We start from the raw sequence: 115,343 nt of genomic DNA, 5'->3' as shown, positions 1-115,343 counted from the left end.
AATTGAAAAGACAAACACACATAGACATTACATTGGAGGAAGCATGTATTATATTGCTGTCAAAAAATATCTGGAATTATTTGGAAAAGATAATGTGATGATCATAGTTTTTGAAGAATTTATTGAAGATACTTACAATAGTGTAATAAAAGTTATAAAATTTCTAGGAATAGATTCAAAACCACCAAAAGAAATTGATGACATAAATAATTCATTTAGAGTTGCTAGAGGCCCAATAGTTAAAAAAATATTATCAAATTCATATATTTTAAAAGCTGTTAGAAATGCTAAGATATCTCAAAGTAAAATTCAGTGGATTAGAGAAAAAATTTTGGAAAAAAAAATAGAGAAACCAAAACTAGATGAGGAAGATTGTAAATATGTAAGAAAGATATTATATGATGATGTTCAGAATTTGAAAAAACTAACTAACCTAAATTTTCCATGGGATGGTTTTTAGACTTGGATTTTATTATAGTTAATAAAAATGATTGTTTACTATGAAGATAAAAAATAACTTAGCAATGGAAAGTATTCTGGAGGCAATATAGATGATTTCTGACTTTTTATTAATTGGGAGAATAATTATGTTCATTGTATCAATTTTTGCAATAATAATTTTAATAAAAATAAAAAGAGATAGCAGGTTAGGAAATGAATTTTTTACAATTTTAACAATTTTCTGGTCAATTATTCTTCTCATATCTAGTTACCCAAGTATATTGGATTCAGTTCTAAATAATACAGGATTTGTAAATAAATCACAATTTCTTCTCAGTTTATCTGTTGCAATAATTTTTTACTTACTTGTAAATCAATCAAGAAAAAGTAAATTAGTATCTCAAAATCTTAGTAATACAATAAGAACCATTGCTCTAAAAGATTTTAAAACAGAAATTAAAGAAAAAAACCCCAAAGTTGTAATTGTCATAGTTGCTAAAAATGAAGAAAAAACCATAGGAACAATAATTGATAAAATCAAATCACAAAATTTTCCTTTCACATATCAAATTATTGTTGTTAATGATGGATCTACAGACAATACTGAAAAAATTACAAGGGGGAAAAAAACTCTAGTAATAACACACTATCATAATCTTGGTGTGGGTGGTGCAAATAAAACAGGATATCTATCTGCATTACAATTACGACCAGAAATAATTGTTAATATAGATGGAGATGGACAACATGATCCATCATACATTATAGATTTAGTGAAAAAGATAGATGAGGGGTTTGATATGGTTTATGGTTCAAGATTTTCAGATACCAGTAAATACAAAACTAATTCCGTAAGACTTGTAGGAAACAAATTTTATACCAATTTAGTAAACAGGATTGGAGGAATATCAATTACGGATGTCACATCAGGATTTAGAGCTTTACGAACAGATAAGATAAAATCGGTATACTATATTGCGGAAACAAATTTTGCCATAGAACTAGCCCTCAGAGCAGCAAAAAACAAGTTACAAATAACTGAGATTCCAATAAAAGCAGAAATGCGTATTCATGGAAAATCGCAATTTCATAGAATTGAAAAATTTTTTGAATATAACATTAACGCACTAACTCAGATTTTTAATGCATATTTTCGACAGAGTGATTTCTCAAAATTTTAGTAAAATGTTATACTTATAAGAATCACAAGATAGAAAATTTTATGAAAATCTTCATTCCAGGAATGGATGGATACATAGGATGGGCATTAGCATTAAAACAACTTACTTTAGGTAACACAGTTTGTGGAATTGATAATTTCTCACGAAGAAAACATGTAGAAGAAGAAGAATCACATTCTGTAACTCCAATTTTATCTATGAATGAAAGAATGGAAATTCTTAAAAAGAAATTTTTAGATAAAGTAAGCTTTTTTGAAGGAGATTTATTAGATGCAGAGTTTGCAGATAAAGTTATTTCTAAATTCAAACCAGATGTTATTGTACATTTAGCAGAGCAGCCATCAGCACCATTTAGCATGAAAGATCAAGAGCATAACATCTACACTCAAAAAAATAATGTTCTAGGAACCTTGAACCTGATCCATAGTATGCATAGACATGCACCAAAAGCACATCTCATAAAGCTTGGAACGATGGGGGAATATGGTTATGATCCTGGATTAGAGATTCCAGAAGGATTCTTTGAGGTAGAATTTAGAGGTAAAAAGGCAAAAGTTCCATATCCAAGACTTGCTGGAAGCTGGTATCATTGGACAAAGGTTCATGATTCAAACAATATTATGTTTGCATGTAAGTTATGGGGGATTAAATCAACGGATATTATGCAAGGAATTGTCTATGGAACAAAAACAGATGAAATGACTGATGAAAAATACAATACGAGATTTGACTTTGATGAGGCCTTTGGTACAGTAATTAACAGATTTTGCTCACAAGCAGTAATTGGTCATCCTTTGACAGTACATGGAACAGGAGGGCAAACAAGAGGATTTCTAACCCTTAATGATTCGATTAAATGCATATCTTTGTTAATTGACAATCCGCCAAAAGATGGAGAGTATAGAGTAGTGAACCAGTTTGATGAGCAGCATAGTGTAAGGGATCTTGCAAAAAGAGTCCAAACAATCGGGAATGAGTTAGGATTAGATGTTCAAATTAATCACAAAGAAAACCCAAGAAATGAAGCAGAAGAACATTACTATAAGGCAGATCATGATACACTGAAATCACTAGGATTTACTAGAACCAGAGAGATTAACCATGAAATTAAAATCATGATAAAACACCTAATGGAATACAAGGGAAGAATAGAGGCAAAAAAACATGTCATTGAAAAAGACATTAAATGGAAATGAGTTCATCAATTTTTAATTAATTTTAATTCAATTAATTTTTGAGTGGAATTAACTCTATGCATTTGTATTTTCTTTCTTTTTTTTAAAACATATCCTAAATTTTTAACAATCCAAAAAGAGCCAGAAATCATTATTTTTAGTGATGGTAAAGGTGGAGAAATCTCTGGATCATCAATAACTTTTATTTTAAAAAATCTTCTCATAAAAATGACGAAAAAAAGTGTCAAAATACTTCTAAAAGAATATAGTAATTCAAAATTTGTTAATCGGAGAATAATAGAGTTTTTTACGCTATGAAATTGAATCAGTTTATTAATTTTTTTTATTGTCTGTCCCCCAAAATGATAAACCACAGACTTTGAAGACAAGACTACATCATATCCAAAAATATTTGCTCTCCATCCTAAATCCACATCTTCAAAAGAAACAAAGAATTTTTCATCAAAGCCACCCAATCTGAAAAAAATTTCTTTTCTTGTTATCATACATGCAGCACGAGCACTAAAAATGTTTTTAAAATTAGGATTTTTTTCTCTTGAGCTAAATGCTCTGCCAAGAGTATCTATAAAATCACCACTAGAATCTACATCTCCATTCATCTTCAAAAGAAAACTTTGGCATATTGCAATGTTGGAATTAGATGTGATTGTAGTTATCAATTCAGAAAGAAAATCAGGAGTTACAATTGTATCATTATTTAAGAATAACAAGAAATCTCCTTTTGCCATTTTTGCACCCAAGTTGTTAGGATGTGCAAACCCATAGTTTTGATCCAGTTTTTCCACAATAATTTGAGGGTATTTTTGCTCTACAAATGAAATACTATCATCAGTTGAATTATTATCTAGAATTATAATCTCATAGTCATTATAATTAATTTTCATTAATGATTCAAGACATTTTTCTAAATATTGTTTGCCATTAAAGTTCACAATTATTATTGAAACTAAAGGTAATTTATTTTTCAAAATCATTTAATTCCCGAAAATTCATTGTCTTTCACTTCGTATTTTATTTAGATAAAGTAACAGTATTCTATCAGAAATATTTTTTGGGAGCATAGTAGTAATTTTTAATCCTTTTTCCAGTATTTTCTTTTTTAATTTTCTATTTTTTGAATATTGTTTCAACATTATAAGATAGTGATGTCTAGTCTTTTCGTCTAATTTTGATAAAATATCTTCACGTATTTTTTGTAGGTACTTTAATGATTTGGCTATATCTTTGTGAGATGTTTGATCTTTATGTATTCTATATTTGAGAAGATTTTCTTCTACAAGGTAAAATCTTACATCATACAAAATTCCAGCTCGCAAAAAAAAGTCATAATCTGTTGCGATAACATCATTCAAAGTACGTAACAGACAACCCTTATCAAATAACAGTGACGGGATTAAACAGGTATTGATGTTAATTTGTTGTCCATCTAATAATCTTACATTAAATTCAAATTGATTAAGATTGTTATAATTAGATTCATAAAAATCACGCAATTTTTTTCTTTTCTCGTCAATTATTTCCCAATTTGAGTAAACGATAGTGTTTTTGGGTAGTTTTTTTGCAGTCTCTACAAGTACTTGTACTGCATTTGGTTCTAGAATATCATCTGGGGATAACCACTTTAGCCAAGTACCGGACATTTTTGTAATTCCTGAATTGGCTGCTTTTGCAAGACCTAAGTTTTCCTGATTGATAATTATTATTTTATCTGCATATTCCTTTAAAATTTCTAAAGAACCATCATTTGAGCCATCATTAACTGCTATTACTTCAATGTTAGGATATGTTTGATTTAGTGCTGACTCTATTGATTCTCTTAGAAATTTTTCAGAGTTATAAACTGGAATAACAATAGATACTTTAGAATCAAACATTTTTTTTCAAAGTAATTTAAGATTAATCATGTTAAAGGTGTTCTTTGATATAATCTATAGATTTCACAGGGCTGGGATCAATACCCTTAGATATAGCACCATAAATCGTTGCAAAATCTAGGAGATAAATTAAACAGATTATCTTTGAAAAGATATCTCCTTCAATTGAGTAAATCTCTTTAAAATCAATGGAATTTTCTTTAAAGTATTGTTTTAGAATCTCCCACCGCTCTTTTGTTTTGATATAGTCCTCAGATCCACGAATCAAAATTGGTGTTATGTTAGATTTTGATTCCCATGAAACAATTCCATTGTGACATGCCTCAATTACATCCTCATACATTGCATGAGATTTCATATTTTCTTGAATAGAGTTTTTAAATCTAATTGCAGCTGCTTGTAGACCCCAAGGATAATAGATCAAAGGAATATCATCAAGCCATTGTGTCAAGGATATAGAAGGATTTGATTCAGAAAGATTATTCGAGGAGATTTTTTTAGATAACGATTCCATTTCTGACAATGAAGTTTCAATACACGTTTTGTTGATTGGAATGACAGAATCTAGAACTTTAAGAACAGAGTAAACATATGCAGGAAAAGAGGAGCGTGGATTTTTATGCATGGTTATATGACGGTGTTCAATTTGGTTTTGTCTACAAAATTCCTCTAGTTTTCCACCTGATGAAAAACATACAAGTTTACATCCAAGTTTTTTTGCTGTCTTGGCAATATAGAGAGTTTCTACAGTATTTCCAGATACACTAGTTGCAATGACTAATGAATTAGGATCAACAGTTTTTGGTAATAGATATCCTTTGACTAGTGTTACATGAATTGGGGATTTTGATAAAACAGAAAAAAATAAGTCTCCTAAAGAACCAGAGCCGCCCATTCCAGCAAAAATAATATGGTCTATTCCAGTAAAATCAACAGGTTCTAAATCAGACTCGTAGGCTTTTCTTGCAATCTCATGCCACCTATCATAAACTTTGTACATTCCCTGAGTGTCTATTTTATCCATTGTTGCAATATCTAACAATAAAATTCAAGGAATTGAAAAACAATATAACAATTTGTAAAATCTAAAAGTCCTTTAGCAATTTAGAATACATGCCTGAAAGATTTTTCCTGCCCCTTGATTTGAATATGCTCTGAAGATCTTTTATCTCATCTACCTGAGCTCGTCTTTTAACCTGAGAGTCATAAAACTCCTTATTTACAGATGGTCCAACCAGACTAGGATCAACTTTTAGCTTGTATTCCTTTCCATATCCTCCTCTGCCACGAGAGTAGGCACGAGATACCAGAATCCCGGTATTTTCAAGTTCTACCAATAAATCAGATACACGCCTGTACTTTAAAGGCATATAATCTTTTGAAACAATCTCGGTGTATTTTTTAAAAATATTAGATGTTGCACTCCAGGATTGCTCATTGACTATTGCAAGAGACACAATAGCTCCCACAACGCATCTCATATGATAGGTACCATTTGCAACAATCTCATCAACTCTATCTTTTTGTATTAATTTTTGAGCCTTTTCAACATCAACTTTTTGAATTGTTCCATTACAGATCTCACCAGCAGTTCTAAGCAGATCAAGTGCGCGTCTTGCATCACCATGATCTAAAGATGAAAGTTCTGCACAGTACTCTAAAACATTATTATCGATTTTTATCTTGAATGCCTTTTTGGAACGATCCTTCAATATTGCAAACACATTACTTTGCAAATAAGGCATAAAGTGAATCTCAGTTGAACCCATTCTAGACTTGACACGATCATCTAACTCATACTCTTGCAATGCATTGTTAGATATTGTAACCATGCAAACCCACAAACCTTTCTCTCGCAAGTTCTCCTCCATTTGCAATAGCTTGTAAACAAAGTCAGAAGGATTGCCTCTATTATCAGAAAATACAACATCGTACTCATCTAGAACCAAAACAAAACACTTTTTCTTTTCATTCTTCAATATTTTTTCTATTTGAGATTGTATACAATCAATTGCTTTATTCAACCCTTGTGCACTAGACAAGACATCCCCACCAAGATTACCCAAGATCATATTGGTGCATCCAAAGACAGTTCTTGCCTTGCGCAAATTTACAAACCTAAAGGATATCATATCAGTCAAATTTTCACAGACAAACTTTACAACAGTAGATTTTCCAGATCCGCTTCTTCCATAAACTGAAACAAATGGAACAACAAATCCATCTTGCAAACTCATAACATGGCCAACAAGTTTTTCAGTTTCAGCTTCTCGTCCAACAATCTTTGATGGTAAGAACATTGAATCCAAGAATCTCTTTTGATCAAATACTGAATTTTTTGCCTCTATCTTCTTGCGAATATCTTCAATCTTTTTCTTTGTTAGTTCCACTGGCAACACATATATCACTTATACCGTACTATACAGTATTATACGGTACATTTAATAAGGGTTTTGGCATGCATGGTTTTCCGCTCAAATTTTAAGAAAGTATTACAAATCCAGATAGATTGGTAAAAGAAACTCTAGAATCAGGCACAAACAAGGCAATTATCCCATGGATTGTATTCCTGTTTTCCATCTCAATTGTACTGATTAGTTTCATTTCTGTTATCTTTCCAGCGCTAATACTGGTATCTGACACTGTAACCATCCCAGGCGTTCAGCCAGTGACACCAGACCCATTTGAGACAGGAGTCTGGTCAGGTGGCGTCATAGCATCTAGTATGATAATTTTTGGACTGGCATTTCTCCACCACAAAAAAAAGATTACACCACTATCCAAACTATTTGAGAGAATATTCTCTTTTGAGATATCAAAAAAAGTATCTGTAATTGCTTTAGTAATCTTATTGATAATCTACATTGCAGCATCGGCTGGTGAACTATCAACATCAGAAGAATTTGAAGACTATATCGGAGTCAAAAAGAGACTAGATACATGGTCTATTGATTCTGTATCATCATTTGAGCCACATGTCAGATATGCTCTCCTATCAGCATCAATGGATGTCTTTGGCAATTACAAAGTAGCAGCATTTCTAGCAAGCATTGCATTACTAGTAACGACATACCTAATCACAACTACAATTACAAACAAAAGATTTGCAGGAATTGTTGCAACTATAATTTTACTTCAAAGCTCAGTCTTTCTAACATATGACACAGCAGTCTCTTACACAAACTTTTGGATTCTGTTTTATCTTTTATCGCTGTATGCAATCTACAGGTTCTGGCCGCTATCACCAGTATCATATCTTCTATCTATTCCATCAAAGGCACTAACTGTTGCATTCTTACCAATGTCAATCTACTTTATCTTGCGAAGTGAGATATCAAAAAGACAAAAAATGATACTGGTGGGAATTACTTTAGGAATTATTCTAGCAGGAGGAGTAGCTGCTACTGGAAGTCTCTCACCAACTCAAGGGACAGAGGAATCATTTGATGCAAAAGAATTCCAGATGGGATTCACATCATTTGCATATCAGCTAAGAGGAGACGGATTGGTAATGCTGTTTATGATTCCATTAATGGTAGGACTATTTTTCATATCAAGGAATGGAATAAAACACGGCGAATCATTAATGGTACTAATCTCAGGAATACTCCTTATTGCCCCAATAGTTACAGGCTTTACAACACAGACAAACCAGCCATACAGGTTTGTGCCACTAGTTGTATTCTTTGCAATAGGTGTGGGCGTATTACTATCTAAGCGACAGGCCTAACAAAGGTCCACATTGACTCTAGAGTGTCTCCTGGCATAGCATAGTATCCATCATGAGCAAATCTTGCAATAACTGTGGCCTTGCCATCAACTATATCAGATAGGATGGTACTTGCAACTAGTTGTTCAGAATTAAATGTTTGAGACTGCACTCTTCGAATAACTTGGAATTGCTCCCCATCAATTGTAGTTATAGGATCATTTCCACGAGATGCCTCAAAATCTAAAAAAGAGTTTAATGTTGAAACATCAAAGTTGGTAAATTTAGTTGATTCTAGATAAACTACCAGTGTCCCATCAGAGTTTCTAATAGTAGTTTGAACAAACACAAAGATCTCATCACCTAGTTCAGTCTGAGTAACACCATAGGAATTACCTAGTGGAATTAAAATGAAAAGAGAAGATAAAAGGAGAATTACTTTATTCATAAAGAATTGAAATTATTCCTAGATAATTAATTTGCTGGTTTTGGAATCTTTCCAAGCAGTTCGTGGTACAATGATACTGCCTCCTTCTCGTCTTTTGGCCCTACTATAACTGCAGAGCCTCTCTTCATGAAACTGACTGACATCTCGTTTGTTCGAAGTGACAGTCCTAATGAGCCTTGATTATCAACTAGAAACCCTTTCTGCTTTGCAATGTTTGTAACTGTATTGACATCAACATCAAATGTACTAGTTGGTGTAATTGAGAATGTTCGCTTTCCACGGTTGCGTCCACATAATTCCTCAAGGATTAGTTCCTCTTTTACAACCTCTTCGGCTTTGCCAGATCCGCATACAGGACACTCTTCTGCTCTAAATGTTCTAGTTGTAGTAAAGTCTAGATTCTCAATATCAATGTGTAAAATTTTATCAGAAAGGCTGGGTTTCTTGCCAATGATCACTTTGACGGCTTCAGCAACCTCTATTCCTCCAACTATAGAAAGTATTGATGGATGCACACCTTCTAGGCTGCATGTGGGCATCGTATCCTCATTTAGATCAGGAAACATGCAAAAGTAGCATGCACTATCCCTTGGCATAATGGTAAAGACCTGGCCAGATACTCCTACTGCAGCACCTGTAACAAATGGAATTCCAAACTTTACACATGCCTTGTTTAGCGCATATCTTGCATTGACACTATCTAGTGCATCAACTACAACATCGCATCCTTCAACTACTTCAAGTGCGGTATATTCATTAACTGAAACTGCTAGTGCCTCTATCTTACAATCAGGATTGAGTTTCTGCAGCTTCTTTGCAGCAACCTCAACTTTTACTTGACCAACATCGTCCTCATCAAACATTGTCTGTCTGTGCAAGTTTGATAGTTCTATTACATCTCTGTCAACAATACGTAATGTTCCAACACCCATTGCAGCCAGTCTTGTAGTAATTGGATTGCCCAAACCGCCAGTTCCAACAACACAAACTTTTGCATTCTTTAGTTTTAGTTGTCCCCCATATCCAATCTCTTCTAGCATTACTTGTCTAGAATACTTGTCAAGTTCTTTTTTTGATAATTCATCAGAACCACCTGCAACTGCTGGTAAGATATAGACCTCATCACCATCATTTAGTGCAGTCTCCATGCCGCCAGAGAATTTTGCATTCTTGCCATTAATGTAGATATTAATCAGTGAGCGTGGAGTGCCATCACCTTCTAAGACTCGTCTTTTAAAATCATCACCCATTACATCAGAGATTTTGGCAAATGCATCTTGCAAAGATTCTGCACTTATTGGGGTCTTTTTCTCACCGCCACCAGAATTTAGCACAGATGGAATTGTAAATGTAATATTTGCCATTCTAACTTACTACCGCCGATATCTCTGAAACATCTGCCTTCATAACATCAGGTTTTTTGAGTACTTCCATAATTGATTCAGTTGCCTTGAGACCATTTCCTGTAACATAGCATACTACCTTGTCGTTTTTGTCAATCTTTCCCTGCTCTACCATCTTTTGCAGTACAGATACAGACACGCCTCCTGCAGGCTCTGTAAATATTCCTTCAGTTTGTGCCAAAAGTAGTATCGCATCCAAGATTTCTTTATTATTGCATTCTTCGGCAAAGCCATTGTATTGAGTCAATCTCTTCAAGACATATCTACCATCACCAGGATCACCTATTGCAAGACTTTTGGCTACAGTGTCTGGATTCTCAACTGGAATCACTTCTTTAGCATTTTTCTTAAATGCATCAACAATTGGTGCACATCCATGTGGTTGTGCTGCAATCATGTGCATGTTACTTACATCATTTAACAACGAGACAGTTTCTAGTTCTTCAAATCCTTTACAAATAGCATTAAGCATTGCACCACTACCAACTGGAACTATAAGCTGATCTGGTACTTGCCATCCAAGTTGTTCTGCAACTTCAAATGAAAATGTCTTAGAGCCTTCAACATAGTGAGAGCGCATGTTAATGTTAACTATACCAATACCTTTTGAATCGCCAATCTGTGCTGCAATTCTGTTTGCATCATCATATGTTCCATCAACTGCGATATAGTTAGCGCCATATGATAATGCCTGTGCAATTTTTGCCATCTCAATGTTGCTTGGTGCAAAGACATGACATGGAAATCCGCCTTTTGCAGCATGTGCAGCAGTTGCAGATGCCAAATTGCCAGTTGATGCACATCCAACAGCTGATAATCCAAATTCTTTTGCCTTTGATACTGCAACACCTGCAGGTCTGTCTTTAAATGAGAATGTAGGATTTACAGAGTCATTTTTGATGTATAGATTGTTTAGTCCAAGTTTCTTTCCAAGATTTTCTGCTTTGGTTAAGGGAGTCATTCCAGCATCAATGCTTACAATGTTTGATTTACTCTCGATTGGAAGTAATTCAAAATATCTCCAGTAATTATGCTCACGATTAGAGAATGTATCTTTGTTTATTTCAGGAAAGTCATATTTGACATCCAATGGACCAAAGCACTCATCGCAGATATACTTGAATGTATCATCATAGTCTTTTTTGCATTCTCTGCATTGCAGTGAGGTTCTAGCCAAGATCAATCATTCCTGTTAAATTATACATAAAAAATCCTAATATCAAGTTAAGTGATACTTAATTTTAAGGATTAAAAAATATAATGTGAATTTTCAGATATATTATAAAATTCATAGAGCAAAATGGGAATTTTAAGAAAAATAGAGAAAAACGCAGATTTTTATTAATTTTTCATTTATGAGCAAGGTTTTTAGATATTTTTTGAAAATTAACTTACATGAAAAAAGGCGCAATTGCTGGAATTGTAGTAGGCATTGGAATTTTTGTAGTGGCTTTAGCTATAGTTGCGTCATCAATGAATGAATCAGATGTATATGAAGTTGAAGATACGTTGGATAGAGAAATAATTCCAGACGAAGATATAACTTCAGAAGTACAAGAAAAACTTGACGAGATTGAAAAGATTAACTTAGAAGAAGAATACTCACCAAAACCAAGAGAGTGGATTACGTCAGGGCCATTCCAAATTGATCGTAGTGAATATGTTTTAGGAGAAAAAATTTTCCTAGTAATTGGGGGACTAGATTCTCAAGAAAAAGGACAAGTAGCATTCTTGAGACCACTCAATGAAACTCACTATTCTGTTTATCAGACAATCCCATTTGATGGTGCAAAGAAAAATGCATTCAACTATTACATAGAGCCTTCACTTTCAAAAGCAAATAAAATATGCTCAATGGATGACATTGTAGGTGAATGGACAGTTGTATTTAGAGGAACAGACTATGAAAATTTGAAATTCAAGATTACAGATAAGATTCTTCCAGGTGAGGAAGATGATTACAAAGTATCTGTTTGTTAATTATTTCTCCAAGGTATTATGAAAGCAGACTTTTTCACCTAAATGGCAAGCAGGACCAGTAGGCTCTACAAGATAGATTATTGCATCTAAATCACAATCTACTAGAATCTCTTTGATTTTTTGAGTATTGCCAGACTCTTCTCCTTTCATCCAAAGTTTATTTCTTGAACGACTCCAAAACCAAGAGTTGCCAGTCTTTTTTGCAAGATCTAACGATTCTTTGTTTGCATATGCAAGAGTTAGAACATCTTTTGTGTTTGCATCTTGAACAATTACAGGTACTAGTCCACCACTTTTCTCAAAATCAATATCATCAATGCTTTTGTTCATAATAACCGTTTTACAATTTCATATATAATATTTACAAAAAATTTCTTTGGAGAAAAATGAGTGATCTATATCACAATAACCACGTATTTTAGCCAAATCAATAAAAATAGATCTGATGCAAGATATTAGAAACTACAAGTTTCGTTTGTATCCTAATAACTCTCAAGAAAAAATATTACAGAATAATCTAGCAGGATGTCGGTGGGTATACAATAAGTTTGTAGAGTATGCTCAAAATGGGTTTGTATCAAGAAATGACTGTAATTACTATCTAACAGAATTAAAACATCAAGAGCCATGGTTGTACAAATATCATAGTAAAATGTTACAGATGATTTCAACAAAACTAGATAGTGCCCAAAAGACATTGATTAAATTAAGAAAAAGAGGTTACAAGACAGGCAAAATAAAATTTGTCAAATATAACGAATATAGAACATTTACGTACAACCAATCAGGATTCAATCTAGAAGTTCATGGGGATAAAACATTACTATATCTATTAAAGATTGGTCATATTGAAATAAGAAAGCATAGGAGTATTCCAATTGCTGCAAAAATCAAACAAATAGTCATTACAAAAACAAAGAGTGGAAGTTGGTATGCATGTTTAACTATAGATATTAAAAAATCATTAAAGGATATTCCAAAAATATCTATTTTAAAAACAGTGGGAATTGATGTGGGCATAAAGTCATTTGTATTTGATAGCAATGGCAATCAAACACCAAATCCAAAGAATTTACAAAAAATGATAAAACCATTAAAGAGAATTCAAAGAAAAGTATCACGAAGGAAAAAAGGTTCAAACAATAGACTCAAAGCAATTAGACATTTACAAAGAATTCATGAGAAGATAGTAAATAGAAGAAATGATTTTCAACATAAACTATCTACACAATATTCAAAGAATAACGATATAGTGTTTGTAGAAAAGTTACAACTTACAAATATGATAAAAAATCACAGATTATCTCAAAGCATAATGGATGCAAGCTGGAGTGCGTTCTTACAAAAATTAGAGTATAAATGTAAACTATTAGTTGAAGTACCAGCTAGAAATACTACTATTGACTGTTCAATATGTGGTAATACAGTACCCAAAAGTTTAGCAATCAGAATTCACAGATGTGATAAATGTGGTCTTGTGTTGGATAGAGATCATAACGCATCAATTAATATCCTCAACAAGGGATTAAACAAACTACCGCAGGAATTGCGGAAAGTAATGCTTGTGGAAAACCCAAAGGGTTCAATGAAACAAGAAAAAGTCAACAATTTTTTTAGTTGATATTTCACAATCTTACAGGAATTTCTTTTTCTTTAAGATATGATTTCACGCCTTGAACGCCATGAGATTCATAGTGAAATATAGAGGCAGCTAATGCAGCATCCACATTTGACTCTTGAAATATCTCAACCATATCATCAGGTTTTCCACATCCACCTGAGGCAATGACAGGAATGGATACTGAATTAACAATGGATTTGGTCAATAAAATATCATAGCCTTCTTGTGTTCCGTCTTTATCAATACTTGTTAGAAGAATTTCTCCAGCTCCTAGTTCTTCAGCTTTTTTTGCCCATGAAATAGCATCTATTCCAGTTCCCTCTTTTCCACCATAAATAAAAACTTCATACCAGAATTGTTTCCCATCTTCTGAAATTATATTAACATCTTTTTTGATCTCAAAATTTCTTTTAGCATCAATTGCAACTACTACGCATTGTCTACCAAATAATTCCATTAATTCAGTGATTACTTTTGGATTCTTAATTGCGCCAGTATTGATTCCAACTTTATCTGCTCCATTAAGTAAAATGTTTCTAGCATCATCTAATGATTTGACCCCACCACCAACTGTAAAGGGAATGTCAATTACAGAAGCAACTTTTCGTACCAATTCTTTGATGGTTTCTCTTTGCTCATCAGATGCAGTAATATCTAAAAATACTAATTCATCTGCTCCTTCTTTGCTATATTTTTCAGCTAGTTCAACTGGGTCTCCTGCATCTTTGATTGATTCAAAGTGTAGTCCTTTTACCACTCTACCATTCTTAACATCAAGGCAAGGGATAATTCGTTTAGTTAAGGTCATGATATTGATTTTGCTCCCTCAATAGTAATTTTATTTTCATATAGCGCTTTGCCCAAAATTACTCCAAATGCTTTTTTTTCTTTAACACTTTTTACATCATCAATATTTGAAATTCCACCACTTGCAATTACATTAGCATTTTGTAAATTACATGCTAGCTCCAAATATTCCAAATCAGGTCCTTGCATAGTTCCATCACGACTAACATTTGTTAGTAAAAATTCTGTAAATCCCATAGCTAAAAATTCTTTTATTGAATCAATTAATTCAATGTCAGTTTTGTCTTGCCATCCATGAATTACAATTTTACCATCTTTGTGATCAACTGAAATGACTATTTTTTCAGATCCTAATGAGAAAAGTAGTTTTTGTAACAGAGTCTTATCTTTAAAGGCCAAAGTTCCAATAACTATTCTATTTGAGATTTTTGCAACATCTAGAATCAAAGATTCATTCCTAAGACCACCTGCAACTTCAACTGGAATAGAGATCTCTTTGAGAATCTTCTTTATAATTTCAAGATTAGAACCTATTCCCAATGTAGCATCTAAATCAACAATATGTAACATGTCAGCACCTTTTTCTTCCCATTTTTTTGCTATTTCGATTGGATTATCACTGTATGTGGTTTTTTGTTTTGGATCTCCTTTGTATAGACGAACTACTTGTCCACTCATTAGATCAATTGCTGGAATTATTTTCATCTTTTACACACATCAAGAAAATTATTAATCATTATTTTTCCAACAGACCCTGATTTTTCAGGATGGAATTGAGTTCCAATGAAATTACCCTGTTCAACTACTGCAGGAACTTTAATTCCATAATCAGATTCAGCTGTTATTACATCATCAGAGGATGGTTTTACTCTATAGGAATGAACAAAATAAACCCAAGATCCATCATCTACTCCCTCCAAAATTTTTCCTGATTTTTTTATTTCAAGATCATTCCATCCCATATGCGGAACTTTGAGCGTAGGTGGTAAAACAATCACTTCACCATCAATAACATTCAATCCTTTTTCTTTTCCTTCCTCACTTTTCTCAAAGAACATTTCCATTCCAAGACAAATTCCAAGAACAGGGGTAGTATCTTTTACAAAATCTTTAAAATCAGTTTTAGATGTTTTGGTTATACTTTTAATTGCAGGATCAAAGTTCCCTACTCCAGGAAGTAGTAATCCTGAATATTCATTAGGTCTGTTAAAATCTGAAATCACATCCACTGTTGCTCCTGCTTTTTCCAAAGAGTTTTTCAAGCTGAAAATATTTCCAGCGCCGTAATCAAAAATTGCAAGTTTGACCATTACATTGAACCTTTAGTGCTAGGAATTCCTTTTTGTTTTTTATCTAATGAGGATGCATTTCTAAATGCTACTGCAAGTGACTTTATGGCAGATTCTACTTTGTGGTGATCATTATCTCCATACTTTACAGTAAGGTGTATACAACAATTCAGATTTTGAAGTAATGATTGGAAAAAGTGTTCTAGATCTTCTTTAGATATTCCTTCAATTTTACTTCGTTTAACTGACAAAGTTAATTTCCAAAATGGGCGTTTAACTAAATCAAGTGATGCTTCAGCCAATGACTCATCCATTGGTACTGCAGCATAGCTAAATCTTGTAATCCCACTTCTATTACTTAGTGCCTTATCAACTGCTTGTCCAATCGATATTGCAGTATCCTCAATCAGGTGGTGCTCTATTCCGTCATTTGATTTGGCATTAACCTTTAGATCCATCATACTATGTTTTCCAAATGATACAATCAAGTGATCGAGAAAATTTATTCCAGTTTTAATGGATGTTTTTCCAGTTCCATCAATATTTACTGATACCTGGACGCTGGTTTCCTTTGTAACTCGTTTAATTGATGCCTTTCTTTGTTTCATTTTATTCACAGATTATGTAACTGTCCTATTCTAAATTTAATACCTTTGGAAGAAGATGGATTGAATCAAGTGCCAAAATAGCACCATTGTGCTCAAATAACTCTAGTTTTTCTTGTGGGTTTTTGCTTGTGCCTATAATTCCACAAAATATGGTTTTGTATCCTTGCTCTGTTGCCTTTTTAGCCATGATAAAATCCTCCATAGAATCACCAACATAAAGACAGGAATTGCTAGCCATTCCTAGAATGGAATCAACTAGTGGTTTTGGATTAGGTTTTGCTAATTCTCTTGATTCATCCTCTAAGAAGACAGAATTATTTAGATTAAATTTTTTCAATAATTCTCCTAAAGAATAACTAACAGATTCTTTTCCTCTACCAGTAACCATAGAAATATTGGAGTTGAATTTTTTATCTAATTTTTCTAGTAGTGATTCATTTAGAATTACTTTATCATTATCAATTAATCCTGGTTGTGTAAAATTTGATTGTGATTTGAATAATTTTTCATATAGTTTTGGACCATAAAAAAGTTGATCAAATATTTTGTACAGAGGATTATCATGATGTGTGCCAGGATAAGATAATTTATTTTTTATTTCTGAAATATCAACTTTATTTTGAATGAATTTTTCAACAGATATAATTCCTGAAGAATCAGAATTTTTTATCACATCCCATATGAAAGTGGTTTGATCCTGATTCAATTTTTTGGATGCAACTAAGGAAATAATTGCTGCATATGTAAGATCAACTTCATCATTGAATCCTCCTGTTGATTTGAATCCTTCAATAATTTTAAAATCCACATCTATTGAATCATTAATTTTTGCAATTTTTTCTAAAACATAATTAGTTGTCTGAATTATTGCAAGATCATATGATTTTGTAATATCAATTAAAACACCATCACAATCAAAAATTATTGAATCAACATCATCAATCATACTAATTTTAGAATCATCAATGTAGATTCCTTCAGATTTTTTTTCTAAAGTCATCCCAACAAATCACGAATGGCAAGTAAAAATTTTGAGTTCATTTCTTTAGTTCCAATTGTAACTCTAAGACATCCAGTATTTTTTCCAATTTTTCCCAAATTTCTAATTGAAATTCCTTGCTCTGCAAGGGCTGCATAGATTCGTTTGTAGGAACCATGGGCATCAAATAATACAAAATTGGCCTTAGAATCAAAGACATCAAAGGCATCATATTTTTTGAGATTTTCAATAATTCTTTTACGCTCAATTTTAATTTGGTTTACTGAATCCTTCATTGAATTAGATTTTGCCAAAGCCAATATTCCAGATTCAATAGTAATTGTACTTAGGGGATATGGATACTGTAAGACATTCATGAAGGCATTAGTGAATTTTTTATTTGCAATGAAATATCCTAGTCTAAGGCCTGCCAAACCAAATGATTTTGAAAGTGTTTGAACCACTATCAAGTTTTCTTGAGTTTTAACCATGCTTGCAAGGGAATAATCACCAAATTCCCCATATGCCTCATCAATAATTACAAGCCCATTAAATGATTTGACAAGTTTTTGTAATTCACTTTTAGGGAATTGAAACCCAGTTGGATTATTAGGTGAATCAAGATATAAAATATCTGCATTGCTTGATTCTTTTTCAAAATCATCAATGTCTAATTTCATATCACTTGAAAATGGAATTGCTATTAGCGGAATAGAGTATAATTTACAACGCTCTTCAAAGAATCCAAATGTAGGATTGGATGTCAAAACTTTAGTTTCCTTTGATGCAAAATTGGATAAAATTAAATCTAAAATTTGATCAGAGCCATTTCCAACTCCAATCATCGATACTGGGATTTTTGTGAATTTTGATATAGACTGGATTAATCTCTCTACACCTCCAAGGGGATATTCACGTACATCTGAATTTTTTCTAGCCGATGAGACAATATCATTTTGGAATTGTTTTGGAATTACATAATTCTCATTAGAGTCAAGTTTTACAGAATCCTGAATCAATTCTGGTTTTTGATATCCTCCAATGGAAGAAAATTTGTTTATTTTTTCTTCAAACCAATTCTTTTTCATTTTACTCTACCCCTTACTGCTTCATAATGATTAGGAAGTCCTTCTGCATTTGCCAACACTTTGAGATATTTTGAAATCTTTGACATTGATGACTTTGATGCAGATATCTCAGATTTTATTTTAATAAAATCAAATATAGATAACGAGCCACGTGTTTTGCCAAATCCGCCTGTTGGAAGGATGTGATTTGAGCCTAGAATATAGTCACTTGCAGATGATGGAGTATTTTCTCCTACCAAAATTAGTCCTGATGAAGAAATCTTTGATGAAATTGTGGCAGGATTCTTTGCCATTATTTGTAAATGTTCAGGTGCTAAAATATTAGCAAGTTTGATCATATCAGATTTTGTTTTACAAATTGCAATAAATCCATTATTTTTTAAACTAGATTTAACAATATTACTTCTCTTGATTTTTGAAATAAGTTTTGAGAGATTATCATTTACAGATTTTGCAAGTTTTTCAGACGTGGTGATCAAATAACAAAAAGTATCTTTGCTGTGTTCTGCTTGTGAAATAAGATCCAAGGCAATAAATTTTGGGTTTGCTGAATCATCTCCAATTATTCCTAATTCAGTAGGTCCTGCAAGCATATCAATTGATGTTTGATCACTTGATAAAAATTTGGCAGTAGTTACAAATGCCCCACCTGGTCCTACAATTTTATCAACTTTTTCAATAGATTTTGTACCATTTGATAATGCTGCAATTGATTGAACACCGCCTGTTTTGTAAATTTCATTAGCACCACAAATATCAGCAGCCACGATTGTTAGTGGATCTATTTTTCCATCAGAATTAGGAGGGGAAACAACTACTATTCTCTTTACACCTGCAACTTTAGCTGGAACAACAGACATTATAACAGAACTTGGATATTTTGCCAATCCACCTGGGATATAACATCCTACACTCTGAATGGGAATAAACTTTTTTGATATTTTTATTCCATCATTGTTTATTGTTTTATTTTTCAGAATTGATTTTAGAGTTGATTCAGTCTTTTCTAGTTTAGTCTTTGCTATACGTAATGCAGTAATCTCAGGTTTTGATATCTTCGAGTATGCATTTTTTATTTCTGCTTTTGATAGTCGTAATGATGGAACATTTGCACCACTGAATTTTTTTTCATATTTTCGAATTGCAGCATCTCCGTTTTTTTGAACATCGTTGAGAATAGATTCAACTAATTTTTTGTTTTTTTGAGGCTGTTTTCGGATGGCTTTGGCTGCAAATGTTTCAACATTATTTACTTTGGTAATTCGCATCAATTCTCTTCGTCACGCTTAATCTCCTCAAGTTCAAGTATTTGACGTGGTTCATGAACTACTAGTCCTTGAGCAATCTTTCTTAGTTTTGGAATAAGTTTGTGAAATTCATCTTTTTTTATGACTGTATTTACACCAAACCATCCTTGTTCACTTAGTGGACTAATTGTAGGTTTTTTCAGTGAAGGCATCTGTACTAAAAGTTTCTTCAAGTTCTTTTCTTCTACGTTGAGATAAATATGCAGATATTTTCTTCCATGAACTGCACCTCTCATTAGAGTTACAATATCATAGATTTTCTCACGTTTTTTAGGATCCTTTAATGATTTTTTATTCACAATTAGGTGAGCAGTAGAAGTTAATACCTCATCTACAATTTTCAATTTGTTTTGCTTTAGAGTAGTTCCTGTCTCAGTCACATCCATAATTGCATCAACGTCTTCTGGAGGTTTGGCCTCAGTGGCACCAAAGGATAAATGAATTTGAACATTTTTGTTAGTTCCCAATCTAACCCATGGTGTTACAATCAATGGATCTTTGGAACCATAATATTTTTTGTAAGACTTTGATTGTTTTATGAATTTTGAAGCAGTTGTAAGGTATTCAGATGATATACGAAGTGTTTTTTTCTTTTTTCCATAATCTGCAATCATTGCATCCAAATTTTTGTAATTATATTTGTCTGGAAAAGCAACCACCAGTCTAATTTTACCATATTCCAAATCTAGTATTGGTTCAACGTCAGAATTAGTTTCCCCAACCCAATCTTTTCCAGTAATTCCAACATCATACAATCCTTCTGCAACCATAGTTGGAATCTCTTGAGGTCGAAGCATCTTTACAATAATTTTTGGATCATCAAGATAAACACGATAAGTTCTATCCTTTCTGTTAACCTTTGTCCAAGATTTTTCTAATAGTTTGAAAGTAGCCTCTTCTAAGCTTCCCTTAGGAATAGCAAATTTTACATCAGACATTTGCAATTTTTTTCACTTTTTAGGTATATAATAGCATGTTTAAATTTGCTCAAGTAATTCTTTAGCTCTATCAAGTGAAATTTTCTTTTCTTGAATCATTTTTTGTACAATTTCATCTATCTGCTCAGGTGTAGCTCCTGCAGCTGCTGCAAGATTCCTTGCATGTAGTCGCATGTGACCTTTTTGAATTCCTTCAGTTGATAGAGCTCTAATTGCACTATAATTTTGTGCCAAACCAGTAGCAGTAATTACACATGCTAGTTCTTGAGCAGTGGACACATCCAGAATTTTTGTACACACCTTTGCTACAGGGTGAACATTTGCAATTCCACCGACTATGCCTACTGAGAGTGGGATTTCCAAAACGCCGACTAAATTGCCATCAGAATCCTTACTCCACTTGCTAAGTGAGCGATATCTTCCTGTTTTTGCAGCATAAGCATTAGCAGCAGCCTCAATTGCCCTACTATCCTGACCAACTGCATTTGCAGCAGCTATAATGCCATTCATAATCCCTTTGTTATGAGTAACTGCTCTATACACATCATTATCTGCAAACTCAAAAGCTAAGACGATATTATCTACTACTTCTTCTCCACCAACTGCCTCTTTTTCAAAAATGGCTTTAGCTCTTGCAATTCTTCTTGTGGAATAATTCGATAAAATTCTAAGTAGAGTCTTACCACCAGTAATTTTTTCAATCAAGGGAGATACTGCTTCACACATTGTATTTGTAACATTAGCACCCATTGCATCTCCAACATCTATTAGTAATTCAACAATTAGCATTTTACCTGCAGGAGTATCAATTTCTTTGCAAAAGAGTTCTTTAGCACCTTTATTCATTTTTGATAAAGTATTACTTTTAGAATTTGCAAGTGTTAGAATGTCAATTATTGAATCATTAATTTTTTTAATTGCTAAAGGAACATCTACGTCTAATACTTGGATTTGGCCAATACTGTAAGATTCATCTGCTGAAACTTCAAATCCTCCTTTAATTCTTGCAACTTTTGCACCCTTTGAAGCGGCAGCAATAACAGAAGGCTCTTCAATTACCATTGGAATGATGTAGTCCTTTCCATTAATCTTGAAATTTGTAGCAATTCCTAAAGGAAGTGAAAAAGTTCCAATTGCATTTTCAACCATTTTATCTGCTTTCTCAAATGTGATTCCTCCATTTTGATTTTGAAGAATTTCTATTTCATCAGGTGTTAGATTTGCAAAATTAGCCAAAATATCTAATCTTTCTTTTCTAGATTTTTCAAATAGTTTTGAGATTGAAGAGTCTGGCATTTTATTTAATTATCCTCAATAGTTTATCATCCATACTATCTGGAAAACCTTTTCCATCAGTATTTGAAGTAATAAGATAAAGACTGCCATCGGGGCCTTGTACTACATCTCGTACTCTACCTATACCACTTAGAATAGATTTTTGAGAACTTAGTCCTTCCTCAAAATCAACCTGGTATAGATTAGCTGCCCTCATAGATGCCATAATGAATGGAGATTCAAAATCAAGTTTTTCTCCTGAATAAAATAAAATCCCACCGGGTTCTATGCTTGGGTCATAACAAAGAATTGCATCAACATAGTCTTCTCCTCCTGAACACTCTTGTTCAGGCCAACCGTAATTTTTTCCAGCTTGAATAATATTTATTTCATCATTTTTTTCAGGGCCAAATTCTGCAGCATACAGCTTACCATCACTATCCCAAGTCATCCCCTGAGGATTTCTAAATCCTAATGAATAGACTGGTGAATTTGAAAATGGGTTATCATTTGGAATGGAACCATCATCATTTATTCTCAAAATTTTTCCAGATAAGGAATTTAGATCCTGTGGAAGATGAGATGCATCTGATACAGTTCCCGTTCCAATGTATAATTTTCCATCAGGTCCAAATTTTATAAATCCGCCATTTGTAAATGAAGATCCTGGGATTTTATCTAAAATAGTTTTGGCATCTTGTAATTTATTGTCTTTTTCAGTAATTTGTAAAATTTTATTCCATAAATTACCATCTTCTTCATAGGTCAAAAATACATAGATGTAATGATTATTTGAAAAATCTGGATGAAGTGCAATTCCTAGCAATCCGCCATCAAAGACATTTGCAGAACGAAATACAGCAAGGGGTGATTCTAAAAGAATATCATCTTGAATTACTCTAATTGATCCATCTTTTTCTGTGACAAAGATTCTATCTTCAGATACTGCAATAGAGCGAGGCTTGTCAAGATTATTTGCAATAATTTTTACGGAATCACTTTCAGTGTTTGAGTTTGGTTTGGGTAATGGGATTGGATCTGATGGAGAGGTCAGAACAAATGCTGAGAATGTTATAGCTACTACAATTACAATAATTTGGATTTTTTTATCCACAAGGAGTCAAGTTTTGTAAATCCTATTAATTACTTTCAAGAATTTGATAAAGCGTATATACGGAGGGGTATCATTTGTGGATCAGCGGGGTGGGGAAGCCAGACTATTTAGGGCTAGGTCATCCCGGCGGGCTCATAACCCGCAGTTCAGTAGTTCAAATCTACTCCCCGCTACTAGTTTCTATACACACAAAACCAAGAATGAGATTTTTTGAATTTTGATTTTTTATTATTTAACCCCATTCTCTGTATAGGTCTTGTCAAGTGTCTATGAGCAGAGATATTTGGAATGTAAAGTTTCTTTTGAATTTTTCTTGGAATTTCAATGGTATGTTTTTTTGCTGATTTTTTACCACAACGAACACATTGAAATCCTTGATTTGCACCTTGAGATTTCATATTTTTATTACATTTTTTACATAATGGATTTGTCAAAGTGAGGTTTTTTTCTAAATGAATTATTTTTATGAATTCAATATTAATAATTCGAGGATAATTTTTTGATGCTTTTCTCACTCCACCTCCTGCCAAAATTTTATCACCATGAATCAATTGCAATGCAATGTTTGTCATTCCTGTAGGTTTGTACACTGCACACCAAAATTCATTTTTTTGTGAGAGGATCTTGAAGAATACATGACCTCCTTTTACAATTCTTGGTTTATTGGAAACAATTCCAATAATTTTTCCTGATGCATAAGGTTTCATTTTATCAGACGTTAATTCATTTTTTAAATGATCACCAGTTCCTTGATTTGATTTAAAGATCATATATCCATCTAATTTTTCTTCAGTTTTGATAATTTTTGTTGCAGAAATTAATGAAGAAACATTTTCACCTCTAACCCCATAAAATACAGGATCAGGACCATGAGGAGTAATCAAGACTCTTCCTTTTTTTGTATCAAAGCTATTGTATGTGTAAGGATATGTTTTTTCTTGCATATTTTTTACACTTTCTGTTGAAATCTTTCTCTCTTTTCCAAACTTTAGTTTTTTTCTATAGCTCAAAAGCTCTAATGTATGATCTTTGAAATCATATCCTATTGCTCCTATGGCTCCAACTAATCCTTGACCATTTCCCTGATAAAAAAATTCCAGATTATTTTTTTTTGCAAAAGTTTTTGCACTTTTTCTGTTGATTAATTGCCATAAAGCTAAATTGCTAAATTTTTTCATTTCATCTGGAATAGAATCACTTTCAAAAAAAACCAATCCAGGATTTGCGCCATTTTTAATATCTGAATATTTTGAAACTAGATTTTTTATTAGATTTTTTATTTTTGTAGGATTATTTGTCTTGACTTTAAGGGATACTGCTCCATTTCCCCTTGTTTTCCAAGGAATATTTGGATTAAATCTAATCAATCTAGGAAAATCAAGGAATTCGGTTTTTTGTTTTTGGAGCATGTCAACGACTTTGTATGCAAGAAATGTTGTACACATGCCCTTAGGTGAATCTGTATCATCAAACCCGATATTGAGAATGGTTTGATTATCCATAATTTACTTGGATAAATCCATCATTTTTAGTTGTTGTAGGGTTCAGTTGATTTAAATTAATAAAGTCTGATTCCAAGCTCAAATTGATAATTATAGATGAAGACAGAATTTTCAGAGAAATTGAGGAGAAAAAACCAGCATCAGTTTCATTAAATGGTCCTGATGGAATTTTACCACAAGTTCAAGAAACTGCGATAAATATTTCAAAAAGATTTGGAATTCCTGCCTATGTTTTAGCTGATACTACATGGGGAACATGTGATTTGAATTCAAATGGATCTAAAGTTCTTGGGGCTGAAATTCAATTCAATATTGGACATACAATTAACACTGAATCACTTGAAAAAAATCTTATTTTAATTGATGCATTTGATGATGTAGAGTTTGACAGTGTTGCAAAAAAATGCACAGATATTCTAAAAGGAAAAACAATCTCACTGGTTACAGATAGTCAGCACTTGCACCAAGTTGATAAAGTTGAAAAAATTTTATCTGAAAATGGGATTTCTGTATTAATTGGGAAGGGCAAAGGACAATTAAATGACGGGCAGGTTTTTGGATGTGAATTTTATCCAGCAACTGAATTAAAAAAAGAAGTAGATGCGTATGTCTTTTTAGGACAGAGTAATTTTCATGCAGCTGGAATTGCATTATCAACAAATTTACCAACCTATGTTTTAGATCCTTACTTTAATGAAGTAAGAGAAGTGACAGAATTTGCTCAGAAATTAAAAAAGAAAGCAACTCTTGCTATTTACAAGGCAGCAGATGCAAAAACATTTGGAGTAATTGTTGGACTCAAAGAAGGTCAACTATCCAAAGTCTTTGCTCTAAAAATTAAAAGAGAGTTAGAAAAAGAGGGAAAACAAGTTCAATTGTTTGCATTAACGGATATTACAAATGAAAGATTAAGAAATCTCAAAGGAATTGATGCTTTTATTCAAGTTGCATGCCCAAGAATTTCAACAGACAACCAATTTGATAAACCAGTATTATCTACTCCTCAGGCAAATGCACTATTGAAAATTTTACGAAATGAGAGTATTGAAGGATATTTAGAAATCCCTCACTGGTTATAATCAAGATACTAGTTCTTGAAATCTAGCATTTGTGGCTAATTTTTCAAATGTTTTAGATTTTTTTGCCTTTATTTTGTATTGAACTCCTTGAGAAATTGCATGTTCTAGATTATTAAGGGATTCATCTATTTTAGATATCATGATTAAACTGCAAGCTTTGTCATACAACACATCACCATTATCTGGATAATCATCTAAAATAAAATTACAACAAGTAATTGACTCTTCATAGTTTTTCATTGAAAACAATATTCGCTCTTTATGATATAGAACAATATTGTATTTTGGATTAGACTCTAAAAGCTCTTCACATATATCCAGTGCCTCTTTGAAGTGACCTTGTTTTCTTAATGATGAAATCTTATTAATTAAAACAGATAGATCGCCAGGTAAAATTTTAAGGGCTTCGTCATAGCATGCTATTGCAGCGGAATAATCTTTGAGTTTACTTAGAGCATATCCCTTGTTGTTAAGTGAGCTAATATTTTTTGGATTCTCATTTAGAATTTTATCATAATATGTAATTGCGTCTTTATGTTTTCCTTGAAGAAACAATCTATTTGCTTCATCTAGAAGCGAATTTATTTTTGGATCAGTCATTGATAATCATAGTTCTGGTTTCATCAATATTTTACCAAAAAGACCTTTACCTGTTAGCATTTTTGTATGTGCCTCAACAGCCCTTTCAAGTGGAAAAATAGAATTGATAATGGATTTTATTTTTCCTTGTGACATCCAATAGAGACCTTGCTCTAGTTCTGCTCGCGTACCTTGAGTTGAGCCTAAAATATTGATTCCTTTAAAGAAAATATGACGTAGATCAGTCTTTGCATCATACCCTGTTGTAGCCCCAGTTGTGACAATTGTTCCACCATAATTTAGCATTGTTAATTCTTTGTTCCAGTGTGAACCACCAATGTGTTCAAAAATTACATCAACTCCACGAACATCACCGTATTGTTTAGTAATTTGTTTAGCAATTGTTCTTACTTCTTTGTGCCAATCTTCTTTTCTATGATCCACTGCATAATCAGCACCTAATTCTAATAATTGATCTAGTTTATCAGGACTTGCAGTTGCAATTACTGTGCATCCAAAAAGTTTTGCTATTTGGATTCCATAGTTACCAACACCAGAACTTCCTCCCATGATTAATACCACTTGTCCAGGTTGAATTTTTGCTCTACCAACTAACATATGCCATGAAGTAAGCAATGTCATTGATGCAGCAGCTGCATCATCAAATGAAACATTCTCAGGAATCTTTACAACATTAACTTCTGGAAGATGTGTGTATTCACAATAACCACCCCAAAGAGGTCCGGTTTCAAATCCCCAAATCGTTCTTTTTTTGCAATCATATTCTCTTCCACCAGTACATGCCTTACATACTCTACAAGACATGTTACCATGCGATACCACTCTATCTCCAACTTTGATATTTTTAACATCACTGCCAACTGCAGTAACTTCACCTGCAGCATCTGTTCCAGATATGTGAGGTAATGGAATAGCTAATGGTTTACCTCTCATTCCCCAAATATCATCATAGTTTAGTGCTGCAGCTTTTACTTTGAAAACTACTTCATTAGATTTTGGTTGAGGAATTGGAATATCTTTAATTTTTAATATTTTTGCAAAATCATCATCTGTTGTATATTCTTCATAAACTAGTGCCTTCATGATTTTTTTTAATATTTTCCAGATATATGATTTGTCTAGATACCACAAACAATTATAATCATAACTACAAAAATCCACTTATGTCTGAAAATTATGTCTTTCCTGGTGAAAAAATAGCATCAATTGAAGAATATGAGGCTGGATACAACACCTTTGATGATGGAGATATGGTCAGAGCAGCAACCGTAGGTGAAAAAGACATTGATAAAGCAAACAGAACTGTTGGCATAAAGCATCCAAAAATGCTGTCTATACCAAAAGTAGGGGACATAATTATCGGTACAGTAGCTGCAGTAATGTCATCAATGATAGCAGTATCAATTGATTACATCAATGGAAAGCCAACTACTTCAAAAGTTGAATGTGTATGCTCAACGAGAAATTTGAGAATAAGAAATGTTGCACTAACTAATGATATAGTTACATTAAAAATTCTTAATCATCTTAATGGAACAATTCATGCAGCAATTAACGAACCAAGTTTAGGGGTTTTATTTACAAAGTGTAGAAAATGTGGTGGTAAGGTTGTTCCAATGAGAGACGCCATTAAATGTACAGAATGTGCATGGATTGATGAGAGAAAACTTTCATCAAACTTTGGCAATAGTGATTTTGTAAATCTGAGAGAGTAAAAATGATTAGTGTTTCGTTCCAAGGTGAACGAGGAGCATATAGTGAGGCAGCAGCAAGATCATTCTTTAAAGAAGAGATCAAAACTATTCCCTTTGTTTCCTTTGCAGATGTACTAGAGAGTACTACCAAAGATAATACAAAATATTCAATATTGCCTGTAGAGAATTCTATTGAAGGAAGTGTTGGTGAAAGCTATGACTTGCTTTATTCAACATCACTTAATGTAACTGGAGAAGTTTATCATAGAATTGAGCATTGTCTAATTGGAATTGGCAATCTAGAAGATATAGATATTGTGTATTCACACCCACAAGCATTAGGTCAATGCAGAAAATTCATTGAAGATCACAATCTCAAAACAATTCCATCATATGATACAGCTGGAAGTGTAAAAATTGTTAAAGAGTTAAACAAGAAAAATTGTGCCTGCATTGCCAGCAAAGCAGCATCAGAAATTAACGACGTTCCCATTATTTCAGAGAATATTGCAAACAATCTCAACAACTATACTAGATTTCTGATTTTATCCAAAAAAGAAACAGATGAGACTGGAAATGACAAGACATCAATAATTTTTTCAATAAAACACGAACCAGGATCACTATACAGAATTATTGATCACTTTCACAAAAATAATGTCAATCTAACAAAGATTGAATCAAGACCAACCAAGTCAAACACATGGGAATACAATTTCTATGTGGATTTTGAAGGACATCAGAAAAACTCTAAAATTTCAGAGATGCTTGATAATATAAAAAAAGAGACGTTATTCATGAAAGTGCTAGGATCCTATCGATCAGCTAAATTAAGCTAGAATCCTTTAGGTTTTCTTATAGTAAAGCCCATGCTAAATCCAATAATTATCATTCCAGAGATAATCACAATAAAGTGATATGAAAATAGAATTGGATCTGTTGAAACATTGAGTGTTGCCTCTACAGTCATATCAGTAGAACCAAGATTTTGTAGTTGAATTCTTGTAACACCATCTTCTAGATGAACCCAATCAAGTGTTACTTCCTTTTGATGAGTGACAAATGAATTTCCTTCTTTTGGAATTTGCAACCCAACTCCAGGACTAGATAATTTAAGATCAAATTTTTCCCCAGTAATTTTCATGTGTTGTGCAGCTCCATCAGATGCTGAAATTTGATAAGAAGTTGACTCTCCAACACCAAATGTTTCATTCACATTTACGGTTTGTAAACCAATTGAAGTAATTAGGGAATATCCACCAATTCCAATAATGGCACTTCCTACAACTAGTCCAATTATGGTTCTTTTAGTTAACACAGAATTATGACTTTGGATACTGCTTAAAAAATTAACTACATCAAACCTGAGACTAGGTTTTAGAAAATAGACAAAATTGATGAGAGTAAGCACTAACCATTTAGGTTCAAACTAACGTCATATTAACATGAATAGCCACGAAATAAAGAATATCATTAATGATTTAAATCCAAAAAATTGTTTATCCAAGTTTCAAAATCCATCTCCAAGATATGCACTTGAGCTGGTGGTGATATGCTATGGAATTACAATTTTGATTAGTGTATTTACACAGGATTTACCATCAGTAAGTTTCCACAAAGGTGTATTATTTGAAATTCCTATCAACATCTTTAATTCTACAATTTTAAATCCAATCCTAGAAGAAATTTTATTTTTTGGCATACCCATTAGTCTTGTAAATAATCCAATTGTGATTCTAGTTACAGGAATAATGTGGACAATTTTTCATCTTTTTGCCCCAATGAATGTGGAGACATATTCATTATCACTAAATTCGTTTATTGCAACTCTGCCAGTTTTGTTTATTCATTTTAAAATATGGAAAAATGGGTTAGGGTGGATTTCAATTGTTGTTCATTCGGGGTATAATGTTGTGTCAAATTTTGTCAACTGTAATCAAATTGCAACATGTTCTCAGTTTAACAATAATAATTTTGATTTTCCAGAATTTCATATTTTCTTGGGAGTTACTGTTTTGTCTATAGTGCTAGTTTATTTTTTGCAAAGAAGGAAAGAAGAGAAAGAATATGTTAAAAAAATCTTAAGAAAAAAGTATAATTGAATTTTAAAGTTTGAGCATCTACATCAAAGAAACATCATGAGGCTGACTTTCTGCAAAGCCTGCTCTTGACATTTTGATAAATTCAGCATTTTCTTGCATTTGAGGAATGGAATGAGCTCCACAATAACTTAGACCAGAACGAACTCCGCCGGTTAGTTGTTTAAGAATATCAGTTACTGTTCCTTTGTAGGGAACCATAGCCTCAACACCTTCTGCAACATAATCATTAAGATCATCATCAAGTGATATTGAGCCTGTTTCTTTTGATTTTCTTCCAATAGATGCAGCAAGTGATGCCATTCCACGATAAACTTTGAAACGTTTTCCATTCTTTGTCAAAACAGTACCAGGTGACTCATCTGTTCCTCCAAGCATACTTCCAACCATAACTGATGATGCACCAGCAGCAAGTGCCTTTGTAGCATCACCCGAAGTTCTAGTACCTCCATCAGAGATTATTGGAACTCCATGATCTTTTCCAACTTTTGCACAATCCATAACTGCAGTTAATTGCGGCACTCCTGAACCAGTGATAACTCTAGTAATACAAATTGAACCTGAACCAACTCCAACTTTAACAGCATCAACTCCTGCTTTGATCAAATCTTCAGCTCCCTGTGCAGTTGCAATATTTCCTGCAATTAATTCACAATCAGGAAATGCTTTTTTGATATTTCTAATGGTGCTTAGTGCATTTTCGCTATGTCCATGTGCAATATCTACAACCAGAACATCAGCTCCTGCTTCTAAGAGAGATTCACTTCTTTCTAAAAAGTCACCCTTTACTCCAACTGCAGCTCCAACTAAGGGTCTTCCTTTTTGATCTTTTGATGCATTTGGAAAATCGGCATTATTTGTGATATCTTTACTTGTAATCAAGCCTTGGATTACTCCAGAATCATCAACAATTGGTAATTTCTCAATTCTGTGTTTGTGCAAAATCTCTTTTGCTTCATCTAATGTTACTCCAGGTTTTGCAGTTACAACATCTTTAGTCATTACTTCATTAATTTGAGATTTAGAGTTTGCAAAAAGTAGGTCTCGCTCAGTTACAATTCCAACTAGTTTAGAATTAGAGTCAATGACTAGTAATCCAGAAATTTCCTTATCCTCAGCATAATCTAATGCATATTGTACAGATTTATCAAAAGAGATTGAATATGGATTCTCAATCATTACACTACCTGAACGCTTTACTTTTAGAACTTCGTTAGCCTGCTCTTGAATGGTCAAGAATCTGTGAATAATTCCTATCCCTCCAAATCGAGCCATGGCTACTGCCATCGTAGATTCGGTAACAGTATCCATATTTGCACTAACAAAAGGAATGTTAATTGAGATATTTCTCGATAATTTTGTGGTCAGATCGGTCTGACTTCTACTTGTAATATCAGAATATTTGGGTACAAGAAGAACATCGTCAAAAGTTAATCCTTCTTTGAATTCCAATGAAACCTTGTTAAGAAAGTAAAATATTGATTATAAGCCTTTGTGTTAAGATTTGAGTTTTGAGGCAATTCTTATCGCATCCTTTGATGCCTGAATGTTATGTGTACGAATGATATCAGCTCCATGAATGACAGATATTACTTCTGCAGCAATAGAACCAAACAAACGATCTGAAGGATCATTTTTTCCCAAGATATTTCCAATAAAAGATTTGTTTGATACTGAGATCAACATTGGGAAGTTTTGTTTTATTGATTGCAAGTTTTGGATTATAGTGAGATCTCGTTTTACCCAATCAGATTTTATTTTTGTAAAAAATGGACCTTTTCCATTTTTTCTAAAAAATCCAATAGCCGGATCTAATACAATTTTATCAGTAGCAATATGAGATTTTTTTGCAATTTTGATGCTGTCATTTAGAAGTTTTTTAGTTTCAGTAATTGAATTTCCAGATAGTGTTTTTGTGCTAAAAGCACACAAAATTAAGGATGGAGAATATTGAGATATTATATTTTGCATATTTTTATCATATTTTAAACCAGAAATATCATTGATTATCTCAACTCCGCATTCTAGTGCATTTTTAGCAACATTAGATCTGCATGTATCAACTGAGATTGGAAGATTTGATGAGTTTTGAATTACATTGATTGCATCAAGAATTCTTTTTGATTCTACTTTTTCACTTACAATAGTTGAAAGATATGGAGCAGTAGACATTCCTCCAATATCAATAAAATCGGCTCCGTCTAATTCCATTTGTTTTACAACATTTTTGATTTGGGATTTTTTTGAAAAAATTGATTTTTTGTAAAAGGATTCAGGACTTGTATTAAGAATACCCATTATTCTTACAGGATTTGTACCTCCAACCTTGACATTTCCTAGTTTTGCCACATCATTTATGAAAACCCAACTCAATTTGAGTGATATGATGATTTTAGGTTGGAAAAAGAGGTATTATGAAATTTTAAAGGAATTTAAATACAGTGAAAAAAAGGATAACGAATCAGCTAAAACTCTAAACTCAATTCTAAAAAATAACAAGGTTGAAGAAAAAATTTACAAATTAATTAATGGTAAAACAGTTTGTGTAATTGGTTCTGGACCATCTTTATCAGGTGCAATTACAAAATTAAAAAAAATAAAAATTGTAAAAATTGCAGCAGATAGTTCTGTAAAGCTACTCTTAGATAATGGAGTAATTCCAGATGTAGTAGTCACTGATTTAGATGGGAACATTGAATCTTTTAAAAAAATTATAAAAACAAAATGTATCTTTGTGGTTCATGCGCATGGTGATAATATTGAGAAATTAGAATTTGTAAAAAAAATAAAAAATTGTATTGGTACAACTCAAACAAAACCATTTAGTAAAATTAAAAATTTTGGGGGATTTACAGATGGAGATAGAGGTGTATTTCTTGCAAATCATTATGGGGCAAAGAAAATCATTTTATTTGGAATGGATTTTGGAGATAGGATAGGAAAGTATTCACAGACAAAAAGAGAGGAAAGAAAAACAAAACTAATGAAATTAAAAAGAGGAAAATCCCTTTTAGAATGGCTGGCAACAATTACAAATTCAGAATTATTTACTACGTCAAAACCAATAGTAGGATTCAAGAAAATATCATACAAAGAAGTGGATACCATAATTACCTAGAATGCATTTAATACCCATACCCCATTTACAAAATTATGAAATTCTCAGAGGAGCAGGTAAAGGAGATTGTTGCTCTAAAAGAAAGTTTGATCGAACAAATAGACAGACATCAAGAATCCATTGAAATGCTTGAGAAAAATATTTCTACTTTAGATCTATTCTTAAAAGATTCTAGTTTTACAAAGGCCTCACAGTTAGCTTCAAAAAAAGTCGAAGATCAGAGTAAAACAGAGATTATTGAAAAACCAATAGAGAATTCAATTCCCATTAAAAGGGGAAATGATGGGAAAGTTCTTGCAAATGCATTTGTTACACCAGAACAGGTATCCATAATTTTATCAAATGAAATTGAAATCAATGCAGATACGCCACCTTTCAAATCATTCTTTTTAGATAGAATAATTGGTGAGATGAAAAAGAAAGATTCCATTGAAGCAGAAAATGGAAAAATCCAAAAAGAATCAATAATTGATTATATAATTAACAAGAATGGCTCAGATATTAGAGAAATAATTATCAAAAACTACAGACAAAAAGAAAGAGTTACTGAATTGATTAACACTGCAGGATGGTCGTTAACGCGAATGCTTGAAAATATTAACAAGGGATAGAATGGACAAAATACTAGTTTTAGATTTTGGATCACAGTATAGTCATCTAATTTGCCGAAGAATTAGAGAATTTTCAGTATATGCAGAACTTGTTCCTTTTGATATTAGTTTTGAAGAAATTCAAAAACATAATCCAAAAGGAATTATTTTTTCAGGAGGTCCATCAAGTGTATATAATTCTGATGCCCCAATTCCAGAAAATAAAATTTTTGAAATGAACTTACCATTACTTGGAATTTGTTATGGACATCAATTAATTGTAAACAAATATGGTGGTAAAGTAAAAAGAGCAAACAAAGAGTATGGATCTTCACTTTTAACAATTGATAATGACTCAGATCTGCTTAACGGAGTAGGTGAATCAGTTAGAGCATGGATGAGTCATGGTGATGAAGCAGAAGAAATACCAGCAGGATTTGAAGTTATAGGTCACACCGAAAGTGCAAAAGCTGCTGCAATTGCATCAAAAGAAAAATCAGTATTTGGAATTCAATTTCATCCCGAAGTTGTACATACAGAGCAAGGAACGGAGATTCTCAAGAATTTTGTGCTAAAGGTTTGTAAAGCAAAACAAGACTGGACAATGGAAGGATTCATTGAGACTGCTGTAGCAAAAATTTCCCAAATTGAGGGAAATGTTCTATGTGGTGTTAGTGGAGGTATTGATTCTACAGTAGCAGCTTTGTTAATTCACAAAGCAATTGGAGATAGACTAAAGTGTGTTTTTGTAGATAATGGATTACTTCGATTAAATGAAGAAAAAGAAATTGAAGAGATGTTCAAAGATAATTTTAAAGTTAATTTTACTGCAGTAAATGCCAAAGAACAATTTCTTGGAAAATTAAAGGGTGTAAAAGATCCTGAAGAAAAAAGAATGATTGTAGGTGAAGAATTTATTCATGTTTTTACTGAATTTGCTGAAAAGAATGGTCCTTTCAAATGGTTAGCTCAAGGAACTTTGTATCCAGATGTAATTGAGAGTGGAGTTTCTAAAGGGCCTGCAGCAGTCATTAAATCACATCACAACGTTGGGGGATTACCAGATTGGCTAAATTTAGAAATTTTAGAACCTCTAAGAGAACTTTACAAAGATGAAGTAAGGAAAATAGCAAAAATTCTAAATGTTCCAGAAAAACTTTTCATGAGGCATCCATTCCCAGGACCGGGTCTTGCAGTCAGAATTATTGGAGAGATAACTCCAACAAAATTGAATATTTCAAAGGTTGCCAGTAAAATTGTAGAAGATGAGTTAATGGAAGCTGGAATATATGAAAAAGTTTGGCAGGCATATGCAGCAGTAGGGGATGACAGGGCAGTAGGCGTTGTTGGTGATGAGCGAAAGTATGGCAATATTGTAATGATCAGGGTAGTTGATTCAATTGATGCAATGACAGCAGATTGGACTAGACTCCCTCATGGTTTACTAGAAAAAATGAGTAATAGAATAACAAATGAGATTGAAGATGTAACTTGGGTTACTTATACAATTTCAAGTAAGCCACCTGCAACCATTGAACCGCAATAGTGATTGATATGGATTACGAAAAAATTTGTGATGAAATACTAGAAGCAGATAAAAAAATCAGATATGTTGGCATTTATGATTATGGAGAACTTTATGATAAAATGAGAAATGGAATAAAAAGTCATTTATCACGAGAAGAAACAGAATTATCATTATCACAAGCAGTATATCGTTGGTCTACAAGAAAAAAAACGGCAGATAAGATAGGAAAACCAATTTTTGCAATGGCAAAGTATGAAAAAATTTATCGACTAACTATTCCAATTGGAGGAGCAGGATTAATTTTGATTAGTACTGAACTAGATGCAGATGTACTAGGAATTGTGGAAAAAATTTTAAAAATCAAAAAAAAATCTGACTAGCATATTGAAAAGGGAAAATTATTTGATTTTTTTGAGGGGTTTTGCAGGTATTCCTCCCCAGATTTGATTTTTAGGAATATTTTTGGTGACAAAAGAGTAAGATGCAATAATTGAGTTTTCTCCAATTGTAACATTAGGCATTATTGTGCTGTGAGTACCTATTTTACAATTTTTTTTAAGAATAACATTTCCTTGTTTTGAATCAATTGTGGAATGAGAATAAATTGAGCAATGAGAACCGATTTGTACATCATCTTGAATTTCAACACCAAAATGAGAATTGATATAAGTAAAAGTTCCAATATCAAAATTCTTTCCTAATTTTAAATTTTCAGGATATTGTACAATGTAGTTGTATTTAGTAAATTTTCCATGTTTAATGGTTGGTTTTTTCCATCTTTTAGATTCCATGATGTTTTAGTAAGTAATTTGCTTTTGTATTAATTTTTCATCAATTTTAATAGTTTCAAGTATTTTAACAATTTTTTTTGATGCCTTACCATTACCATATATGCCAGTTTTTAAGAGGGTTTTTTGATTTTTTATTTTCAATGCCAGATTTATTGCTCTTGAAATATTGAGTTTCTTTTCATCAGTATGGATTAGATTTTTTCCATGTTCACGTCCATTTTGTCTTATGCCAACGTTAACAACAGGTATAGAAAAATAACTTGCTTCAATAACACCTGCACTTGAATTACCTATTAAAAGACCAGCATTATTCAAAAGACCAAGAAAATCACTTCTTGAAAAATTATCAAAATATTTTATAAAATTATATTTTTTTGAGGCATTTAACAAAAAATTTCTGATTTTATTACTTCCTGCATCTGAATTTGGTCCAATTGCAATAACATTATTTTTTAATTTAATCAACGACTTTACAATATTTTCTATATACTCACTACTTAATTGTGATTGAGTTGTTAGAGGATGATATAGTAATATAATTTCGTTTCCAATAAATTTTAATCCAATTTTTTTTTCTAATTCAGTTTTAGTGGAAATTTTACTTGCTAATACTTCATCAATACTTGGAGAACCTGTATGAAAAACATACTTTTTATTTTCACCCATTTTAATTATTCGTAAATAGCTTTTCTTAGTTGCAGCAAAATGAATGTTTGACATTTTTGTTATGGCATGTCTAGTATATTCATCAATACCACCTTTAGATTTATCACCTCCGTGTATATGTGCATTAGGGATATTCATGTGATATGCAGCAATTGCTGATGCAAGCATTTCATCTCGATCTCCTAAAATCAAATTAATATCAGGCTTAATTTTTGTGAAAACTTTGGAAAATTTTTCTATTCCTTTGGCTAGACTTAAGGACATATGATAATTTGTATTTCCGTTAGGAATCATATTGAATTTATCAGAAATTTTAAACCCATCTCTCTTTATTTCATTAATTGACATTCCATATTTTTTAGAAAGATGTGTACCAGTTACTATTAGAAATAATTCTAGGGATTTATTTTTTGAAATATTTTTCAATACGGGTCTTAATATTCCATATTCAGCACGAGTACCAGTAGTTACAGTAATTTTTCTTTTCATTTCGGTTAGATAAAATTTCAATCATAAAGATATAAGGTCAATGGTTAAGTGTAATCTATAATATATGATGGATATTCATATATTATATTCTAAAAGATTGACTAACAATGGTTTTCATAGTTGCTGAAATTGGAGTAAATTGGGATGGAGATTATGAGATTCTCAAACAGATGGTCAGTAATGCAAAGAATGCTGGTTGTGATGCAGTTAAGTTTCAAGCATACAAAAAAGAACTTGTAGAAAAACATCCAGAAAGCTCCAGATTAATCAGATCAGCAATTTCAAAAGAAAATATTGAAAGAGTTGATGAGATCTGTAAGAATGAAGGGATTGAATGGTTTTGTACTCCTATGTATGAGGAAGCAGTTGATTTTCTAAATCCATATGTTAAGAGATTTAAGATTAGAGAATATGACGGTAGAGAAATTTTAGAAAATAGAAAAACTAAATTATTTGAAAAAATTTGGAAAACCCAAAAAGAGGTAATAATTAGTGCAAACAAATCACCAAAAACGTCTAAAATCTTTGGAGAATCTAGAGTAAAATGGCTTTATTGTGTACCAAAATATCCATGTAAAATTGAGGAGATAGATTTTTCAAATATTAAGGATTTTGATGGATATTCTAATCACCATCCACATTTTATAGCCCCACTTACTGCTACAATTCTTGGTGCAGATATCATTGAGATTCATGTAACACTAGATAAATCAAAAGACTATATTGATAACAATGTAAGCTTTGATTTTGATGAACTTAAAAATTTAATAGAAAATATTAGAAAAGCAGTTTTGATTAAAAAATAATATCAAGAGTCAAAAAATTCAAAGATTGAATCAATAAGATATGTTTTTTCCTCATTTGTCATATTTGGATAAAGAGGTAATGTAAGTACTTCATCAGAAACCCTTTCAGTTACAGGTAGAGGATTTGTTTTATTTTCATTTAGTTGTTTATAATATGTTGTAAGATGAATTGGATTAAAATATACTTTGGAAAAAATTCTTTTTTTCTCCAAGTGATCTTTTAATTCATCTCTTGTTTTTTTGTTATCCAATCGGATGGTATACATTTGATATATGTGATCATATCCTCTTGGAGGAGTTGGAACAGAAATTTGTTTAATTTTTGATAGCCTTTCAGAGATATATTTTGCGTTTTCTTGTCTTTTAGAGATTATCTTGTCAAGTTTTGATAATTGTGATATTCCAAGTGAAGCAGTAATAGATGACATTCTCCAATTATATCCTAGTGATATATACTGTGATTCTTTGGAATTTTCAAAATAAGAACCAACATCTACTCTTCCATGAGATCTAATGAGTTTGATTTTTTCATAAATTTCTTTATCATTTGTAACAACTGCACCCCCTTCTCCTGTAGTCAAAACCTTATTCCCACAAAAACTAAAAATCGATGAATCAGCTGTAGTACCCACTTTTTTTCCATTAATTTTAGATCCTAATGCTTCAGCTGAATCTTCAATCAGAATTAGGTTATTTGTATCAGTAACATGTTTTATATCAAAAATTTTGCATGGTAATCCACCATAATCCATTGGAATTACGGCTTTGGTTTTGTTTGAAATTTTTGAAGTAATCGATGTGGGTTCTAATCCAAATGTATCCTCTTCAATATCTGCAAATATTGGTCTTGCATTTACAAATCCAACTGCATTAGCTGTTGCAATAAATGAAAATGACGGGACTATGATTTCATCATTTGTTTTGATACCATAAGATAACAGAGTTGCATGTAATGCAGATGTTCCAGAGTTTAAGGAAAGACAATAATCACATCCCAAGTAATTTGCGATCATATTTTCAAATTCTTCAATTTCAGGACCTATTGCCCAATTTGTTCCTCTTTTGACAATTTTTGTAATCAGACTAAGATCTTCTTCATCAGTGTAAATTTTGTATAGTGGAATTTTCCAAAAATTTGTATTTTTTTCAATTGTCATGTACTGCTAAAGCATTTATGCCAATATAAAAGCAAATTATTCAAAAAGATAATAATCCTGAATGCATAATTTTTGATAATTGAAATTTATTGAAAAACCATTAGGATTGTTTATTGATAGAAAAATCGAAGAATCAAACTTGGAATCAGTAGATGTTGTAATATTAACTCTTGATGCTGAAAATTTCCTCGAAAAATGCCTATTTTCAATTTATCAAGAAATACCTGTTAAAAACTTACATGTTTGTGATGGGGGTTCTAAAGACAATACAATAAAAATTTTAGAGCGTTTTCCCAGAGTAAATATCCATCAGAGAGCAGATTTACACACAACAGGTAAATCATTAGAGTTCTTATTTTCATTAGTAGAAACAGAATGGTTTGTTCTCATTGATGGCGATATATTTCTTGCAAATGGTTGGTATGATGAAATGATTAAACATCAAAATGATTTAGATGTAATTGAAAACAGTAAGACGATTTTAGCATATCATATGTATAGGGATTTTGAGGATAAGTTAAAGGAAAATGCACGTTCATCAGATTTATGTCATATTGTTAAAACAAAAGCTGTAAAAAATTATCATTGTGATGATGATTATATGTGGAGATTTACAGATTATTTTTTTAGACAGTCAGTAGAAGAATCAGGATATAGATATGGAAAGATAAAATCTACATATCACATACATAATGAAACTGAACGAATCCAATATGAATCAGATGATGAGAAGAATTTTCAAAAAGTAATTTGGAATAAACCAGAATATATCATTACAAATAAAAAGAAAGCAGAAAGAGCAGAAGAAAAACATGCAAAAGCAGTGGTAAAATATTTAGATCCTGAGAATCCAGCGGTAAAGGATAACAAGAATTTAGGGAAAATAATTTGTGTTTTAAGTAGAAAATGGGTTGAAGAAAATGGTCCAAGATGGATTCCTATTTACGATAATCAATCAAGAGTTAATGTAGGAATCAACATCTTGAGGAAATTTCTTAAAAAATATTAATTTACTTAAAAGTAGTTTTTAAATAAACATATTTTGTGAATAAATATCGATAATGAAATTTATCCTACAAAAATTAATAATTCAAACGTATAAGAATTGAAAAAGGCGTTAATAACAGGAATTACTGGTCAAGATGGAGCATATCTAGCAAAGTTATTACTTGAAAAAAAATACAAAGTATATGGCACATTTAGAAGAACATCAAGTCCAAATTTTTGGAGACTTCAAAGCTTAGGTATTTTCTCAAAGTTAAATCTAATACCTGCAGATTTGCTGGATATGGGTTCATTAATTGAGGCAGTAAAAATTTCAGATCCTGATGAAGTTTACAACATGGCTGCAGTAAGTTATGTTAGTACAGCATTTGAACAACCAGTTGGAAATGCAGAAATTACCGGAACAGCAGTTACTAAATTATTAGAAGCAATTAGATTTTACAACTTAAAAATAAAATTTTATCAAGCATCAAGTAGTGAAATGTATGGAAATAGTGGAACAAATATTCAAAATGAAAAAACATATTTTAGTCCTGCCAGTCCATACGCTGCAGCTAAACTATATGCACATTGGATAACAGATGTTTATAGAAGAGCATATGGAATGTATGCAGTTTCTGGGATTTTATTTAATCATGAATCACCAATAAGAGGAATGGAATTTGTGTCTAGGAAAATTTCAAATGGAGTGGCAAAAATTGCATTAGGGTTAGAAAAGGAATTAATCTTAGGTAATTTAGAAGCAAAAAGAGATTGGGGTTATGCTCCTGAATATATGGAAGCAATTCATCAAATGATGCAAAATAAAGTTCCAACAAGCTATGTTGTCGCCACTAAAGAATCACACACAGTAAAAGAATTTGTTAAATTAGCTTTTGAAGAAGTGAATTTAGATTGGACAAAATATGTCAAGACAGATAAAAAATTTTTTAGACCTCTTGATGTAAACTATCTTTGTGGAGATTTTTCAAACATAAAGAAGGATTTGGGTTGGAAACCAAAAATCAAATTTAAAAAGTTAGTAAAAATTATGGTAAATGAAGATATTAAAAGATGGAAAAAATTTCTTAAAGGGGATTTCTTTCCTTGGGATGCTCCAATGTATCCTAGTGAATCAAAGATAACAACTAGAAAAGCAAATGAAAATGGGAAAAACAATGACTAATTTTAAAAATACAAAGTAGGGGATTATTTTATGAGAATAAAACTAACATTATTAAAAAATGATTCAGATTTTAAAAATGCTTGGAAAATATTTAACAAATCATTTGGTCGCAAAAAGAAGTTTGAAGAATTTTATCATAGATTTTGTCATAATGGAAATAAAATTTTTAATGTAATAAATGAAGAAAAAATAGTGGGGATTGTAATGATCACAACTAGAAATGAGATTGGTTATTTTATCCTACCAGAATTTCAAAGAAAGGGATTTGGGAAAAAAGCTATAAAGAATTTAATGATCATGGAAAAAAGAAAGTATTATTGGGCAATTGTTGATTTTGATAATTTAAAATCAAAACAGTTTATTCAATCTTTGGGAATGATTCCAAGAGGGTTGATTTATTCTATGGATTCAAGTCCTGAATAGATTTTTTTACTTTAGTTATAATTAAGAAGATTTTTTAACTCACTGGAAATTTGGTGGGTAATGTCACAAGAAAAAATTACTGCAATAGATTCTTGTAGGGTTTGTAATAATAAAAAATTAAAAAAAATAATTTCATTGGGAGAACAATATATTGTAAATTTTGTAGATTTAGATGATAAAAATTTTGTTAAAAGTAATTTAGATTTGGTATTATGCAATGAAAATGATGGAGGGTGTGGACTTCTTCAACTAAGAGAAACAGTATCGGGGGAATTACTGTATAGAAATTTTTGGTATAAGAGTGGTGTTAATCAATCAATGAAAAATGCACTAAAAGAGATTACAGATAAGATCAAAGAAAAACTAGATTTATCTACAGGAGATATAGTTATAGATATAGGTGCAAATGACGGGACACTTCTTCGTTCTTATGAAAGAAATGATCTTACACTTGTAGGATTTGAACCTGCAAAAAACCTTTTAGAAGAAAATTCTATAGGCACATCAAAAATTATTAATGATTTCTTCAATTTTAAAGCATTTCAAAAAGAATTCGGAGATAAAAAAGCAAAAATCATTACATCAATTGCAATGTTTTATGATTTAGAGGATCCGAATCAATTTGTTAATGACATTACAAAAGTTTTAGACCAAAATGGCATTTGGGTAATTCAGATGAATTATTTGGTAACAATGTTAGAAAATTATTCATTTGACAATATTGTTCATGAACATTTAGAATATTATTCTCTAAGATCTCTTGAAAATCTTTTAGATAGACATGGATTAGAAGTATTTGATTTAGAAATTAATGATGTAAATGGTGGAAGTATCAGAGTTTTTATTAAAAATAAGGAAGCAAAATATGAAATTTCCTCAAATGTAGAAAAAGTTAGAGACTATGAAAAAAAAATAGGTCTTGAAAATATAGAGCCATATAATGAATTTGCTAAAAAAATAAAAAATCTAAAAGAACAGACTAAAAAATTGATAAAAAATGAAGTGAAATCAGGAAAAACAGTTTATGTTTATGGTGCATCTACAAGAGGAAATACATTATTACAATATTATGGATTAGATAAAAATTTGATAAAAGCAGCTGCAGATAGAAACCCTATAAAATGGGGCAAAAAAATAGCAGGTTCCCAAATTCCTATCATTTCTGAAGAGCAAGCTAGAAAAGAAAATCCAGATTATTTTCTTATTTTACCATGGTATTTTTTAGAGGAATTTATAGAAAGAGAAAAAGAATATCTCCAAAATGGAGGAAAGTTTATCATTCCATTACCAAAATTGCAGATAATTGAACGTAAATGTGAAGTATGAATAAAAATAGATTATGTTTAATTTTAGTAGGACAATAGAAAATTGAAAAAATATACAATTCCTATGAGCAGACCAAATCTAGGTAAAAAAGAATGGGATTCAGTAATGAGAGTTCTTAAATCAAATTGGCCTAGTCAAGGAAATGTAACAAAAAAATTCGAGAATCTCATTTCAAAATATTTGGAATCAAATTGTGTTGTAGTTAATAATGGTTCATCAGCACTAATGGCAGCATTAATTGTTCATGGTTTGAAGCCAAAAGACAAAGTGTTGGTTCCAGCTTTTACTTTTGTTGCAAGCTCTTCTGTTCCTAAGATGTTAGGAGCTGAAATTGTCATTGCAGACATTGATCCTAATACGTTTAATATCACACCAGAAATAATAGAAAAATCAGTAAAAAAACAGAATATTAAATTTGTTATAGTTGTTGATATTGGAGGTTTATCTGTAGACATAGATGCAATTAGAAAACTTTCAAAAGAATATAATTTCATCCTAATTGAAGATGCAGCACAATCATTTGGTGGGAAATATAAAAATAAAAATATTGGGTGTTTTGATCATCTTACAGCTTTTAGTTTTCAAATTGCAAAACAATTAACAACAATTGAGGGAGGATGTATAGCATCTACAAATAGCACATTACTAAAGAAAATAGATCGAATAAAAGATTATGGAAGAAGTACAAAAGAAATGTATGTGCATGACTTTGTAGGATCAAATTTTAGAACAACAGATATTCAATCTGCAATAGGAATTGAACAATTTAAAAAAGTAGAAAAACATATTGAGCGAAGAAATAAAATTGCAAAAATATACAAAAAAGAATTTTCGTCTTTAGATTTTCAAGATATTCCTTCATATATTACTCGACATTCATTTATGTTATTTTTTGTTAAAACAACATCAAAAAAACAAAGAGATGAATGTGTCAAATTTCTTAATAAAAATGGAATTGATGCCAGAAAATCATGGAAACCAATTCATATGCAGCCTTGTAATAAAGAATTAAGTAAATTTAGATGTATTAATGCTGAAAAAATTTACGAGCAAGTGTTTACTTTACCTATATTTAATGGCATGACTAATCAGGAAGTAGAAAAAGTAATTACTAAATTTGGAAAGTTTTTGAAATGATTGTTAAAATTCCGACGAATTTAACTAAAAAATCATATGAACAAATTATTGAAAAAATGCTAGAGTTGCGTTCTAAACAATTAAGTCATGTCTTTGAAATTAATAAACTAGGAACAAATAGTTGGAGCTATAGCGTATTAGATAGTTTCTTTTCATTGTTAAGTAAAAAAGATTCTAAAATTTCCCGTCGTATACTGGGAAAATTTGCACGTTATTTAAAAAAGCATGGAAGAATTCAAATTTCTAATGTAGTAGATGTCATATGGACTAAAGATGTTATAGAATCAAGTACACTACCATATCCGATAAGAAGGGCAGAATATCCATGGGCTGTTGAAAATGCAAATTTGACAGAAAATATGAAAATTTTAGATGTAGGTTCAGGAGTATCGTTATTTCCAGTATATTTAGCTAGCAAAGGTCATGATGTAATTTCAATAGATCCTGATAAAATTTTGATGGAGAGAATAGCTCCTAAATTAGCAAAATATTCCGGAATTAATCTTTCTTACAGGGTAGGAGATATTCTAAATTTGGAATTTGAAGATAATTATTTTGATAGAGTTTTTTGTATTTCTGTAATTGAGCACTTGGAAGAAGAGATTCATAATGGTAAATACATTAACAATCATAAAAAAAACTTTGACGTGAAAGCAATAGCGGAGCTTTTGAGAGTGTTAAAACCAGGAGGGCTTTTGATTCTTACTTTTGATTGGAACGAAGATCTAGATGAATATAGATCATATAAATTGCAAGATATAATTGAAAGAGTCATCAAACCATATAAAAATAATTTATTGTCCAGAGAAATTCCTACAGTTAATTGGGAAAAAGAAGAAAAAGTACATGAAAAAATGTGGAAATCTTTTCCGCCTCATAATTATGTAACAAAAGGATGGGCAATAGGAGTAATTTTAAAAAAATAAGAATTATTTAATTATACCCTTTCCAACTTTAAACTTTGGATGCCAAACTCCATGATTATCTTGTGAGAACAAATCTTTATTGTACCATTTGTCCATTATTAACCAAAACTCATGATGAGTCATCTTGGTAAATTCACAGAATTTGTCAATTATTCCTTGATCTAATTTCCCATCCATTTCTTCAACTATAGGTATCATTTCTTCTCTGGTTTTCAAACCATATCTAATCCATCTTGATGCATTATCAGTAGCTACAGAATGACCAAATTTCAAATATTTCATGTAAGGATTTAACATGTAAGGAAGTGAATCAATTTGATCATAATTGTCAATAGAGCCTTCTCGTTCATATTCATGACCAAGGTGTCTGAATCCCCATCTTTTTGCAACTTCAAAGTTATGAACTGAATTCCAAGGTACAAAATAGCTTAGATAAATTGGATTTAGTTCAGAATCTTTTACATCTTCTAATAAAGGCATTTTTGCAGCTTCAAGTTCTTCTTCAGATATATCTCCATCTTCAAACCAAATATCCCATACTGGTTTTACAACATCATTATACGGTTGCATTAATGCAGATGGTGTTTCTTTATTGTGTTCTCCACCGTAGGTATAATTTACATCTTCACCATAAATCAAAAGTTTTATCCCTAATTTCATACAAATTTTAAGAGGGAAAGCATAGATTAAAGAATCAACATACCAAGTTGTTGAACCTAATTTTTCAAAAGCTTTTCTAAATAATTTTCGTGATAATTGAATATTTGGTTGAAATGTAATTATGTCACATCCAAATGCATCAGAAATATTATCAAAATTTTTTCTTCCTGTTTCAGTCCAATCCACATTACCAACAGAGATCAATAAAGGATTCATGTGTAATTTTTTTTTCATAATATATGTTTGAAAATGTGAATCTTTTCCTCCAGATACAGCAATTGCACAGTCATAGCTTTTTCCATTTGAGCCTCGATATTTATCACATAATTCTTCTAGTTCTTTCCAACGTTTATCCCAGTCAGTTAATTTTTGTTTTTCAAAATTTATACATGCAGCACAAACACCTTCTTGGTTAAATGTTAGTCCTGGCCGGGTATCAGGCATTAAGCATTTCTTACAATATTTCATTCAAATTACCTAAATCTGACATGAATATATTACAACCACTTAAAAAAAGTTAAGCAGATCATTTCTTCAATTCTTTAATAACAGAAGTAAAAAGTTGACGAATTTCTTTATCAATTATTAAAGTCGTTATTACGTAAATAGTTACACAGATAGCCAGTTGGAACAAAACTGAAGGTAAAAATTTGTAAATACTAATATCATAATTTAAAATACTATCTGAGACTAAAAGGAAGACACCGCAAAATAATAATGTTGCAAAAATATATTTTGAAATATTCTTGAATGGAAAACTAATTTGGAAATATTTTCTTGAATATATCCAAAGAAAAGATGCATATCCGATCTCAATAATCAAACCAATCAATACCCACCAAAAAACCAAAGATAATTCATCGATTTCATCTCGTAAAGAAAAAAATAAAATTATCAGGATTCCAGTGTAGAATCCGTAAAAAATGCTACCAAATGTAGGGATTCTAAATAGAGTACTTTTGAATAATTGTCTAAAAGAGGGATTTTGTTCAACATCTACTTGTTCTCGACCTAAAATTACATGTGATGGAATGATCCATAAAACTTTAAGAAATATTTTAGAAGATAGAACAATGACAATTGGCCATGCTTCTTGATAGGATGGATTCAATGCAAATAATCCAGCTTTTGAAAAAATAAATGAGATTCCTAATAATGGGATTGCAAAATATAAAAGATAAGTGAAATTTTTTCTAATTTCTGCAAAGTTTTGATTTGATAATAATTTTGGATAAATTGCTTGAGATATAGAACCTGAATGGCTAACTATTGCAGCAATTACCCAAGCAGCCTGATAATATGCAACTCCTAACACTGAACCAGTTATTATTGAGTATAATGGGATATCAATCATTTGGATATAGTTAGAAAAATAACCAAATGATGATAACCAAGATCTATTAATCCATTGTTTTAGAATTTTGAAGTGAAATTTTTCTTGTAATTTTTCTTTGGCAACATAAATTTGAAATATAATTTTTCCAGTAAGAGCCAAAAACATTGCAACAATAGCTCCAACAACACCTAGATCAAAATAGACAACAAACGCAAAAGCAACAGGGATTTTTAGAGATTGAAGTAAAATATGACTATAACTTGTTAGATGTGGTTTATGACCAAGATTAATTGCAGTTAGTGTTTGACTAATAAAAAATAAAGGTAATAAAAATATGCCAATAATTAAAATATCAAAATTTGCAGAACTATTTTCAGAAATAAAAAATGAGTAAATTGCATATAATGGGATTGCAATAAATGAAAAAATCAGGCTTGAAAAAATTGCAGTTCGTGCAATGGCTTCATTTCTGGCTACTTGTCTAGTTGTCCAATATGAAATTAGAGTTTCAGATATAACAAAATAATTAATCATACTTAATAGTAAAGACCAAATTCCAAATTCTTCAGGAGATAATCTCCTAGTAATCATGAGAGTAAAAAATAATCCAAGAAATACTCCTGAAATACCAACTGAAAAAGCTATTAGACCCGAATACGTAACACGAATATTATCCAATATTAATCATCTAGAGATGTTTGATTTAAAGAAATATTAAATTCAGTTTTGAAAAAATAACTTTTTTTGTTAAATAACATTGAATTTTCTAGAGAAATTTTTCCAATAATGTAATGTCATTTCTGCAATAAACATATCAAATTTTGTATCTATGTCAACACTGAACTCTTGTTCAGTAATAAGTGGTTTAATTCTAGGACCATAAATAGTCATATATTTTTTTATTGTTGTATTCCATGTAGTATAGATTGCACCAGTTGGAAAGTAAACTGGAGAATATTGTTGTCTTCTATCAAATTTCTTAAAATCTTTTCTGAGAGGTTTAAGGAATTTTCCATCATATGAAAATGAAGATGAAGGATGAGTCTTTACTTTTGAAACAGAAATTACTGATGTAGTATTTTTATTTTTTAGTAATTTTATAGATTTATCAATCATTTCTTTTGTTCTAAGAGGCGAAGTAGGTTGTAAAATAATTACAATGTCAGGAGTGTAATCTTCTATTTTTAGCAAATAATTCAATGTGTGATTAATAACATCAAAAGTTTTTGCAGTATCACGAGATAGTTTTTTTGGTCTCAAAAATGGAACTTCGATTCCTTGAGATTCAGCAAATTGTGCTATTTTTTTATCATCAGTGGATACTAGAATTTTATTAATTTGAGATTTTTTGGCAGCATCAAAAGAATATTGAAGCATAGGTTTTCCCAAAATCTTTCTGAGATTTTTTTGAGGTATTCCTTTTGATCCTCCTCTAGCTGGAATAATTCCCAAAATGTTCAATTATTTTTACCTATTTCATCTTCAAATTTAATGTTAATAAAAACAACTGTAATGGAGTTGTACAATAAGAAAAAAAGTATAGTTCAACATAAAAGTGGGTAAAAATCATAAATTATCAAATGAATAAACTAACTCCAAAAGAAAAGTCATTGATTTCAAAAGAATTGAAAAATAAAACTATACTGATTACAGGGGGTGCTGGTAGTGTAGGTTCTATTCTTACAAAACAAATTTTAGATTTCCCAGTAAAATCAGTAAGGGTTCTAGATATTGATGAACATGCTTTATTTGTTCTTAAACGTAAAATTAAGGATAAGAGACTCAGATTACTACTAGGCAATATTTTAGATAAAGAAAGGATTGAAATGGCATTTAAAAAAACAGATATTATAATTCATACTGCAGCAATTAAAAATATTGAGATATCTGAATTCAATCCTATTGAAACAATTGATGCAAACATCAATGGTACAGTAAATTTAATTAAGATGGCTATTAGATCTAGACCAAAAAAATTCATAAATGTTAGTACAGATAAAGCTGCAAATTCATCTACCCTATATGGTGCAACTAAACAATTATGTGAAAAAGTTACTAGCTGGGCAGGAAAACATATTGAAGAAACTAAATTTGCAAGTGTTAGATTTGGAAATGTAATTGAAACACGTGGAAACGTGTTTGAAGTATGGAAAGAAGAAGCTAAAAATGGAAAACCATTATCAATTACTGATCCTAAAATGAAAAGATATTTTTTTCATGTTGATGAAGCAGCTAATTTTGTTTTAAGATGTATTCCAAGAGCAAATGAAGGTGAAATTTTTGTTCCAGAGATGAAATCATTTAATATCAAAGATCTAGCTACCAAAATTTCTAAAAAACACAAAATTATAGGATTACGACCTGGAGAAAAAATGGATGAAATTTTAATGTCAGATGAAGAAAAGAAAAAAGCTAAAAAAATCAAAGGAATTTGGGTAATATATCCAGATAATTATGATCTAAAAATATAGCACTATGAAAAAAGAATTCACGTATTAAATACTACATTAAATAAGAATATTTGAAAAATATGAAAAAAATTTGTCTTGTTGGTTGTGGCAATGTTGGTAGCAGACATTTACAGGCAATAGCAAAATTAGATTTTGAAATAGATGTCGATATTGTAGAACCAATTAAGGATGCAATTGAAATGGGTAAAAAAAGATTAGATGAAATAAAGTATAATGATGCCACGCATAAATTTTCATGGTATAAAAATATTCAAGAATTAAAAGATAAGCCAGATCTCACAATAGTTGCAACAATTGCTACTGGAAGAGCAAATATGTTATGTAAACTTGCAGACATGGGACACTCACGATTTTTAATAGAAAAGATGGTATGTCAATCAAATAAAGAATATGAAAATATACTAACTAAATTTCATCAAAAAAACATCAAAGCCTGGATTAATACTAATCCTAGATGTTTTTCATCATATCAAAAATTGAAAGAGTTTTTTGGGGATTCAAAAAAAATTCATTTTTCAGTAACAGCATCAAATGTTTCTGCACTTGGTACAAACGCAGTACATTATATGGATTTATTTTCATATTTTATTGATGATTATAAAATTATAATGAATGGTGAAATGTTGATACATAAAATTTTTCCAAATAAGCGTGGTTCTGATTTAATGGAATTTGCAGGAATGATTACAGGTAAAGGAACTAATGATTCAACAATATCCATGAGTTTTCTTCCTTTTGAAAATCTTCCAACAATTGTAAATATAATTGGAAATGGTAAGCATTTACTAATTGATGAAACAAATGAAAAAGTATTAGACATGGTTAATCATGAAAATAAAAAATTCAGCTTTACATTTGAACATGCAAGTAGTATTACTACAAAAATTTCAAAAGACATTCTTGATAAAGATTCATGTGGGTTAACAACCTTAGAAAATTCATACATTCTTCATAAAGAAATTTTTAGAATTTTTAATAAACACATAACCAAAATTACGGGTAAGAAAATGGAGTTATGTCCAATAACGTGATAAAAATGAGTAGGTTTTATGATTGGATAACAAAAATAGATTCTTTGGATTTTAATGATAAATCAGCTTTAGTGATTGGGGGAAGTGAGATTTCAAGACAATATTTACTAGGTTTGAGAAAATTAGGAATTAAAGACATTACCACGATTGCAAAAAGTGGAAAATATATCTCAAAATTTTGCAAAGAACATAAAATCAAATTACATACCGGAGGATTTGAGAAAAATCTTTCTTCGATTGAAAAAAAAGATATTGTAATAGTTGCACCGCCAATTCAAGATACTATTAAAGCTGCAAAAATGGCAATTGAAAATAAGCAAGATAATATTTTAATTGAAAAGCCAGGTTCACTTTATTCAAATGAATTAGAATCAACATTTGAAGAATTCCCAAACATTAACATCAGAGTTGCGTATAATAGATTAGCATATCCAAATTTTTTCAAATTGAAAGAATTAGTAAAAAATGAAGGTGGAATAACTTCTTGTAGATTTACGTTTACAGAAAGATTAGGAACAATGGATTTTGAAAAAGACATACCAGAAGTTTATCAGAGATGGGGAATAAGTAATTCATTACATGTGATTACTATGGCATTTGAATTAATTGGAATGCCAGATGAAATCCATTGTTATCAATATGGAAATTTAGAATGGCATCCTTCAGGCTCAATATTTATTGGAGATGGTATATCTAATGAAAAAATACCATTCTCATATCATGCTGATTGGGGTTCTGGAGGAAGATGGGGGATCGAGGTAAATACAAAGGAAAACTCCTACCAATTAATACCACTCGAGGATCTTTTTGTATGTAAAAAAGATACTGGGAATTGGAATCATGTGGATTTCAAAGTTTCATTTCAAGATGTAAAACAAGGAATTACTGAAGAGATTGCAATTATGCTAGATGGAAAAAAAGAATTTAGAGAAAAATTACCTTCATTAAAAAAAGCCGCAAGTTACAACCAATTAGCAGAAAAGATTTTCGGATACTAGAAGAATACATGTTTTCAAAAGTTTTTTGTTACTATGAAAAAGAAGATTTAGTTGCATTAAAAAATATATTAATTGATGAAAAAGAACAATTTGAAATTATTTGTGATAATGCATTAGCCAAAAAGGAATTAAAAAATAAAGTACATAGTATAAAAATTCTTGAAGAATATTTTTCAGTTTATTCAGATGAAATGTTTGACATATATGAACAAACAAAAAAATCACTATTAGAATATCAAAAACTATGTAAAGATATTAAATTCAATGGTTATTCAATTAATGAGGGATTAATACATTATTTACAAATTGACATATTATTTATTGAAAAAATTAGAAAGATTTTAGAAAATAAAAAAAATATAATTTTTATCTTTGAGCGAATTCATTTTAGAGATTTTATTATTCAAAAAATTGCAAAGGGTTTAGGCTACAATAATGATGAATCTATTTTCCTAATCAAAAATAACAAAATAAAAAAATATGAAATAAAAGATTCAATTCAAGATTTTGAAAAATCTAATAAAATAAATAAATACAAAAATGCCTTTTCATTGTATTCAAATAATATTATCAAAAATCAAGAAAAGAAAACATTTCCCAAGTTTAATTTATTTTTAAAATCCATATCATTGTTGACAAAGTTTTTAATTAATAAAACATATGAAATTAGCCCAGAAAAAAGTAGTCAGTTAATTCTTAAAAATATTCAAAAAAAAATTATAAAAGCAAATTCAATAAAATGTGGATTTTTTTTATCCAGTAGTAGGAGCGATTTACTTGATGCCCAAGACAAAATATTCAAAAAATTTCTAGATTCAAAAATTCCATTCAGAATATTTACCATAGATTCTATAACTTCTTCTTTTTTAGATGAAAAACAATATCCAGTATCAGATTATTTTCAAGAAACATTCGCACTTGCAAACATACTAAGAAAAACTAATGAAAGTAAAAGATTTGAAGAAAAATTACTTAATGCAGTTAAATCAGAATATTCAATAATATATAATCAAAAATGGAATTCAGAACTAATTGATGGAATATATCGTTCTATTGCATCTCAGATGGTATTAGACAGTATTTTTAAGAGTATTAAATTACAAAATGCAATTTTCATTGAAGGAACATTAATTGGAATGCTAACTGCTGAATTATCAAAAAAATATGATTTTTCTACAACCAGTATTGAGACTTTAATTATTGATAAAAATGCAATCTCTTCGATATTATTCAAGGCAGACAAGATCTGTATTTATGGAACACAGGGTTTAGAGACATTATTAGGTTACGGGATCAATAAAAATAGAATAGAACTTACGGGAAATCCAAAGTATGATTACATGAAAGATTATGATACTGACAAATCAAAAAAAATGTTGGAGAAAAAATACAAAATAAGTAATAATTCAAAAGTTATTCTTATTGCAATGAGTAGGTGGCATGAAAAAGATGAATTATGGATATCAGATTTAATAAAATTCGTAAATGCAAATAGTTTTGAAATAGTCATTAAACTTCATCCAAGATATAAATCGCAATCAGATGGAATTCATGAAAAAATAAAATATATTAAAAATAAGTGTCAAAATAAAAAGTATTATATTATTTATGATTTTGATTTAAATCTTTTAATGTCTTCTGCAGATATAATAATTTCTGATTATTCTAATGTTGGAGTTGAAGGGATTTTACTTGGTAAACCAGTAATTAATGTAAATTTTTCTAGAGAGAACTTAAAAAATGCACAGAATTATCATAAATCAGGTTCAGCATTATATACTGAGAATTATAATGAATTAGAAAAAATGATTATAGATATATTTGTTGGAAAAAAATATGTCAAAGAGTTGCAAGATAACCAAAAAATCATGATTGATAAATACAATTATTATAATGATGGAATGGCATCAGAGAGAATTTTTAAGTTAATATCTTCAAATTAGTTTGTAATTGAATTTTTTCTTGTAGTAATAATTAGGTCTATAATTCTTTTAGATGCTAATCCATCTATGTTTCCAATTTCTTGTTTAGCAAATAATTCTCCTTTTTGTATAATTTGAGACACATATTCTGTTTGTAGACATTTTTCTATTGCAGGTTTCAATTCATTTTCTGATTGTACAATTATTGGAATTTTACTTTGGATTAATGGATCATCATCATGTAAACCCATCATATTCATAGCAATAACTGGTTTTTGCAATCTCATAGCTTCTATACCTACTGTAGAATAGGGAACAATTACTACATTCGAAATAAAGATTAATTCATACAAATTATGAGATTGTAAAATCATAAAATTTTTCACAGAGAATTTTTTTGCTATATTTGAATAATAAGACAAATTAGTTTCATTAGGATGAGCTTTGATGACTAAAAATGAATTTTTCATATTTGAAAGACATTTGAATATTGAATTAGTAATAAGAGATTTTTCTGATAAGTTTGATAATGTTTGGGTTGCAAAGAGAATAATATTTTTTGCAGGTGGGATCCCCAATGAAGATTTGATTTTTAATGAATCAAGGTTTTTTAAGATTTTAGGTAAAAAATCCGATTTGGGATCACCGGTTACTATTGGTACATTTGATGGAAAATTCCCATATTTTATAAGATTATTTTTTGCTTTTTCACTCCATACACAAATATGATTAGGAATTGGAAAAATAAGATCAGAATTTTTTCCTTTAATGTGCTCAGATTTATGTACATATGATATCCATGTCTCAGTATTTACTCCATGCTGAATTGAAATTGAAGGAATTTTTCTTTTTGATGCTTCATTTATCAGACATAACTGTAAGGTACCATATTCATCATGCATAACAAGCACTGAAGGATTAATCTCGTCTAAAATTCTTTTTGCAGTTTCTATAAAGGTTGGAGAAACATATGTTTTAAAACTATGTAATAATTCAGAGAAATCTTTTTTTAATATTTTGTAAAGAGAAATATCTTCATATATTAAAGATTTTTTGAATTCTGTTGAATTCAACAATAGGTCTGTTTGTTTTTCTAATTTTTTGTTAAAATTTTTTGTTTTTGAAATAATTTCAGAGGTAATGAATTTTTCCCAAGGTTGAACCTCAAGACCAATTTTTTTTTCTCTATCTTTATTTGTAGTAAAAGATTTTAAAAGGCGTCCAGCTTGATTTTCAAAATCAATTACTCTAATTGGTATTGATAGTTCTGAAAATTTTTTAATGATTGAAGAAAAAATTACATCTCTTTTGATGTATTTTTTTTCTAAATAGTCATATTCCTCTCTCCAATTTGCTAATTCAGTAATAAGAAGAATAGGCCTATCATTAGATTTTTTTTTCAAGGTTCCAAATCCACGTAATAATTTTAACATAATTAATTTCAAATAACCATGTCCAGCATGATTATTTTGTGAAATTGTGGAATGGTTATTTGAATTACCAACAAATTCTATTGAAGTTAATCTATCTTTGAACTTTTCATTAATAATATGAAAAATATCAAAATTTCCTTTTACAATTACAGAGTTGCCATCAATGCATGAAAAAATATTTTTTATTTGTTCAATTAAATTAATTAGTCCTTGAATTCTATAAAGATAGAGTCTTGTTTCTAAAAACCAAAAAATACTAATTTGATCGTAAATTAAAAATTCTTTGAAACTTTTTCCAGCAAATATCGGTTTATCGGGCCAACTCTTTATCCATTCAAGGCTTTTTTTATTAGATAGGATTGAATTTTTTGAGAATTCATTAATTGAACGACTTTTTTGACCTAGAGAATCCAATTCGTTTTTAATTTCTTCGGATGTTTCAATTATTATATCATCAACAGTAACATTTTTCTCTAAAAATGATTTCAAATCAGTTGTTTCAGAAATAAAGATAATTTTAGACATTTATGCTCAATATTTTGTTAATGTTATCATTTTTGAGTTTTCATTAATTGGAACTTTAAATTTTTGTTTTTATCATGGTACATTTTCAAATCCAGTAGAATTTCCAGCAGGTACATAATCTTTATTGATTTCATATACAAATACTCCAGTTACAGGTCCAATTTTTTGATCAGTAAATGAAGATGATGCATAAACTAATCTTAATGGACCATTACCATCTGAAGGAAATTTTATTTCATCAACATATACTCCCGTATATCCAGGAACATATGTTGCAGATTGTTGGTTGTTATTGAAATTTACATATCCAAGAATTGAGAACGGAAACATTTTACCTAATAATGTCTCATTCCAGAAATAGTCAGTACCACTCATTCCATCGGTGTGAAGATATCTGGATACAGGTTCACCTGCAATTCTCATAAACCATTGTTTTTTAGATTCATCTCCCCCACCAGATAAAATGTAAAGATTTCTTTCATCAGGTATGTTTAGTTTTTGTGCTGCAACAAAAACTAAAACATAATCACTTCCCATGTCTTGAAGCATTTTCCAAGCATCATCAGGTGAACTAAGGAAGATCTTGGCAATTTTTTGAATTTGAATGGCATCAATTGTTGCATTATCAGCAAGTGTAGTTCTATCAGACATTGTAGTAATCCAATATCCATAATCCCACCAAGCTGCTACCACAGAATCTTGTGGAGTATTTACTTTAATCCATTCCAGTGTTTCTTTCCAATCATTTGTTGCGACTTGATAGTTTGTTCCGCCATTGAGTATAGTTGGAGGAACATCTACAATTGAAATCCAATTTCCATTAGCAGGAACCACTAATGGAGACATTATAAAAATCAGGATAATTCCAATACTAGAAAATTTTATAATTTTATCTTTACCAGTAGATATTGGTTTTCTAAAATTAACAATTTCTTTTAGAATTATTGATAATCCTATAGACGATAGAATAATTAGTGAAAGCGATGCAAATAATTCTAATCGTAAAAATGCGGAGCTAACATATACACCTGTAATTCCAAAAATTAATGCAAACCCAATCATATCATTTGAAAAATTATTAAGAAGATTTGATTTCATTTTATTGAAAAGTATCCATATACCCAACCCAGCAAAAATCATTAAAACAGAATGCATGAAAAAGGATTGAGATATAGTTGTAGTTGCATGTTCTGCAACTGAATCAACTAAAGGATCAGTGGTAGTTAAAAATGGATTAATTGCATTAAGATAACGAAAGCTTGGTAGAGGCAAAAATTGAGAATCAGCATTAATGATAATTAAAACAGATCCTAAGAGGATTATGGCTAATAATAACAATAAACAATTTCTTATTTTCTTTTCAGGTTTACTGATTTTTTGAATAAAACTACATGCTATAAAAAAAATCGTGGGTGCAATTAATGAAGCCCCACCTAAACCAAACACAAACCCAGATCCAGGTCTCTCAAACATCATCACAGTCGACAGAAATGAAATTACAAATATTGGAATACTCCAAAACAATGTTCCAAGATCCTTTCTAAGAAATGGAAGAGCAAGTAAAAACATCCCTACAGGAATAATAAAAAATTGAATTCCACCCCACGATGCAAGACCAAATCCTAGCAACAAACCACTCACAACCATTTTGGAGATAATGACTTTTTTATTATCAGATTTTATTGCACTTAAGAATAAGTAAATTCCAAGTAGTCCATAAAATAATCCTAATGGCTCTGATTTGAACCATCCCAGTGTTCCTCTTAGTATTATTGGAACAGATACTGAATATAATAAAGCTGCAAGTAATCCTGCATACGTACCTCCAATTACTCTTACTAAAGCAAAAACGATGATAGCAGTTAATGAACCAATAACAGCAGGAAACAAAATTGTGAAATCATATAGATCTAAATTACCTCCAAAAATCTGATAGGTCACAGCAGCAGTTACATGTAACATCACCTGAGAGCTTCCTGAAACATTTCTTCCCTCCGGATACCAACTCATATCATCGTGCCAATCATAATATGATGTTAGACCATTATTTACTAGAAATTCAGTTGCACGAAAATTAAAAAATGGATCAAATTCATTTAATTCAAATCCATAATCTGCTCCTTGTGAGCGAACCAACATAGATATAGAAAATGATAAAATCAAAATACCTATTATTAGTAAATGATTTAGCCTGAAATCAAAATTACCTATTTGAAATAGTTCTGCACTGGTATTCAATGAATTTGTAATATTTTGAGTGGTTATTACTCTTTTGAAAAAAGTTCTATTGTAAGATCAAACTTACATTGTTGCTTGAGCAGCATCATGGAACATCTGACTTTTTGCACAGCCAGCAGCAAGCTCATCACCTGCACCACGTCTCATAAGACCACGGTACAAACCATCTTCTAGTTTGACGCCTTCTCTTTCTTCCCATTCCTCAACAGTAATGGAATATTTCTTTTGGATTCTGTCTCTGTACCATTCTGGAATTACATTAAATGCACAGAATGGAACTATTCTAAGATCTGGTGTAAGATAATGAATATCACATCTTTGTAGTCTTTCCAAGTCTTCATTGTATTTGTCCTGGAAGTGCATCATACCAAGGAATAACCCTTTGACATGCCATGAACCAACTGAATCAAATGATCTCTTCATGAGTATATTACCAAACATCTTTGCCAAATCTAATCCTGCTGGTTGTTTCTTTGTATCAACAAAACCTTTGAGTTTTCTTACAACTTCAAGCATTGTAAAGTACTTGTTTTTACCAGAGCGAATCTCTTCTGCTTTATCTTCAAATAATTCTAACATTCCTTGAATGTCACAGAATTTTGTTAATGGAACAAATTTCTTTGTCTCTTCATCTTCAAAGATGTATGTTCCTGCACCACAAGCAAAGTGAATTGATAATTCGTATTTTGGTTTGCTTGAGAATGCTTCAATTACATTTGTTAGTGGCATGCAACTTGGAACTGGGAACCAGTCATCAACAGTTACCTCACCATTTGTCTGCTCTTCAATTCTTTGAATACAATCAGGAATGGTAATTCTATATTTTTCACGCTCAGATTTACCCATTCTTCCAGTTAGTGATACTGGTTGGAAGTTTACAGCATGAACTACATCCATATTCTTTTGAGCATATCTGATAATTCCACCTAATTCGTGGTCATTAATTGATTTGATAACAGTTGGAACAAATACTACAGTAGTACCAGTTTTTCTGCAACTATCAAGTGCATATGGAATCTCCCAGTGATTCTTTGGATTTGTTCTTGCAGTTACACCATCAAAAGATAGATACAAGTTGTTGCATCCAGCAAGTCTTACTTCTCTTGCTGCTTCTGGATCCATTGCATGTCGGATTCCATTGGTATTCATTTGAATATGGTCAACGCCTTCTTCTTTCATTATTTTAATAACATCAGCAATGTCTTCTCTGAGCATTGGTTCACCACCAGTAATCTGCATAGAGTTTCCTGGAATTGGTCTCTCAGCCCTTAGTGTTTTCATCATTGCTCTAACTTGTGTATGATCTGGTTCATACATGTAAGCGCCTTCAAGGCCTTTCTTTACATAGAAAAAGCAATACCAGCATGTTAAATCACATCTGTTAGTTACAATCATGTTTGCCAATCCACTGTGAGACAAGTGATTAGAACACAATCCACAGTTGTTTGGACAAGAACATTTGTCAATCATTACGTTTGGAGCATGAGCACCTTTACCATCCATCCAGTATGTACTGAATTTCTTGTACATCTCGTAAGAACCAAAGTATAATTCCTCACATTCGCCGTGAGTTGGACATACTTTTGACATGAAGACTTTGTTATCTCTTTCAAAGACTTCTGCATCTAAAATCATGTTACAATCAGGACAGATGCTTTGAGTGAATCGAATTGTGGATTTTTTACCTAAATTTTTAGTTGATTGATTAGATATTTGAATTAGAGCCATGCCTACAACGGTCATTTTTCTAAATTAGTATATAATCCATTTCATACTTGGCCCCGTGTGCAATTTAGGATGTAGGCATGCGTGATTTAAATAACAAAAATGATCGACTAGATCGCATGAGCATCTCTGATAAGACAAAAAAAGCATTAGAGAAAATCGGTCTAACAAGTTATGAGATAAGAACATTTGCGGCTTTACTAAAATCAGGAGAGTTAACAGCATCAGACCTTAGTCAAAAGTCAGGAGTTCCGTATTCTAAAATTTACGAAGTATTAGGAACTCTAGAAGACAAAGGTTGGATTGGTTCAGATGATGCTAGACCAACAAAATACTTTGCAAAATCACCTTCAACAGGATTAGAAACTACAAAACAGAAAATGGAAAATGATTTTTCTCAAAATCAAAGTGTTATACTAAATGAATTGGTACCATTGTATGAGAAAAGTGGAACCAGTGAAAGGCCAGATATTTGGGTACTCTCAGGAGCTATAAACATTGCAGCTAAAATTTTAGAAATGGTAGAGACTTGTAGAAATGAAGTAATGATTGCACTACCAGAAGCTGGAGAAGAATTAGTAAAGCAAGCATTGCCAAAACTAAGATCACTTCATGACAAAGGGGTAGATATTACAATATTAACATCAGATAAAATGGATAAAGAATCAATTAAAGCAATCAAAAGGGTTGCAACTGTAAAAATCAAAAAAGGTTTGTTTGGTGGAGGTATAATTTCAGACAAAAGATATGTTGTAATTCTTTTAGGTCCTGAAATTGGAGGTACTAATTCTTCAGATGTTGTAGCAATTTGGGCAGATCATGCTGGATTAGCAGGATTTGCACGTAATTACTTTGAATATTTATTAAAAGATTCAAAGGTGATATAGTATGGATGCTTTAGATGATGAAGAAGTTCTGTTTGTAGGAACTGCTGATGCTGAGCATGTTGAGATGTATCTCAAGGCAATTTGGCACATCAAGGAAAGAGGAGAAGATGTCAAGATTAGCACAATAGCTAAAATGCTCAATGTCAGACAGCCAAGTGTTGTTCAAATGCTCAAGAAACTAAATAGTAAAAATTTGGTAAATTACAATAAAGCAGGAGTTAGACTCACAGAAGAAGGAGAAAAAATTGGTTCTAGTATGATGAGAAATAGTAGATTGTTAGAAGTTCTAATGGATAGTGCGCTCAAAGTAGAAATTGATGAGGAAATGGTGTGCGGTATTGAACATCATATGAATAAACAATTTACTGATGCACTTTGTACAATGCTAAAACATCCCAGAAAATGTCCCCATGAACATGAAATCCCAATGGGTGAGTGTTGTAAATCAGCATAGAAGAAATTTTATCCCAAAAGATATATCATCTTAGAAATAATATTTAATCATGGCATGTTTTTGTGGGTGTGAAACATATGAAAAATACGAAGATGGGTTCAAAATTGCATGTGTAAAATGCGGTCATGGACCACAAAATCATGATGAAGAATTCAGAGCAGCTGCAAGAAAGAATGAATCACAAAGTCAAAAACGTGATGCAGATTTCGGATAATTACTCACCAATAATTTTAACCAATACTCGCTTTGGTCTTTTTCCATCAAACTCTCCATAGAAGATTTGTTCCCATGGACCAAAATCTAATTGACCTTTTGTTATAGCTACTACAACTTCTCTTCCCATAACTTGTCGCTTAAGATGTGCATCAGCATTATCTTCGCCAGTGTTATTGTGTTCATATTGAGAAATCGGTTCATGTGGTGCTAATTCTTCTAACCACTTTTCATAATCGTGATGAAGTCCACTTTCATTATCATTAATGAAAACACTTGCAGTAATGTGCATGGCATTGACAAGACATAATCCTTCTTGGATTTTACTTTTTGAAACTAATTTTCTAACATCAGGTGTAATGTTAACAAATGCTCTTCTAGTTTTAACTTGAAATGTCAGATATTCAGTTAGAGATTTCATATACTTAATAGAAAATCATCCATTAAAATACTAAAGCAGGCTCAGAACTCAAGATCCTCATCATCAATCAAAGGGATAGGTTCATCACAGCCCGCATGGCATATTTGAGGCAGATTCCTATTGAGTCTTTCAAGAAGCTTGATAAATGGCCAAGAGTTCAATCATTCAAAATGGTTACAATAGATACTCCTGCTTCATTGGAAAGTTTTAGAAGATTTATCATTTCTAGTACATGCAAATCTTATGCACCAAGAAGTTATTTGGATGATTTTGAAGTTTTTGCAGAAAGAGAAGATGAATTGGGAGCAATTTATGTGGAAGCAGCTGATAAAGTTACATTAAAAAAAATCAGAGATATTACTTTTGTTAATGCAAGAGATGTTTTAGGAATTATTTATAATTCAAAGAGTGGAAATACATCTCTAAAATGGCGTCAAATACGAAGAACTAATGGAAAGGTTTCTGGGGAGGCCTCTGCAAACTCCCTAACAAATCTTGCAGAATCAGGGGTTTTAACTTTGGATTGGGTTGAAAACTATCTAAAGAAAAAATCTGAAGAAGGAAAAACTAACGAAGTTACAAGCTAAACTCTTTTCTTTCTGTAGAATAGAGAGATAATATGATTACAAAAATTATTGATGATAATTCAATTTCTGCAATACCAGAAGATTCAGATGATCTATTGAGTTTACGTAGAATAATTAAAGAAAATGATAAAGTAATTGGTGATACAACTAGAGTTCTAAAACAAGATAAAGATTATTCAAGACCAGACAAAGGTGAAAGGATCAAAATAAGAATCGCATTAACGGTAGAAAAGATCTCACTTGATGATGTTTTAGATAGATTGAGAATTGGAGGTACAATTTCTGAATCAAGTAATGAATCAGTCCCACATGGATCACACCATTCATTTATTCTTAAAGTAAATGATGGGATTACCATTTCAAAGAAAAAATGGTTACCAATTGAAAAAAATCTTTTAGATGCAAGTAATAATCAATTAGGTTTTGTACTTGTAGCCATAGATACTGCAGATTGTGGTATTGCAAGACTTAGAGGAACACATTTAGAATTTATGCCAAATATTTATTCAGGTTCAGGTGGAAAAAGATACAAAACCAATTTTAATATTGAGAAATTCTTTGAGCACATACAACAAGCTGTTTCAAGTGTAATCAAAGAAGGTGATTCGCTTGTAATTTTTGGTCCAGGTGAAACAAAAAAAAGATTTTCAAATTTTATTGCAAAGTCACAAAATTATAAAATTCAAGTTATTGAGGGTATTGATTCAGGAGGGGAAGATGGTATCTACACATTTACTAAATCAAAGACAATGCAAGAGATAATGTCCGATAGTAAATTAGCTAAAGTTTCAGCAATAATTGACGAGGTAATGCTTTTGGTAAATAAAAAAAGTAGAAAATTTACTATGGGCTTTGATGAAACCTATAATGCAAATCAAATGGGTGCAGTTGATTCACTAGTTTTTTCAGACAAGGCAATTCAAGAAATTGATGAGCAAAAAATGATTGATTTTTTAAATGATGTTGAAAGTAAGGGAGTTAAAATTTACAGTGTAGATTCATCTACAGATATAGGATTAAGAGTAACAGGTCTTGGAGGAATAATTTCTTTATTACGTTATCCTGTTGAATCCTAAGTTGTAGATTCTATTAGCCAATTCAGATATGATTGGTTTATTGAGGTTACATTAATTTCTGCAATTTCTGGAACATCATATGGATGTGTTTCCTGAATTTTCTTTTTTACTAGTTTCTTATTTTTAGTCAATGTTTTGAAGATAGCCATATATTCTGAAGTATTTTCTATTTTTTTATTCCATGAATAAATGGAAGAAATTTTTGAAATGTTTACACAGGCTACGTCTTTATTTTTTACAAGTTCTTTTGCAATTTTTAAAATTGACTTTTTGTCAGGATAAGTAGAGATTATAATTACTGGTTTCATAGTAACCGATAAATGTACGTACTTTAAAAAATTAACAATTAGTTTGGAACTTGATTTTATTACTCAGAATTCGATTATCTATGTGTTAATTGCATGGGTTGCAATTGTTATCATTGCAAAAGGTCTAAAATTTGAAAAGTATGGCTTTGAGATAAAGGCATACAGCCTAGTTTACAAAAACAAACAAGTCAATTCAGTATTAATTAAAATTTTAAGTAGAACAAAAAGAGGTATTCGAGTTTTTGCTGATGTAAGTGTAATTTCTGGATTCATTATGATGGGTTTTGCATTTTGGTTTTTGCTAAATAATGTTTCAAACTATTTTGTAGCTCAAAGTGAATTTTCTGAATTAACAGTATTAATTCCAGGAGTTACATTAACTTCTTCATCATCAATTACCTACTTTTTGTTATCCATTCCAATTGTTCTAGTAATTCATGAGGGTGCACATGGGATTGTAGCTGCATTAGAAAAAATCAAAATCAAAACTGGAGGATTTGCAATTTTTATTGCAATGTTTGCAGGATTTGTAGAACCAGACGAAGAAGAATTTGAAAAGGCCAAAAAGATTTCAAAACTAAGAGTAATTGGTGCAGGTGCAACATCGAATGTAATTTTTGCATTTGTTTTAGGAGTAATTCTATTAACAAATCCATTTTTTGCAATGGTTTTGCCTGAACCACTTTTGAGTGCATTCTATGAATTGCCAGATGGTGTTTTAGTATTATCAATTATTGAAAATTCAGGAGCTGAAAAAGCTGGCTTACAGGCAAATGACATTATAACTTCAATTAATGATATACCGATTTTTAGTCCAATAGATTTTCCCAGTTTGAATCCTGGAGAAACAGCTAGTGTCACAGTAATTAGAGATGGTCAATTATTGGACTTTGGTGTAGAAATTACTCCATCACCTGAAGATCCAGAACGAGGATTAATTGGAATTATGAGAGACAATACATTTGCATACAAACCTGTAATGAACTTCATAGAATGGAATGATCCTAATGTTTCAATGTTTTTGTTATGGCTTTGGATGATTTCATTTTTCATAGGAATTATCAACATGTTACCATTACCAATCCTAGATGGAGGAAAATTCATCCATACAATAATTGATAAGAAAATTTCAGATAAATCAATTAATGGTGTAATGTGGGGAATTTACGCCTTCACTTTTGCCTTATTTGGTCTCAATATTGCTTTATCTTATATGAAATCTGGTTGGTTCACTATCTAAAAAATACCTAAAGAATCATTAATGAAAAATAATATCTGAAATTATGCAATGCGATAGATGTGAGAATCAAGCAGTCTATACTAGAAAATATTCTGGTCAAAAATTATGCTCACCATGTTTTTCTTATTCTATTTTAAGAAAAACAGCAAAAACCATATCAAAATATAACATGATCAAACATAATGAATTAGTAGCAGTTGCAGTTTCTGGTGGAAAAGATTCTCTGGCATTACTTAAAGTAATTCATGAAATGGCATCTACTCATAATTTTAAAATCAAAGCAATTACAATTGATGAGGGAATTCCAGAATATAGAAATGAGGCATTGGAGATTGTTGAAAAATTCTGTAAGAAGTTAAATGTAGAACATAAAGTTTATTCTTACAAAGATCTCTTTGAGTTAACCCTTGATGAAGCATTAGAATTAAGAGATAGTGAAAAAACATCTTCTTGTTCAATTTGTGGAACTCTTAGAAGACGTGCAATTGATTATGCTGCAAAAGATATAGGAGCTGATGTGATTGCAACAGGTCATAATTTAGATGATACACTTCAAACATTTGTAATTAACATGCTCTCAGGAGATACAAATAAAATCGGATGGATGGATCCCGATACAACAAATAATTCAGTTAGAAAGATAAAACCATTTTGCGAGATTTATGAATCAGAAATTGTGTTTTATGCATTTACAAATGATCTGCCTTTTCAATCAGAACCTTGTCCACATATGAATGAGGGAATAAGGACGGAGATTCGTGAATTTCTTAACACCTTAGAAAATCAACACAGTGGAATTAAAAACAATTTGTATCAATCAGTTCTCAAAGTATCACATATTATTAAGAATTCAAATTCAAAAATCAAAACAAATTGTAAAAAATGCGGTAATGAATGCACTGGAAATGTGTGCTCAGTGTGTAATATGGTTTTAAAACTAAAAGAAAATCAAACCTAATGCAAATATAACATACTTTCTTTAGAAAAAACGGTAGTAGGTAGGATCAGGGTGCCAGCCGTGCCCTATTCTGAAACCGGCTATATGCAGAGATCAGCAACTGTTGGGTAAATCTCTAGATGGGTAATTCCCGCTTGGTGTGCGGAAATGAAATCACGCCGAGGCGGGTGGTTGCAGGACTAGAATTATCCGAAGGGATAACGTCTAAGACCGAACCATCGAAAGGGATGAGGTCCGGGAGGGAGCAATCCTAAGGTGGAGCATCCACGCTTCCTCGTCAACGTGGCGGATCTTGTATGCCTTGAAATGGGGCTATTCGTCTAGACTGGAACCAGCAGTACTACTACCTTTATAATAAAATTTGAATTTTTAAGATTATGGAAGGAATAATTTCATTTGGCAACAAGAGAACATATGAAGACTTTAAAAAACAAATTCCAAACTCTGTTCTTCCTCTTTTTGATTCAATAAGAGAATATTGTTTTTCTCTAGGAGAAAATGTAGTAGAAGATGTCAGAATGCACAGAGTTGTATTTTGTAAATCTATGACATTTAGATGGTTTGCAGACGTTGAACCTCAAAAAGATGGTGTTTTAATTAAAATTCAAAAAAACAGAAAGGAAACTCCACAAATAATACAAATAAATCAAAACCAGAAAAAATCAGATTTTGATAAAATAATTAAAAAAGCATATGAAGAAATTCATTAATACAAAACATCGAATTTCAAAAATTCACCAGTAAATTTTTCATTTCGGATCTCAACATCTTCAACTCTTGCATTTGCAGGTCCTCCATGTGCCCATTCAATTAATCTACTAATTTTTTCTTCATCACCTTCCAAAACAGCTTCAACACGCCCATCTTTTAGATTTTTAACCCATCCAAAAACATCATTTTTTTTTGCCATGACTTTTAATGCTTGACGAAAAAAAACACCCTGTACTTTACCTGTTACAAATATTCTAATTCGTTGATTCGACATTGAAAATAATTTAGAATCAGGCATTAATCAATTTTAGGTTAATTGAAAAATTACTTTCTTTCTTTAATTCTAGCTCTTCCTGTTTTTCGTGCTGCAATGCTACCCACCTTTGCGCCAGGAGGAGCATCTCTTGAAACTGTAGAGCTTTGTCCAACATGTTGATGACGTCCACCACCATGAGGGTGAACATATGCTGCTTGTGCAACACCTCTAACAATTGGATATTTCTTGCCTTTAGCTTTAAAACTACGCCACTTGTTTCCTGCACTCATAAAATGACGTTCACTTGCTCCACCACCTGCAAGAGTACCTATCATAGCTCTGTTTTTTGGGTTAAGAATAGCAAATTTTCCTGAAGGAAGTTTTACAGTTACTCCTTCATCACCATGTGAAAAAACAGTAGCGTTAGTTCCTGCGGATTTTACTATAGCACCACCATCTCCAAAGTGCTTTTCAATATTACAAACGATAGTTCCATCAGGAATATTTTGAACACTAATTACATTTCCTTTTTGAATCTCAGATTTTAATCCAAATTGTAAAGTTTCGCCTACTTTGGCACCCAAAACTGCTGGTACATACGATACAGAGCCATCTTCAAATCTAATTTTTGCCAAAGGAGCTTCTCGTCCACGTTCATGAACCAAATCAATAATTTTGCCTTCATGTTGTTCTCCCAGTGGAAAACGTGGATAATTCGCCTTGGAGCCTAACTTTCCAGTGGATGTAGATCTAAACTGAAATCCTCCACGGCCACGTCTTCTAACTAATGGTCTCTTACCCAAGTTGATCGTTTCCCTCAGAAAGATGATTTTAAGCTTGTGGTGATACTTGTTAGTTGATAAAATTACCACAAAGGTATAAAAATTAGACAGGGGGCATTTGTGTATGAGTCAAAATGCTCTTTCTCTCAAAGTTCTCGAGGCATATACAAGAGATGTAGGTAGAGGGGTAGCAAGAATTGATTATGATTCAATGGATACTCTAAACGCTTCAACTGGAGATGTAATAGAGATCAAAGGAAAAAGAAGAACAGTAGCAAAATGCCTACCACTTTATCCATCAGATGAAGGAAAAGGAATAATCAGGATCGACGGTCTTGGAAGAAATAATTCAGGAATTGCAATAGGAGACACCATTTCGGTTAGAAAAATTAAAGCGGTGGCAGCAGAAAAAGTAGTTGTTGCACCACTAGAGGCTATTCCTCCTATTGATGAGAGATATTTAGCTGATGCGTTAGAAAGTGTTCCTTTGATCAAAGGAGATAATGTAATGGTCCCATACTTTGGTGGACGTTTAACTTTTCAAGTAATCGGAGTTACTCCTGCAGCTGATGCTGTTTTAGTGACTCAAAAAACTGTTTTCCATATTGCAGAGAAAGGTGAAACACTACGTGGTGTTCCACAGGTAACCTATGAAGACATTGGTGGTTTAACAGATGAAATTAAAAAAGTAAGAGAGATGATAGAGCTTCCATTAAGACATCCAGAAATTTTTGAGAAACTAGGAATTGAAGCACCTAAAGGAGTCTTATTGTATGGACCACCTGGAACAGGAAAGACTTTGCTTGCAAAAGCAGTTGCAAATGAAAGTAATGCACATTTTATCAGTATTTCAGGTCCAGAAATTATGAGTAAATTTTATGGTGAAAGTGAAGCTAGATTAAGAGAGATATTCAAAGAGGCAAGAGAAAAAGCACCTTCAATAATCTTTGTTGATGAAATTGATTCCATTGCACCAAAGAGAGAAGAAGTTACAGGTGAAGTTGAGAGAAGAGTTGTGTCTCAAATGTTATCATTAATGGATGGACTAGAAGCAAGAGGAAAAGTAATTGTAATTTCTGCAACTAACAGACCAAATGCAATTGATCCTGCACTTAGAAGACCAGGAAGATTTGATAGAGAAATTGAGATTAAAGTTCCTGATAAAAAAGGAAGAAAAGACATTCTTGCAATTCACAGCAGAAACATGCCATTATCTGATGATGTTAATATTGATAAAATTTCATCAGTTAGCCATGGATATGTTGGAGCAGATTTAGAATATCTTTGTAAAGAAGCAGCAATGAAATGCTTGAGAAGATTACTTCCAGTGCTTAATTTAGAAGAAGAAAAAATCCCACCTGAGACATTAGACAAACTAATTGTAAACAATGATGATTTCCTAAAGGCATTGATTGAAGTAACTCCTTCAGGCATGCGAGAAGTCTTTATTGAAAATCCTGATGTTAAATGGGATGATGTTGGTGGTTTAGAAGATGTAAAACGAGAGTTACAAGAGGCCGTAGAGTGGCCAATGAAATATCCTGGACTTTATGATAAACTAGGACATAGTATGCCAAGAGGCATCTTACTACACGGTCCAAGTGGTACTGGAAAGACATTGCTTGCAAAAGCAGTTGCAACACAAAGTGAAGCTAATTTTGTCTCAGTAAGAGGACCCGAACTCCTTTCAAAATGGGTCGGAGAATCAGAAAGAGGGATAAGAGAAATTTTCAAAAGAGCACGCCAATCTGCACCATGTGTGATTTTCTTTGATGAAATAGATTCAATCGCACCAATTAGAGGAGCTGGTGGAGAAACAGCAGTTACTGAAAGAGTCGTTAGTCAATTACTTACTGAGTTAGACGGAATGGAAAATATGCATGGTGTTATAGTTTTAGCTGCAACAAATAGAGCTGATATGATAGATCCAGCATTATTAAGACCAGGTAGATTTGATAAAATTATTCAAATTCCACTTCCAGACAAAGAAAGTAGAAAGAGCATCCTAAAAATTAATGCTGCAAAAATACCAACAGTTACTGATGAAAGTGATCCTCAATGTGTCAATATAGAAAAAATTGCAGAATTAACTGATGGTTTGAGTGGCGCTGATACTGCATCAATTGCAAATACTGCAGTTTCCCTTGTTATTCATGAATTCTTGGATTCACATCCAGATGAGAAAGATATTGAGAAAACCACTATTGATGCCAAGGTTACCATGAAACATTTTGAAGAGGCTGTAAAGAAAGTAAGAGAGCAAAAAGACCTTAAGATGGGCGAAAAATTAGTAGCCTCCTATTACAGGTAGTTTTAATAAAATAACTAATCTAATTCTCATAAATGTCAGATTATAGAGGATATCAAGGCACTTCTTTACAATTTCTCAAATCAAATAACATATCAGTTGGTAATTCTGTAAAAATTTTAGCCGATATTACTTATTTAGGCATAATTATGCCAAGATACGAACATAGTGATAATAAACATATAGTTTTGAAATTAAAGAGTGGTTACAATATTGGTTTAGAAATTGAAAAAATTCAAAGAATAGAAAAAATCAAATCTGTTGAAAAAACTAATCAGCAATATGAAAAAGTAGAAAAAGTTTCAGGTTTACCAAAAATTCTATTATTATCAACTGGAGGAACAATTGCAAGCAAGATTGATTATAGAACAGGTGCAGTTACACCTGTATTAACAGCTGAAGAATTGAATTCATCTGTACCAGAACTTTCTAAAATGGCAAGCATAGATACGGAAGTTCTATTTTCAGAATATTCGGAAAATATTACACCAGAGCATTGGTTACAAATTGCTGAAAAAATTAAGGATTATTCAAAATCAGATTATTCAGGCATTATTGTTGCACATGGTACAGATACAATGCATTATACATCAGCTTTTCTGTCATTTGCCCTTGCAGGATTTCCTATTCCAATTGTATTAGTTGGATCTCAAAGATCATCGGATCGTGCTTCATCAGATGCAGCATTAAATTTGATCGGTGCAACAAAATTTATCATAGAAAGTAATACCAAAGGCGTTTTCATTGTAATGCATCAAGATGAAAACGATGATACATTAGCATGTCATATTGGAACAAGAGTCAGAAAGAATCATACTAGTAAGAGAGGAGCATTTCAAACAATTGGAGATAATCCAGCATTCATAATTTCAGAAAACCAAATTCAAAAAAATTTTTCTAAAGATTTTTTTAAGATTAATGAATTTCAATCAAAAATCAAACTGGATACACGCGTTGCTTTAGTAAAATATTATCCTGGATACAACCCCAAATTATTAGATCATATTATTGAGATGGGGTATAGAGGAATAATTTTTGAGGGAACTGGATTAGGTCACATTGGAAATACAATGTATGATAGTGTAAAAAAAGCCAAAGAGAAAGGGATTTTTCTAGGTATGACTTCTCAGTGTATTGATGGTAGAATTAGTATGACTGTATATGAAAGTGGAAGAGATTTACTTGATTTAGGCATAATTCCTTTAGAAAACATGATTCCAGAAGTAGCATTAGTAAAAACAATGTGGGCAATGGGGAATTTTCAAGATGCTGAAGAAATAAAGAAAATCATGCTTGAAAATATTGCATCGGAATTATCATACTAGTGAGGGAAATAGTTTGTCAGAATTTTCCATAAATAGCGTTGGAGTTAAAGTAGGACTAGAAATTCATCAACAACTAGATACTAACAAGAAATTATTTTGTAATTGCAAACAGTTGGAATCAGATGAATATTTTATAAAATTTAAGAGGAAATTGCGAGCATCAAAAAGTGAATTAGGAGAATATGATCCTGCAGCATTGTTTGAAAAATCCAAGTCAAAAACAATAATGTATTATGCTAATCCAGAAAGTAGCTGTCTAGTAGAGCAAGATGAAGAACCACCACATGAACTAGATGAAGATGCAAAAAAAACAGCGTTAATTATTGCTTCTGTATTAAAATCAAATATTTTTAGTGAAATTTATCCTATGAGAAAAACTGTTGTTGATGGTTCCAATACTACTGGATTCCAACGTACAATGTTAATGTCCCAAGGTGGTAATTTTGAAGTTGAAGGAAAGAACATTGGAATTCAATCCATTTGCCTTGAAGAAGATGCTGCAAAAAATTTAGGAGATGAAGGATCTATTAGAAAATTTGGCTTAGAACGTCTAGGAATACCTTTAGTAGAAATTGCAACTGAACCATTTGAAGTAAATCCGCAGGAAATTAAATTAATTGCTTTAGGATTAGGAAGAATTTTGAGAAGTACTAAGAAAGTAAAAAGAGGATTGGGTTCAATTAGACAAGACGTAAATGTTTCAATTAAAGAAGGAGGAGTTGTAATTGAAGTAAAAGGAGTTCAACAATTAGATCAATTAGAAAAAGTAGTAGAATACGAGGCTAAAAGACAACATGGTTTATTAAAAATTTCTAAAAAATTACAAGAATTAGAATGGGTTCATAATGATGATGAAGATAGAAAAATAGTCACAAAACAATTTGAAAAATGTAAATCAAAAATTATTCAAAATGCCATAAAGAAAAATCAAGAGATCGTTTCAATAGTATTTAAAAATATGAAAGGAATGTTTGGGTATTCACCTTATGAAGGAATTCGATTAGGAAAAGAAGTAGCTGAATTAGTGAGATTTTTTGGTTTAGGGGGAATATTTCATTCAGATGAGTTGCCAAATTACGGAATAGAAGATAAAGATGTTGAGAATTTGAAAAAATATTTAAAAATTAATGAAAATGATGCATTTTTAGTTTTAGCTATTCCATTTGAAATGATGCATACAATAATTGATCAAATTATTTTAAGAGTAGAGCATATTAAAAATGAAGGAATACCAATAGATACACGATTAGCTACTCAAACAGGTGAGACAAAGTTTCTAAGACCTAGACCAGGAGCTGCAAGAATGTATCCAGAAACAGATATTCCTCCCATCTTAATCTCAAAAAAAGAATTAGAAACTGTAAGAAACAATTTACCAAAATCATGGGATGAATCTATCAAAGAATTGGAGATAAAATATAAAATTAATCCACAACTAGCAGAACAAATTTTTGATTCAAGATATTTGGAATTGTTTGAAAAAATTGTTGACAAAATTAAAATCAATTCCACATTTGTCGCATCAATCTTATGCTCCACAATTACTAATTTAGAGAGAAGCGGTCTAAATTCTAATTTATTACAAAATGATGATATTGTAAAAATATTTGAAATGTTAGAAAACGGAAAAATTGCTAAAGAGTCAATTGAGATAATTTTTGAAAATATCATGGCTGGAAAATCTAAGACTATTGAAGAGGCTATGAAAAATACTTCAATTGAGGCTGTAAATGAGGCAGATTTGGAGAAAATTATTGAAAATATAGTAGAAAAAAATCAAGAAATAATTAAAAATCAAAAAGAAAGAGCAATTGGACCACTAATGGGAATTGCAATGAAAGAATTAAGGGGTAAAGCTTCTGGTGAAATTATTAATAATCTACTTTTAAAAAATATTAAGAAAAAATTGGCAAAAGTTTGACTAGAATGCGGGAAGTGGGATTTGAACCCACGAACTCCTAGAAGATAAGGATCTGAACCTTACGCCGTTGACCAGGCTGGGCGACTCCCGCATGGTAAATTTTTAAAATCCAGAATAAGTTTCTTTATTATACAATAGACAACTACAGAAAGTGAATCAAGTGTAAAAATGGAATTCAAAGAAGTTTATTGTATTAATTGTAAAAAGGTACTTGGACGTTACAATACAAAATTTTACAATGAAGATAAAATTGGAGAACTATTAAAAACAACTCATTCAAATCACATTAGAAATGGACACCAAGTAAACATAAGAAAATTTGTAAAAGATTAATTTTTTGAAATTTTATTTATTGCTTCTGAAAGTTTTGAAATTCGGATGATGTTATTATCATTAATATGTAAATTCCAAGGTTGTGAATACAGAATAACATTTTTTTTATGTTCAAGAAATTTTTTGGCATTTAAGGGAGAGTCATCAATGAATACATCATAATCTAGATCAGCCTTCATTGGACCATCAACAACTGAAACATAGTTATCATATGTAATATTATGATGATTTAACCAATTTTTTACAAAAGAATCAGTAGAACGTTCTCTTGCAGTAACAATATCTACTTGAGCAAAATTTGAGAGATTTTTTGTTACAGTAGATAAATTATTTTCAGTTGGAGGCACAGAAATCCAGTTTTTCCAGCATGAATTCAATTCAATATAGAAATCATATTGATTAATTTGAAATTTCTTCCAAAAATTCCAATCAGTAATTTGTTCTTTAGTTATTTTAGGTCTAATTTTATTACTAAAAGTTAACCAGGATTTGATTACATCTGCAAGTACTCCATCAACATCTAAAGCTATTTTCATAAATTATCTATTCACTATTTTTTTTAAATTCTTCTAGGAGTTTTTTTTGTTGTTTATTGAGTTTTTGAGGGACATTTACCACAATTCTAACATATTGATCTCCTCTGCCTCTAGAATTAATGTATGGAACTCCTTTTCCTTTTAGCTTTACAATAGTGTTGGGTTGACTTCCAGAATCAACTTTGATTTTTTCAGAACCTTCAAGAGTTGGGACAATAATATCACAACCTAAAGCTGCATCAACCATTGAAACATTATGGTCATAAAAAATATCTTTTCCATCTCTTTTGAATATTGAATGGGGTTGAACCCTAACTCGTATAATCAAATCACCATTAGAACCATTAGGGATCTCATTTCCTTCATTTTGTACAGTGTAATCACCAGAATCTATCCCAGGTGGGATTTCAAAAGTGACATTTTTGGTACCTTGTTTAATGGCTCTACCTTTGCAATCATCACACGGGGTTTCAATTATTGTACCATTACCTCTACATGAAGAACATGGTACAGCAGTAACAAAGGAAGCAAACCCCATATTCCTACTTTGTCTTACTTGTCCTTGACCATTACATGAAGAACATGTTTTTTTGTTTGTGCCGGGTTTACAACCAGTTCCACTGCAAGTATTACATTGAATTTGTTTATTGATTTCAATTTCCATTTTTTTACCATGTAAAACATCCTCCAATGTAACAGAAGTTTGGTAAAGAATATCAGAACCTCTTTGTTGATTAAAACCGAATCCGCCTCCACCACGACCAAATATTGATTCAAAAATGGATTCAAATCCGCCTCCACCACGACCAAATATATCACTAAAATCTCCCCGTGCACCTTGAAAAATATCTTCACTACTATATCGTCCATCTACACCTGCATGACCATGCTGATCATAGATTTGTTTTTTTTCAGGATCTGACAAAACAGCATATGCTTCTGAAATTTCTTTAAAATGTTCTGCTGCCTCATCAGATTTATTTCGATCTGGATGAAATTTTAAAGCTAATTTCCTATATTGTTTTTTAATCTCATCTGGTGAAGTTGTTTTTGAAACTCCTAAAACTTCATAGTAATCACGTTTTGCACTCATAAGTCATTCCTTTATTGTAAATACCGTATAAATGATTGAATTTAGATAATTATTTGGATTTGTTTTCATCAGTGGAAGATGATTCATTTGGTTGTCCTTCAGCAGATCCTTGTTGTCCTTCAGCAGATCCTTGTTGTCCTTCAGCAGATCCTTGTTGTCCTTCAGCAGATCCTTGTTGTCCTTCAGCAGATCCTTGTTGTCCCTCTGGACCAGGTGGCGGGGTTGCATTTTTGTAAAGCTCGGTAGTTACTTCGTTAACAAGGGCTTGTAATGTTTCTAGTTTAGGTTTTAACTCAGATGGTTCTTTATCAAGGACTTCTTTTACTTCTTTAACAGCATCAGTAATTTTAATTCCCTGTTCTTGAGAGATTTTATCTTTAAGATCATGGTTAACTAATTTTTCTGTTGTGTAGATGTAGCTTTCCGCTTCATTTCTAAGATCAATTTTTTCTTTCTTCTTTTTGTCTTCATCAGAGAATTTTTCTGCATCTTCTTTTAGTTTTTCAATTTCTTCTTTAGAAAGTTTGGAAGTCGATTCTATAGTAATTTTTGCTTCTTTTTGAGTCCCAAGGTCTTTAGCAGTTACGTTAATTATTCCATTAGCATCAATATCAAATTTAACTTCAATTTGAGGTATTCCTCTAGGGGCTGGTGGTAAATCAGTTAGATTGAAGCTTCCCAGAGATACATTATCAGTTGCCATAGGACGTTCGCCTTGAACAACATGAATAGTAACAGCAGTTTGATTATCTGCAGCAGTTGTGAAAACTTTACTCTTAGATGTTGGGATGGTTGTATTTCTTTCAATTAGAGGCTCCCTGACCCCACCTAAAGTTTCAATTCCTAAAGTAAGTGGAGTAACATCTAGTAAAACAATATCGCTGGTAACATCACCTGCAATAATGCCTGCCTGAATTGCGGCTCCCATAGCTACTGCTTCCATAGGATCAACTCCAGATTCAGAATCTTTTCCAACAACCTCACTAACAAATTTTCTAACTAATGGAATTCTAGTTGGGCCTCCAACCATTACAATTTTACTAATATCAGAATTTGAAAGTTTTGCATCTTCTAAAGCTTTAATGATTGATGGCTTACATCGTTCAACTATTGGTCGAATTAATTCATCTAGTTTTGCTCTTGTAATTCTCAATTCAAGATTTTTTGCACCAGATGATGGATCATGTGCTATAAATGGTAAGTTAACATCTGTTTCCATTACAGTAGATAATTCAATTTTTGCTTTTTCAGATGCTTCTCTGATTCTTGTCATTGCAGTCGAATCATTTGAAAGATCAATTCCTTCTTTTTTCTTGAATTCATCTACGATGTAATCAATTAGAACTTTATCCATATCAGTTCCTCCTAATTGGGTATCACCAGAAGTACTCATTACTTCAAATACGCCACCACCCATTTCCATTATGGTAACATCTAAGGTTCCACCACCAAAATCAAACACTAAAATTTTCATATCTTCTTTAGCTTTATCCAATCCAAATGCCAAAGATGCTGCAGTTGGTTCATTGATTATTCTTACAACATCAAGACCTGCAATTGTTCCAGCATCCTTAGTTGCCTGTCTCTGATTATCGTCAAAATATGCAGGTACAGTAATTACTGCTTTATCGACTTTTTCACCAACAAAGGCTTCTGCATCAGCTTTAATCTTTTGAAGAATAAAAGCAGAGATTTGTTGTGGTTTGTATTCTTTATCTTTAATTTTAAAAGTATAATCAGTTCCCATCTTTCTTTTAGCTGCCACAATTGTACTATCAGGATTAGTTACTGCCTGTCTTCTTGCAGGTTCACCAACTAGTAGATCACCATCTTTTGTGAATGCAACTACAGATGGAAATGCTTTACCACCTATTGTAGAACCCTCAGCAGCAGGAATGATTGTGGGTTTACCACCCATAACAACTGCAGCTGCAGAGTTACTTGTTCCTAAATCGATTCCAATTATTTTTGTCATTTTTTATCATCCTTTTTTGAAATTTCTACTAATGTTGGTCTTATAACCCTCTCATGAGAAATATATCCCTTCCTGATCTCCTTTGTAATTGTATTATCATCTAAATCGGGATCAGAAATTATCGAAATAGCTTCATGCAAATTTGGATTAAAAATTTCACCTAATGCATCAATGGGTACGACATTGTATTTGCTCAATAATGAATCCATATTTTTTAGAATTGATTCAAGACCTTCAGTGTTGATGTTACTTTCATAAAAAACATTTTTAGCTCTTACAAAATCATCATATATTTTAAGAAAATCTAAAACAAATTCATCAATTTTTGCATTTACTCCCCTTTCAATATCAGATTGTGTTTTTTTATTTAGATTTTGAAAATCAGCTAGAACATGTTTTAATTTCTCCTCATATTCATTTGATTTTTTCTTTTCAATATCTAATAATTTTTCTAGTTCTTCAACTTTATTCTTTGAATCCCCTAATACTTCATCAAGTTGATTATTTTCAATTTTATTTTCTTTTACTATATTAACAGGTATTTCATCAGGATTTTTTTCATCAGACATTTCAAACAAAATAATAATTTAGCTAATTTATACTCTTATTGGATTGTTTCACATAAAGGATTAGCCTTTACTACAATCAAATCAGAATTCTGTTTTGATTTTTCAATATTAGCAAAATCAGATTTTGAACATGCTACAACTATTGTAGTCTTATCGCTATGAAATAGATCAAAATTTGGATCTTCATAAGCTTCAACATCACCAATGTAATCACGTAATCGTGAAGTCAGGTTTTGAAGCATTTCTATTTTATCGCCTCTCATCGCATGTTGATCTAAAGTCCATGACAATGCAATTTTTGTTCTACTAGCTTTAAGATCATTTTTCTTTAAAGTGGCACGAATTTCATCAATTAGACGTTTAATGTATCCATCAATTCCTTTTACACTTCCATTAATTAAATACATCAAAGAATTTGCCCCTTCAAATGAGGAACCAAGAGATTTTAGATCAAAAAGCCCGCTTACCATATTATCTAGATATATTTCTTGAAAATCATCTGAGGATAGATCATTTTTTGTAATGTCATCTTGAGCATATTTACAAACTTCTAAAACACTGCACAAACTGGAAAATCTGGATAGTACACTAATTGCATGAAAGTGTTCAGATGATGAAATTGCAACAAATCTTTTCTCTTTTTTACCTGTTGTAAGCAAATCAGATAATGAAGAGTCTTCTTTCCCATTAAATGAACCAATAATTTTTGGTTGTTGATTAAGATCTTCTAAGGGATAATAAAAGTAAGAAATTTGTTTTCCAACTTCAAGTCCTGTTACATGCTCAAGCAATGAAATATTTTCATTATTACCCCCAAATCCTGTAGGTAGAGTAAAAATAACAGAACTATTTTTTTTTAGTGATGTAACTGCATCTTTAAATTTTGAATGAATTTCTGTTTTGATATCTTGTCCTGTTTTTCTAATTCTAGGAGTAAAGAACAGATATTGTGCTTTTGAGATTGCTACATCTATTGGTTCCATTGCTAACAAAGGTTCATCTTCTTTTAAAGAGGATACATTTGGGTAGGTTTTAGCAATTTCAGCTTTTAGAGAAATTGCTGATGGAGTTGATTCATCAATAATGTAAACATCTGCTCCCTTTATGGCCATTTGAGATGCAATAGCATATCCCTCTGTACTGAGTCCATAAACAACAACTTTTGCTCCCCCCATTACACTAACAGCTAAGTAATAGACTAAGAAAAACTTATTGAACTAACTAGAATTATGAAAATTACTTGAAAATATGGATAGATATTCTTACTCCAAAACAATTATTGTTTTCAGAACCAATAATTGAGAAATTAAGGAAAAAACATCAACTTTTGTGCACTTCGAGAGATTATGGAGAAGTATCAAAATTGGCAAAAATACGTAATTTTGACCTTATTTTTGTAGGAAAACATGGAGGAGGAGACAAAAAATCTAAACTTGAAGTCAGTATAAACAGAATCAAAAAACTCACCAAGAAAATAATATCATTTTCACCAGATCTTGTAATTAGTTTTTGTTCTCCTGAAGCAGCAAGAATTTCGTTTGGTTTAGGAATTAAGCATATAGCATTTTGTGATTCTCCACATGCTAATGCTGTAATGAGATTAACCCTACCATTAATTCAAAAATTACTAATTCCTAATGTAATACCAAAAAATGAATTTATTAAATATGGAATTAATCAGAAAAATATCATTTCATATAATGCAATAGATGCTTTTGTAACAATACAAAGAAAAATTAATAGTAATGCAATATTACCATTTTATAAAAACAAACAGAAAAATATTCTAATCAGAATTGAAGAAGAAGAAGCAGCATATACATCAAAATCAAATAACATTATTCCAATTATTAAAAAAATTATAAAAGATCACAATAATAAAAATATTGTAATTTTAGGAAGATATCCTAAGCAAATTAACAATCTTAAAAAAATTCTAGGTAAAAAAGTAAAAATTGTTAAAATGAAATATGATGGGAAGCATTTGTTAAATAATGCAGATATTTTTATAGGATCGGGCGGAACTATGACTGCTGAATCAGCTTTAATGGGAATTCCAACAATTTCATATAATGCAGTTCCAAACATCATCGAGAATTTTTTGGTATTAAAAAAATTGGTGAAAAGAGAAACAAATCCTGAAAAAATTTCTAATTTCATAAAAAGAAGTTTTGAATCAAAAAATAATTTTAGTCAAAAAAGAGCACAAAAAATTGTAGAAAATATGGAAGATCCAATTCAAAAACTAATTGAAATTATGAGAGAATAGATTCAGTTTAGTCATTAGTAACAAATTGAATAAAAAGTTCATTAAGGGAATGAGTGTGCTCGATTTAGCAGCCCGGTAGTGTAGCGGTCAAGCATAGAGGCCTTTGAAGCCTTTGACCCCAGTTCGAGTCTGGGCCGGGCTACTTTTTTAAAATAAAGTAGACTGTAACACGAATATAACATAGTGAGTTTTTCTAAAAATAGGCGTAATGACAGACATAATTTTAGGAATGGGAGAAGTTGGCGAAACCATCTATGAGTTACTAGTTGAAAGAAATTTTGATTGTGTAGGAATTGATTTGGACAATTCAAAATGCAAAAATTTTTCTGATATATCTGCAATTGTTAATCCTGAATATCTACATGTATGCTTACCAGGGGAAATAGGAGAATTTGAAAAGACAGTTCTAGATTTTATTACCAAAATTAGTGATTTAAAAGCGGTTTTGATTCATTCAACAGTTAAACCTGGAACAACAAAAAAAATTCAAGAAAAATCTGAAATTACTATTTTGTATTCGCCAGTTAGAGGAGTTCATAGAAGATTTTTAGATGATATTAAAAAATATACAAAATTTATTTCGTCTGATAAGAAACAGCTTGATTCAAAAATAAAATTGGATTTAGAACAAAGATTTCAAAAAATTGATTGGATGTCAACTACAAAAACAGCAGAGCTAGCAAAAATTTTAGTGGATACAACATATTATGGATGGCTAATAAATTATGCCCAAATTACAAAAATGATATGTGAAAAAGAAGGGATTGATTTTGATGAGATGTGGAAATTTGCAGATGAAATTCATGAATACTTGGGAAATAGGCCAAAAATGTATCCTGGAATTATAGGAGGGCATTGTGTAATTCCAAATTTAAGTCTAATAGAATATGACAACTTGGAAATAATTAAAAAAATAAATGAAATGTTTGAAAAATCTAAAAAATAACAATATTTTAAAAATCTAATTTTGTAAGAAGTTTTGAAGCAATAATGAATAAAGTGGATGCAATTACTAAAAGTACCAACATTTCAAAAATTACAAAGTCAGTAATATTTCCAAAAATTCCAGCTCTAATTACATCTACAAGATATGTTAACGGGTTTAGATAAAACGCTGACCTTAATGGTTCGGGAGCACCATCAGCAGGATAAAATGCAGTACTAACAAATGCAAAAAAAAGAAAAACAGTATTAATAATTACATTAAACCCTTCACTTGAACGTAATCGGGTGGAAATGATTGATGCCAAGGAACCAAATAATACAGAACCAGTAATTGCACCAAATACAATTATCGGTATGGTAATAAATGAAAATTCGACTGATTCAAAAAATACAGGATACCCAACCAAGGCTATCAAAGTTGCACTTACTAAGCCAACAATTCCAATAGTACAGATATTGCTTAGAATGTAATGGCTTCGGGTAAATGGTCCTGACATTATCTGCTCAAACATTCCATGACGTCTATCGTTCCAAATAATAATTCCAGAAACTAGAGTACTATTCATTATATTGAATCCAATCATACCTGATGCAAGATATGCAGGATAATCAAGACCTTTTGTTCCAAATGGTACATCATTAATTAATGGAGCATAAGCAAACCCAGCTACAAAAATATAGATTAATGGGAAGATTACTTGCCAAATTAAAAATCCAGGATTCAAAGAAATGGTTAGATTTCTGTTTACGAGTCTAATTATTGGATGCATTATCTCTCATCATTTTTAAAAATATTTCTTCAAGGTTTGTGGGGACTGCTGATAAGTCTTCAATATCAATATTATTTTCATTAAGTATTCTTAGTACTTGTAGTAATACAAGTTCAGATTTTTCAGAATGAATAATAATATTAGTTCCACTCTCAAAATCAATTCTACAATCAGCAATTTTTGATAAAAGTGATATAATTTCATTTTGTTTTTTCAACAAGTGGATTTTTATGGTTTTTTCTTTGCCAAATCTATTCTTGAGTGCATCAGGTGAATCAACAGTTAGAATTTTACCTTTGTCAATAATTGCAATTTCATCACAGAGGTATTCTGCTTCTGATAGAATGTGTGTAGTGTAAAAAATTGTAAGGCCAGTTTTTACTTTATTTTTTAAATAATCTAAAAGATTTCTTCTTGCACTAGGATCTAAACCAACAGTAGGTTCATCTAAAAACAATAATTCCATATCATGCATAAATTCACGTGCTACCTGAACTCTTCTTCGTTGTCCAATTGAAAGATCTTCATTTCTTTTTTTTCGAATTTCAAGTAGATCAAAATCTGTCAATAGTTGTTCCATTCTTTGTTTACGTTCATGTTTTGGTACATTCCACATCATACCATATTTATCAAGAGATTTTTCTACAGATAATGTAGGCTCATAACTTGGTTGTTGGAGCACAACTCCAATTTTGTGTCGTATTTTGAGAGGATTTTCTACAGCATCAATTCCTAAAATAGAAAGAGAACCAGTAGTAGGAGGAATCAAAGTAGTGAGAAGTTTGATAGTGGTAGATTTTCCAGCCCCATTTGGGCCTAAAAATCCAAAAACTTGTCCTGATTTTACTGATAATTTTAAATCATTAACGGCTTTTACAGAACCATAAGATTTTGTTAAATTTTCTACATCAATACAGGACATGATCAAACTGCGATCTACCTCTTAATTTAGTTAATGAGACAACATGAGTAAAATTTCCAAAGAGTGGAATTGTAGTTTAATAGAAAACAACGAATTAATGAAAAAGTAAATTTAGATTCAAAGTATTACTAAAAAGACATAATTTTGCGATCAGTTTTTTGGATTATACAAACTTTCAGGAATATGAAATTTTTATTAATAGAACAAGTTTACAAAAAATGAATTGTCTGAATTAGAAAACCTCATGAATAAATTGATTGAGCAAAAACCAGAATTAACAAAAGAGATTATTAATGAACAAATAAAGCAGAAAAAAGAAAAAATTGGTGCAGGTTATCTAACTGATCAAGGAGCATTATTTCTAATTGCTTCAGATTATGGAATTTCCTTATCAGAACCACTTAAAGTAGAAATGGCACTAAAAGATCTTTATGCAGGAGCTAAAGAGATCTCTTTAGAAACAAGAGTTTTGAATCTGTCTCCGGCAAAACAATTTTCAAGAAAAGATGGTTCACCATTTTATCTTAGAACAATGACTGTGTATGATGCAAATTCTACTGCCAGTGTAAAACTTTGGGATGAAAAAGCCAATCTTCCAGGTGTTGAAAATCTAAAACCTGGTGATTTGATTAAAATCATTAAAGCTTATGTGAAATCAGATCTTGATGGTTCACCAACTATCAATATAGGTTCAGGTTCCAATATTGAAACTGCAGATACAGAAAGTAAAATTCCAACAATTGATACTATTACAAAAGATATTAGTGAATTGAAGGAAGGTCAAAAAGATCTTGTTGTTTCAGGAATGATTGACGGGATAATTAGTGGAATGCAATTTACAAATTCTCGAGGACAGCCTGGAAAAGCACTTAGAATGAGACTCAAAGGAAAAGAAGGGGTTGGTATGAGAGTTGTTTTATGGGGTAAAGATGAATCAGAAATTCCAAATATGATATCACAATCAGCCAAAGTAAGATTACTTGGAGTCAGAGTAAAATCTGGAAATCAAGGATTAGAAATTCATGGAAATGATGCAACTATTATAGAAATTGAAGGTGGAAAGGAGGCTGAACCTATAATTGCAAGAGTTCTTTCATTATCAACAACTGAAAATGGAAGAAATTTGATACTAGCAGTTGACAGTAACAAAAACCTCTACAACATCACAGATTTTTCAAACTCTACAAGCATTTGTGTTGAAGGGGATGTTATAGAATGCATGCCATCAAAAGTCTATGGAAATTCCATCACATTAGATGATAATTCGTTTGTAAGAAAATTAGATAATGATGAATCAATTCCAACTATTTCTCAGATTAGAACCAAAATTAATGATATTAAAGTTGACGGAAATTATTGTATTGAAGCTATTATCTTAAAAGTTCCAGAAAGACGAGAAGTACAAACCAAGTCTGGTGAATCAATATTACTATCAGAGATGTTTGTTGAAGATGACACAGGTCAAATATGGGTTAAAGGATGGAGAAACCAAGCAAGACTAGTCGATAAATGTGAATTAGGAGAAATTGTTTCAATTACTGGATTAAATTCTAAAGCAGGTCTTGAGGGAAGAATTGAACTTTTTCTAACATCTTTTTCCAAAATCACCAAGAAAAATTAAGAATCCCAAAAACCTCTAGTAACGACATATTGTCTTTCTGCCTCATAGATTTGTTTAAACAAATGTTCTTCATCAACCATATTACGTAATATTCTTGCTGCAGTATCTGCACCAACACCATATCCAGACATTACAGTAATGGCAATTTTACCAAAATTCTCAACCAGTGAACTAACTTTCCAGGCTCGAACAAACTTATGCTTTTCATCAGAAGATAATTTTTTTCCTTCATGTTTTTTTCTAATAATTTTTGGAAGGTCATAATCAGAATAGTAGGTGGTTGTAATTTGTCTTCCTTTACAATATGGACAAACTAAAATATTTTTTACTTCAGATGTCTCAATTACTCTTTCCCATTTCCCACATCTAGCACAAATCAATCTATGTTTAGTTTTTTCAAGTCTTGCTTTAACAAGATCTAAAATACCTTTATCAAGATTTGCTGGAGATGAATAATATTTTGATGTGTGATCTAAAATTGGTTCGGCTAATTTTGAAAAAGTATCAACTTCTAACCATTTAGTAGAGATATCATTATTTCGAATTTTTTTTAATATTTTATCCGAATTTTTCAAATCATATTTATCATGAAATAATTCACGAAGTGCTTCATTTACAAGTGCAGTTTTTGAATATCTTTCATATAAAAATCGGGCAGACTTTCGTTCATAAATAGCACCCCTCCCTACAATGCCAAATTTTTTTGCTACACACCACGTTCTCCAATTAACATTATGAGTTCCGGCTAAAGATGCTGAAATAATTGAATTAAGATCATAATCATCTTTAAGAATTTCAAAGAAAAGTTTTTCTGAAATTCTTGATCTTGATGATAAAACTATTCTATAGCCATCGGATCTCGAATCAACTACTGAACCTAATACAGAAGATAGCATTGAAGACAACAATGTTGACAAGGTAGAATTGATTTTTGTTCCAAAACACGAATGTATACAAATTGACCCTTGGGATTTATTTGATTCAATTATTATATGATTTTCATCAGGGATGTCTTGAAATCTTAGATTCTCAATTATTTTATTGGTCAATTCAAGCTTACCATTTCTAACCTTACTACGAAAATCACCTACCTTTATTGCAGTTTTATAATCAATGGGTATGCTTTCACCTTCCCAATAAGGTACCGTTATTCCTCCACCTCTAAATGGCTCAACATTTACTGTGAATGATTTTTCATCAACATTTAGTATTCTCCATTGAGAACCTTTTAAAACAAAAATATTTCCTGAATCACCATAATCGCCCACAAATCTTTGATCTAATGAACCAATGATTTTTTTTCCAACACTATCAAATACTTTGAATTTAAGAATATCAGGAATTGTTGAAAGATTCTCAAAATAATATTTGAATGATCGTCCTTTCTTCCAAAAAGTCATTTTTGTTCTATCAAAAAATATCAAATAGTTTGAATCCAATAGATCCAAAACATCAATCAATTCTTCAATCTTTAAATTTCTAAATGGAAAGGCTCTAGTAACCAATTCAAAAGTTTGATCAACTGAAAGTTCACCAATTTGCATAGTTAATCCTACTAAATGATGTGCTAAAACATCCAACGAACCTAGATGAATATTTTGTTCTTCAATTGAACCGTCCTTAATACGATCAAGAATTGCACGAGCTTCAAATTCATCATCAGAATTATTGGTAATGATTAGTCCTTTAGCAGAGGCTTCACGATTATGTCTACTTCTACCTATTCGTTGAACTAATTTGGATACTTGTCTAGGAGAGCCATAATGGATAACCAACTCAACTGAACCTATATCCAATCCTAATTCAAGAGATGATGTACATACAACAATTCCTTTATTTCCATCACGTAATGTTTGCTCTGTTTCTTCTCTTACTTCCTTTGATAATGACCCATGATGTAATTCGATATTAATGGATGATTTTTCTTTTAAGATAGAAGCCAAAAATTCAGCTTCTCCTCGGGTATTGGTAAATAGTAAAATGGGAGAATCTAAATCAAGATCTACCACATATTCAATAATTTTCTCAGCAACATCTGAAATTGAACCATCAACATACTTTACTTCTACATCGTATTTTCTTACTGAAGTATCTTGAATTATTTCACATTTTCTTTTGGTTCCAACAACAAATTTTCCTGCTTCTCCAACATTTCCAATTGTAGCTGATAACCCTATTTTTGTAAGAGGGAATTTAGAATTAAATTCAAGTCTTTCAACACTTAAAGAAAGTTGTGAACCTCTTTCACTTGCAAGTAATTCGTGTACTTCATCAATTATTAACCATTCCAAATCGGATAATGCACTTAGCATTTTGGTTTGTGTCAAAAGAATTACCAAAGTCTCTGGTGTTGTTATAAGAATATCAGGTGGATTCTCATTAATTTTTTTTCTATCTTTTTGAGAAGTATCACCATGTCTTATTTCAAGAGTTAATTCATTTTCATGAGCATATTGTGTAATTCTTCTAAAAACATCTCGATTTAAGGCACGTAATGGAGTGATGTAAAGAGCTTTGATTTTTCCTTTAATCTTTGAATTTTTTAAAAGCGAAAAGATTGGTATTACAGAACATTCAGTTTTGCCAGATCCAGTAGGAGCAATAACCAGACAATCTTTTTTTTGTAGAATTATTGGTGAAGCTTTTTTCTGAATTTCTGTTAAATTAGTAAATCCAAATTTTTTAAATAGAGATTCAAGAATTAGGTTCGTCTTTTGAATTTGTTTGTAATCTTTCATAAGCAATTACACCGACTAAACCAAGTGCAAATAAAAATACAGTAATTATTGGAATTGAATCGAAAATTCCTGCCATTCATAAACTCTGAAATGACTCATTAAAAATCTTAACCAATTTCAGACAACCCTAGAGCACGAATTTGATAAGAAAAGGATTCTTTGTCAAGTGCCCAGTAAATATTTCCAGAATATTTTGATGAAGTTTTGATTAAATGAATTTTGATATGAGTGAAAGGATCTATTGCACTTTTCATGTTTTCGACTTCTTTTCCTTCAATATTTCTGATCATATTTGATATTACTATTGGAATTTTTTTACTTATTGCAAATTTTGATAATTCTTGCATGTATCTCATAAAAAGGGAATTTTTTTCAAATGTTGATTCATCAGTTTTGTATTCATATGAAAATAAATCAGTGATATTATCAATTACTATTAGAGAAAAGGCATTAGTTTGAAAATTTTTAATAGAACTCATTTGTTCAAAAGAGTTTGTTATTCTTGAAACAGTAATTTTTTCTAAAAGATTTATTTTAGTCATTGATTGATTTTGAATTTCTAAAATTCTCTCTGGCCTAAAGCCACCAGTTGTATCAAAATATAGAACATGGCCACCTTTTTTTATGGAATTTATTGCTAATTGAAGAAGAAGTTGAGTTTTTCCTGTTCCATTTCCTCCAAAAATATCTACTATCAAACCCTCTGGAATTCCACCTGACAAGAATTCATCTAATTTTTGTAAACCAGTAGAGATCATTTGTATAATTAATTGAAAAAGAAGAAAAAATTTAAGGAATTTCAATTTTTACAAAGGAGGTAAGGCTTTTATTCTAGAGAACAAAGTTGCAATTCAAGTGAATAATTAGTGTCTCAATCAAACAGTGCAAAAAGACCTTTAACTACTCTTCAAAAAAGTACCAAAAAGAAAGTTACCGTGAGACTAAAAAACGAGGTAGAGTACAAAGGAAAGATGGATAATGTTGATTCTTACATGAATTTGATTATGACTGATGCTGAAGAGCTTCATGATGGTAAAACAATTGCAAATTATGGCAGAGTTATTGTTAGAGGAAATAACGTATTGTTCATTAAATTAGAAAACGAACTCTAGTAGGTTTTCCTATGACGAATAATTTCTTATTCACATCTGAATCAGTTACTGAAGGTCATCCAGACAAAGTTTGTGACAATATTTCAGATGCATTTTTAGATGAGTATCTTAGACAAGATCCCAATTCCAGAGTTGCTATTGAAACAATGGTTACTACGGATTATGTAGTTATATCTGGAGAGGTAACATCAAAGGCAAATTTTGATAAAAAAGCTCAAGAAGAATTAGCTCGAAAAACAATAAGAGAGATCGGATACGATAACAAAGATTTGATGTTTGATGCAGATTCATGTCAAATTAATTTAAAATTACACTCACAAAGTCCAGACATTAGCCAAGGAGTTACAGCAACAGAAGAAAAAGAACAAGGAGCTGGTGATCAGGGATTAATGTTCGGTTATGCTACTAATGAAACTGAAGAATTAATGCCTATGCCAATACTTTTAGCTCATAAGCTCATTCAAAGATTATCACAAGTCCGAAGGGAGAAGATTTTACCTTGGGTTAGACCTGATGGTAAATCACAAGTGTCAGTAAGATATGAAAACAACAAACCGACAAAAATTGAAACAGTTGTAGTATCAACACAACATGCTCCTGAAATTTCTCAAGAAGAAATTTCTAGAGAAATAATTGATAAGGTGATCAAACCCGTATTAGGAAATCTTTGGAATGATCAAGTTAAAATTCACATAAATCCAACTGGAAAATTTGTAATTGGTGGTCCTCATGGAGATGCTGGCTTAACTGGTAGAAAAATAATTGTTGATACATACGGTGGATTTGGGAGACATGGTGGAGGAGCTTTCTCCGGAAAAGATCCATCCAAAGTTGATAGATCTGCATGTTACATGTGTAGATATATTGCTAAAAATCTTGTTGCAGCAGGACTAGCAGAGAGATGTGAAGTTCAAGTTGCATATGCAATTGGAGTAGCTGAACCAGTTTCTCTTTATGTCAATACATTTGGAACAAATAAGATTCCAGAAAATAAGATTGAAGAGTTAGTAAGGAAGAATTTTGATATGAAACCATCTGGAATTATTTCTCAATTAGATCTTAAAAGACCAATTTACAAAAAAACTGCTTCATATGGTCATTTTGGAAGAAATGAGCCTGAATTTAGTTGGGAAAAGACAGACAAAGCTGAAATACTAAAGCAATCTGCCGGACTCTAATAATTCTAATATTGATTGAAATTTCGTTTGAGAAATTTTTTTTAGTAGTTGATGATTTCCTTTAAAATTCCCTATCAGAATATTTAGATCGTCAACCCCATAATCGGATTTGGAATTATTAATCGCATCATAGTAGGAATCTTCTAAATTTATTTTTTGTATAGGAATTTTTGCTTTTTTAGAAAATAGTTTCACATATTGTTCAAAAGCAATAGTTTCTGGACCAACTAGATCAATAATTTTATTTTGAAATTTTTTTCTTGTAAATGATTCAAAAATGACTTTAACTACATCATCAATGTAAATTGGCTGAATCAAATAATTTCCTGAGCCTGGAATTCGTAGTTGATTATTTTTAATTTGTTTTTTTAATAGTTTTGTAAGATAATCATCTTTACCAATTATGTATGATGGTCGAAAAATGGTGTAATTTAACCCTGAATTAATTATTGATCTCTCTGCCTTGTACTTAGAAATGAAATATCCTAAAGAAGTATTTGAGGAGACACCAAGACCACTTGTATAAATAATTTTTTTAATTTTTGCCTTTTTACATAAATTTACAATTTTCTTTGATAATTCAACATTGATAGAATCATAATCAACATCTACAGTTTGTTTTCCAATACCAATTAAATGGATTAGCGCATCTGAATTTTGAATTTTTGAAATTAAGTTTTTTTCATTAAAATTTTTTGAGACAATTTTTATTTCATTTTTTAATGGTTTAAAATCTCTTCTTGAAATTGAAATCAGTCTAACATTGTTTTGAGACAAGTATTTTCTAAGATTTTTTCCAATAAATCCAGTTGCACCAGTAATGACAACTTGATTTAATTTAACCATAAGAATTACAGGTAATTTTTTTATTTTAAATCTATTTGGTATTGAGAAACAGGTACAAACAAGAGTTAATACAGTAAATTTGATATGAAAAATATGGAAGAGAAGACAAAGTTAAGAACAGGTTTTACAACTGGAAGTTCAGCTACTGCTGCTGCCAAAGCAGGATTATTATCCATAATAAATCAGAAAAAAATTCAAAATGTAGAAATTTTGTTGCCAAATAGAAATTCAATACAAATTCCAATTAATTATTGTGAGTTTGGAACAAACACTGCAAGATGTGTGGTGATTAAAGATGGAGGTGATGATCCTGATGTTACTCATGGTGCTGAGATTATTGTTGAATTAGAAATTACTGAAAAAAATAACATAATTGAAATTGATGGTGGTGAAGGTGTTGGGATTGTTACAAAACCTGGTTTGGGGTTGGAGATCAACAAGCCAGCAATTAATCCAGTCCCTAAAAAAATGATTATTGAGAATTTAAAAGAAGTTGGAAAAAAAATACTGGATAAAAATGGAATTAGAATTGTAATTTCTGTTCCCAAAGGAAAAGAATTGGGTCCAAAAACCGATAATCCAAGATTAGGAATTAAGGATGGGATTTCAATTTTAGGAACAAGTGGAATTGTAGTACCATTTTCTACTGCATCTTATGCTGCATCAATTAGACAGAATTTGGATGTAGCAATTGCTATGGGTAATGATACAGTTGTGCTAACAACTGGAGGAAGAAGTGAAGATTTTGCAAAGAAAATTGTAGATTTACCCGAGCATTGTTTTGTTCAAATGGGAGATTTTTCTGGATATACTATTCAACAATGTAGTAAAAAAAATATCAAAAAGGCATTTGTTGTTGGATTCATAGGAAAGATTGCAAAGATGGCTGCAGGTGTAAAACAAACTCATGTTAAAGGATCAAAAGTAGATATGTTATTTTTATCAGAACTTGCAAAAAAAGCAAATGCCAACGATAGTGTAATTCAAGATATCAAAAAGGCAAATACTGCAAGACATGTATCTGAAATAATTCAAGAAAACAAGGTAGAGGGATTTTTTGATTTAATATGTACTGAAACTCATAAACACATGAGAAAACATTCTGAAGAAAAAGTATCAATTGATGTAATATTGTTTGATTTTGAAGGAAATATTTTAGCCAGAAAATCTGAAGAGTAAGGTATTTTATTAAAGTCTGAACGTTTTGAATATGGAAAAAACTTCAGTTTTAGCAATTACCAAAAATGGAGTAAATATTGGATTAAATTTGAAAGGACTATTTCCTGATTGGAAAATTTATGCCCCAGAAAAATTTTCAGATGACAATAATAATATTATTTGGTATTCTGAGCCTACATCAGATAAAATTATAGAACTTTTTAAAAATAATAATGCATTAATCTGTCTTTTTTCTTTGGGTGCAGTTATAAGATTAATTGCCCCACACCTCAAAGATAAAAAAACAGATCCTGCAGTAATTGTAATTGATGATAAAACAAATTTTGTAATTAGTGTTTTATCTGGACACATAGGAGGTGCAAATGAGCTGACACAAGAAATTGCAACAAAATTAGATGCAATACCAGTAATTACTACAGCTGCAGATGTTAACAAAACAATAGCAGTCGATCTTGTCGGGAGGGATTTTGGGTGGAAAATTGATGATGATTCTACAGTAACTAGAATTAGTGCACATATGGTAAATGAAGAGCCTATTGGTGTATTTCAGCAAGCCGGGAATACAAATTGGTACAAAGACTTACCAAAAAATGTAACAATTTATGATGATTTGGAACAATTAAAAAAATCAAATTCTAAAGCATATCTAATAATTTCTGATAAATTAATCGATGATACATTATCAAAAGAATCTGTCATCTATCGTCCACCAAGTTTAGTAATTGGTGTAGGGCTTCACTGGGATACTACTAAAGAAGAAATCATGAATGGGATCAAGTTATGTCTTGAGAAGTTTAGATTAAGTGAAAAATCAATTTCAAAGCTTGTTTCGATAAAAAAACCGCAAGATGTGCAAGGGTTAATAGACATTGGAAAAGAACTGAAAGTTCCCGTGGAATATGTCGATAGAGAGGATCTAGCAGAAATTACTGCCCCAAATCCTTCAGAAACTGTAAAAGCCTTTGAAGGAACTGCAAGTGTTTCAGAAGCTGCAGCAATCAAAGTTTCTGGCGGAGAACTCATTGTAGAAAAACAGAAATTTCCACCAAATTTGACAATAGCTATAGCGAGGATTGTTAATTGAAGCGTGGATTATTACTGATTGATAGAGGGAGTAGGGAAAGAGAGGCATCAGAAGAATTAGAAATAATTTGTAAAGGAATCATGGCTAAAGGCAACTATGAATTTGCAGATTTTTGCTTCTTAGAGGTTGAACCACCATATATTGAAGATGGAATTTCAAAATGTCTTAAAAAGAATATTGATACTTTAACCATAGTTCCATATTTTTTGTATCCAGGTAAAAAAGTTAAAAATGCAGTTACAGATGTTATGAAATTTCAAAAAGATACCAAGGTAAAATTTTTAGTGACAAAACCAATGAGCATGCATAAGACATTAATTGATATTGTAGAAAACAGAATATCTACAACATTAAAAGAGAATCAAGTAACGCTTCCAAAGAAAGAAGTAGATGTAATGATAATTGGTCATGGTAGCAAAGATCCTAATGCTCAGATGTCACTTAATTATATTGTTAATGATTTAAAAAATTCCTATAGAAATGTTAGCAGGTGTTGGTTAGAAATTGAACAGCCTGATATTTTTGAAGGAATAAAAAAATGTGAAAAAGACGAACCTAAAGCTCTAGTGATTGTTTTTTATTTTCTTCATGAAGGAGCACATGTAAAAACTGATATCAATAATGATTTAATTCCAGCATTAGATAAATCTAATATAAAAAAATCATACATAACAAAACACATAGGAACAGATCAAAAAATTATTGATTTAATTATTGAAAGAGCAAGAGAGGTAGAAGATGCAAACTGAAAAAGGTCAATCAATTGAAGATGCAAGTATGCAGATGATTGAGGAAGAAATAGGTGAACATAGTTATAATCAAATGGAATGGCCAATCGTTAGAAGAATAATTCATTCAACCGCTGACTTTGATTTTGCCGATAAGAACAGAATAATTTTTCAAAAAAATGCAATTCAAAGTGGAATGAATGCATTAAGAAACGGATGCAGTATTGTGGTTGATGTAAATGGAGTAATTGGGGGTTTGAACAAACAAAATCCAAAAGATTTCGGGAATGACATAATTTGCAATATTTCAGATCCAAAAATGATGGAATTGGCAAAAAAGGAGGGAAAAACACGCTCTCAAGTATCAATGAGGACAGCAAAATCGGATATTAACGGAGGAGTGGTAGCCATTGGAAATGCACCAACGGCACTTTTGGAAGTAATTCAAATGGTAAAGGAAGGAATTGTAAAGCCAGCCCTAATTATTGGAATTCCAGTTGGATTCATTTGTGCAGCAGAATCAAAAGAGGAACTATCAAAACTAGAGGAAATACCATTTATCACTAATTTAGGAAGAAAGGGAGGCAGTTCAGCTGCCTCTGCAATAATTAATGCATTATTCAAATTAATTAGAGCAGAATCAGGTTCTTGAATATTTTATACAATTATTCACAAAAATTTTTGCATAGTTAGAACTATCAAAATAGAGATGGCCATAGGATGCAAGAGTATTATTTTGTATCATTCCATCTTTATGGTTTTTGATTCCATCACCAATTTCTAAATCATATACAAATTTTGAATCAGCAGAAACATCTTCTAATTTAGAATAGTGAAATTCATGTCCTTGAATGGAATGTGATATATCTGATATGATAGTTTTTTTAATTATCTTACCCTTTGTGTAATTAAGTGTCATTTTTTTAGTCATTCTTGTTTTTGCATCAAACAAATCAATCATTTTGTATTTTTTATTATCAATTTCTATGGATTTTGTAAGATACATCAATCCACCACATTCAGCATAGATAGGAATATTATCCTCAGCTAACTTTTTTATTATTTTTTTTATTGACTGATTTTTTGCAAGTGATGCACCTAATACTTCTGGAAATCCTCCACCGATGTAGATTCCATCACATTTTGGGATTTTTTTGTCTTTAATTGGACTAAAAAATTTTATAGTTGCACCTTCTCTTCTTAATGATTCTATATTATCTTGATAGTAGAAATTAAATGAGGTATCTAGTGCGACAGCAATAGTAATTTTTTCTTTTTTATGTTCAGATTTGGATATTTTTGGAAGAATAATTGAATTAGTTGCTATTGAAATTATTTGTTGAGTATCCAAAGTTTTTGATATTATTTTTGAGATTTTTTCAATTTGGTTTTTTAGAGTTTTTTTATCCAATGTAGAAATTAATCCCAGATGTCTTGATTCCAAATTCAAAAGAGGATTTTTTGGAATTACTCCAATTATTGGAATTTTTATTTTTTCTAATGCATGTTTACACAAAAGTTCATGTTTTTTGCTTCCTATTTTGTTAAGAATTACACCTACAATTCGAGAATTGTTATGAAATTTTAGAAATCCCAATAATGTTGCTGCAATTGAGCGTGCTGTTTTACTTGCATCTAAAACTAAGATAACAGGAGATTTTGTTATTGTAGCAATATGATGTGTACTAGCATAGTTTGAGTGACCAGAAAACCCATCATAATAACCCATAACTCCTTCAATGATTGATATATCACTATTAGAATTTGAGATAAAACTTTTCAAAAGATTATTCTTTCCCATCAACCAAGCATCTAGATTGTATACTTCATGATTTGAAATACTTGAAAGATAGCTAGGATCAATATAATCAGGACCTATTTTGAAAGGTTGAACTGAAAATCCTTGTTTTTGAAGAGCATAAATGATAGAACAGGTAATAGAAGTTTTTCCAACTCCGCTTGTTGCTCCAGCTATCACTATTCTAGGAATTTGCAATTTGCATGACTAGAACCAGTTTTTATTTAAAGTGATATATTTTTAGAAATCCTCAATGTTTTTAGTTAGAATATTAAACTAAAAAATATGGAAAAAGATGGATTAGTCATTGTTTATACTGGTAAAGGTAAAGGAAAAACAACTGCTGCTTTAGGATTAGCTTTGAGGGCGACTGGTTATCAAAAAAAAATTTGCATGATTCAATTCATTAAAGGATCATGGCATTATGGTGAAATGGATTCTTCAAAGAGACTAGAACCGGAATTTGAAATGGTAGCTATAGGAAAAGGATTTGTTGGAATTATTGATGATACGAGTCCAAAGGAAGATCATGAAAAAGTTGCAAATGAAGCAATAAAGATTAGTATTGAAAAAATCCAGTCAAAAAATTACGATATAATAATTTTAGATGAGATAAATTATGCAGTAAATTTAGGATTGGTATCACTCAATGATGTTTTAAATTTAATAAAATCTAAACCAAAAGAATTGGATTTAGTACTTACTGGAAATTATGCAAAAGAAGAGGTTATTGAGATGGCTGATCTAGTTACAGAAATGAAGGAGATAAAACACCCATTTCAAAAAGGAATTAAAGCCAAAAAAGGAATTGATTTTTAGCCAGCAACATTAATTTACACAGATAGGAGTTTTAGAAGAAATGTCTACAGAAATACAAGAAATGCCTGAACAGGGGGAAATTGTTCTTGCTACAATTACCAAAGTGATGGATCATGGGGCATATGTTACATTAGATGAATATGATGATATTCAGGGATTTTTACATATTTCAGAGATTGCACCAGGATGGATAAGATCTGTTAATAGATTTGTTCGTGATGGGGAGAAAAAAGTTCTCCTAGTAAAGAAAGTCAATTCACAGCGTGGAGATATTGACTTGTCACTCAAACAAGTATCAAATGATCAGAAAAAACAAAAACTAAAAGAAGTTAAAAAATTTGAAAAAGGTAAAACAATTTTGCAAAATGTCAAAGAGAAGGCAAAATTATCTGATGCTGAAGTTGAAAAACTAGAAGATAGTATTTATTCTAAATTCGATTCTGTTTATGATGCTTTTATTGAAATAGGAAGAAATGGGATTGAATCAGTAAAAGAGTTAAAGCTTGCAAAAAAAACTGCAACAGTTATTGAAGAGATTTGCTCAAAGATTAAGCTACCCTCTGTTGAAATAAGAGGGATAATGGAAATTACAAATCAAAGATCAGATGGTGTAGAAATTATTAAAAAAACCTTATTGGATGCCATAAAAAAAGATCCTACCATCGATATAACTTATCTTGGCGCACCAAAATATCGATTATCAATAACATCTGAAAATTTCAAAGCTGCAGAAAAATCTCTCAAACCAATAATTGCTGAAATACAAACTAATATAGAAAAAAAGAAAGGATCATTCAAATTTACTAGGGAAGAATCAAAGAAGACAAGAGAGAATTAAAATGAGATTTCAATTAAGAAAATGTATGAATTGTAATCGCTATACATTAAAAGAAAAATGTGTAAAGTGTAACCAAGATACAATTTCTGCACATCCAGCAAAATTTTCACCTGATGATAAATATATGAGATATAGATTAGCAGCCAGATATACTTAGATTATATTTTTAGAGAAAATATATGCACAGCGTTTAAGAATTATTGAGGTGCATAACGTCCTTGAAGTTTAGTTTCAGCAATAATATGATTTTTCATTGAATTCTCTAATTCACTTTTGGGAGAGCCTTCTTTAAGATCTAATTTTGTATCTAAAGCATATAGTTTGAATATGTAAGTATGTTCTTTATCTGGAGGAGCGGGACCTCCATATCCAATTTCTCCAAAATCAGTTTTGCCTTCAATACTATTTTTTGGAGTAGAGTTTTCTTGAATTTCAAGTGATGTAGGTTCAATATTCCACAAAACCCAATGAACCCAAACCTTTCCAACAGCACCCATAGCATCAGGATCATCCATAATTAATGCCAGTGATGATGTGTTCTCTGGAACTCCTTTGATTTTTAGTGGTGGACTATGATTACCATGTTTATAACCAAACTTCTTTGGAATTACTTGTCCATTTTCAAATGCATCACTTTCTAGAGTTAATGACACCATAGGATTAATTTGAAACACATTAAGTTAAATTTTTCTAAGACTCTAAAACTATTTTATCATTTGAAAGTGAAATTATAGAACTCCCAAATTTCTTAATATTTTTTTTAAGTTCCTTATCCATTGTTGCAATAATTGCATTATTCTTTGAAACATAATCAAGTAATTCTTTATCTGCAAACGTTCCACCAATAGGAATAATTTTGAATTTTTTTATGAAATCCAGAGTTACCGATATACTATTTTTCTTTTCTGGATTTTTTGATAATTTTGATAACTCATTTTTAACTACTTGGGGAACTACAAAAGTGATTTGACCAATTTCTATGGCTAGATTATCTATATTTTTTATTCTTTTGTTAGCAATATGAATTAGAAAATTTGTATCACAGATAACTTCAACCAACTATTCCTGCACCAATTAATCGCCATCGCTCGGATATTCTTCTACTAATTGCCACATTTCCTCCTTCAAAAATACATGCAGGTCGTCTTAATTCAATTTCAATATTTTTTGATTTAATTTTTGTAACTTTTCCTAGCACAGGAGCAGTTCCAATATTTAATCTGAGTAATTCACCAACTTGAATTGGCTGTACCTTAATATCTTCAGTAGTACCTACGGCAGAATCAAAAAGATTTACTTCAAGTTTTAAGATTGTAGAGTTTTCAGGAAGTGTTCCTGGTTTTCCAATAACTGAACCAATAAATGAATCACTTCGGGTCATGGATGGATCCAATTTTGTTCCAATTGCCACTAAACCACCTGGTTTAACGGATTCAACAATTCCTGCAGCAGTACCTAGTGATGTAATTTCTGTAAGTAATGGTTCGTAGGATTTTTTTTTCTCGTTTAGAATTCCAGGTTTAATTTCTATTTCATCTCCTACATTAAAAATTCCTTGAGTAAGACTTCCACCAATTACTCCTCCCTTGATATTTTTTAATTTAGTTCCTGGTTTGTTTACATCAAATGATCTTAGAACATGCATAACAGTATCTTTTTTTTCATCTCTTTCAGGTGTTTTAATGGTGTTTTCTATAGCACCAATTAGTGCATCTATATTTAATTTTGATTGAGCTGAAATTGGTATTACCGGTGCTTTAGCTGCAAAAGTTCCTTTAACAAATTTTGAGATCTCCTGAAAATTATCAAGTGCTTCTTTGTAAGATAATAAATCAACTTTGTTTTGGATAACTACAATTTGTTGAATTCCTAATGTTTGAAGAGCTAAAAGATGTTCTTTGGTTTGAGGTTTTGGAACTTTTTCATTTGCTGCAACTAATAACATTGCACCATCCATTAATGCAGATCCGGATAGCATATTTGCCATTAAACTTTCGTGGCCTGGGCTATCAACAAAACTAACCACTCTTGATAATTCACTATCTTTACCACAATTATTACACTTTGGTGTAGTTGAATATCCTAAAGGTTCTTCACATTTTTTACATTTGTAAAATGCCGCATCAGAATAACCTACACGAATTGTGATACCACGCTTTAATTCTTGACTATGAACACTAGTCCATGATCCAGTTAATGCTTGAATTAAAGTAGTTTTTCCATGATCTACATGACCAGCGGTTCCAATATTTACACAAGGCTGATATCCGTATTTTTTAATATACCATTCAGGAAGTGTATCTCTCCAATGCATGAATCAAAATGTAGAATCGGTATATGTTAAGTTATTCTTTTTTATCTTCAGTTTTTTCTTCTGTAGCTTCAGAAGTTTCTTCTACAGGAGCTTCAACAGGTAATTCACCATCAAATTTACAATTTACTTGATAGATTTCTTCTGATACAGTATTTCCTCGCATTAATTTTCTAACTCTTTGTCCAATTTCTGCATCTTGAAGACCTACTCCTTTAGAAAGTAAAACATATTTTCTTGCAGAACCATGTATATCATTTCGCATAGGCACTCCAGATTTGTCACTTCCTCCAGTGAGTTTTAATTTTCCATTCAATCCAACAATTGATGCATCAGTTTCTTTTCCTAGTTCTAATCCAAGTAATGGATTAGCATCGCTATCTTTGAGTTCCTTAGAAATGGATTTTCCTTTGATGTCGGAAATTGTTAACTTGAAGTTTGCCAAGTATTCCAAAAAAATTATGAACGACTAATTAACGTTTGGACATTATTTTTAAATCAAGATTAACAAAGATAGGCATGACAGAAGAAATCAGGTGTCCTAGATGTGATAAAAAAATGGTAGACATGCAAGCATGTCATATGTTTTGTCCTAATTGTGGTGCTCACTTAGATTGCTCTGATAAAGGAAATTATTGGTAATTAAATTCCAGGTCGATCTGGTATGTAGTCAGTTGCCATATTAACTGCCTGATCTTTCATAATTTCAAGATAAGTATCATAATCTGCTTCAAAATTACAATGTGGACACTTTACATTTGTAATATCATCATCTAAAATTGCAACTTTTTCACATTCTGGGCATCTTGCATCCATAACTAATGTTCTCAATTAAGATATTTAATCATAATCAAACTAGATTTCCTAAGCGGAGTTAGTCTAGCTCGGTAAGATGTCAGCTTCCCAAGCTGAAGGTCGCGGGTTCAAATCCCGCACTCCGCATCATAATTCTCGGATTGCTTGTTCAATAATTCCTCTATCTGGTGCTTGCGGATAATATTTCAAATAATTTTTTAGATCTTCTTTGGCACCCGAAATATTATTTTGTTTTTCTCTAATGTATGCACGATTTTTGTATATCTTGGCAGATCTATTTGGATTAATATCAATAGCTTTTGTATAACATTTTTCAGCTTTCTCAAACTCATTTGATTTTAGATAGAAATTTCCCAATCCATTATAACTAAGATAAGAATTTGGATTAGATTCAAGACATTTTTCGTAAAACTTGATACACTCTGACGATTTTTGTGAATTTAGTAAGGAACCATAAAGATGTAAGGCAGTAGAGTTGTTTGGATGAATATCTATAGCTTGTTTTAATATTTCTCCTGCCTTTGCAAAGTTATTTTGGATTTGGTATCTCTCAGAAATAAGACATAATCTATTTGACTCGTTATCATTACTTTCAAGATCGATTGAAGATAGTATATCAGAGGGTCCCAATAAAATCAATAATCGTCCTTCTTCTGCCCATTGTTTATCAAAAACATCTTCAGGGATTGCGCCCTCCTGTTGTTCTCCTTTTTGATTTCCTTTTTGGATATAATGTAGTATTGATCTTTCTTCAATATCATATCCAGTAATTACAGATGCATGCTGAGTAATTTCTGGAATTCCAGGTAAAATAACAATTGGAGGTATACCAACATCAATCATTTTTTTTAGTTTTGATAAGGAGGAGTGAATAATTTTACAGGTAAGACCATTTCTTTCTGCAAGTTCGATTCCTTCAATAAGTATACTTCCAGAATATCCAGAATAATTTTTTGAAATTTCTTGTGCTTCAACTAGAGGCAAATGAACATTCCAATATTTTGAAACTACATTAATTGGTAATGGAAGACAAATATTTTCTTCATCAACAAGAGGTAAAAGTAATTCATGATTTTCAGGCTCCATATATTAGAGAAAAATTGCGAGTTATTAAAATCAATCAGAGTAAACAAAATTTTTCAATTAAATCATAACCATCTTGACTCATCTCAGGGTGAAACTGAGTTCCAAAAATTGGTTTTCCAGAATATTGAATTATCTCATATTTACAATTAGGAGATTGTCCTAATACTATCAACTCCTTAGGCAATTTAGATATTTCATAACTATGACTTTCATATACCTCAATAGAATCATTTGATATGGGATTATTCTTGATTATTTGGATTATTTCATTTCCTTTTTGTAAAGTAGGTGTCTTTCTTATAGTACCTCCAAGGGTCAGCGCCATAATTTCTGCTCCGTAACAAATGCCCAGTAATTTTATGTTATTTTTTATAGAATAATTAATAATTTTAGAATTAATTTCATTAGTTTTTTTTTCATTAATACGACGTCCAGATAATATAATAGAATTATAGTTATCAAGAGAGTTTAGATCAAAAAGATTAGGAGTGTGTTTTTCAAATTCAACATTTTTTTCTTCAAGAAAGGAAATTAAATTTTTTGTATAAAGAGAGCCGTTATCTAATACTAGAAGCAATTAATTGCCTACCTCAATTGAGACATAATGCATCTCAGGTATAGCATTTTTTACAAATATTGTACCAATATTGAGATTATTATCTTCTTGCCACATGAATACTCTGTCACTACGTGGTTTTACAAAGTCATCGATGAATTTTGAAAGGAATGATTCAATATCTTCACGATCACTTTCAGTAAAGAAGATTATTTCTCCTTCATTAAATGAAAGGGGTATCTGTATTGATGTTGGTTCTGATATTGAAATTTCATTTTCTTCAAATACACGTTTGATTATATCAATTCTATCACTTTTTACTAATTCTACATAATTATCATCAGCAGTAGTTACAGTTGGAGCAACACCAGAGACTTTCTTCAGATAGGCTTCAAATGCCTTTTCCTGTGTATCTCCTAATCCTACAAAATATTCACCATTAAATGCAGCACCAACAGCAGCAATTGTTCCTAATTGAGCAACTACACCTCCAGCTCCTGCAGTATATACTGGAATAAAGTAGATATCATGATCACCTACACGATACAAAATGTTATCACCTATTCGTGGATTTCTCAAAAGAGTCTTTAGTTGAGCAAATTCAGGATCCCTATCAAGTGCTTCTCTGACTGCAGTTGGACCAATCAATTTAGTTGTAGAATTTAATGGAACCTCAAAGAATTGTAAATTACCAAGATTGGAAAGATCATTTTCTACAACCATGTATCCTGCAAGGTTTCTTCCTTGGGAACCTCTTAGTTCAAGGGATAATAATCCAACAAATTCTGTCTGGTCAAATCCAGGGGGTTTGGCTTCAACATAATAAGTGTCAAGACCACGAGGAATTTCATAGAATTCATTTGCTTGAATAAATGTCTCAACATTAGTTACATGGTAAATATTGTACATCTCAGTTTTCCAGTTAAATAATTCTACAGGATATCTGATTTGTTCTTCAAGCCATGAAGGCATTGGTTTGAATTGATCAGAATATTGACTAGCAAACATATCTGAAAAGAAGTCATCACCAGTCTTTAGTAATTGAATATCTCCATTGTATGTATCAACTAGCGCATATCCCACCAAGCGAAGATATGGATTTCCTACAGACCATGGAACATCACGAGTATCAAATCCAATAATTAGTGGAATAAGCCAATAGGAATTCTTACCATCTGTAACAGGAAGTGAATCTAATTCTTTGCCAAACAAATCATACAAAAAGTAAGGATACAAAAGTTCCATTCTATCATGTACATCTTTGTATCTCATTATGTGAACTGATTCGGCAGGAAATGAAAGCAAAAAGTTTGGCTCAAAAATCCAACTTAGAGGTGGTGAGACATCCAAACCACCTAATCCAGAGTATGATGCTCCTCCAAGCTCAGCACTAGTTGAACCACGAGAATTTGGATATCCAGACCAGGTTTGCTCAAAAAGCCCGCCTTCACCATAATAGATTTCTCGTTGTTTAAAGAATGCACTACTATCAATGATCTGACCATCTGTAGCTTCCAATGTTAGAAATCCATTTGGAACATGTGTGTATACAAGATGCTCATTATACCATCTATTTTCAAGACTAACAGAAGTTGGAAGAATAGGTTTCATTGAGGCAGTCCAATAAAGAGTATTATTGAAACGAAGAATATCGTTATCTTCAAAGTCTACATAAGGAATCAAGCCTATCTCAGGTTTTAGTTTTGCAAATGCTGCTTCCCAATCCCATACTCTAATGACATCAAGAACATCACTATTTTGTTTTACATAGTTTTTGATATTGTTTGGAGATACTGAGGTTAGTTTAACATTATGAGTATTCTCTTGAACATCATTTAATTCACCAAGATATCGATTAACTCCAATTTGTTGAGCAGTGTAAGGTCCCAAAAATTCAATCTTTTTTGCATCAGCAATACTATTGTTTACTGAAACAACACCAGCTATGATTATCGCTATTGCAATTATTGACAAAATTCTGATGTAAACATCTCGTTTAAACATGTGAGTTAGGACACGAGCTCTAATTCTATCAACTATTGAAAATGCAATAAGTGCAAAGCCTATAACTAAAGTTCCGCCAATAATATAACGAGTGTTATAATCTATCTGATCAGTGAAGAAGAGATTAAATCCGGCCCAAATAATTCCAATTCCAATAATTCCTTCAATAGTTGAAACATAGTTTAGATATCTTGGTTTTCCATCAGTTGAATCTTGCAGAAATGAAGTTATAACTCCAATAATTCTATGAATTCCAACATACAAAACCAAACGCATTCCAACTGCTGCAAGTAAAGGAGGAATTAAGATGACTAATGCAGGGATCATTGGAACAACATTTTCATATGCATAATTTGGATTAGTTTCTGGAGTTACAAATGGGAGTGTAAATAATTTTGGTAAATTCTCAATTCCCAAATAATTTCCATCAATAAATGACATTGCAGCAAATCCAAACATGATATTTGCAAAGAACGCACCAAAGAGCAGAATTTTGGTAATTTGCCAAATTACAAACTGAGGCACAGATAATTTGTAATCAGAAAAATTTTTAATATTATTTGAGAGTGATTGTTGCCCTCCACTTCCTAGAAATCCAATAGCCGTACTAATTGCATACCAAAAAATCGATGACCTTCCAGCGATATTTACTCTCACGAGGGCAATTGATGATAAAATTAAAGTTGAAACCAATGTGTAATAGAGAGGCTTGGTAAACTGATCGCCAAATTCGGTAAAGTTCATGGATAGGATTACTGCCTGATTTCCAACTAGAGCAAAAATCACTATTCCAATAATTGCCACTATGCCTAATCGGATGAATTTTCCTGCATCAGGAGGGGGAGCTTGCTTATCAGTAGAGGCGCTATACAAAATCAAACTTTGTTAAGATACGGTAAATTAATGTCTTACCAGCAAAATCATGCAATTGTCGCTAGTTTTTTGCAAATCATATAGACTGCAGCAAAAGTAGGGACTGACACAGTTTCATTATTGAAAGGACCAAATTTTTTATTTTTTAATTTAAATTCAATTGGGCAATTGGCCTTTACCTCTATTGAATCATCATTTAGAAAAGACGAATCAGTGTAAGGATCAAACTTTGATAGATCATTGCAGATAATTTTTGTGAGACCACTCTTGCTGTTAATAGATCCAGGTAATCTAAAAATTCTATGAATATCCATAGTTACATTTGGATCAATTTTTACGCCAATTTTTTCAGAAGTATCATCTATAGTTTTTTGAAATGATGAGTATCCATTTGCAATCAATTCTGTAATTATTTTTGAGCGCTTTGATTTTGTACCATAAACATGCTTTGCAAATCTTCCTCTCCATCCTTTATCTTCAAGATTTGGAAATAAATTTTTGTTAGGTTTAAATTTCTTCATCCCAAAAGTTTCAGGAATCATTCCTTTAAATAAAATATAATCAGTTAGATCAGATCTTTCTCGAGCACCAAGTTTTTGAAATTCTGAATCATATACATAAACATGAAATCCTTCATTCCCAGAAAAATATACTTGAATTTTTTCTTTAGAAATTCCAATATCATTAATTAAAACATCAAATAGTTTTTCAACTTCTATTTTTGAAGCATCAATACAATTTTTACATGGTAAAGATTTTTTCTCAAGTTTTTTAGAATTACATTTTGTACAATGAATTAGATTTTTTGAAACTTCACTACAATCAGAACAAATTGAAACTGTGTGAGTTTCTCTACAAGGTAAATTAAGGTCTTTTGCATCAATATCAAAAATAAGATCGGCTTCTTTCCAATCTTTTTCATTCATTGGCAAATTTGGAAATGAATAATATGCATTTGAACAATAAACATCGGATGGAGTATTTTGCATAAGTATTAGATGCAACTCCTTATCATCTTTAATTTGAATATGACGAGTCATTCCTGAATTAAATTTCTGATAGCCAAATTCTCTTTCGGATGTTCGTTCAGGAACTCGAATAAGATCAAAATGATTAAAATAATATTTTTTAAAAGTTGTCTCTAGAAATTTAATATCAGTTTCATGCATTTTTTTTCTTCCTTCCAAACTGCATTGGATTGATTATATTTTTACAATCTGATGTGGCAAAACATAGACTTTGAGCTTGTAATTTTTGGCATGAAGGACAGGAATATTGTGTTCCACTTCCTACAGTTCCAGCTAAATTATTTAATTGGTAAAGTGTTACACGTTCATTATAATCAGGTGCATTTTTGAATAATGGTGCAATTTGTTCTACTGATTGTCCTTTTGATAGTAAAAAAGTTGCAAGCATAAATCTACCAGCATGAGGTAAATTTTCGCCTTTTTCAAGAACATCAATTGCATGTTTGATGCAGGGAGGGTATTCTCCAGAAAATACAAAAACGGGAGTATATTTTTTTGCAAGTTCAATTAAATTCTGTACGTCAGTTTCTAATCCTGAGATCATTTCAGGAGTGGGTGCTTTGTTTATTTTTAAATTAATATACACAGAAATTCTTTTTCTAAGTAATCTAACAATTTTTTCAGAATTGAGAAACACTTTTCCATTTTCAACATGTCGATTAATCAATTTCCATTCTTTTTCATTAAAAGTTGCAGATTCTTTTAGATAATCAGTTATAGATATTGTAAAAAAATCATCTTTTTTCTCTACGTTAATATCAGATAATTCAAAAATTATTTTTTTTAGTAAATCAATTTCTGAAGGATTTGAAGCTCTTCCTAAATCTTTTTTTAAATATGATTCTGCTCGTCTAGCTTCTGCAAGAGAAAATCGTTTAACTAAAGTGGACATATTAGAAAGTTTAAGCAAGATTATTGCTGCTAGAAATGAAAAAACCTCACGTTCTAAAATATATGACTTAGATGCTTTTCCATCTATGAGATCAGAATCATAAATTTTCCCGTCTGTAGCTACAGTTATTCTATGAACTGCTTTATCTACAGATATTCTCAAGACAGGATCTTGCCCAAAATCATAGATTGAGAATCCTTTATCCTTCAAATAGTCACCTGCATCTGCTAGAAAAGGATATTTCGCAATTTCATCTTGTCCAAGTGCTAGCATAATAGTGATTTACAGGATTTACTTAAAAATCTGGTTTCATTTTAATGGATGCTGATTTAAATTATGTTTAAAGAATCTTGAAAAATATGCAGATCGGCTGTCATGTATCTATTTCAGGATCAATTGACAAGGCAGTAGATAATGCGGTTGAACGAGAATGTTCTGCATTTCAGATATTTACCAGAAACCCTAGAGGATGGAATGTTAAAGAATTATCAAAAGATGACATTTCTAATTTTAAATCAAAACTAAAGGCAAGTAAAATTGATAGATTTGCAACATGTGCACATATGCCATATTTACCAAATCTTGCATCTCCAAAGGAGGATGGATTTAAAAAATCTGTTCAGACACTTATTGACGAAGTCGAAAGATGTGAAATTTTAGGAATTCCATATCTTGTTACACATCTTGGTAGTCATTTAGGAACAGGGGAGGAAGCAGGAATCAAGAGACTCGTAAAAGGATTAACCAAAGCAGGTGAAACTAAAAACGATGTCATGATTCTATTAGAAAATACTGCAGGGCAGAAAAATTCTGTTGGAGCAGACTTTAAGCAATTAGGAGAAATTTTTAATCAATTAAAGCCTTCAAAAAAATTTGGTGTTTGTTTTGATACTTGTCATGCATTTGTATCAGGATATGATTTAAGAACTGAAAGTAAGGTAAAAGAGACTTTTAATGAATTTGATAAATATATAGGAATTAAAAATTTGAAAATTCTTCATCTGAATGATGCTAAAGGAGAAATTGGTTGTAATCTTGATAGACATTATCATTTAGGATTAGGTGGTATTGGCGAGAATGGAATATCTTCTGTGGTTAAGTTTGCAAACAAAAATAAAATTCCTATAATTCTTGAAACACCAATTGATGATGAACGCGATGATTTTGAAAATATTAAGAAAGCAAAGGAGCTTGCGTAGAGATTTATTCTATGAGTAGGAGATTATGATATGGACTATGAGGCAGTAATGAAATTAGCACTTGAGCGTGGATTTTATTTTCCAAGTTGTGAAGTATATGCTGATGCTCAAGCTGGATTCTGGGAATATGGACCATCTGGAGTTAGTCTAAAAAATAAATTTCTTGAATTATGGAGACGTGAATTAATTCGAAGAGACGGTATGTTAGAAATTGATGGCTCACAAATAATGTCTAAATCAGTCTTTGAGGCATCAGGGCATTTAGGAAATTTTGCTGATCCCATAATCAAGTGTATTAAATGTAAATCAACATTTAGAGCAGATAGAACTATTGCAGATATTACAAAAATTGAAATTCCAGAAAGTGCGGATTTAGAAGAATTTGATAATGCTATTTCTCAAAACAACATAAAGTGTCCCAAGTGTAAGGGGGATTTTGAAAAAACAAAGAACTTCAATATGATGTTTAAAGTTGGAATTGGTCCTGAAGAGGAGGAGGCATACCTTAGACCTGAGACATGTCAATCAATCTTTGTAGATTTTCCAAGACTCTTTAAAACTATGAGGGGGAAACTGCCATTAGGTATCGCACAAGTTGGAAAAAGTTTCAGAAATGAGATTGCACCAAGACAGAGTTTATTGCGTTTAAGGGAATTTTATCAAGCAGAAATTGAAGTTTTTTGCAATCCAACAAAGTTAGATGAGATGGAAAAATTCTCTGAGATTCAAAATACTGTGATCAGAGTTCAAACAGATTCAGAACCAGTATCAATGACATGTAAAGAAGCAGTAGAATCAGGAGTAATTCCAAACAAGTTTGTCGCGTATTATCTTGGAATTTTGACTGAATTTTATGAAAAATCTGGAATTGATATTTCTAAAAGCAGATTCAGAAAACTTGGTGATAAGGAAAAGGCATTTTACGCAGAAGTTGCATTTGATTTTGAAGTAGATACTACCATTGGATGGCTAGAACTTGTTGCCTGTAATTACAGATCTGATTATGATTTATCAAGTCATGCCAAAAAAAGTAATGAGAAATTTGAGGTTATGGATAATGATGAAAAAGTATTACCACATGTTTTTGAGATTTCAATGGGAATTGATAGAAGTCTTTACACAATTTTAGAGCATAGTTTGAGAGATGACAAGAAGCATGAAAGAACAGTATTGTCTCTAAAACCATATTTGTCTCCAGTTCATGTTGGGATTTTATCTTTAGTTAAAAAAGACGGATTAAAAGAGAAAACAGATGAGATATTTCTTCAATTAAAAAGAAAATGTGATGCATTTTTAGATCATTCTGGTGCTATTGGAAGAAGATATAGAAGATTGGATGAGATTGGGTCACCTTTTGCAATTACAGTGGATCATCAGACATTAGAAGATCAAACTGTAACTATTAGAATGAGAGATAGTATGGAACAAAAAAGAATTAACATCTCAGATCTTGATTCAGTAATTTTACAATCAATTGCATATCCATAAAATTACAGATTAATTTGAAAACACTGTAATTGTTTCAGAGTGATATCTGTATTTGATCTTAATGGTTGGTTCTTGTGTTGCATGTGCTTCTTGTAATACTCCATCTTGAGTTTCAAGAGATATAGTCCACTGATCAACTATTGGATCAATTGATGTAATTGAGAATCTCTCCAAAGCATTATCAGCACCACTATATCTAACTCTGAGTACTTGATCGCCATACATTATACTGGTTAATCCTCCACGATTATCCTTTGTACTTTGATTAATTGTACAATCATCTGTTCCTCCAATTACACACTGACCTTGAGGATCTGTTACTCTGAACTGTAGATTAGAATCTGAATTAGATGAATAGATGAGTGCTGGTTCTGCTACAACTTTACCATTAATTTCTATAGATTCTAGAGATGCCATCTCTGATGCCAATAGAGATACAGTTCTTGGATAACTATGAATAGTTGCTGATTCTGTAACTATTGATTTATCATACAAGTCAACTTTTCCTTGTAATTCATTACTTGCAAATGATGTAGAGGCTGGAACATTCCAATCAAATGTTACTTTGGTTTGACCAATTTCAAATAGTTGTGATTTTTGTTCAACAATTTGTCCATTGGCAATTAGTGATACTGTTCCATATGCAGATGAATTACTAGTAAAGACATAGATTTCAGGTCGGGTTGATGTACCACTTGGTTTGATGGATTCAACATCCATTTCAACGGATACCTTTGATGATTTGGTTGGCTTTACTCCAATTTGGTATGGTTTGGAATCAACAATGTTAAGATCCTCATCTAGTACGTGAATCCAATATTGTATACCAGGCTCTATTAAGAAATATGATGGTAGTGTTGCACTTACAAGATAAGACGTATCAGATACTGAAAGTGATTCAATATTCATCCTCATAGCAGCATACTGTTCTGTTGATTGGCCCATTGGAGTAGATCTTAGCTCAACACGTTTGAGTGCTGATTTACTATCAATGATTGCAGACACTGAAAGATCATCATTTTCTAGATAGAAGACAGATTGAGTTGAGGCCAAATGTTGTGTTTCATTGTTAATTTTGAATTTTACATCAAAGATTCTTGGAACATCAAGGGAAACTTCTGTCTCATCTCCTGGAGTTTCAGCTATTGTGATTGAACCAGAACAGGAATCAAGATAGATCGGTGATTGAACTGTATTCTTTGATCCTTCATTAATTTCAGTAACCTGAACCATCATGAATATCTCATCTGATGCAATTGGTGCTTCATAGAGATACTTGTCAATCTTGGTAAGTTGATTACTTTCTGCAAATGGTTGTAATTCAGCTAGTTTTGCATATATGGTTCCAGATTTTGTGGTGTGCAGAATTACTGTTGGTGGTTCCTCAGCATCACTAGATACAAGAATTCTTGCCATATTTTCATCACATTTGTCATATGTTACTTCATTGATTGTTAGTGGAGTTCCTAGAATTCCAGCATATCCAGATATTGAACCACCACGGCCACCGCCACCGCCACCGCCACCAATACCTCCAGTACCTCCAGTACCTCCAATACCTCCAGTACCTCCAGTACCTCCAGTACCTCCAGTACCAGAGCTCTTCTTTGAAGAAACAGACTTCTTTGAATAGTGGTCCGATTGTATCTCTACATCACAGAAGTTTGAATCAATTGTTGATGGTGTATTTGATAGAACTGTATCAATACCTATAGTCCATACTCCTCCAACAAGTGTGTGTACTTCAACATCTGCACATCCATTTTCAAGTGTTTGAATTTCTGAAGAAGATGGTTTAGGTACCATGACTGTCATTACTGGTTTTAATGCAAAATTAGAAGGATCTCCAAAGTTGAAACCAGTACCAAATTCTTCGTATCTTGATTTCACATCTATCTCCATTTCTAATTCATTATCGATTCCACTGCTAGCCAATGTTGGTGAATTGATATGTTCATTATCAACTTCAATTACTATCCAATCTTGAGTAAAGTTTCCAACTGAAGATGAGGTGTCTTTTGAAGTGATATCTAATTTTGATAAACCACCAAAGCTTGGGATAAGTGTAGGTTCAACTGGAAGTATGATTTGTTTTCCTGGAACAATCTTTGTTAAAGGTGGAGTAGAAATTAGTTGATGAGAAGTTGATTCAACTGATACTGCAACTGGAATAATTGCTGTAACTGATTTGTTAAGTGATAGAGTATACTTTGGAATCTTTAATGTATTTTGAACAATGGAACCACTTGTATCAACAGGATAATCATTTACATATTTAATATTTGATTGTAGGTTAATTGCATTATCTATACCAGATGTGTTATTCACACCTACCCTGATAATCTTAAGAGATTGAATTGATTTTTCAATTGTTGTAGAAGATGCACCTTCAATAATTGTAGCTGTAAATCCTTTAAGTGTGGTAAGTTGAGTTGAATTAAGATTTGGAGCGGTTTTAGCTATTGTTGGTGGAAGTTGTGACAGATCTGTTGCAACACTAAATATTTCAAATTCTACTAGAGGATTTACATCGTCACAACAAACTGAAACGATTGCTTCATCAACATCAACTACATTTCCTGTAGGAACTGTAATCATTGAAACAGTATAATCATTAACTGGAACTGAAAGTATTCTAATTTCACCACTAGTTGAATTTGCGTCATTAATTCCATTATCAGTAACATTTAGACTTCCAATTCCTGTCTGGGGGTTTGGCGTAATTGAGAATGAGGAGCCTCCAACTAACAGATTATTATTGGTGATTCTGATCTTTAATGTTCCCACCAAAATAAGATCATCATCAAGGGAGAGTGATTCGTTTAGGGAGATGGAGAATGTCTTAGTTATTGCATCTTGTAGTGGGAGTGACTCTGCCAGTGAGATGGAGAATGTCTTAGTTATTGCGTCATTGAGTGGGAGTGATTCGATTAGGGAGATAGAGAATGCATTAACAGTTTCAACTACACCATCATCAAGAGATAGTGATTCGTCAAGGGAGATTGGGAATGATTTGGAGACTGCATCTTGTAGTGGGAGTGATTCGATTAGTGAGATGGAGAATGTCTTAGTTATTGCGTCATTGAGTGGGAGTGATTCGTCTAGGGAGAGGGAGAATGATTTGGAGACTGCATCTTGTAGTGGGAGTGATTCGATTAGGGAGAGGGAGAATGATTTGGAGACTGCATCTTGTAGTGGGAGTGATTCGTTTAGGGAGAGGGAGAATGTCTTAGTTATTGCGTCATTGAGTGGGAGTGATTCGATTAGGGAGAGGGAGAATGTCTTGGAGACTGCATCTTGTAGTGATAGAGACTCTGTGAGAGATGCAAAGAATGTCTTGGAGATTAGATCATTGAGTGGGAGTGATTCGTCTAGTGAGAGGGAGAATGATTTGGAGACTGCATCTTGTAGTGGGAGTGACTCTGCTAGGGAGATGGAGAATGTCTTGGAGATTGCATCTTGTAGTGATAGAGACTCTGCTAGGGAGATGGAGAATGTCTTAGTTATTGCATCTTGTAGTGGGAGTGACTCTGTGAGAGATGCAAAGAATGTCTTGGAGATTAGATCATTGAGTGGGAGTGATTCGTCTAGTGAGATGGAGAATGATTTGGAGACTGCATCTTGTAGTGATAGAGACTCTGCTAGGGAGATGGAGAATGTCTTAGTTATTGCATCTTGTAGTGGGAGTGACTCTGTGAGAGATGCAAAGAATGTCTTGGAGATTAGATCATTGAGTGGGAGTGATTCGTCTAGTGAGATGGAGAATGATTTGGAGACTGCATCTTGTAGTGGGAGTGACTCTGCTAGTGAGATGGAGAATGTCTTAGTTATTGCATCTTGTAGTGGGAGTGATTCGATTAGGGAGATAGAGAATGTCTTGGAGATTGCATCTTGTAGTGGGAGTGACTCTGTGAGAGATGCAAAGAATGTCTTGGAGATTAGATCATTGAGTGGGAGTGATTCGTCTAGTGAGAGGGAGAATGATTTGGAGACTGCATCTTGTAGTGGGAGTGACTCTGCTAGGGAGATGGAGAATGTCTTGGAGATTGCATCTTGTAGTGATAGAGACTCTGCTAGGGAGATGGAGAATGTCTTAGTTATTGCATCTTGTAGTGGGAGTGACTCTGTGAGAGATGCAAAGAATGTCTTGGAGATTAGATCATTGAGTGGGAGTGATTCGATTAGGGAGATAGAGAATGTCTTGGAGACTGCATCTTGTAGTGGGAGTGACTCTGCTAGGGAGATGGAGAATGTCTTAGTTATTGCATCTTGTAGTGGGAGTGATTCGATTAGGGAGAGGGAGAATGATTTGGAGACTGCATCTTGTAGTGGGAGTGACTCTGTGAGAGATGCAAAGAATGTCTTGGAGATTAGATCATTGAGTGGGAGTGATTCGATTAGGGAGAGGGAGAATGTCTTGGAGATTAGATCATTGAGTGGGAGTGATTCGATTAGGGAGAGGGAGAATGATTTGGAGACTGCATCTTGTAGTGGGAGTGACTCTGTGAGAGATGCAAAGAATGTCTTGGAGATTAGATCATTGAGTGGGAGTGATTCGATTAGGGAGAGGGAGAATGTCTTGGAGACTGCATCTTGTAGTGGGAGTGACTCTGCTAGGGAGACGGAGAATGTCTTAGTTATTGCATCTTGTAGTGGGAGTGATTCGATTAGGGAGAGGGAGAATGATTTGGAGATTGCATCTTGTAGTGGGAGTGACTCTGTGAGAGATGCAAAGAATGTCTTGGAGATTAGATCATTGAGTGGGAGTGATTCGATTAGGGAGATAGAGAATGTCTTGGAGATTAGATCATTGAGTGGGAGTGATTCGATTAGGGAGATAGAGAATGTCTTAGTTATTGCATCTTGTAGTGGGAGTGATTCGATTAGGGAGATAGAGAATGTCTTAGTTATTGCATCTTGTAGTGGGAGTGACTCTGTGAGAGATGCAAAGAATGTCTTGGAGATTGCGTCATTGAGTGGGAGTGATTCGTCTAGTGAGATGGAGAATGTCTTGGAGATTAGATCATTGAGTGGGAGTGATTCGTCTAGTGAGATGGAGAATGTCTTGGAGATTAGATCATTGAGTGGGAGTGACTCTGTGAGAGATGCAAAGAATGTCTTGGAGATTAGATCATTGAGTGGGAGTGATTCGATTAGGGAGAGGGAGAATGATTTGGAGATTAGATCATTGAGTGGGAGTGATTCGATTAGGGAGACGGAGAATGTCTTGGAGATTAGATCATTGAGTGGGAGTGATTCGTCTAGTGAGATGGAGAATGTCTTGGAGACTGCATCTTGTAGTGGGAGTGACTCTGTGAGAGATGCAAAGAATGTCTTGGAGATTAGATCATTGAGTGGGAGTGACTCTGCTAGGGAGACGGAGAATGTCTTGGAGATTGCATCTTGTAGTGATAGAGACTCTGCTAGGGAGATGGAGAATGTCTTAGTTATTGCATCTTGTAGTGATAGAGACTCTGCTAGGGAGATGGAGAATGTCTTAGTTATTGCATCTTGTAGTGGGAGTGACTCTGTGAGAGATGCAAAGAATGATTTGGAGATTAGATCATTGAGTGGGAGTGATTCGTCTAGTGAGATGGAGAATGTCTTAGTTATTGCGTCATTGAGTGGGAGTGATTCGTCTAGTGAGATGGAGAATGTCTTAGTTATTGCATCTTGTAGTGATAGAGACTCTGCTAGGGAGACGGAGAATGTCTTGGAGATTGCATCATTGAGTGGGAGTGATTCGTCTAGTGAGATGGAGAATGTCTTGGAGACTGCATCATTGAGTGGGAGTGATTCGATTAGGGAGACGGAGAATGTCTTGGAGACTGCATCATTGAGTGGGAGTGATTCGTCTAGTGAGATGGAGAATGTCTTGGAGATTAGATCATTGAGTGGGAGTGATTCGATTAGGGAGATGGAGAATGTCTTGGAGACTGCGTCATTGAGTGGGAGTGATTCGTCTAGTGAGATGGAGAATGTCTTAGTTATTGCGTCTTGTAGTGGGAGTGACTCTGTGAGAGATGCAAAGAATGATTTGGAGATTAGATCATTGAGTGGGAGTGATTCGTCTAGTGAGACGGAGAATGATTTGGAGACTGCATCTTGTAGTGGGAGTGACTCTGTGAGAGATGCAAAGAATGTCTTGGAGATTGCGTCATTGAGTGGGAGTGATTCGATTAGGGAGATGGAGAATGTCTTGGAGATTAGATCATTGAGTGGGAGTGATTCGTCTAGTGAGATGGAGAATGTCTTGGAGATTGCATCTTGTAGTGATAGAGACTCTGCTAGGGAGACGGAGAATGTCTTGGAGACTGCGTCATTGAGTGGGAGTGATTCGTCTAGTGAGATGGAGAATGTCTTGGAGATTGCATCTTGTAGTGATAGAGACTCTGCTAGGGAGATGGAGAATGTCTTGGAGATTGCGTCATTGAGTGGGAGTGATTCGTCTAGTGAGATGGAGAATGTCTTAGTTATTGCGTCTTGTAGTGGGAGTGACTCTGTGAGAGATGCAAAGAATGTCTTGGAGATTAGATCATTGAGTGGGAGTGATTCGTCTAGTGAGACGGAGAATGTCTTGGAGATTAGATCA

General features: G+C 31.8%; 111 protein-coding genes, 4 tRNA genes and 1 other RNA gene (2 of these 116 running past the window's edge). 56 read left to right on the top strand and 60 right to left on the bottom strand.

Features of this window, described 5'->3' with window-relative positions; translation table 11 throughout:
* The 3 genes from ACX119_RS01225 to agl3 form a co-directional block, all read left to right on the top strand.
* On the top strand, positions 1-460 hold the 3' portion of the coding sequence (locus tag ACX119_RS01225; protein ID WP_459351344.1) for a sulfotransferase family protein. Its footprint begins 410 nt before the window's first position; the window shows 460 of its 870 coding nt (coding positions 411-870); the start codon falls outside the window, past its left edge; the stop codon is at positions 458-460.
* Positions 461-587: 127 nt separating this feature from the next.
* Entirely contained in the window at positions 588-1,622 is a 1,035-nt protein-coding gene (locus ACX119_RS01220) for a DUF2304 family protein (protein WP_459351343.1), read from the top strand.
* Positions 1,623-1,663: 41 nt separating this feature from the next.
* Positions 1,664-2,818, top strand: coding sequence for a UDP-sulfoquinovose synthase (gene agl3 / locus ACX119_RS01215; protein ID WP_459351342.1), 1,155 nt, complete (start codon positions 1,664-1,666; stop codon positions 2,816-2,818).
* Between the two features lie 5 nt (positions 2,819-2,823).
* On the opposite strand, the gene ACX119_RS01210 is transcribed toward agl3, so the two are convergent.
* From ACX119_RS01210 to ACX119_RS01195, 4 genes are all read right to left on the bottom strand, one after another.
* Positions 2,824-3,792: a glycosyltransferase family 2 protein gene (locus ACX119_RS01210; protein ID WP_459351341.1), complete on the bottom strand. Its 969-nt coding sequence runs from the start codon at positions 3,790-3,792 to the stop codon at positions 2,824-2,826.
* Positions 3,793-3,807: 15 nt separating this feature from the next.
* Complete coding sequence (locus tag ACX119_RS01205) at positions 3,808-4,692, bottom strand: glycosyltransferase (RefSeq protein WP_459351340.1); 885 nt, start codon at positions 4,690-4,692, stop codon at positions 3,808-3,810.
* A gap of 31 nt (positions 4,693-4,723) precedes the next feature.
* Entirely contained in the window at positions 4,724-5,716 is a 993-nt protein-coding gene (locus ACX119_RS01200) for an SIS domain-containing protein (RefSeq protein WP_459351339.1), read from the bottom strand.
* 61 nt (positions 5,717-5,777) lie between these two features.
* Entirely contained in the window at positions 5,778-7,082 is a 1,305-nt protein-coding gene (locus tag ACX119_RS01195; protein ID WP_459351338.1) for a Cdc6/Cdc18 family protein, read from the bottom strand.
* Positions 7,083-7,201: 119 nt separating this feature from the next.
* Between ACX119_RS01195 and ACX119_RS01190 the strand changes: the two genes are divergently transcribed.
* Positions 7,202-8,422, top strand: coding sequence for a hypothetical protein (locus ACX119_RS01190; RefSeq protein WP_459351337.1), 1,221 nt, complete (start codon positions 7,202-7,204; stop codon positions 8,420-8,422).
* Here the strand turns inward: ACX119_RS01190 and ACX119_RS01185 are convergent.
* From ACX119_RS01185 to ACX119_RS01175, 3 genes are read right to left on the bottom strand one after another with little or no spacing between them, the layout of a single operon-like run.
* On the bottom strand, positions 8,406-8,849 hold the full coding sequence (locus ACX119_RS01185) for a hypothetical protein (protein ID WP_459351336.1): 444 nt from the start codon (positions 8,847-8,849) through the stop codon (positions 8,406-8,408). The two genes, ACX119_RS01190 and ACX119_RS01185, sit on opposite strands and share 17 nt — an antisense overlap.
* Positions 8,850-8,875: 26 nt before the next feature.
* Positions 8,876-10,213 (bottom strand): ThiF family adenylyltransferase, encoded by a 1,338-nt coding sequence (locus ACX119_RS01180; RefSeq protein WP_459351335.1) that lies wholly within the window; start codon positions 10,211-10,213, stop codon positions 8,876-8,878.
* 1 nt (position 10,214) lies between these two features.
* The gene (locus ACX119_RS01175; RefSeq protein WP_459351334.1) at positions 10,215-11,429 is read right to left on the bottom strand and encodes a threonine synthase; all 1,215 of its coding nucleotides are present in this window, start codon (positions 11,427-11,429) and stop codon (positions 10,215-10,217) included.
* A 218-nt stretch (positions 11,430-11,647) separates the two neighbouring features.
* Between ACX119_RS01175 and ACX119_RS01170 the strand changes: the two genes are divergently transcribed.
* Complete coding sequence (locus tag ACX119_RS01170; protein WP_459351333.1) at positions 11,648-12,232, top strand: hypothetical protein; 585 nt, start codon at positions 11,648-11,650, stop codon at positions 12,230-12,232.
* On the opposite strand, the gene hisI is transcribed toward ACX119_RS01170, so the two are convergent.
* Positions 12,233-12,562, bottom strand: a complete 330-nt coding sequence (gene hisI / locus ACX119_RS01165) for a phosphoribosyl-AMP cyclohydrolase (protein ID WP_459351332.1) — start codon at positions 12,560-12,562, stop codon at positions 12,233-12,235.
* Positions 12,563-12,677: 115 nt separating this feature from the next.
* On the opposite strand from hisI, the gene ACX119_RS01160 reads away from it, so the two are divergent.
* Positions 12,678-13,853, top strand: a complete 1,176-nt coding sequence (locus tag ACX119_RS01160) for an RNA-guided endonuclease InsQ/TnpB family protein (RefSeq protein WP_459351331.1) — start codon at positions 12,678-12,680, stop codon at positions 13,851-13,853.
* A gap of 4 nt (positions 13,854-13,857) precedes the next feature.
* Here the strand turns inward: ACX119_RS01160 and hisF are convergent, their stop codons facing one another.
* Genes hisF through ACX119_RS01110 form a run of 10 tightly spaced genes read right to left on the bottom strand, consistent with a single transcriptional unit; the run spans position 13,858 to position 23,258 of the window.
* Complete coding sequence (hisF, locus tag ACX119_RS01155) at positions 13,858-14,661, bottom strand: imidazole glycerol phosphate synthase subunit HisF (RefSeq protein ID WP_459351330.1); 804 nt, start codon at positions 14,659-14,661, stop codon at positions 13,858-13,860.
* Positions 14,658-15,365 carry a 1-(5-phosphoribosyl)-5-[(5-phosphoribosylamino)methylideneamino]imidazole-4-carboxamide isomerase gene (gene hisA / locus ACX119_RS01150; protein ID WP_459351329.1) on the bottom strand — a complete coding sequence of 236 codons (708 nt, stop codon included), beginning with the start codon at positions 15,363-15,365 and terminating at the stop codon, positions 14,658-14,660. The genes hisF and hisA overlap by 4 nt, the downstream gene beginning before the upstream one ends.
* A complete protein-coding gene (gene hisH / locus ACX119_RS01145) occupies positions 15,362-15,970 on the bottom strand; it encodes an imidazole glycerol phosphate synthase subunit HisH (RefSeq protein ID WP_459351328.1) in 609 nt (202 codons plus the stop codon). The genes hisA and hisH overlap by 4 nt, the downstream gene beginning before the upstream one ends.
* Positions 15,970-16,557, bottom strand: coding sequence for an imidazoleglycerol-phosphate dehydratase (locus ACX119_RS01140; RefSeq protein ID WP_459351977.1), 588 nt, complete (start codon positions 16,555-16,557; stop codon positions 15,970-15,972). The genes hisH and ACX119_RS01140 overlap by 1 nt, the downstream gene beginning before the upstream one ends.
* 25 nt (positions 16,558-16,582) lie before the next feature.
* A complete protein-coding gene (locus ACX119_RS01135) occupies positions 16,583-17,557 on the bottom strand; it encodes an HAD family hydrolase (protein ID WP_459351327.1) in 975 nt (324 codons plus the stop codon).
* Positions 17,554-18,624: a histidinol-phosphate transaminase gene (gene hisC / locus ACX119_RS01130; protein ID WP_459351326.1), complete on the bottom strand. Its 1,071-nt coding sequence runs from the start codon at positions 18,622-18,624 to the stop codon at positions 17,554-17,556. Before hisC ends, ACX119_RS01135 begins: the two co-directional genes overlap by 4 nt.
* Positions 18,621-19,892 (bottom strand): histidinol dehydrogenase, encoded by a 1,272-nt coding sequence (gene hisD / locus ACX119_RS01125; RefSeq protein WP_459351325.1) that lies wholly within the window; start codon positions 19,890-19,892, stop codon positions 18,621-18,623. The genes hisC and hisD overlap by 4 nt, the downstream gene beginning before the upstream one ends.
* Positions 19,892-20,869, bottom strand: coding sequence for an ATP phosphoribosyltransferase (gene hisG, locus ACX119_RS01120; RefSeq protein WP_459351324.1), 978 nt, complete (start codon positions 20,867-20,869; stop codon positions 19,892-19,894). Before hisG ends, hisD begins: the two co-directional genes overlap by 1 nt.
* A 39-nt stretch (positions 20,870-20,908) precedes the next feature.
* A complete protein-coding gene (locus tag ACX119_RS01115; protein ID WP_459351323.1) occupies positions 20,909-22,165 on the bottom strand; it encodes a hydroxymethylglutaryl-CoA reductase, degradative in 1,257 nt (418 codons plus the stop codon).
* 1 nt (position 22,166) lies between these two features.
* The gene (locus tag ACX119_RS01110; protein ID WP_459351322.1) at positions 22,167-23,258 is read right to left on the bottom strand and encodes a PQQ-dependent sugar dehydrogenase; all 1,092 of its coding nucleotides are present in this window, start codon (positions 23,256-23,258) and stop codon (positions 22,167-22,169) included.
* A gap of 83 nt (positions 23,259-23,341) precedes the next feature.
* Between ACX119_RS01110 and ACX119_RS01105 the strand changes: the two genes are divergently transcribed.
* Positions 23,342-23,431: transfer RNA gene (locus ACX119_RS01105), tRNA-Met, on the top strand.
* On the opposite strand, the gene ACX119_RS01100 is transcribed toward ACX119_RS01105, so the two are convergent.
* Positions 23,432-24,760, bottom strand: a complete 1,329-nt coding sequence (locus ACX119_RS01100) for a TiaS agmantine-binding domain-containing protein (protein ID WP_459351321.1) — start codon at positions 24,758-24,760, stop codon at positions 23,432-23,434.
* A gap of 83 nt (positions 24,761-24,843) precedes the next feature.
* Here ACX119_RS01100 and dph2 point away from each other — a divergent pair, with 83 nt between their 5' ends.
* Complete coding sequence (dph2, locus tag ACX119_RS01095) at positions 24,844-25,839, top strand: diphthamide biosynthesis enzyme Dph2 (protein ID WP_459351320.1); 996 nt, start codon at positions 24,844-24,846, stop codon at positions 25,837-25,839.
* Here the strand turns inward: dph2 and ACX119_RS01090 are convergent, their stop codons facing one another.
* Entirely contained in the window at positions 25,840-26,439 is a 600-nt protein-coding gene (locus tag ACX119_RS01090; RefSeq protein WP_459351319.1) for a tetratricopeptide repeat protein, read from the bottom strand.
* 6 nt (positions 26,440-26,445) lie between these two features.
* Positions 26,446-27,522, bottom strand: a complete 1,077-nt coding sequence (locus ACX119_RS01085) for a zinc-binding dehydrogenase (RefSeq protein WP_459351318.1) — start codon at positions 27,520-27,522, stop codon at positions 26,446-26,448.
* A gap of 80 nt (positions 27,523-27,602) precedes the next feature.
* On the opposite strand from ACX119_RS01085, the gene ACX119_RS01080 reads away from it, so the two are divergent.
* Both ACX119_RS01080 and pheA read left to right on the top strand, forming a co-directional pair.
* Positions 27,603-28,154, top strand: a complete 552-nt coding sequence (locus ACX119_RS01080; RefSeq protein WP_459351317.1) for an exosome complex RNA-binding protein Csl4 — start codon at positions 27,603-27,605, stop codon at positions 28,152-28,154.
* Positions 28,155-28,156: 2 nt separating this feature from the next.
* Complete coding sequence (pheA, locus tag ACX119_RS01075; RefSeq protein WP_459351316.1) at positions 28,157-28,972, top strand: prephenate dehydratase; 816 nt, start codon at positions 28,157-28,159, stop codon at positions 28,970-28,972.
* Here the strand turns inward: pheA and ACX119_RS01070 are convergent.
* On the bottom strand, positions 28,969-29,451 hold the full coding sequence (locus ACX119_RS01070; protein WP_459351315.1) for a hypothetical protein: 483 nt from the start codon (positions 29,449-29,451) through the stop codon (positions 28,969-28,971). The genes pheA and ACX119_RS01070 overlap by 4 nt on opposite strands.
* A gap of 127 nt (positions 29,452-29,578) precedes the next feature.
* On the opposite strand from ACX119_RS01070, the gene ACX119_RS01065 reads away from it, so the two are divergent.
* Positions 29,579-30,235: a CPBP family glutamic-type intramembrane protease gene (locus ACX119_RS01065; RefSeq protein WP_459351314.1), complete on the top strand. Its 657-nt coding sequence runs from the start codon at positions 29,579-29,581 to the stop codon at positions 30,233-30,235.
* An 18-nt stretch (positions 30,236-30,253) separates the two neighbouring features.
* Here the strand turns inward: ACX119_RS01065 and guaB are convergent, their stop codons facing one another.
* Positions 30,254-31,684: an IMP dehydrogenase gene (gene guaB, locus ACX119_RS01060; RefSeq protein ID WP_459351313.1), complete on the bottom strand. Its 1,431-nt coding sequence runs from the start codon at positions 31,682-31,684 to the stop codon at positions 30,254-30,256.
* A 45-nt stretch (positions 31,685-31,729) separates the two neighbouring features.
* Positions 31,730-32,581 (bottom strand): dihydropteroate synthase, encoded by an 852-nt coding sequence (gene folP / locus ACX119_RS01055; RefSeq protein WP_459351312.1) that lies wholly within the window; start codon positions 32,579-32,581, stop codon positions 31,730-31,732.
* Positions 32,582-32,615: 34 nt separating this feature from the next.
* Here folP and ACX119_RS01050 point away from each other — a divergent pair, with 34 nt between their 5' ends.
* Genes ACX119_RS01050 through ACX119_RS01035 form a run of 4 tightly spaced genes read left to right on the top strand, consistent with a single transcriptional unit; the run spans position 32,616 to position 35,848 of the window.
* Entirely contained in the window at positions 32,616-33,350 is a 735-nt protein-coding gene (locus ACX119_RS01050; protein WP_459351976.1) for a 6-hydroxymethylpterin diphosphokinase MptE-like protein, read from the top strand.
* Positions 33,351-33,385: 35 nt separating this feature from the next.
* Positions 33,386-33,961 (top strand): hypothetical protein, encoded by a 576-nt coding sequence (locus tag ACX119_RS01045; RefSeq protein ID WP_459351311.1) that lies wholly within the window; start codon positions 33,386-33,388, stop codon positions 33,959-33,961.
* Position 33,962: 1 nt separating this feature from the next.
* Positions 33,963-35,486 carry a glutamine-hydrolyzing GMP synthase gene (gene guaA, locus ACX119_RS01040; RefSeq protein WP_459351310.1) on the top strand — a complete coding sequence of 508 codons (1,524 nt, stop codon included), beginning with the start codon at positions 33,963-33,965 and terminating at the stop codon, positions 35,484-35,486.
* Positions 35,487-35,494: 8 nt separating this feature from the next.
* Positions 35,495-35,848: a hypothetical protein gene (locus ACX119_RS01035; RefSeq protein WP_459351309.1), complete on the top strand. Its 354-nt coding sequence runs from the start codon at positions 35,495-35,497 to the stop codon at positions 35,846-35,848.
* An 18-nt stretch (positions 35,849-35,866) separates the two neighbouring features.
* Here ACX119_RS01035 and ACX119_RS01030 read toward each other — a convergent pair whose 3' ends face one another.
* Positions 35,867-36,259, bottom strand: a complete 393-nt coding sequence (locus tag ACX119_RS01030) for an acyltransferase (RefSeq protein ID WP_459351308.1) — start codon at positions 36,257-36,259, stop codon at positions 35,867-35,869.
* 6 nt (positions 36,260-36,265) lie between these two features.
* Positions 36,266-37,414 (bottom strand): UDP-N-acetylglucosamine 2-epimerase, encoded by a 1,149-nt coding sequence (gene neuC / locus ACX119_RS01025; protein ID WP_459351307.1) that lies wholly within the window; start codon positions 37,412-37,414, stop codon positions 36,266-36,268.
* Positions 37,415-37,521: 107 nt separating this feature from the next.
* Here neuC and ACX119_RS01020 point away from each other — a divergent pair, with 107 nt between their 5' ends.
* Complete coding sequence (locus tag ACX119_RS01020) at positions 37,522-38,220, top strand: N-acetylneuraminate synthase family protein (protein ID WP_459351306.1); 699 nt, start codon at positions 37,522-37,524, stop codon at positions 38,218-38,220.
* A gap of 2 nt (positions 38,221-38,222) precedes the next feature.
* Here ACX119_RS01020 and ACX119_RS01015 read toward each other — a convergent pair whose 3' ends face one another.
* Positions 38,223-39,377, bottom strand: a complete 1,155-nt coding sequence (locus ACX119_RS01015) for a DegT/DnrJ/EryC1/StrS family aminotransferase (protein WP_459351305.1) — start codon at positions 39,375-39,377, stop codon at positions 38,223-38,225.
* A gap of 79 nt (positions 39,378-39,456) precedes the next feature.
* On the opposite strand from ACX119_RS01015, the gene ACX119_RS01010 reads away from it, so the two are divergent.
* The 6 genes from ACX119_RS01010 to ACX119_RS00985 all read left to right on the top strand — a co-directional run bounded on the left by ACX119_RS01010 (position 39,457) and on the right by ACX119_RS00985 (position 45,359).
* Complete coding sequence (locus tag ACX119_RS01010; RefSeq protein ID WP_459351304.1) at positions 39,457-40,386, top strand: glycosyltransferase family 2 protein; 930 nt, start codon at positions 39,457-39,459, stop codon at positions 40,384-40,386.
* A 96-nt stretch (positions 40,387-40,482) separates the two neighbouring features.
* Positions 40,483-41,547: a GDP-mannose 4,6-dehydratase gene (locus tag ACX119_RS01005; protein WP_459351303.1), complete on the top strand. Its 1,065-nt coding sequence runs from the start codon at positions 40,483-40,485 to the stop codon at positions 41,545-41,547.
* Positions 41,548-41,577: 30 nt separating this feature from the next.
* Complete coding sequence (locus ACX119_RS01000) at positions 41,578-41,970, top strand: GNAT family N-acetyltransferase (RefSeq protein WP_459351302.1); 393 nt, start codon at positions 41,578-41,580, stop codon at positions 41,968-41,970.
* 60 nt (positions 41,971-42,030) lie between these two features.
* Positions 42,031-43,296 carry a class I SAM-dependent methyltransferase gene (locus ACX119_RS00995; protein ID WP_459351301.1) on the top strand — a complete coding sequence of 422 codons (1,266 nt, stop codon included), beginning with the start codon at positions 42,031-42,033 and terminating at the stop codon, positions 43,294-43,296.
* A gap of 42 nt (positions 43,297-43,338) precedes the next feature.
* Positions 43,339-44,433, top strand: a complete 1,095-nt coding sequence (locus ACX119_RS00990; protein ID WP_459351300.1) for a DegT/DnrJ/EryC1/StrS family aminotransferase — start codon at positions 43,339-43,341, stop codon at positions 44,431-44,433.
* A gap of 155 nt (positions 44,434-44,588) precedes the next feature.
* Complete coding sequence (locus ACX119_RS00985) at positions 44,589-45,359, top strand: class I SAM-dependent methyltransferase (protein WP_459351299.1); 771 nt, start codon at positions 44,589-44,591, stop codon at positions 45,357-45,359.
* A 3-nt stretch (positions 45,360-45,362) separates the two neighbouring features.
* Here the strand turns inward: ACX119_RS00985 and ACX119_RS00980 are convergent, their stop codons facing one another.
* The 3 genes from ACX119_RS00980 to ACX119_RS00970 all read right to left on the bottom strand — a co-directional run bounded on the left by ACX119_RS00980 (position 45,363) and on the right by ACX119_RS00970 (position 48,816).
* Positions 45,363-46,463 (bottom strand): N-acetyl sugar amidotransferase, encoded by a 1,101-nt coding sequence (locus ACX119_RS00980; RefSeq protein WP_459351298.1) that lies wholly within the window; start codon positions 46,461-46,463, stop codon positions 45,363-45,365.
* Between the two features lie 82 nt (positions 46,464-46,545).
* A complete protein-coding gene (locus ACX119_RS00975; RefSeq protein ID WP_459351297.1) occupies positions 46,546-48,033 on the bottom strand; it encodes an oligosaccharide flippase family protein in 1,488 nt (495 codons plus the stop codon).
* A 69-nt stretch (positions 48,034-48,102) separates the two neighbouring features.
* Positions 48,103-48,816 carry an acylneuraminate cytidylyltransferase family protein gene (locus ACX119_RS00970; protein WP_459351296.1) on the bottom strand — a complete coding sequence of 238 codons (714 nt, stop codon included), beginning with the start codon at positions 48,814-48,816 and terminating at the stop codon, positions 48,103-48,105.
* A gap of 119 nt (positions 48,817-48,935) precedes the next feature.
* On the opposite strand from ACX119_RS00970, the gene ACX119_RS00965 reads away from it, so the two are divergent.
* The 4 genes from ACX119_RS00965 to ACX119_RS00950 are packed head-to-tail and all read left to right on the top strand — an operon-like array spanning position 48,936 to position 53,798.
* Positions 48,936-49,826, top strand: a complete 891-nt coding sequence (locus ACX119_RS00965; protein WP_459351295.1) for a polysaccharide biosynthesis protein — start codon at positions 48,936-48,938, stop codon at positions 49,824-49,826.
* Positions 49,827-49,885: 59 nt separating this feature from the next.
* Positions 49,886-50,857, top strand: a complete 972-nt coding sequence (locus tag ACX119_RS00960; protein WP_459351294.1) for a Gfo/Idh/MocA family oxidoreductase — start codon at positions 49,886-49,888, stop codon at positions 50,855-50,857.
* A gap of 5 nt (positions 50,858-50,862) precedes the next feature.
* Positions 50,863-51,855 carry a Gfo/Idh/MocA family oxidoreductase gene (locus tag ACX119_RS00955; RefSeq protein WP_459351293.1) on the top strand — a complete coding sequence of 331 codons (993 nt, stop codon included), beginning with the start codon at positions 50,863-50,865 and terminating at the stop codon, positions 51,853-51,855.
* Between the two features lie 8 nt (positions 51,856-51,863).
* On the top strand, positions 51,864-53,798 hold the full coding sequence (locus tag ACX119_RS00950) for a CDP-glycerol glycerophosphotransferase family protein (protein ID WP_459351292.1): 1,935 nt from the start codon (positions 51,864-51,866) through the stop codon (positions 53,796-53,798).
* Here ACX119_RS00950 and ACX119_RS00945 read toward each other — a convergent pair.
* From ACX119_RS00945 to tes, 3 genes are all read right to left on the bottom strand, one after another.
* On the bottom strand, positions 53,795-55,735 hold the full coding sequence (locus ACX119_RS00945) for a CDP-glycerol glycerophosphotransferase family protein (protein WP_459351291.1): 1,941 nt from the start codon (positions 55,733-55,735) through the stop codon (positions 53,795-53,797). The genes ACX119_RS00950 and ACX119_RS00945 overlap by 4 nt on opposite strands.
* A 72-nt stretch (positions 55,736-55,807) precedes the next feature.
* On the bottom strand, positions 55,808-57,874 hold the full coding sequence (locus tag ACX119_RS00940) for an STT3 domain-containing protein (RefSeq protein ID WP_459351290.1): 2,067 nt from the start codon (positions 57,872-57,874) through the stop codon (positions 55,808-55,810).
* A gap of 162 nt (positions 57,875-58,036) precedes the next feature.
* Entirely contained in the window at positions 58,037-59,716 is a 1,680-nt protein-coding gene (gene tes / locus ACX119_RS00935; protein ID WP_459351289.1) for a tetraether lipid synthase Tes, read from the bottom strand.
* 101 nt (positions 59,717-59,817) lie between these two features.
* Here tes and ACX119_RS00930 point away from each other — a divergent pair, with 101 nt between their 5' ends.
* From ACX119_RS00930 to ACX119_RS00920, 3 genes are read left to right on the top strand one after another with little or no spacing between them, the layout of a single operon-like run.
* Positions 59,818-60,585 carry a TrmB family transcriptional regulator gene (locus tag ACX119_RS00930; protein WP_297594661.1) on the top strand — a complete coding sequence of 256 codons (768 nt, stop codon included), beginning with the start codon at positions 59,818-59,820 and terminating at the stop codon, positions 60,583-60,585.
* A gap of 1 nt (position 60,586) precedes the next feature.
* Positions 60,587-61,039, top strand: a complete 453-nt coding sequence (locus ACX119_RS00925) for a metal-dependent transcriptional regulator (protein ID WP_459351288.1) — start codon at positions 60,587-60,589, stop codon at positions 61,037-61,039.
* 49 nt (positions 61,040-61,088) lie between these two features.
* Positions 61,089-61,253: a hypothetical protein gene (locus ACX119_RS00920; protein WP_297594665.1), complete on the top strand. Its 165-nt coding sequence runs from the start codon at positions 61,089-61,091 to the stop codon at positions 61,251-61,253.
* Here ACX119_RS00920 and ACX119_RS00915 read toward each other — a convergent pair whose 3' ends face one another.
* Positions 61,254-61,673 carry a secondary thiamine-phosphate synthase enzyme YjbQ gene (locus tag ACX119_RS00915; RefSeq protein WP_459351287.1) on the bottom strand — a complete coding sequence of 140 codons (420 nt, stop codon included), beginning with the start codon at positions 61,671-61,673 and terminating at the stop codon, positions 61,254-61,256.
* A 170-nt stretch (positions 61,674-61,843) separates the two neighbouring features.
* Here ACX119_RS00915 and ACX119_RS00910 point away from each other — a divergent pair, with 170 nt between their 5' ends.
* Together ACX119_RS00910 and ACX119_RS00905 are read left to right on the top strand one after the other, a co-directional pair.
* Positions 61,844-62,260, top strand: a complete 417-nt coding sequence (locus ACX119_RS00910) for a hypothetical protein (protein WP_459351286.1) — start codon at positions 61,844-61,846, stop codon at positions 62,258-62,260.
* Between the two features lie 32 nt (positions 62,261-62,292).
* On the top strand, positions 62,293-63,336 hold the full coding sequence (locus ACX119_RS00905) for an mRNA surveillance protein pelota (RefSeq protein WP_459351285.1): 1,044 nt from the start codon (positions 62,293-62,295) through the stop codon (positions 63,334-63,336).
* Here the strand turns inward: ACX119_RS00905 and cutA are convergent.
* Complete coding sequence (gene cutA, locus ACX119_RS00900) at positions 63,333-63,644, bottom strand: divalent-cation tolerance protein CutA (protein ID WP_459351284.1); 312 nt, start codon at positions 63,642-63,644, stop codon at positions 63,333-63,335. The genes ACX119_RS00905 and cutA overlap by 4 nt on opposite strands.
* Before the next feature lie 88 nt (positions 63,645-63,732).
* Here cutA and ACX119_RS00895 point away from each other — a divergent pair, with 88 nt between their 5' ends.
* The 4 genes from ACX119_RS00895 to ACX119_RS00880 all read left to right on the top strand — a co-directional run bounded on the left by ACX119_RS00895 (position 63,733) and on the right by ACX119_RS00880 (position 66,552).
* Complete coding sequence (locus ACX119_RS00895) at positions 63,733-64,884, top strand: site-2 protease family protein (RefSeq protein ID WP_459351975.1); 1,152 nt, start codon at positions 63,733-63,735, stop codon at positions 64,882-64,884.
* Positions 64,885-64,927: 43 nt separating this feature from the next.
* Positions 64,928-65,842, top strand: coding sequence for a TIGR00269 family protein (locus ACX119_RS00890; RefSeq protein WP_459351283.1), 915 nt, complete (start codon positions 64,928-64,930; stop codon positions 65,840-65,842).
* Positions 65,843-65,876: 34 nt separating this feature from the next.
* An RNA gene (gene ffs, locus ACX119_RS00885) (signal recognition particle sRNA) lies at positions 65,877-66,188 on the top strand.
* A 31-nt stretch (positions 66,189-66,219) separates the two neighbouring features.
* Positions 66,220-66,552, top strand: a complete 333-nt coding sequence (locus ACX119_RS00880) for a DUF5655 domain-containing protein (RefSeq protein ID WP_459351282.1) — start codon at positions 66,220-66,222, stop codon at positions 66,550-66,552.
* On the opposite strand, the gene ACX119_RS00875 is transcribed toward ACX119_RS00880, so the two are convergent.
* Positions 66,549-66,851 carry an acylphosphatase gene (locus ACX119_RS00875; RefSeq protein WP_459351281.1) on the bottom strand — a complete coding sequence of 101 codons (303 nt, stop codon included), beginning with the start codon at positions 66,849-66,851 and terminating at the stop codon, positions 66,549-66,551. The two genes, ACX119_RS00880 and ACX119_RS00875, sit on opposite strands and share 4 nt — an antisense overlap.
* A gap of 26 nt (positions 66,852-66,877) precedes the next feature.
* A complete protein-coding gene (locus ACX119_RS00870; protein ID WP_459351280.1) occupies positions 66,878-67,612 on the bottom strand; it encodes a 50S ribosomal protein L2 in 735 nt (244 codons plus the stop codon).
* Positions 67,613-67,715: 103 nt separating this feature from the next.
* On the opposite strand from ACX119_RS00870, the gene ACX119_RS00865 reads away from it, so the two are divergent.
* The 3 genes from ACX119_RS00865 to gatE are packed head-to-tail and all read left to right on the top strand — an operon-like array spanning position 67,716 to position 73,145.
* Entirely contained in the window at positions 67,716-69,902 is a 2,187-nt protein-coding gene (locus ACX119_RS00865; RefSeq protein ID WP_297594684.1) for a CDC48 family AAA ATPase, read from the top strand.
* Positions 69,903-69,934: 32 nt separating this feature from the next.
* A complete protein-coding gene (gatD, locus tag ACX119_RS00860; RefSeq protein WP_459351279.1) occupies positions 69,935-71,224 on the top strand; it encodes a Glu-tRNA(Gln) amidotransferase subunit GatD in 1,290 nt (429 codons plus the stop codon).
* Positions 71,225-71,237: 13 nt separating this feature from the next.
* The gene (gene gatE, locus ACX119_RS00855) at positions 71,238-73,145 is read left to right on the top strand and encodes a Glu-tRNA(Gln) amidotransferase subunit GatE (RefSeq protein WP_459351278.1); all 1,908 of its coding nucleotides are present in this window, start codon (positions 71,238-71,240) and stop codon (positions 73,143-73,145) included.
* A gap of 6 nt (positions 73,146-73,151) precedes the next feature.
* Here the strand turns inward: gatE and ACX119_RS00850 are convergent.
* A tRNA-Leu gene (locus ACX119_RS00850) sits at positions 73,152-73,236 on the bottom strand.
* A gap of 77 nt (positions 73,237-73,313) precedes the next feature.
* Between ACX119_RS00850 and ACX119_RS00845 the strand changes: the two genes are divergently transcribed.
* Positions 73,314-73,478 (top strand): hypothetical protein, encoded by a 165-nt coding sequence (locus tag ACX119_RS00845; protein WP_459351277.1) that lies wholly within the window; start codon positions 73,314-73,316, stop codon positions 73,476-73,478.
* Here the strand turns inward: ACX119_RS00845 and ACX119_RS00840 are convergent.
* From ACX119_RS00840 to ACX119_RS00820, 5 genes are read right to left on the bottom strand one after another with little or no spacing between them, the layout of a single operon-like run.
* A complete protein-coding gene (locus tag ACX119_RS00840) occupies positions 73,475-74,014 on the bottom strand; it encodes a 5' nucleotidase, NT5C type (RefSeq protein ID WP_459351276.1) in 540 nt (179 codons plus the stop codon). The genes ACX119_RS00845 and ACX119_RS00840 overlap by 4 nt on opposite strands.
* Positions 74,015-74,021: 7 nt before the next feature.
* The gene (gene dnaJ / locus ACX119_RS00835) at positions 74,022-75,107 is read right to left on the bottom strand and encodes a molecular chaperone DnaJ (RefSeq protein ID WP_459351275.1); all 1,086 of its coding nucleotides are present in this window, start codon (positions 75,105-75,107) and stop codon (positions 74,022-74,024) included.
* Positions 75,108-75,156: 49 nt separating this feature from the next.
* Positions 75,157-77,082: a molecular chaperone DnaK gene (gene dnaK, locus ACX119_RS00830; RefSeq protein ID WP_459351274.1), complete on the bottom strand. Its 1,926-nt coding sequence runs from the start codon at positions 77,080-77,082 to the stop codon at positions 75,157-75,159.
* Complete coding sequence (locus ACX119_RS00825; RefSeq protein ID WP_459351273.1) at positions 77,079-77,651, bottom strand: nucleotide exchange factor GrpE; 573 nt, start codon at positions 77,649-77,651, stop codon at positions 77,079-77,081. The genes dnaK and ACX119_RS00825 overlap by 4 nt, the downstream gene beginning before the upstream one ends.
* A gap of 35 nt (positions 77,652-77,686) precedes the next feature.
* Complete coding sequence (locus ACX119_RS00820) at positions 77,687-78,826, bottom strand: hypothetical protein (protein ID WP_459351272.1); 1,140 nt, start codon at positions 78,824-78,826, stop codon at positions 77,687-77,689.
* A gap of 65 nt (positions 78,827-78,891) precedes the next feature.
* Here ACX119_RS00820 and ACX119_RS00815 point away from each other — a divergent pair, with 65 nt between their 5' ends.
* The 3 genes from ACX119_RS00815 to ACX119_RS00805 all read left to right on the top strand — a co-directional run bounded on the left by ACX119_RS00815 (position 78,892) and on the right by ACX119_RS00805 (position 80,866).
* Positions 78,892-79,920 (top strand): DUF354 domain-containing protein, encoded by a 1,029-nt coding sequence (locus tag ACX119_RS00815; RefSeq protein WP_459351271.1) that lies wholly within the window; start codon positions 78,892-78,894, stop codon positions 79,918-79,920.
* A gap of 69 nt (positions 79,921-79,989) precedes the next feature.
* Positions 79,990-80,062 (top strand) — tRNA-Gln (locus tag ACX119_RS00810).
* A gap of 66 nt (positions 80,063-80,128) precedes the next feature.
* Positions 80,129-80,866, top strand: coding sequence for a Rossmann-fold NAD(P)-binding domain-containing protein (locus ACX119_RS00805; protein WP_459351270.1), 738 nt, complete (start codon positions 80,129-80,131; stop codon positions 80,864-80,866).
* A 7-nt stretch (positions 80,867-80,873) separates the two neighbouring features.
* Here the strand turns inward: ACX119_RS00805 and ACX119_RS00800 are convergent, their stop codons facing one another.
* Both ACX119_RS00800 and ACX119_RS00795 read right to left on the bottom strand, forming a co-directional pair.
* Entirely contained in the window at positions 80,874-81,635 is a 762-nt protein-coding gene (locus ACX119_RS00800; RefSeq protein WP_459351269.1) for an ABC transporter permease, read from the bottom strand.
* Positions 81,619-82,557, bottom strand: coding sequence for an ABC transporter ATP-binding protein (locus ACX119_RS00795; protein WP_459351268.1), 939 nt, complete (start codon positions 82,555-82,557; stop codon positions 81,619-81,621). The genes ACX119_RS00800 and ACX119_RS00795 overlap by 17 nt, the downstream gene beginning before the upstream one ends.
* Before the next feature lie 244 nt (positions 82,558-82,801).
* Between ACX119_RS00795 and ACX119_RS00790 the strand changes: the two genes are divergently transcribed.
* Positions 82,802-84,178: a single-stranded DNA-binding protein gene (locus tag ACX119_RS00790; protein ID WP_459351267.1), complete on the top strand. Its 1,377-nt coding sequence runs from the start codon at positions 82,802-82,804 to the stop codon at positions 84,176-84,178.
* Here the strand turns inward: ACX119_RS00790 and ACX119_RS00785 are convergent.
* Positions 84,175-86,916: a DEAD/DEAH box helicase gene (locus ACX119_RS00785; RefSeq protein WP_459351266.1), complete on the bottom strand. Its 2,742-nt coding sequence runs from the start codon at positions 86,914-86,916 to the stop codon at positions 84,175-84,177. The two genes, ACX119_RS00790 and ACX119_RS00785, sit on opposite strands and share 4 nt — an antisense overlap.
* Before the next feature lie 107 nt (positions 86,917-87,023).
* On the bottom strand, positions 87,024-87,674 hold the full coding sequence (locus ACX119_RS00780; RefSeq protein ID WP_459351265.1) for an ATPase domain-containing protein: 651 nt from the start codon (positions 87,672-87,674) through the stop codon (positions 87,024-87,026).
* Positions 87,675-87,782: 108 nt separating this feature from the next.
* Here ACX119_RS00780 and ACX119_RS00775 point away from each other — a divergent pair, with 108 nt between their 5' ends.
* Together ACX119_RS00775 and metK are read left to right on the top strand one after the other, a co-directional pair.
* Entirely contained in the window at positions 87,783-88,028 is a 246-nt protein-coding gene (locus ACX119_RS00775) for a U6 snRNA-associated Sm-like protein LSm6 (protein ID WP_014964213.1), read from the top strand.
* 11 nt (positions 88,029-88,039) lie between these two features.
* Positions 88,040-89,206 carry a methionine adenosyltransferase gene (gene metK / locus ACX119_RS00770; RefSeq protein WP_459351264.1) on the top strand — a complete coding sequence of 389 codons (1,167 nt, stop codon included), beginning with the start codon at positions 88,040-88,042 and terminating at the stop codon, positions 89,204-89,206.
* On the opposite strand, the gene ACX119_RS00765 is transcribed toward metK, so the two are convergent.
* Entirely contained in the window at positions 89,183-90,052 is an 870-nt protein-coding gene (locus tag ACX119_RS00765; protein ID WP_459351263.1) for an SDR family oxidoreductase, read from the bottom strand. The genes metK and ACX119_RS00765 overlap by 24 nt on opposite strands.
* A gap of 93 nt (positions 90,053-90,145) precedes the next feature.
* Here ACX119_RS00765 and ACX119_RS00760 point away from each other — a divergent pair, with 93 nt between their 5' ends.
* The 4 genes from ACX119_RS00760 to ACX119_RS00745 are packed head-to-tail and all read left to right on the top strand — an operon-like array spanning position 90,146 to position 93,695.
* Entirely contained in the window at positions 90,146-91,231 is a 1,086-nt protein-coding gene (locus tag ACX119_RS00760; RefSeq protein ID WP_459351262.1) for a cobalt-precorrin-5B (C(1))-methyltransferase, read from the top strand.
* A gap of 31 nt (positions 91,232-91,262) precedes the next feature.
* Entirely contained in the window at positions 91,263-92,315 is a 1,053-nt protein-coding gene (locus tag ACX119_RS00755) for a cobalt-precorrin 5A hydrolase (protein WP_459351261.1), read from the top strand.
* Entirely contained in the window at positions 92,312-93,064 is a 753-nt protein-coding gene (locus ACX119_RS00750) for a sirohydrochlorin chelatase (RefSeq protein WP_459351260.1), read from the top strand. Before ACX119_RS00755 ends, ACX119_RS00750 begins: the two co-directional genes overlap by 4 nt.
* A complete protein-coding gene (locus ACX119_RS00745) occupies positions 93,054-93,695 on the top strand; it encodes a precorrin-8X methylmutase (protein ID WP_459351259.1) in 642 nt (213 codons plus the stop codon). The genes ACX119_RS00750 and ACX119_RS00745 overlap by 11 nt, the downstream gene beginning before the upstream one ends.
* Here ACX119_RS00745 and ACX119_RS00740 read toward each other — a convergent pair.
* On the bottom strand, positions 93,684-95,039 hold the full coding sequence (locus tag ACX119_RS00740) for a cobyrinate a,c-diamide synthase (RefSeq protein WP_459351258.1): 1,356 nt from the start codon (positions 95,037-95,039) through the stop codon (positions 93,684-93,686). The two genes, ACX119_RS00745 and ACX119_RS00740, sit on opposite strands and share 12 nt — an antisense overlap.
* An 87-nt stretch (positions 95,040-95,126) precedes the next feature.
* Here ACX119_RS00740 and cobO point away from each other — a divergent pair, with 87 nt between their 5' ends.
* The 3 genes from cobO to ACX119_RS00725 are packed head-to-tail and all read left to right on the top strand — an operon-like array spanning position 95,127 to position 96,655.
* On the top strand, positions 95,127-95,660 hold the full coding sequence (gene cobO, locus ACX119_RS00735; protein WP_459351257.1) for a cob(I)yrinic acid a,c-diamide adenosyltransferase: 534 nt from the start codon (positions 95,127-95,129) through the stop codon (positions 95,658-95,660).
* A 40-nt stretch (positions 95,661-95,700) separates the two neighbouring features.
* Positions 95,701-96,498: a S1 RNA-binding domain-containing protein gene (locus ACX119_RS00730; RefSeq protein WP_459351256.1), complete on the top strand. Its 798-nt coding sequence runs from the start codon at positions 95,701-95,703 to the stop codon at positions 96,496-96,498.
* Between the two features lies 1 nt (position 96,499).
* The gene (locus tag ACX119_RS00725; protein WP_459351255.1) at positions 96,500-96,655 is read left to right on the top strand and encodes an RNA-protein complex protein Nop10; all 156 of its coding nucleotides are present in this window, start codon (positions 96,500-96,502) and stop codon (positions 96,653-96,655) included.
* A 40-nt stretch (positions 96,656-96,695) separates the two neighbouring features.
* Here ACX119_RS00725 and ACX119_RS00720 read toward each other — a convergent pair whose 3' ends face one another.
* The 4 genes from ACX119_RS00720 to ACX119_RS00705 are packed head-to-tail and all read right to left on the bottom strand — an operon-like array spanning position 96,696 to position 99,254.
* Positions 96,696-97,154, bottom strand: coding sequence for a YbhB/YbcL family Raf kinase inhibitor-like protein (locus ACX119_RS00720; RefSeq protein ID WP_459351254.1), 459 nt, complete (start codon positions 97,152-97,154; stop codon positions 96,696-96,698).
* Positions 97,155-97,188: 34 nt separating this feature from the next.
* Complete coding sequence (locus ACX119_RS00715; RefSeq protein WP_459351253.1) at positions 97,189-97,557, bottom strand: PIN domain-containing protein; 369 nt, start codon at positions 97,555-97,557, stop codon at positions 97,189-97,191.
* Complete coding sequence (locus ACX119_RS00710; RefSeq protein ID WP_459351252.1) at positions 97,550-98,812, bottom strand: translation initiation factor IF-2 subunit gamma; 1,263 nt, start codon at positions 98,810-98,812, stop codon at positions 97,550-97,552. Before ACX119_RS00710 ends, ACX119_RS00715 begins: the two co-directional genes overlap by 8 nt.
* A 31-nt stretch (positions 98,813-98,843) precedes the next feature.
* A complete protein-coding gene (locus ACX119_RS00705; protein ID WP_459351251.1) occupies positions 98,844-99,254 on the bottom strand; it encodes a S6e family ribosomal protein in 411 nt (136 codons plus the stop codon).
* Between the two features lie 74 nt (positions 99,255-99,328).
* Between ACX119_RS00705 and ACX119_RS00700 the strand changes: the two genes are divergently transcribed.
* Complete coding sequence (locus ACX119_RS00700) at positions 99,329-99,451, top strand: hypothetical protein (protein ID WP_459351250.1); 123 nt, start codon at positions 99,329-99,331, stop codon at positions 99,449-99,451.
* Here the strand turns inward: ACX119_RS00700 and ACX119_RS00695 are convergent, their stop codons facing one another.
* The gene (locus tag ACX119_RS00695) at positions 99,452-99,625 is read right to left on the bottom strand and encodes a zinc-domain-containing protein (RefSeq protein ID WP_297594745.1); all 174 of its coding nucleotides are present in this window, start codon (positions 99,623-99,625) and stop codon (positions 99,452-99,454) included. It abuts the gene before it with no gap.
* 52 nt (positions 99,626-99,677) lie between these two features.
* On the opposite strand from ACX119_RS00695, the gene ACX119_RS00690 reads away from it, so the two are divergent.
* A tRNA-Gly gene (locus tag ACX119_RS00690) sits at positions 99,678-99,751 on the top strand.
* On the opposite strand, the gene ACX119_RS00685 is transcribed toward ACX119_RS00690, so the two are convergent.
* The 5 genes from ACX119_RS00685 to ACX119_RS00665 are packed head-to-tail and all read right to left on the bottom strand — an operon-like array spanning position 99,752 to position 106,337.
* Complete coding sequence (locus ACX119_RS00685) at positions 99,752-100,711, bottom strand: tetratricopeptide repeat protein (protein ID WP_459351249.1); 960 nt, start codon at positions 100,709-100,711, stop codon at positions 99,752-99,754. It lies immediately after the preceding tRNA gene.
* A 34-nt stretch (positions 100,712-100,745) separates the two neighbouring features.
* Positions 100,746-101,288, bottom strand: a complete 543-nt coding sequence (locus ACX119_RS00680; protein WP_459351248.1) for a type 1 glutamine amidotransferase — start codon at positions 101,286-101,288, stop codon at positions 100,746-100,748.
* Positions 101,289-104,144: a UPF0182 family protein gene (locus ACX119_RS00675; RefSeq protein WP_459351247.1), complete on the bottom strand. Its 2,856-nt coding sequence runs from the start codon at positions 104,142-104,144 to the stop codon at positions 101,289-101,291.
* 47 nt (positions 104,145-104,191) lie between these two features.
* Positions 104,192-105,313: a DNA primase small subunit domain-containing protein gene (locus ACX119_RS00670; protein WP_459351246.1), complete on the bottom strand. Its 1,122-nt coding sequence runs from the start codon at positions 105,311-105,313 to the stop codon at positions 104,192-104,194.
* Positions 105,306-106,337: a DNA primase gene (locus ACX119_RS00665; protein WP_459351245.1), complete on the bottom strand. Its 1,032-nt coding sequence runs from the start codon at positions 106,335-106,337 to the stop codon at positions 105,306-105,308. Before ACX119_RS00665 ends, ACX119_RS00670 begins: the two co-directional genes overlap by 8 nt.
* Positions 106,338-106,423: 86 nt before the next feature.
* On the opposite strand from ACX119_RS00665, the gene ACX119_RS00660 reads away from it, so the two are divergent.
* Both ACX119_RS00660 and glyS read left to right on the top strand, forming a co-directional pair.
* Positions 106,424-107,263, top strand: coding sequence for a deoxyribonuclease IV (locus tag ACX119_RS00660; protein WP_459352039.1), 840 nt, complete (start codon positions 106,424-106,426; stop codon positions 107,261-107,263).
* Between the two features lie 30 nt (positions 107,264-107,293).
* Complete coding sequence (gene glyS / locus ACX119_RS00655) at positions 107,294-108,751, top strand: glycine--tRNA ligase (protein WP_459351244.1); 1,458 nt, start codon at positions 107,294-107,296, stop codon at positions 108,749-108,751.
* Positions 108,752-108,760: 9 nt separating this feature from the next.
* Here the strand turns inward: glyS and ACX119_RS00650 are convergent, their stop codons facing one another.
* Positions 108,761-115,343, bottom strand: partial view of a LamG-like jellyroll fold domain-containing protein gene (locus ACX119_RS00650; RefSeq protein WP_459351243.1) — the end only. Its footprint extends 11,336 nt past the window's final position; 6,583 of the gene's 17,919 nt are visible here — the last part of the coding sequence; its start codon lies off the right edge, out of view; its stop codon occupies positions 108,761-108,763.

The sequence above is a fragment of the Nitrosopumilus sp. S4 genome, from assembly GCF_054515835.1.
The sequence above is the reverse complement of the archived record's forward strand: the minus strand, read 5'-3'. Positions and strand labels throughout refer to the sequence as shown.

Excerpts from the sequence above, each read along its gene's own strand:
- hisF (WP_459351330.1), bottom strand. The coding sequence starts at position 14,661 with ATGACCTTAACTAAACGAATTATCCCTTGCCTTGATGTTAAGAATGGT.
- ACX119_RS00825 (WP_459351273.1), bottom strand. The coding sequence starts at position 77,651 with ATGTCTGATGAAAAAAATCCTGATGAAATACCTGTTAATATAGTAAAA.
- ACX119_RS01160 (WP_459351331.1), top strand. The coding sequence starts at position 12,678 with ATGCAAGATATTAGAAACTACAAGTTTCGTTTGTATCCTAATAACTCT.
- ACX119_RS00930 (WP_297594661.1), top strand. The coding sequence starts at position 59,818 with ATGAGCATCTCTGATAAGACAAAAAAAGCATTAGAGAAAATCGGTCTA.
- ACX119_RS00685 (WP_459351249.1), bottom strand. The coding sequence starts at position 100,711 with ATGGAGCCTGAAAATCATGAATTACTTTTACCTCTTGTTGATGAAGAA.
- ACX119_RS01065 (WP_459351314.1), top strand. The coding sequence starts at position 29,579 with ATGAATAGCCACGAAATAAAGAATATCATTAATGATTTAAATCCAAAA.
- gatD (WP_459351279.1), top strand. The coding sequence starts at position 69,935 with ATGTCAGATTATAGAGGATATCAAGGCACTTCTTTACAATTTCTCAAA.
- ACX119_RS00950 (WP_459351292.1), top strand. The coding sequence starts at position 51,864 with ATGTTTTCAAAAGTTTTTTGTTACTATGAAAAAGAAGATTTAGTTGCA.
- ACX119_RS00725 (WP_459351255.1), top strand. The coding sequence starts at position 96,500 with ATGAGATTTCAATTAAGAAAATGTATGAATTGTAATCGCTATACATTA.
- tes (WP_459351289.1), bottom strand. The coding sequence starts at position 59,716 with ATGACCGTTGTAGGCATGGCTCTAATTCAAATATCTAATCAATCAACT.
- cutA (WP_459351284.1), bottom strand. The coding sequence starts at position 63,644 with ATGAAACCAGTAATTATAATCTCTACTTATCCTGACAAAAAGTCAATT.
- ACX119_RS00800 (WP_459351269.1), bottom strand. The coding sequence starts at position 81,635 with ATGCATCCAATAATTAGACTCGTAAACAGAAATCTAACCATTTCTTTG.
- ACX119_RS00660 (WP_459352039.1), top strand. The coding sequence starts at position 106,424 with ATGCAGATCGGCTGTCATGTATCTATTTCAGGATCAATTGACAAGGCA.
- ACX119_RS01020 (WP_459351306.1), top strand. The coding sequence starts at position 37,522 with ATGGTTTTCATAGTTGCTGAAATTGGAGTAAATTGGGATGGAGATTAT.
- ACX119_RS00710 (WP_459351252.1), bottom strand. The coding sequence starts at position 98,812 with ATGCATTGGAGAGATACACTTCCTGAATGGTATATTAAAAAATACGGA.
- ACX119_RS00905 (WP_459351285.1), top strand. The coding sequence starts at position 62,293 with ATGATTACAAAAATTATTGATGATAATTCAATTTCTGCAATACCAGAA.
- neuC (WP_459351307.1), bottom strand. The coding sequence starts at position 37,414 with ATGAAAAGAAAAATTACTGTAACTACTGGTACTCGTGCTGAATATGGA.
- ACX119_RS00795 (WP_459351268.1), bottom strand. The coding sequence starts at position 82,557 with ATGTCCTGTATTGATGTAGAAAATTTAACAAAATCTTATGGTTCTGTA.
- ACX119_RS00790 (WP_459351267.1), top strand. The coding sequence starts at position 82,802 with ATGAATAAATTGATTGAGCAAAAACCAGAATTAACAAAAGAGATTATT.
- ACX119_RS00720 (WP_459351254.1), bottom strand. The coding sequence starts at position 97,154 with ATGGTGTCATTAACTCTAGAAAGTGATGCATTTGAAAATGGACAAGTA.
- hisI (WP_459351332.1), bottom strand. The coding sequence starts at position 12,562 with ATGAACAAAAGCATTGATGATATTGATTTTGAGAAAAGTGGTGGACTA.
- hisD (WP_459351325.1), bottom strand. The coding sequence starts at position 19,892 with ATGCGAATTACCAAAGTAAATAATGTTGAAACATTTGCAGCCAAAGCC.
- ACX119_RS00670 (WP_459351246.1), bottom strand. The coding sequence starts at position 105,313 with ATGCATGAAACTGATATTAAATTTCTAGAGACAACTTTTAAAAAATAT.
- ACX119_RS01030 (WP_459351308.1), bottom strand. The coding sequence starts at position 36,259 with ATGGAATCTAAAAGATGGAAAAAACCAACCATTAAACATGGAAAATTT.
- cobO (WP_459351257.1), top strand. The coding sequence starts at position 95,127 with ATGGAAAAAGATGGATTAGTCATTGTTTATACTGGTAAAGGTAAAGGA.
- ACX119_RS00840 (WP_459351276.1), bottom strand. The coding sequence starts at position 74,014 with ATGAAAATAGCTTTAGATGTTGATGGAGTACTTGCAGATGTAATCAAA.
- ACX119_RS01220 (WP_459351343.1), top strand. The coding sequence starts at position 588 with ATGTTCATTGTATCAATTTTTGCAATAATAATTTTAATAAAAATAAAA.
- glyS (WP_459351244.1), top strand. The coding sequence starts at position 107,294 with ATGGACTATGAGGCAGTAATGAAATTAGCACTTGAGCGTGGATTTTAT.
- ACX119_RS00980 (WP_459351298.1), bottom strand. The coding sequence starts at position 46,463 with ATGCCTGATACCCGGCCAGGACTAACATTTAACCAAGAAGGTGTTTGT.
- ACX119_RS00695 (WP_297594745.1), bottom strand. The coding sequence starts at position 99,625 with ATGGATGCAAGATGCCCAGAATGTGAAAAAGTTGCAATTTTAGATGAT.
- ACX119_RS01140 (WP_459351977.1), bottom strand. The coding sequence starts at position 16,557 with ATGAAACAAAGAAAGGCATCAATTAAACGAGTTACAAAGGAAACCAGC.
- hisA (WP_459351329.1), bottom strand. The coding sequence starts at position 15,365 with ATGAAAATAATTCCAGCAATTGATCTAATGAGTGGACAAGTAGTTCGT.
- ACX119_RS00755 (WP_459351261.1), top strand. The coding sequence starts at position 91,263 with ATGGAAAAAACTTCAGTTTTAGCAATTACCAAAAATGGAGTAAATATT.
- guaA (WP_459351310.1), top strand. The coding sequence starts at position 33,963 with ATGGACAAAATACTAGTTTTAGATTTTGGATCACAGTATAGTCATCTA.
- ACX119_RS00995 (WP_459351301.1), top strand. The coding sequence starts at position 42,031 with ATGTCACAAGAAAAAATTACTGCAATAGATTCTTGTAGGGTTTGTAAT.
- ACX119_RS00910 (WP_459351286.1), top strand. The coding sequence starts at position 61,844 with ATGGTTACAATAGATACTCCTGCTTCATTGGAAAGTTTTAGAAGATTT.
- ACX119_RS01085 (WP_459351318.1), bottom strand. The coding sequence starts at position 27,522 with ATGAAGGCACTAGTTTATGAAGAATATACAACAGATGATGATTTTGCA.
- ACX119_RS01185 (WP_459351336.1), bottom strand. The coding sequence starts at position 8,849 with ATGAATAAAGTAATTCTCCTTTTATCTTCTCTTTTCATTTTAATTCCA.
- ACX119_RS00785 (WP_459351266.1), bottom strand. The coding sequence starts at position 86,916 with ATGAAAGATTACAAACAAATTCAAAAGACGAACCTAATTCTTGAATCT.
- ACX119_RS01180 (WP_459351335.1), bottom strand. The coding sequence starts at position 10,213 with ATGGCAAATATTACATTTACAATTCCATCTGTGCTAAATTCTGGTGGC.
- ACX119_RS00820 (WP_459351272.1), bottom strand. The coding sequence starts at position 78,826 with ATGGGGGGAGCAAAAGTTGTTGTTTATGGACTCAGTACAGAGGGATAT.
- ACX119_RS01080 (WP_459351317.1), top strand. The coding sequence starts at position 27,603 with ATGTCTGAAAATTATGTCTTTCCTGGTGAAAAAATAGCATCAATTGAA.
- ACX119_RS00765 (WP_459351263.1), bottom strand. The coding sequence starts at position 90,052 with ATGGTTAAATTAAATCAAGTTGTCATTACTGGTGCAACTGGATTTATT.
- ACX119_RS01210 (WP_459351341.1), bottom strand. The coding sequence starts at position 3,792 with ATGATTTTGAAAAATAAATTACCTTTAGTTTCAATAATAATTGTGAAC.
- ACX119_RS00880 (WP_459351282.1), top strand. The coding sequence starts at position 66,220 with ATGGAAGGAATAATTTCATTTGGCAACAAGAGAACATATGAAGACTTT.
- ACX119_RS00745 (WP_459351259.1), top strand. The coding sequence starts at position 93,054 with ATGCAAACTGAAAAAGGTCAATCAATTGAAGATGCAAGTATGCAGATG.
- hisC (WP_459351326.1), bottom strand. The coding sequence starts at position 18,624 with ATGAAAAAGAATTGGTTTGAAGAAAAAATAAACAAATTTTCTTCCATT.
- ACX119_RS00915 (WP_459351287.1), bottom strand. The coding sequence starts at position 61,673 with ATGAAATCTCTAACTGAATATCTGACATTTCAAGTTAAAACTAGAAGA.
- ACX119_RS01205 (WP_459351340.1), bottom strand. The coding sequence starts at position 4,692 with ATGTTTGATTCTAAAGTATCTATTGTTATTCCAGTTTATAACTCTGAA.
- ACX119_RS00920 (WP_297594665.1), top strand. The coding sequence starts at position 61,089 with ATGGCATGTTTTTGTGGGTGTGAAACATATGAAAAATACGAAGATGGG.
- metK (WP_459351264.1), top strand. The coding sequence starts at position 88,040 with ATGACGAATAATTTCTTATTCACATCTGAATCAGTTACTGAAGGTCAT.
- ACX119_RS00845 (WP_459351277.1), top strand. The coding sequence starts at position 73,314 with ATGGAATTCAAAGAAGTTTATTGTATTAATTGTAAAAAGGTACTTGGA.
- ACX119_RS00760 (WP_459351262.1), top strand. The coding sequence starts at position 90,146 with ATGGAAGAGAAGACAAAGTTAAGAACAGGTTTTACAACTGGAAGTTCA.
- ACX119_RS01015 (WP_459351305.1), bottom strand. The coding sequence starts at position 39,377 with ATGACAATTGAAAAAAATACAAATTTTTGGAAAATTCCACTATACAAA.
- ACX119_RS01000 (WP_459351302.1), top strand. The coding sequence starts at position 41,578 with ATGAGAATAAAACTAACATTATTAAAAAATGATTCAGATTTTAAAAAT.
- ACX119_RS01090 (WP_459351319.1), bottom strand. The coding sequence starts at position 26,439 with ATGACTGATCCAAAAATAAATTCGCTTCTAGATGAAGCAAATAGATTG.
- ACX119_RS00945 (WP_459351291.1), bottom strand. The coding sequence starts at position 55,735 with ATGTCTAAAATTATCTTTATTTCTGAAACAACTGATTTGAAATCATTT.
- ACX119_RS00960 (WP_459351294.1), top strand. The coding sequence starts at position 49,886 with ATGAAAAAAATTTGTCTTGTTGGTTGTGGCAATGTTGGTAGCAGACAT.
- ACX119_RS00965 (WP_459351295.1), top strand. The coding sequence starts at position 48,936 with ATGAATAAACTAACTCCAAAAGAAAAGTCATTGATTTCAAAAGAATTG.
- ACX119_RS00805 (WP_459351270.1), top strand. The coding sequence starts at position 80,129 with ATGACAGACATAATTTTAGGAATGGGAGAAGTTGGCGAAACCATCTAT.
- agl3 (WP_459351342.1), top strand. The coding sequence starts at position 1,664 with ATGAAAATCTTCATTCCAGGAATGGATGGATACATAGGATGGGCATTA.
- ACX119_RS00890 (WP_459351283.1), top strand. The coding sequence starts at position 64,928 with ATGCAATGCGATAGATGTGAGAATCAAGCAGTCTATACTAGAAAATAT.
- pheA (WP_459351316.1), top strand. The coding sequence starts at position 28,157 with ATGATTAGTGTTTCGTTCCAAGGTGAACGAGGAGCATATAGTGAGGCA.
- ACX119_RS00665 (WP_459351245.1), bottom strand. The coding sequence starts at position 106,337 with ATGCTAGCACTTGGACAAGATGAAATTGCGAAATATCCTTTTCTAGCA.
- hisG (WP_459351324.1), bottom strand. The coding sequence starts at position 20,869 with ATGTCTGATGTAAAATTTGCTATTCCTAAGGGAAGCTTAGAAGAGGCT.
- ACX119_RS00865 (WP_297594684.1), top strand. The coding sequence starts at position 67,716 with ATGAGTCAAAATGCTCTTTCTCTCAAAGTTCTCGAGGCATATACAAGA.
- hisH (WP_459351328.1), bottom strand. The coding sequence starts at position 15,970 with ATGGTCAAACTTGCAATTTTTGATTACGGCGCTGGAAATATTTTCAGC.
- ACX119_RS00940 (WP_459351290.1), bottom strand. The coding sequence starts at position 57,874 with ATGTTGGTTCGCTCACAAGGAGCAGATTATGGATTTGAATTAAATGAA.
- ACX119_RS01115 (WP_459351323.1), bottom strand. The coding sequence starts at position 22,165 with ATGCCAGACTCTTCAATCTCAAAACTATTTGAAAAATCTAGAAAAGAA.
- ACX119_RS01135 (WP_459351327.1), bottom strand. The coding sequence starts at position 17,557 with ATGACTTTAGAAAAAAAATCTGAAGGAATCTACATTGATGATTCTAAA.
- ACX119_RS01045 (WP_459351311.1), top strand. The coding sequence starts at position 33,386 with ATGAAATTCTCAGAGGAGCAGGTAAAGGAGATTGTTGCTCTAAAAGAA.
- ACX119_RS00700 (WP_459351250.1), top strand. The coding sequence starts at position 99,329 with ATGACAGAAGAAATCAGGTGTCCTAGATGTGATAAAAAAATGGTAGAC.
- ACX119_RS01050 (WP_459351976.1), top strand. The coding sequence starts at position 32,616 with ATGATGATTTTAGGTTGGAAAAAGAGGTATTATGAAATTTTAAAGGAA.
- ACX119_RS01100 (WP_459351321.1), bottom strand. The coding sequence starts at position 24,760 with ATGGATAATCAAACCATTCTCAATATCGGGTTTGATGATACAGATTCA.
- ACX119_RS01170 (WP_459351333.1), top strand. The coding sequence starts at position 11,648 with ATGAAAAAAGGCGCAATTGCTGGAATTGTAGTAGGCATTGGAATTTTT.
- ACX119_RS00955 (WP_459351293.1), top strand. The coding sequence starts at position 50,863 with ATGAGTAGGTTTTATGATTGGATAACAAAAATAGATTCTTTGGATTTT.
- ACX119_RS00730 (WP_459351256.1), top strand. The coding sequence starts at position 95,701 with ATGTCTACAGAAATACAAGAAATGCCTGAACAGGGGGAAATTGTTCTT.
- ACX119_RS00925 (WP_459351288.1), top strand. The coding sequence starts at position 60,587 with ATGGATGCTTTAGATGATGAAGAAGTTCTGTTTGTAGGAACTGCTGAT.
- dnaK (WP_459351274.1), bottom strand. The coding sequence starts at position 77,082 with ATGACAAAAATAATTGGAATCGATTTAGGAACAAGTAACTCTGCAGCT.
- ACX119_RS00875 (WP_459351281.1), bottom strand. The coding sequence starts at position 66,851 with ATGCCTGATTCTAAATTATTTTCAATGTCGAATCAACGAATTAGAATA.
- ACX119_RS01200 (WP_459351339.1), bottom strand. The coding sequence starts at position 5,716 with ATGGATAAAATAGACACTCAGGGAATGTACAAAGTTTATGATAGGTGG.
- ACX119_RS01035 (WP_459351309.1), top strand. The coding sequence starts at position 35,495 with ATGGATTACGAAAAAATTTGTGATGAAATACTAGAAGCAGATAAAAAA.
- ACX119_RS00780 (WP_459351265.1), bottom strand. The coding sequence starts at position 87,674 with ATGATCTCTACTGGTTTACAAAAATTAGATGAATTCTTGTCAGGTGGA.
- dnaJ (WP_459351275.1), bottom strand. The coding sequence starts at position 75,107 with ATGAGTGCAAAACGTGATTACTATGAAGTTTTAGGAGTTTCAAAAACA.